The 114,386-nt window shown below is 72.0% G+C and carries 99 protein-coding genes (1 of these 99 only partly in view); 46 read left to right on the plus strand and 53 right to left on the minus strand.

The genetic code is table 11. The features are described from left to right. Positions 1 to 149: 149 nt before the first annotated feature. The gene (gene glnA / locus ACGFIQ_RS22570; protein ID WP_393246562.1) at positions 150 to 1,574 is read right to left on the minus strand and encodes a type I glutamate--ammonia ligase; all 1,425 of its coding nucleotides are present in this window, start codon (positions 1,572 to 1,574) and stop codon (positions 150 to 152) included. A 262-nt stretch (positions 1,575 to 1,836) separates the two neighbouring features. Here glnA and ACGFIQ_RS22575 point away from each other — a divergent pair, with 262 nt between their 5' ends. Further along, a complete protein-coding gene (locus ACGFIQ_RS22575) occupies positions 1,837 to 2,235 on the plus strand; it encodes an RDD family protein (protein ID WP_393246564.1) in 399 nt (132 codons plus the stop codon). A gap of 366 nt (positions 2,236 to 2,601) precedes the next feature. Here the strand turns inward: ACGFIQ_RS22575 and ACGFIQ_RS22580 are convergent, their stop codons facing one another. Beyond that, on the minus strand, positions 2,602 to 3,288 hold the full coding sequence (locus ACGFIQ_RS22580; protein WP_393246566.1) for a DUF4191 domain-containing protein: 687 nt from the start codon (positions 3,286 to 3,288) through the stop codon (positions 2,602 to 2,604). 101 nt (positions 3,289 to 3,389) lie between these two features. Next, the gene (locus ACGFIQ_RS22585) at positions 3,390 to 3,698 is read right to left on the minus strand and encodes a hypothetical protein (protein WP_393246568.1); all 309 of its coding nucleotides are present in this window, start codon (positions 3,696 to 3,698) and stop codon (positions 3,390 to 3,392) included. A 321-nt stretch (positions 3,699 to 4,019) separates the two neighbouring features. On the opposite strand from ACGFIQ_RS22585, the gene ACGFIQ_RS22590 reads away from it, so the two are divergent. Together ACGFIQ_RS22590 and ACGFIQ_RS22595 are read left to right on the plus strand one after the other, a co-directional pair. Next, positions 4,020 to 10,187, plus strand: a complete 6,168-nt coding sequence (locus ACGFIQ_RS22590) for an RHS repeat-associated core domain-containing protein (protein ID WP_393246570.1) — start codon at positions 4,020 to 4,022, stop codon at positions 10,185 to 10,187. 12 nt (positions 10,188 to 10,199) lie between these two features. Further along, positions 10,200 to 10,637 carry a hypothetical protein gene (locus ACGFIQ_RS22595; RefSeq protein ID WP_393246572.1) on the plus strand — a complete coding sequence of 146 codons (438 nt, stop codon included), beginning with the start codon at positions 10,200 to 10,202 and terminating at the stop codon, positions 10,635 to 10,637. Between the two features lie 84 nt (positions 10,638 to 10,721). Here the strand turns inward: ACGFIQ_RS22595 and lipA are convergent, their stop codons facing one another. Next, on the minus strand, positions 10,722 to 11,693 hold the full coding sequence (gene lipA / locus ACGFIQ_RS22600) for a lipoyl synthase (protein WP_393246971.1): 972 nt from the start codon (positions 11,691 to 11,693) through the stop codon (positions 10,722 to 10,724). Positions 11,694 to 12,167: 474 nt separating this feature from the next. Here lipA and aspS point away from each other — a divergent pair, with 474 nt between their 5' ends. Continuing rightward, entirely contained in the window at positions 12,168 to 13,454 is a 1,287-nt protein-coding gene (aspS, locus tag ACGFIQ_RS22605) for an aspartate--tRNA(Asn) ligase (RefSeq protein WP_393246574.1), read from the plus strand. A 44-nt stretch (positions 13,455 to 13,498) separates the two neighbouring features. On the opposite strand, the gene ACGFIQ_RS22610 is transcribed toward aspS, so the two are convergent. The 3 genes from ACGFIQ_RS22610 to ACGFIQ_RS22620 all read right to left on the minus strand — a co-directional run bounded on the left by ACGFIQ_RS22610 (position 13,499) and on the right by ACGFIQ_RS22620 (position 17,342). Continuing rightward, positions 13,499 to 14,605, minus strand: a complete 1,107-nt coding sequence (locus tag ACGFIQ_RS22610; RefSeq protein WP_393246576.1) for a pyridoxal-phosphate dependent enzyme — start codon at positions 14,603 to 14,605, stop codon at positions 13,499 to 13,501. 119 nt (positions 14,606 to 14,724) lie between these two features. Beyond that, positions 14,725 to 15,366: a lipoyl(octanoyl) transferase LipB gene (gene lipB / locus ACGFIQ_RS22615; RefSeq protein WP_393246578.1), complete on the minus strand. Its 642-nt coding sequence runs from the start codon at positions 15,364 to 15,366 to the stop codon at positions 14,725 to 14,727. A gap of 143 nt (positions 15,367 to 15,509) precedes the next feature. Further along, positions 15,510 to 17,342, minus strand: a complete 1,833-nt coding sequence (locus ACGFIQ_RS22620) for a DUF2079 domain-containing protein (RefSeq protein ID WP_393246580.1) — start codon at positions 17,340 to 17,342, stop codon at positions 15,510 to 15,512. Between the two features lie 225 nt (positions 17,343 to 17,567). Here ACGFIQ_RS22620 and ACGFIQ_RS22625 point away from each other — a divergent pair, with 225 nt between their 5' ends. Next, on the plus strand, positions 17,568 to 18,779 hold the full coding sequence (locus ACGFIQ_RS22625; RefSeq protein ID WP_393246582.1) for a PHB depolymerase family esterase: 1,212 nt from the start codon (positions 17,568 to 17,570) through the stop codon (positions 18,777 to 18,779). A gap of 205 nt (positions 18,780 to 18,984) precedes the next feature. Here the strand turns inward: ACGFIQ_RS22625 and ACGFIQ_RS22630 are convergent, their stop codons facing one another. Then, the gene (locus ACGFIQ_RS22630; RefSeq protein ID WP_393246584.1) at positions 18,985 to 19,884 is read right to left on the minus strand and encodes a TIGR01777 family oxidoreductase; all 900 of its coding nucleotides are present in this window, start codon (positions 19,882 to 19,884) and stop codon (positions 18,985 to 18,987) included. 310 nt (positions 19,885 to 20,194) lie between these two features. On the opposite strand from ACGFIQ_RS22630, the gene ACGFIQ_RS22635 reads away from it, so the two are divergent. Beyond that, the gene (locus ACGFIQ_RS22635) at positions 20,195 to 21,046 is read left to right on the plus strand and encodes an NmrA family NAD(P)-binding protein (protein ID WP_393246586.1); all 852 of its coding nucleotides are present in this window, start codon (positions 20,195 to 20,197) and stop codon (positions 21,044 to 21,046) included. Between the two features lie 31 nt (positions 21,047 to 21,077). On the opposite strand, the gene ACGFIQ_RS22640 is transcribed toward ACGFIQ_RS22635, so the two are convergent. Then, positions 21,078 to 22,076: an aldo/keto reductase gene (locus ACGFIQ_RS22640; RefSeq protein WP_393246587.1), complete on the minus strand. Its 999-nt coding sequence runs from the start codon at positions 22,074 to 22,076 to the stop codon at positions 21,078 to 21,080. A 56-nt stretch (positions 22,077 to 22,132) separates the two neighbouring features. Between ACGFIQ_RS22640 and ACGFIQ_RS22645 the strand changes: the two genes are divergently transcribed. Continuing rightward, positions 22,133 to 22,510, plus strand: coding sequence for a MerR family transcriptional regulator (locus tag ACGFIQ_RS22645; RefSeq protein WP_357553573.1), 378 nt, complete (start codon positions 22,133 to 22,135; stop codon positions 22,508 to 22,510). 23 nt (positions 22,511 to 22,533) lie between these two features. Here the strand turns inward: ACGFIQ_RS22645 and ACGFIQ_RS22650 are convergent, their stop codons facing one another. Together ACGFIQ_RS22650 and ACGFIQ_RS22655 are read right to left on the minus strand one after the other, a co-directional pair. Continuing rightward, entirely contained in the window at positions 22,534 to 23,028 is a 495-nt protein-coding gene (locus ACGFIQ_RS22650; RefSeq protein ID WP_393246589.1) for a hemerythrin domain-containing protein, read from the minus strand. 129 nt (positions 23,029 to 23,157) lie between these two features. After that, positions 23,158 to 24,495: a low temperature requirement protein A gene (locus tag ACGFIQ_RS22655; protein ID WP_393246591.1), complete on the minus strand. Its 1,338-nt coding sequence runs from the start codon at positions 24,493 to 24,495 to the stop codon at positions 23,158 to 23,160. 213 nt (positions 24,496 to 24,708) lie between these two features. Between ACGFIQ_RS22655 and ACGFIQ_RS22660 the strand changes: the two genes are divergently transcribed. Continuing rightward, a complete protein-coding gene (locus ACGFIQ_RS22660) occupies positions 24,709 to 25,644 on the plus strand; it encodes an SDR family NAD(P)-dependent oxidoreductase (protein ID WP_393246593.1) in 936 nt (311 codons plus the stop codon). A gap of 63 nt (positions 25,645 to 25,707) precedes the next feature. Here ACGFIQ_RS22660 and sucB read toward each other — a convergent pair whose 3' ends face one another. After that, positions 25,708 to 27,522, minus strand: a complete 1,815-nt coding sequence (gene sucB, locus ACGFIQ_RS22665; protein ID WP_393246595.1) for a 2-oxoglutarate dehydrogenase, E2 component, dihydrolipoamide succinyltransferase — start codon at positions 27,520 to 27,522, stop codon at positions 25,708 to 25,710. Between the two features lie 68 nt (positions 27,523 to 27,590). Next, positions 27,591 to 28,982 carry a dihydrolipoyl dehydrogenase gene (gene lpdA, locus ACGFIQ_RS22670; RefSeq protein ID WP_393246596.1) on the minus strand — a complete coding sequence of 464 codons (1,392 nt, stop codon included), beginning with the start codon at positions 28,980 to 28,982 and terminating at the stop codon, positions 27,591 to 27,593. A gap of 178 nt (positions 28,983 to 29,160) precedes the next feature. Here lpdA and ACGFIQ_RS22675 point away from each other — a divergent pair, with 178 nt between their 5' ends. Then, the gene (locus ACGFIQ_RS22675) at positions 29,161 to 29,490 is read left to right on the plus strand and encodes a hypothetical protein (RefSeq protein ID WP_393246598.1); all 330 of its coding nucleotides are present in this window, start codon (positions 29,161 to 29,163) and stop codon (positions 29,488 to 29,490) included. 137 nt (positions 29,491 to 29,627) lie between these two features. Here ACGFIQ_RS22675 and ACGFIQ_RS22680 read toward each other — a convergent pair whose 3' ends face one another. After that, complete coding sequence (locus ACGFIQ_RS22680) at positions 29,628 to 31,202, minus strand: leucyl aminopeptidase (protein ID WP_393246600.1); 1,575 nt, start codon at positions 31,200 to 31,202, stop codon at positions 29,628 to 29,630. Between the two features lie 162 nt (positions 31,203 to 31,364). Here ACGFIQ_RS22680 and gcvT point away from each other — a divergent pair, with 162 nt between their 5' ends. Next, complete coding sequence (gcvT, locus tag ACGFIQ_RS22685; protein ID WP_393246602.1) at positions 31,365 to 32,495, plus strand: glycine cleavage system aminomethyltransferase GcvT; 1,131 nt, start codon at positions 31,365 to 31,367, stop codon at positions 32,493 to 32,495. Between the two features lie 47 nt (positions 32,496 to 32,542). On the opposite strand, the gene ACGFIQ_RS22690 is transcribed toward gcvT, so the two are convergent. From ACGFIQ_RS22690 to ACGFIQ_RS22700, 3 genes are all read right to left on the minus strand, one after another. Beyond that, positions 32,543 to 33,838, minus strand: coding sequence for a DUF2314 domain-containing protein (locus ACGFIQ_RS22690; protein WP_393246604.1), 1,296 nt, complete (start codon positions 33,836 to 33,838; stop codon positions 32,543 to 32,545). A 67-nt stretch (positions 33,839 to 33,905) separates the two neighbouring features. Next, a complete protein-coding gene (gene cobS, locus ACGFIQ_RS22695; protein ID WP_393246606.1) occupies positions 33,906 to 34,679 on the minus strand; it encodes an adenosylcobinamide-GDP ribazoletransferase in 774 nt (257 codons plus the stop codon). Continuing rightward, positions 34,669 to 36,612, minus strand: coding sequence for a bifunctional adenosylcobinamide kinase/adenosylcobinamide-phosphate guanylyltransferase (locus tag ACGFIQ_RS22700; RefSeq protein WP_393246608.1), 1,944 nt, complete (start codon positions 36,610 to 36,612; stop codon positions 34,669 to 34,671). Before ACGFIQ_RS22700 ends, cobS begins: the two co-directional genes overlap by 11 nt. 293 nt (positions 36,613 to 36,905) lie before the next feature. On the opposite strand from ACGFIQ_RS22700, the gene ACGFIQ_RS22705 reads away from it, so the two are divergent. Both ACGFIQ_RS22705 and ACGFIQ_RS22710 read left to right on the plus strand, forming a co-directional pair. Beyond that, positions 36,906 to 37,106 carry a hypothetical protein gene (locus tag ACGFIQ_RS22705; protein WP_357010793.1) on the plus strand — a complete coding sequence of 67 codons (201 nt, stop codon included), beginning with the start codon at positions 36,906 to 36,908 and terminating at the stop codon, positions 37,104 to 37,106. Further along, positions 37,106 to 37,903 carry a site-2 protease family protein gene (locus ACGFIQ_RS22710; RefSeq protein WP_393246611.1) on the plus strand — a complete coding sequence of 266 codons (798 nt, stop codon included), beginning with the start codon at positions 37,106 to 37,108 and terminating at the stop codon, positions 37,901 to 37,903. Before ACGFIQ_RS22705 ends, ACGFIQ_RS22710 begins: the two co-directional genes overlap by 1 nt. A 110-nt stretch (positions 37,904 to 38,013) precedes the next feature. On the opposite strand, the gene ACGFIQ_RS22715 is transcribed toward ACGFIQ_RS22710, so the two are convergent. The 6 genes from ACGFIQ_RS22715 to nadA all read right to left on the minus strand — a co-directional run bounded on the left by ACGFIQ_RS22715 (position 38,014) and on the right by nadA (position 48,694). After that, a complete protein-coding gene (locus ACGFIQ_RS22715) occupies positions 38,014 to 39,012 on the minus strand; it encodes an aldo/keto reductase family protein (RefSeq protein ID WP_393246613.1) in 999 nt (332 codons plus the stop codon). Positions 39,013 to 39,056: 44 nt separating this feature from the next. After that, positions 39,057 to 44,123, minus strand: coding sequence for a WG repeat-containing protein (locus ACGFIQ_RS22720; protein WP_393246615.1), 5,067 nt, complete (start codon positions 44,121 to 44,123; stop codon positions 39,057 to 39,059). Between the two features lie 376 nt (positions 44,124 to 44,499). After that, positions 44,500 to 45,060: a helix-turn-helix domain-containing protein gene (locus ACGFIQ_RS22725; RefSeq protein WP_393246617.1), complete on the minus strand. Its 561-nt coding sequence runs from the start codon at positions 45,058 to 45,060 to the stop codon at positions 44,500 to 44,502. A 165-nt stretch (positions 45,061 to 45,225) separates the two neighbouring features. Beyond that, positions 45,226 to 45,819, minus strand: coding sequence for a DUF3043 domain-containing protein (locus tag ACGFIQ_RS22730; RefSeq protein ID WP_357074847.1), 594 nt, complete (start codon positions 45,817 to 45,819; stop codon positions 45,226 to 45,228). Between the two features lie 107 nt (positions 45,820 to 45,926). Continuing rightward, the gene (murA, locus tag ACGFIQ_RS22735) at positions 45,927 to 47,282 is read right to left on the minus strand and encodes a UDP-N-acetylglucosamine 1-carboxyvinyltransferase (protein WP_393246619.1); all 1,356 of its coding nucleotides are present in this window, start codon (positions 47,280 to 47,282) and stop codon (positions 45,927 to 45,929) included. A 212-nt stretch (positions 47,283 to 47,494) separates the two neighbouring features. After that, on the minus strand, positions 47,495 to 48,694 hold the full coding sequence (nadA, locus tag ACGFIQ_RS22740; protein ID WP_357074844.1) for a quinolinate synthase NadA: 1,200 nt from the start codon (positions 48,692 to 48,694) through the stop codon (positions 47,495 to 47,497). Positions 48,695 to 48,761: 67 nt separating this feature from the next. Between nadA and ACGFIQ_RS22745 the strand changes: the two genes are divergently transcribed. The 5 genes from ACGFIQ_RS22745 (at position 48,762) to ACGFIQ_RS22765 (ending at position 52,509) form a co-directional block, all read left to right on the plus strand. Beyond that, on the plus strand, positions 48,762 to 49,901 hold the full coding sequence (locus tag ACGFIQ_RS22745) for a glycerate kinase (RefSeq protein WP_393246973.1): 1,140 nt from the start codon (positions 48,762 to 48,764) through the stop codon (positions 49,899 to 49,901). Between the two features lie 233 nt (positions 49,902 to 50,134). Next, positions 50,135 to 50,503 carry an iron-sulfur cluster insertion protein ErpA gene (erpA, locus tag ACGFIQ_RS22750; protein WP_238661535.1) on the plus strand — a complete coding sequence of 123 codons (369 nt, stop codon included), beginning with the start codon at positions 50,135 to 50,137 and terminating at the stop codon, positions 50,501 to 50,503. 182 nt (positions 50,504 to 50,685) lie between these two features. After that, positions 50,686 to 51,663 carry a carbohydrate kinase family protein gene (locus tag ACGFIQ_RS22755; protein WP_393246622.1) on the plus strand — a complete coding sequence of 326 codons (978 nt, stop codon included), beginning with the start codon at positions 50,686 to 50,688 and terminating at the stop codon, positions 51,661 to 51,663. A 256-nt stretch (positions 51,664 to 51,919) separates the two neighbouring features. Continuing rightward, on the plus strand, positions 51,920 to 52,159 hold the full coding sequence (locus tag ACGFIQ_RS22760; RefSeq protein ID WP_393246624.1) for a type II toxin-antitoxin system HicA family toxin: 240 nt from the start codon (positions 51,920 to 51,922) through the stop codon (positions 52,157 to 52,159). Then, positions 52,156 to 52,509, plus strand: coding sequence for a hypothetical protein (locus tag ACGFIQ_RS22765; RefSeq protein ID WP_393246626.1), 354 nt, complete (start codon positions 52,156 to 52,158; stop codon positions 52,507 to 52,509). The genes ACGFIQ_RS22760 and ACGFIQ_RS22765 overlap by 4 nt, the downstream gene beginning before the upstream one ends. A gap of 22 nt (positions 52,510 to 52,531) precedes the next feature. Here the strand turns inward: ACGFIQ_RS22765 and ACGFIQ_RS22770 are convergent, their stop codons facing one another. Together ACGFIQ_RS22770 and ACGFIQ_RS22775 are read right to left on the minus strand one after the other, a co-directional pair. Beyond that, positions 52,532 to 52,765: a sulfurtransferase TusA family protein gene (locus tag ACGFIQ_RS22770; RefSeq protein ID WP_393246628.1), complete on the minus strand. Its 234-nt coding sequence runs from the start codon at positions 52,763 to 52,765 to the stop codon at positions 52,532 to 52,534. Continuing rightward, entirely contained in the window at positions 52,762 to 53,913 is a 1,152-nt protein-coding gene (locus ACGFIQ_RS22775; protein ID WP_393246630.1) for a cysteine desulfurase family protein, read from the minus strand. The genes ACGFIQ_RS22770 and ACGFIQ_RS22775 overlap by 4 nt, the downstream gene beginning before the upstream one ends. Positions 53,914 to 54,142: 229 nt before the next feature. Between ACGFIQ_RS22775 and coxB the strand changes: the two genes are divergently transcribed. Together coxB and ACGFIQ_RS22785 are read left to right on the plus strand one after the other, a co-directional pair. Beyond that, on the plus strand, positions 54,143 to 55,114 hold the full coding sequence (gene coxB, locus ACGFIQ_RS22780; protein ID WP_393246632.1) for a cytochrome c oxidase subunit II: 972 nt from the start codon (positions 54,143 to 54,145) through the stop codon (positions 55,112 to 55,114). Positions 55,115 to 55,123: 9 nt separating this feature from the next. After that, complete coding sequence (locus ACGFIQ_RS22785) at positions 55,124 to 55,549, plus strand: cytochrome c oxidase subunit 4 (protein ID WP_393246634.1); 426 nt, start codon at positions 55,124 to 55,126, stop codon at positions 55,547 to 55,549. 145 nt (positions 55,550 to 55,694) lie between these two features. On the opposite strand, the gene ACGFIQ_RS22790 is transcribed toward ACGFIQ_RS22785, so the two are convergent. The 4 genes from ACGFIQ_RS22790 to ACGFIQ_RS22805 form a co-directional block, all read right to left on the minus strand. Beyond that, positions 55,695 to 55,901: a hypothetical protein gene (locus tag ACGFIQ_RS22790; protein ID WP_393246636.1), complete on the minus strand. Its 207-nt coding sequence runs from the start codon at positions 55,899 to 55,901 to the stop codon at positions 55,695 to 55,697. Positions 55,902 to 56,241: 340 nt separating this feature from the next. Then, positions 56,242 to 57,303, minus strand: coding sequence for an anthranilate phosphoribosyltransferase (trpD, locus tag ACGFIQ_RS22795; RefSeq protein ID WP_393246638.1), 1,062 nt, complete (start codon positions 57,301 to 57,303; stop codon positions 56,242 to 56,244). Positions 57,304 to 57,392: 89 nt separating this feature from the next. Next, complete coding sequence (locus tag ACGFIQ_RS22800; protein ID WP_393246640.1) at positions 57,393 to 57,788, minus strand: hypothetical protein; 396 nt, start codon at positions 57,786 to 57,788, stop codon at positions 57,393 to 57,395. A 108-nt stretch (positions 57,789 to 57,896) separates the two neighbouring features. Further along, positions 57,897 to 58,817, minus strand: a complete 921-nt coding sequence (locus ACGFIQ_RS22805; protein WP_393246642.1) for a cytochrome c oxidase assembly protein — start codon at positions 58,815 to 58,817, stop codon at positions 57,897 to 57,899. 108 nt (positions 58,818 to 58,925) lie between these two features. Between ACGFIQ_RS22805 and ACGFIQ_RS22810 the strand changes: the two genes are divergently transcribed. From ACGFIQ_RS22810 to ACGFIQ_RS22830, 5 genes are all read left to right on the plus strand, one after another. After that, a complete protein-coding gene (locus ACGFIQ_RS22810; RefSeq protein WP_124820713.1) occupies positions 58,926 to 59,525 on the plus strand; it encodes a heme-copper oxidase subunit III in 600 nt (199 codons plus the stop codon). Positions 59,526 to 59,595: 70 nt separating this feature from the next. Beyond that, positions 59,596 to 60,432 carry a cytochrome c gene (locus tag ACGFIQ_RS22815; RefSeq protein WP_393246645.1) on the plus strand — a complete coding sequence of 279 codons (837 nt, stop codon included), beginning with the start codon at positions 59,596 to 59,598 and terminating at the stop codon, positions 60,430 to 60,432. 64 nt (positions 60,433 to 60,496) lie between these two features. Continuing rightward, positions 60,497 to 61,591 (plus strand): ubiquinol-cytochrome c reductase iron-sulfur subunit, encoded by a 1,095-nt coding sequence (locus ACGFIQ_RS22820; RefSeq protein WP_393246646.1) that lies wholly within the window; start codon positions 60,497 to 60,499, stop codon positions 61,589 to 61,591. Then, positions 61,588 to 63,219 (plus strand): cytochrome b N-terminal domain-containing protein, encoded by a 1,632-nt coding sequence (locus ACGFIQ_RS22825; RefSeq protein WP_393246648.1) that lies wholly within the window; start codon positions 61,588 to 61,590, stop codon positions 63,217 to 63,219. The genes ACGFIQ_RS22820 and ACGFIQ_RS22825 overlap by 4 nt, the downstream gene beginning before the upstream one ends. Before the next feature lie 193 nt (positions 63,220 to 63,412). After that, a complete protein-coding gene (locus tag ACGFIQ_RS22830; RefSeq protein ID WP_393246650.1) occupies positions 63,413 to 64,102 on the plus strand; it encodes a DUF4142 domain-containing protein in 690 nt (229 codons plus the stop codon). A gap of 62 nt (positions 64,103 to 64,164) precedes the next feature. Here the strand turns inward: ACGFIQ_RS22830 and ACGFIQ_RS22835 are convergent, their stop codons facing one another. From ACGFIQ_RS22835 to ACGFIQ_RS22855, 5 genes are all read right to left on the minus strand, one after another. Beyond that, positions 64,165 to 64,452 (minus strand): Lrp/AsnC ligand binding domain-containing protein, encoded by a 288-nt coding sequence (locus ACGFIQ_RS22835; protein WP_357074810.1) that lies wholly within the window; start codon positions 64,450 to 64,452, stop codon positions 64,165 to 64,167. Between the two features lie 119 nt (positions 64,453 to 64,571). Further along, positions 64,572 to 65,441 (minus strand): NDP-sugar synthase, encoded by an 870-nt coding sequence (locus tag ACGFIQ_RS22840; protein ID WP_393246652.1) that lies wholly within the window; start codon positions 65,439 to 65,441, stop codon positions 64,572 to 64,574. Next, complete coding sequence (locus ACGFIQ_RS22845) at positions 65,438 to 65,980, minus strand: NUDIX hydrolase (protein ID WP_393246654.1); 543 nt, start codon at positions 65,978 to 65,980, stop codon at positions 65,438 to 65,440. The genes ACGFIQ_RS22840 and ACGFIQ_RS22845 overlap by 4 nt, the downstream gene beginning before the upstream one ends. Positions 65,981 to 66,032: 52 nt before the next feature. Continuing rightward, complete coding sequence (locus ACGFIQ_RS22850; RefSeq protein WP_393246975.1) at positions 66,033 to 67,826, minus strand: RelA/SpoT family protein; 1,794 nt, start codon at positions 67,824 to 67,826, stop codon at positions 66,033 to 66,035. A gap of 128 nt (positions 67,827 to 67,954) precedes the next feature. Beyond that, positions 67,955 to 69,709, minus strand: coding sequence for a DEDD exonuclease domain-containing protein (locus ACGFIQ_RS22855; protein WP_393246656.1), 1,755 nt, complete (start codon positions 69,707 to 69,709; stop codon positions 67,955 to 67,957). 127 nt (positions 69,710 to 69,836) lie between these two features. Between ACGFIQ_RS22855 and ACGFIQ_RS22860 the strand changes: the two genes are divergently transcribed. The 4 genes from ACGFIQ_RS22860 to ACGFIQ_RS22875 all read left to right on the plus strand — a co-directional run bounded on the left by ACGFIQ_RS22860 (position 69,837) and on the right by ACGFIQ_RS22875 (position 74,216). Next, complete coding sequence (locus ACGFIQ_RS22860; RefSeq protein ID WP_393246658.1) at positions 69,837 to 71,291, plus strand: NYN domain-containing protein; 1,455 nt, start codon at positions 69,837 to 69,839, stop codon at positions 71,289 to 71,291. Positions 71,292 to 71,514: 223 nt separating this feature from the next. Continuing rightward, positions 71,515 to 71,733, plus strand: coding sequence for a hypothetical protein (locus tag ACGFIQ_RS22865; RefSeq protein ID WP_393246660.1), 219 nt, complete (start codon positions 71,515 to 71,517; stop codon positions 71,731 to 71,733). A gap of 102 nt (positions 71,734 to 71,835) precedes the next feature. Further along, positions 71,836 to 73,095: a M48 family metallopeptidase gene (locus tag ACGFIQ_RS22870; RefSeq protein ID WP_393246662.1), complete on the plus strand. Its 1,260-nt coding sequence runs from the start codon at positions 71,836 to 71,838 to the stop codon at positions 73,093 to 73,095. Beyond that, a complete protein-coding gene (locus ACGFIQ_RS22875) occupies positions 73,092 to 74,216 on the plus strand; it encodes a glycosyltransferase family 4 protein (RefSeq protein ID WP_393246664.1) in 1,125 nt (374 codons plus the stop codon). Before ACGFIQ_RS22870 ends, ACGFIQ_RS22875 begins: the two co-directional genes overlap by 4 nt. Before the next feature lie 7 nt (positions 74,217 to 74,223). Here ACGFIQ_RS22875 and ACGFIQ_RS22880 read toward each other — a convergent pair whose 3' ends face one another. The 7 genes from ACGFIQ_RS22880 to ACGFIQ_RS22910 form a co-directional block, all read right to left on the minus strand. Then, positions 74,224 to 74,886 carry a lysophospholipid acyltransferase family protein gene (locus tag ACGFIQ_RS22880; protein ID WP_393246666.1) on the minus strand — a complete coding sequence of 221 codons (663 nt, stop codon included), beginning with the start codon at positions 74,884 to 74,886 and terminating at the stop codon, positions 74,224 to 74,226. Beyond that, a complete protein-coding gene (locus tag ACGFIQ_RS22885) occupies positions 74,856 to 75,491 on the minus strand; it encodes a TetR/AcrR family transcriptional regulator (RefSeq protein ID WP_393246668.1) in 636 nt (211 codons plus the stop codon). Before ACGFIQ_RS22885 ends, ACGFIQ_RS22880 begins: the two co-directional genes overlap by 31 nt. 240 nt (positions 75,492 to 75,731) lie before the next feature. Continuing rightward, complete coding sequence (locus tag ACGFIQ_RS22890) at positions 75,732 to 77,390, minus strand: putative bifunctional diguanylate cyclase/phosphodiesterase (protein WP_393246977.1); 1,659 nt, start codon at positions 77,388 to 77,390, stop codon at positions 75,732 to 75,734. Between the two features lie 79 nt (positions 77,391 to 77,469). Continuing rightward, a complete protein-coding gene (locus tag ACGFIQ_RS22895; RefSeq protein ID WP_393246670.1) occupies positions 77,470 to 78,279 on the minus strand; it encodes an SAM-dependent methyltransferase in 810 nt (269 codons plus the stop codon). Between the two features lie 188 nt (positions 78,280 to 78,467). Next, positions 78,468 to 79,136: a response regulator transcription factor gene (locus ACGFIQ_RS22900; RefSeq protein ID WP_030337723.1), complete on the minus strand. Its 669-nt coding sequence runs from the start codon at positions 79,134 to 79,136 to the stop codon at positions 78,468 to 78,470. A gap of 7 nt (positions 79,137 to 79,143) precedes the next feature. Beyond that, positions 79,144 to 80,832, minus strand: coding sequence for a GAF domain-containing sensor histidine kinase (locus ACGFIQ_RS22905; RefSeq protein ID WP_393246672.1), 1,689 nt, complete (start codon positions 80,830 to 80,832; stop codon positions 79,144 to 79,146). A gap of 14 nt (positions 80,833 to 80,846) precedes the next feature. Then, positions 80,847 to 82,661: an AMP-dependent synthetase/ligase gene (locus ACGFIQ_RS22910; RefSeq protein ID WP_393246674.1), complete on the minus strand. Its 1,815-nt coding sequence runs from the start codon at positions 82,659 to 82,661 to the stop codon at positions 80,847 to 80,849. A gap of 119 nt (positions 82,662 to 82,780) precedes the next feature. Here ACGFIQ_RS22910 and ACGFIQ_RS22915 point away from each other — a divergent pair, with 119 nt between their 5' ends. From ACGFIQ_RS22915 to ACGFIQ_RS22940, 6 genes are all read left to right on the plus strand, one after another. After that, entirely contained in the window at positions 82,781 to 83,236 is a 456-nt protein-coding gene (locus tag ACGFIQ_RS22915; protein WP_393246676.1) for an SRPBCC family protein, read from the plus strand. Between the two features lie 31 nt (positions 83,237 to 83,267). After that, positions 83,268 to 83,972: a hypothetical protein gene (locus ACGFIQ_RS22920; protein WP_393246678.1), complete on the plus strand. Its 705-nt coding sequence runs from the start codon at positions 83,268 to 83,270 to the stop codon at positions 83,970 to 83,972. A 71-nt stretch (positions 83,973 to 84,043) separates the two neighbouring features. Then, on the plus strand, positions 84,044 to 84,991 hold the full coding sequence (locus ACGFIQ_RS22925) for an ROK family glucokinase (RefSeq protein ID WP_393246680.1): 948 nt from the start codon (positions 84,044 to 84,046) through the stop codon (positions 84,989 to 84,991). Positions 84,992 to 85,002: 11 nt separating this feature from the next. After that, positions 85,003 to 85,695, plus strand: a complete 693-nt coding sequence (locus tag ACGFIQ_RS22930; RefSeq protein WP_393246682.1) for an endonuclease/exonuclease/phosphatase family protein — start codon at positions 85,003 to 85,005, stop codon at positions 85,693 to 85,695. Positions 85,696 to 85,810: 115 nt separating this feature from the next. Continuing rightward, entirely contained in the window at positions 85,811 to 87,220 is a 1,410-nt protein-coding gene (locus tag ACGFIQ_RS22935; RefSeq protein ID WP_393246684.1) for a flavin-containing monooxygenase, read from the plus strand. A 79-nt stretch (positions 87,221 to 87,299) separates the two neighbouring features. Further along, positions 87,300 to 88,094 carry an alpha/beta hydrolase gene (locus tag ACGFIQ_RS22940; RefSeq protein WP_393246979.1) on the plus strand — a complete coding sequence of 265 codons (795 nt, stop codon included), beginning with the start codon at positions 87,300 to 87,302 and terminating at the stop codon, positions 88,092 to 88,094. A 76-nt stretch (positions 88,095 to 88,170) separates the two neighbouring features. Here ACGFIQ_RS22940 and ACGFIQ_RS22945 read toward each other — a convergent pair whose 3' ends face one another. The 3 genes from ACGFIQ_RS22945 to ACGFIQ_RS22955 form a co-directional block, all read right to left on the minus strand. Beyond that, positions 88,171 to 89,694, minus strand: coding sequence for a trehalose-6-phosphate synthase (locus ACGFIQ_RS22945; protein ID WP_393246981.1), 1,524 nt, complete (start codon positions 89,692 to 89,694; stop codon positions 88,171 to 88,173). A 154-nt stretch (positions 89,695 to 89,848) separates the two neighbouring features. After that, positions 89,849 to 90,700 carry a DUF308 domain-containing protein gene (locus tag ACGFIQ_RS22950; RefSeq protein ID WP_393246686.1) on the minus strand — a complete coding sequence of 284 codons (852 nt, stop codon included), beginning with the start codon at positions 90,698 to 90,700 and terminating at the stop codon, positions 89,849 to 89,851. Positions 90,701 to 90,987: 287 nt separating this feature from the next. Next, complete coding sequence (locus tag ACGFIQ_RS22955) at positions 90,988 to 94,518, minus strand: ATP-binding protein (protein WP_393246983.1); 3,531 nt, start codon at positions 94,516 to 94,518, stop codon at positions 90,988 to 90,990. Between ACGFIQ_RS22955 and ACGFIQ_RS22960 the strand changes: the two genes are divergently transcribed. After that, complete coding sequence (locus tag ACGFIQ_RS22960) at positions 94,496 to 94,891, plus strand: hypothetical protein (RefSeq protein ID WP_393246688.1); 396 nt, start codon at positions 94,496 to 94,498, stop codon at positions 94,889 to 94,891. The two genes, ACGFIQ_RS22955 and ACGFIQ_RS22960, sit on opposite strands and share 23 nt — an antisense overlap. 107 nt (positions 94,892 to 94,998) lie before the next feature. Here ACGFIQ_RS22960 and ACGFIQ_RS22965 read toward each other — a convergent pair whose 3' ends face one another. Continuing rightward, positions 94,999 to 95,691 (minus strand): Crp/Fnr family transcriptional regulator, encoded by a 693-nt coding sequence (locus ACGFIQ_RS22965; protein ID WP_088988366.1) that lies wholly within the window; start codon positions 95,689 to 95,691, stop codon positions 94,999 to 95,001. A 269-nt stretch (positions 95,692 to 95,960) separates the two neighbouring features. Between ACGFIQ_RS22965 and ACGFIQ_RS22970 the strand changes: the two genes are divergently transcribed. From ACGFIQ_RS22970 to ACGFIQ_RS22990, 5 genes are all read left to right on the plus strand, one after another. Beyond that, entirely contained in the window at positions 95,961 to 96,458 is a 498-nt protein-coding gene (locus ACGFIQ_RS22970) for a polyadenylate-specific 3'-exoribonuclease AS (RefSeq protein WP_357074959.1), read from the plus strand. A 78-nt stretch (positions 96,459 to 96,536) separates the two neighbouring features. Then, positions 96,537 to 97,040 (plus strand): pyridoxamine 5'-phosphate oxidase family protein, encoded by a 504-nt coding sequence (locus tag ACGFIQ_RS22975; protein ID WP_393246691.1) that lies wholly within the window; start codon positions 96,537 to 96,539, stop codon positions 97,038 to 97,040. 172 nt (positions 97,041 to 97,212) lie between these two features. Then, positions 97,213 to 98,241 carry a 6-phosphofructokinase gene (locus ACGFIQ_RS22980; RefSeq protein ID WP_357074956.1) on the plus strand — a complete coding sequence of 343 codons (1,029 nt, stop codon included), beginning with the start codon at positions 97,213 to 97,215 and terminating at the stop codon, positions 98,239 to 98,241. A 74-nt stretch (positions 98,242 to 98,315) separates the two neighbouring features. Continuing rightward, a complete protein-coding gene (gene proC, locus ACGFIQ_RS22985) occupies positions 98,316 to 99,134 on the plus strand; it encodes a pyrroline-5-carboxylate reductase (RefSeq protein WP_393246693.1) in 819 nt (272 codons plus the stop codon). A 232-nt stretch (positions 99,135 to 99,366) separates the two neighbouring features. Further along, positions 99,367 to 99,717 carry a DUF2203 domain-containing protein gene (locus ACGFIQ_RS22990; RefSeq protein WP_393246695.1) on the plus strand — a complete coding sequence of 117 codons (351 nt, stop codon included), beginning with the start codon at positions 99,367 to 99,369 and terminating at the stop codon, positions 99,715 to 99,717. 166 nt (positions 99,718 to 99,883) lie between these two features. On the opposite strand, the gene ACGFIQ_RS22995 is transcribed toward ACGFIQ_RS22990, so the two are convergent. From ACGFIQ_RS22995 to ACGFIQ_RS23005, 3 genes are all read right to left on the minus strand, one after another. Further along, positions 99,884 to 100,561, minus strand: coding sequence for a class F sortase (locus ACGFIQ_RS22995; RefSeq protein WP_393246697.1), 678 nt, complete (start codon positions 100,559 to 100,561; stop codon positions 99,884 to 99,886). After that, complete coding sequence (locus tag ACGFIQ_RS23000; RefSeq protein WP_393246699.1) at positions 100,558 to 101,427, minus strand: DUF4397 domain-containing protein; 870 nt, start codon at positions 101,425 to 101,427, stop codon at positions 100,558 to 100,560. The genes ACGFIQ_RS22995 and ACGFIQ_RS23000 overlap by 4 nt, the downstream gene beginning before the upstream one ends. Before the next feature lie 158 nt (positions 101,428 to 101,585). Beyond that, positions 101,586 to 102,257, minus strand: coding sequence for a class I SAM-dependent methyltransferase (locus ACGFIQ_RS23005; protein WP_393246701.1), 672 nt, complete (start codon positions 102,255 to 102,257; stop codon positions 101,586 to 101,588). Positions 102,258 to 102,374: 117 nt separating this feature from the next. On the opposite strand from ACGFIQ_RS23005, the gene ACGFIQ_RS23010 reads away from it, so the two are divergent. Beyond that, entirely contained in the window at positions 102,375 to 103,976 is a 1,602-nt protein-coding gene (locus ACGFIQ_RS23010) for a glycosyltransferase 87 family protein (RefSeq protein WP_393246703.1), read from the plus strand. A 28-nt stretch (positions 103,977 to 104,004) separates the two neighbouring features. Here ACGFIQ_RS23010 and ACGFIQ_RS23015 read toward each other — a convergent pair whose 3' ends face one another. Beyond that, on the minus strand, positions 104,005 to 104,679 hold the full coding sequence (locus tag ACGFIQ_RS23015; RefSeq protein ID WP_393246705.1) for an NADPH-dependent F420 reductase: 675 nt from the start codon (positions 104,677 to 104,679) through the stop codon (positions 104,005 to 104,007). Between the two features lie 254 nt (positions 104,680 to 104,933). Continuing rightward, a complete protein-coding gene (locus ACGFIQ_RS23020) occupies positions 104,934 to 105,422 on the minus strand; it encodes a glutathione peroxidase (protein WP_393246707.1) in 489 nt (162 codons plus the stop codon). Positions 105,423 to 105,591: 169 nt separating this feature from the next. On the opposite strand from ACGFIQ_RS23020, the gene ACGFIQ_RS23025 reads away from it, so the two are divergent. From ACGFIQ_RS23025 to ACGFIQ_RS23040, 4 genes are all read left to right on the plus strand, one after another. Further along, positions 105,592 to 107,223, plus strand: coding sequence for a glycosyl hydrolase family 18 protein (locus tag ACGFIQ_RS23025; RefSeq protein WP_393246709.1), 1,632 nt, complete (start codon positions 105,592 to 105,594; stop codon positions 107,221 to 107,223). A 182-nt stretch (positions 107,224 to 107,405) separates the two neighbouring features. Then, entirely contained in the window at positions 107,406 to 107,957 is a 552-nt protein-coding gene (locus ACGFIQ_RS23030) for a nuclear transport factor 2 family protein (RefSeq protein ID WP_393246711.1), read from the plus strand. Positions 107,958 to 108,026: 69 nt separating this feature from the next. Further along, positions 108,027 to 109,433 (plus strand): class II 3-deoxy-7-phosphoheptulonate synthase, encoded by a 1,407-nt coding sequence (locus ACGFIQ_RS23035; RefSeq protein WP_393246713.1) that lies wholly within the window; start codon positions 108,027 to 108,029, stop codon positions 109,431 to 109,433. Positions 109,434 to 109,483: 50 nt separating this feature from the next. After that, positions 109,484 to 110,515: a threonine aldolase family protein gene (locus ACGFIQ_RS23040; protein ID WP_393246715.1), complete on the plus strand. Its 1,032-nt coding sequence runs from the start codon at positions 109,484 to 109,486 to the stop codon at positions 110,513 to 110,515. Positions 110,516 to 110,662: 147 nt separating this feature from the next. Here ACGFIQ_RS23040 and ACGFIQ_RS23045 read toward each other — a convergent pair whose 3' ends face one another. Both ACGFIQ_RS23045 and pknB read right to left on the minus strand, forming a co-directional pair. Next, the gene (locus ACGFIQ_RS23045; RefSeq protein ID WP_393246717.1) at positions 110,663 to 111,529 is read right to left on the minus strand and encodes a deoxyribonuclease IV; all 867 of its coding nucleotides are present in this window, start codon (positions 111,527 to 111,529) and stop codon (positions 110,663 to 110,665) included. After that, positions 111,529 to 113,514 carry a Stk1 family PASTA domain-containing Ser/Thr kinase gene (gene pknB, locus ACGFIQ_RS23050; protein WP_393246719.1) on the minus strand — a complete coding sequence of 662 codons (1,986 nt, stop codon included), beginning with the start codon at positions 113,512 to 113,514 and terminating at the stop codon, positions 111,529 to 111,531. Before pknB ends, ACGFIQ_RS23045 begins: the two co-directional genes overlap by 1 nt. Before the next feature lie 177 nt (positions 113,515 to 113,691). Between pknB and ACGFIQ_RS23055 the strand changes: the two genes are divergently transcribed. Further along, positions 113,692 to 114,081: an Rv2175c family DNA-binding protein gene (locus ACGFIQ_RS23055; protein ID WP_357069473.1), complete on the plus strand. Its 390-nt coding sequence runs from the start codon at positions 113,692 to 113,694 to the stop codon at positions 114,079 to 114,081. A 161-nt stretch (positions 114,082 to 114,242) separates the two neighbouring features. Here ACGFIQ_RS23055 and ACGFIQ_RS23060 read toward each other — a convergent pair whose 3' ends face one another. Further along, positions 114,243 to 114,386, minus strand: the 3' end of a protein-coding gene (locus tag ACGFIQ_RS23060) for a polyprenyl synthetase family protein (RefSeq protein ID WP_393246722.1). 939 nt of this gene lie beyond the right edge of the window; only the last 144 of its 1,083 coding nucleotides appear in the window; the start codon falls outside the window, past its right edge; it ends in the stop codon at positions 114,243 to 114,245.

Raw genomic sequence — 114,386 nt, forward strand, 5'->3', positions numbered from 1 at the left:
CCCGCGCCGCGCGCCTGGGGCGGGGGGGGCGCCCCCCGGCCCCCCCCCGCCCCCCCCGCGCCGCCCCCCCCCCCCCCCCCCCCCCCCCCCCCCCCCCCCCCCGGCCGGTGGTGCAGTGACTGCTCAGCAGTCGGTCGTGCAGTGACTGCTCAGCAGTCGTAGTACATGGCGAACTCGTGCGGGGTCGGGCGCAGGCGCACCGGGTCGACCTCGTTGGCGCGCTTCCAGTCCACCCAGGTGGAGATCAGGTCCGGGGTGAAGACGCCGCCGTCGAGCAGGTAGTCGTGGTCGGCCTCCAGCGAGTCGAGCACGGCCGGCAGCGAGCCCGGCACCTGCTTGACGTCGCCCCACTCCTCCGGCGGGAGGTCGTAGAGGTCCTTGTCGATCGGCGTCGGCGGCTCCATCTTGCTCTTGATGCCGTCCAGGCCGGCCATCATCATGGCCGAGAAGGCCAGGTAGACGTTTGCCGACGGGTCCGGAACGCGGAACTCGACGCGCTTGGCCTTGGCGTTGCTGCCGGTCACCGGGATGCGGGTGCAGGCGGAGCGGTTGCGCTGCGAGTAGACCAGGTTGACCGGCGCCTCGTAGCCCGGCACCAGGCGGCGGTACGAGTTGACCGTCGGGTTGGTGAAGGCCAGCAGCGACGGCGCGTGGTGCAGCAGACCACCGATGTACCAGCGGGCCATGTCGGACAGGCCGGCGTAGCCGGTCTCGTCGTAGAACAGCGGCTCACCGTTGAGCCAGAGGCTCTGGTGGGTGTGCATGCCGGAGCCGTTGTCACCGAAGAGCGGCTTGGGCATGAAGGTCGCGGTCTTGCCGTTGGCCCAGGCCTCGTTCTTCACGATGTACTTGAAGAGCTGGAGCTGGTCACCGGCGTGCAGCAGGGTGGAGAACCGGTAGTTGATCTCGGACTGGCCGGCGGTGCCCACCTCGTGGTGCGAGCGCTCCACGTTGAAACCGGTGTCGACCAGACGACGCACGATCGAGTCACGCAGGTCGGCGTAGTGGTCGACCGGCGGCACCGGGAAGTAGCCGCCCTTGTACGCGGTCTTGTAACCGAGGTTGCCGCCCGACTCTTCGCGGCCGGTGTTCCAGGCGCCCTCGATCGAGTCGATGTAGTAGAACGACTGGTGCGCCGAGGTCTCGTGGCGGATCGAGTCGAAGATGTAGAACTCCGCCTCGGCGCCGAAGTAGGCGGTGTCGGCGATGCCGCTCGCCGCCAGGTACGCCTCGGCCTTCTTCGCGACGTTGCGCGGGTCGCGGCTGTAGGCCTCGCGGGTGAACGGGTCGTGGATGAAGAAGTTGAGCGCGAGAGTCTTTTGTGCGCGGAACGGGTCGATGAACGCGGTGGCGACGTCCGGGAGCAGGAGCATGTCCGACTCGTGGATCGCCTGGAAACCGCGGATCGACGAACCGTCGAACGCGAGGCCGTCGGTGAAGAGATCGTCGTTGACGGACTCGACCGGCAGGTTGAAGTGTTGCATCACGCCGGGCAGGTCACAGAAACGAACGTCGACGAACTTCACGTCCTCGTTCTTGAGGTATCGCAGCAGTTCCTCGGGATTGGCGAACACACATCCTCCTGGCACGTCCACGGGGTGGCTAGGCTTCTGGCGACGCTAGGGCCGGGGGGTTGCCCGGCCGTGTCTCCGTTGTTTCTGCCGTGTTACGTCCCTCGCGGAACGTGGGTGACGCTCCCGTCCACGCCTCCGGCCCGCCACGAGCGCCGTACCGACTGTGCCAGTGTAGTGACATCTGATGCCTTTGGCCCGAATCAGCACACCGTGGTGGCGGCCCCGGCAAGCCGTCGTGCCGACGCGGATACCCTTGACCGCTGTGACCAATCCGCACGCCCCGGCAGCGCCGGCCACCGACCCCAGCTTCACCCCGCCGAGCCTCGGCAAGCGGTTCGGTGCGCTGATCATCGACTGGGTGCTCTGCCTGCTGGTGTCCAACTTCTTCGCCGACCCGGTACGCGACGGCTGGGCGCCGGTGCTGGTGCTGGTGCTGGTGTACGGCGTCTTCCTCGGCCTGTTCGCCCAGACACCGGGCATGTACGTCACGAAGATCCGCTGCGTGAGCTGGCGCAACGGCGGCCGGATCGGCGTGCTCCGGGGGCTGATCCGCGGCCTGCTGCTGGCGCTCGTCGTCCCTGCGCTGATCATGGATGAGCGCCGCCGTGGCCTGCACGACCGACTCGCCGACTCGGTCATCGTCGACGCCCCCCGAGGCTGAGCCCGGCCCGCCGCCCCGCCCCGGCCCCGCCCGCCCTCGGCCCCTCCGCCCCCGCCCTCGGCCCCTCCGCCCCCGCCCAGCCCGCCCGCCCAAGATCGCGCTCGAACCATGATGTAGTGGTGTCCCAGCATCTTGAGGCCACTGGATCCAGGATCGAGCACGATCTTGACAGGCGACGGGGTCCAGGGCCGCCGTCCGGCGGCCCGCGCGTCCGCATTCGGGCAAGATCCTCACAACTTCGGGGATGTTGCTGCCTCCGGCGCGTCTGAGGCAGCAACATCCCCGAAGTTGTGCGGGGTGCGGGGTGCGGACGGGAAAGAGCCGGACCCGTGTGGGTCCGGCTCTTTCACGCGTACACCTGGGGGATCAGCGGCCCCGCGACTGGCGGAAGGCGCCTGGCGGCCGCATGTTCTTCGGGATTGCGCCCTTGGGCATCTGCGGACGGGCGGTGAGCGCCTTGAGTCGCTTGTCCAGCGAGTTGACGTCCTTGCCGGAGAGCGCGCGGGGCAGGCGCAGCAGAGTCGTGCGGAGTTTGCGGATCGGCAGCTCGCCCTCGTCCTGCCCGATCACGTAGTCGTGCAGGGGTGCGGAGCCGATCACCTTCGACAGCCGCCGCTTCTCCTGCCCGAGCAGGCCACGCACCCGCTGCGGGTTGCCCTCGGCCAGCAGGATCACGCCCGGGCGGCCGATCACCAGGTGGACCATGTCCATCTGGGTGGTCGAGCTGACCGCCGGGGTCACCCGCCAGTCGCCGCGCATGTTCTCCATGATCTGCGCCGCCGCGCCGGGCTGCCCCTCGGCGGCGTTCATCATCGCCTTGTTGGATCGGAGGTTGAGCACGATCAGCACCGCGAGCAGGACGAACAGGATGCCGATCGGCAGCCAGATCCAGCTCCAGAGGATGACCGCGACCACGGTGAGGGCGAGCGGGATGAGCACCGCGGCGGCGACCAACGGCGCGAACCACCGGTCCTGCTTGGCGGTGAACTTGAACACCATCCCGATCTGCTTCAGCCGCTGGCCGAACGAGACCTTCTCCTGGGGCTTTGCCATGCCGCAGAGTCTAGTGGTCGCCGCCCGCCCCGTTGATCCGCGTCCGGGTGCCGGCCGACCGGGTACCTGACGTCGCTCGCCGGTGCGGGCCGGGTGCGTCGTCAGGCCGACGGCAGGTAGATCCGCCAGCCGTCGATCGTGACGAGGTCCAGGCCGCCCGGGGTGGCGCGCAGCCACTCGTCGAGCGTGTGCGCCAACGGCGAGCCGGTCGGTGCGACCCAGACGGGCGCCGCCGCGCCGTCGACCTCCCGGCGGTACGCGGGGTAGCGGCCGAAGCCGAGACGCAGGGCGTCGTCGACGACCACGCAGACCACCTGCTCCGCCGTGGCGAAGGTGAGCCGGTTGCAGGTCCAGTGACCACCATGCGGGGAGCCCGCGCCACGCGGCTGCTGGCGTACGCCGAGGGTCATTGCACGATCATGACATCCGGACGCCGAACGGCCGCGCGGCGGCGCGAGCGGTCGTAGCGAACCCGAGGCTGATGCGCCTGGAAAGAGCGCTGCATCCGTCGGGCCGTCAAGCCTCAACGTGCCGGCGCAATGTCAGATCGCGCCCCCCACCGCAACCCCTGGTCGGCCAGATGATCAATCGAGTCAGTTGATGACCATGAATCTGACTCGCGGTTACCTGATCGCTACTAATCTTTCGGGGAGGAAGCAGTGGAGTCAGGTAGACGCGTGTGGGGTGCTCCGTCGCGTTTCTTCCGCGTGTCCCGTGGTCGGTGGGGGCGCGTGGTTGCGGTGGGGATGTCGGTGGTGCTGGCCGCGACGATGGCGGAATGGGTGGGGCCGGAGCCGGCTGCTGCGGCGCCGCAGGCGCCCGTTCAGCGGTCAGCGCCGAGCCCTCAGGTGCTGGAGCGGCCTGATGAGGCAGCCGCGTTGGTGACAGCGCGGGTCACGGGCAAGAAGGTGAAGATCACCAACCGGACGTCGGAGACGGCGGAGCATTGGGCGCTGCCCAGCGGTGAGATCGAGGCGTCGATGGATTCCGCCCCGGTGCGGTTCCGGGATTCGGACGGCTCCTGGCGACCGATCGACACGAAGCTCGTCGCGCGGGGCGATGGCCGTTTGCAGATGGCGGCGAGCCGGTTGCAGGTGTCCCTTGCCGGGCCGGCGGTGTCGAGCCGGGGTCGGTCGCAGCCGTTGGCGTCCGTGACCGTGCGTCCTGGTCGCACGTTCGGTTACAGCCTCGAGGGCGCGGCGAGCGTCGCCCCGGTGCTGGACGGCTCGACAGCCCTGTACCGGGACCTGTTGCCGCACACGGACGTGGAACTTGTCGCGTCCGGCGCGGAGCTGAAGGAGACGGTGATCCTCCGGTCACCACAGGCGGGCAACTCGTGGCTGTTCCCGCTCCAGCTCGACGGGCTCACGCCACGGATGGAGAAGGACGGTTCCGTCGCGCTGCTGGACACCGCCGGAAAGGCGGTGGCGTGGATCCCGCACGGCTCGATGCAGGACTCCCGGGTGAAGTTGCCGACCGGTGAGCCGGTGTCGTCGGCCGCGGTCGACTACAAGCTGGTGAAAACCGGGAAGGGTACGGCGTTGCGGGTGACAGCGGACGCCGCATGGTTGCGAGATCCGGCGCGGGTGTGGCCGGTGCGGGTGGACCCGACGATCACGACGCTGACGACCGGCGACGTGACCGCGGACAGCGACGCGGGAACGGACGCGGCCTCGCAGAACGGTCACTCGCTGGCTGCCGGGACGGACAACGACGGCGACGCGCGTTCGTTCATCCACTTCGACAATTTCAACAGCGACGGCCTCCTGGGCAAGCAGATCACGGCGTCGAAGTTGAAGTTGTTCCACACCTGGTCGTGGGACTGCACCACCCACTTGCCGTTCAACGTGCACAAGGTGACTCAGGCGTGGACGGTGGCGAACCTGTCCAGCGGGGTGTGGCCTGGTCCGACGCTCAGTTCGGCGATTGCGTCCTACACGATCGCCGACAACTACCCGGCGTGTACGAACACGTCGGCGAACCGGAGCACCGGCAAGTGGCACACGGTGACCCTCCCCACGACGACGTTCAACGAGTGGGCCGCCGGAGGTCTGAACGAGGGTCTGGCGTTGACCGCGTCCGAAACCGACGCGAAGGCGTGGAAGCGGTTCACCTCGGCCAACTACAACGCCGGCTCGCACATGCCGAAGCTGGAGTTGACCTATCAGTCGTACGCGACGGTCACGGCACGAACAACCGTCCCGTCGACGCCCTGCGCCACCGGCTCCGGCGCCCCGTACATCAACTCGAAGACGCCCCAATTGCGGGCGCAGGTCAACGACGCGGAGGGCTCGCAGGTGCGGGCCGAGTTCGAGTGGCTGACCGCCAGCGGCACGCGGATCGGTGGCACGACAGTCGGCCCCGGTTCCTCGGGTTCCTGGCTCGCCACCACAGTGCCGACCGGCACCTTCACCGAGGGCAGCACCTACTCGTGGCGGGTCCGCGGCAACGACGGTATCGCGAACGGGCCATGGACGGGCCTGTGCTCGATGATCATCGACACTACCGCGCCGTCGGCGGTGCCGGCGGTCTCCTCCACGGCATACCCCGCGGGCCAGTGGGCCGGAGCGGCCGGCACCGCCGGCACCTTCACCTTCGGCCCATCGGGCGTAAGCGACGTGTCTGCCTACGAGTACGGCCTCAACGTCAACCCGCCCAACCAGACCGTCAACGCGGCCAGTCTCGGCGCCACCGCCACCGCCTCGATCACCCCGACCGCTGACGGGCCGCAGACGCTGTACGTGCGCTCGCGTGACCGTGCCGGCAACCAGTCGGCGATCCAGGCGTACACCTTCAACGTCGGCTCTGGCGCGGTGACCTCGCCCAAGGAGGGTGACATCACCGCGGCGAAGGTGGCCATCACTGGCGTGGGCCAAGCGGCCGCCGCCGGTGTCACGTACCAGTGGCGGCGCGGCGACGCCGATGCGTGGGTGGACATCCCGGCTGGGCACGCCAGCGTCGCTGCGGGCGGCGGCGCGGTGACCTGGCCGCTGCCAACCAGCGGCGGAGGCAACTTCCCCAAGCTCAACTGGAACGTCGAGGCCACCCTCGCGGCAGCCGACGCGGAGTCCATCCCCCGCAGTGGTCCGCTCCAACTGCGAGGCACCTTCACCGGTGGCACCGAGGGCACCTCCAGTGCGGTGAAGATCAGTTTCGACCGGGACCAGGCGTCGGCGGCGGCCGAGGAGATCGGGCCCGGCTCGGTCAACCTCGTCACCGGCAACTACACGGTGTCCGACACCGACGTCTCCGTCGACTCGTTCGGCAGCGACCTGACAGTCACCCGCTCGTACAACACCCGGCGAGCGGGCGCGACGGATGCGGCGAACATGTTCGGGCCTGGCTGGGTGTCGGGCACCGTGGTTGAGGAGGCAGAGTCGCCCTACACGTCACTGACCGTGTATGGCTCACTGGTGCAGGTCGGTCTACCGGAGGGTGACACGATCGGCTTCACCAAACGCACTGCCACCGTCTTCGATCCCGAAGTCGGGGTGGAGTTCCTCAAGCTGACCTACAACGCCACCGGCGACTCGTACGCGATGACGGACGAGGACGGCAACACGGTGCTATTCACCCGGGTCACCGGGACTGCTGCGGGCAAGTACTTCCCGACCTCGGTGACCGTGCCGGGCAGCAACCAGACCACGACGTTGGGCTGGGAGAAGGCCACCGTCGACGGCAAGGAGATCGTCCGGCCGACCCGGATGCTGGCTCCGGTCCAAGATGGGGTCAACTGCACGACGCTGACCCGCGGATGCCGGGCGCTGACGTTCACCTACGCCACGACGACGACGGCGACCGGCACCGCCGAGTCGGCCTGGGGCGACCACACCGGCCGGGTGAAGGAGATCTCCTTCACCGCCTGGGATCCCGACCTGGCCACGCCGGCGATGCGGACTGTTCCGATGGCTCGGTACGCGTACGACAATGCAGGCCGGCTACGGGCGGTGTGGGATCCGCGGCTCGACTGGAACGACGCCGGCACCATGCGGCAGCTGCGGGAGACCTACGACTACACCGCCGGCGGCATTCTCAGCGTCATCAAGCCGGTCGCCGAGGAGCCGTGGCAGCTCAGCTATACCACCCTGCCCGGGGACCCGGGGGCGGGCCGGCTGCACAAGATGACCCGGTCGGCGTTGACCGCCGGCACCGCCACGCAGACTGTCGTCTACAAGGTTCCGGTGGCGGGCACCGGCGCGCCGTACGACCTGTCACCGGCGCAGACCAGCCGGTGGTCACAGGCCGAGGCGCCAACTGATGCCACAGCGGTCTTCCCGGCCAACCAGGTGCCGACCGGTGACCCGGCCGCCGGCACACTGCCGTCGTCCTACGAGCGGGCCACGGTCACCTACCTCGACGCGAACGCGCGCGAGGTGAACACCGCGACGCCGGGCGGGCACCTCGGCGCCACCTGGTACGACCAGTGGGGCAACACGGTGCGAACCCTGACCGCCGGCAACCGGGCACGGGCACTGGCGGTGAGTGTGACCGACGACGCGGCGGCGGAGAGCTTGCTCGCCCGCACCCGCTCCACGCTGAACACATACTCCTCCGACGGTCAGCGGCTGATCAGCACTCAGGAGCCGGAGCACGACGTCACGCTGCCCGACGGCGTCACGGTGCGTGGACGCCAGCACATCAGGAAAACCTACGACGAGGGTGCGCCGACCACCGGCGGACCCTACAACCTGGTCACCAAGCAGGAGACCGGCGTCCGCATCTACAACGCCGGCGGCGTGGAGAGCGACCACGACGTCCGGACCACCACCACGGCCTACGACTGGGGTCTGCGCCAGCCGACGGTGGTCACAGTGGATCCGAGCGGTCTCGCCCAGACCACCCGCACGGCGTACGACCCGGTCACCGGACTGGTTACTTCCACCACCGCCCCCGCCGGCGGCACCAGCACCACCACTCCGGCCACCCGGCAAACGATCTATTACCGGGCCACCTCCGGTTCCGGTTACGCCGAGTGCGATCTGCGGCCGGAATGGGCAAACCTGCCGTGCCGGGTGCAGCCGGGCGGGCAGGCCGCCAGCGGGCCGGAGCTGCCCGTCACGGTGACCACCTACGATATGCGCAACCAGCCCCGGGTGGTCACGGAGAAGACCAGCGCAGGGACGCTACGCACAACCACCACGACGTACGACAGCGCGGGACGGGCGTACGAGACCAGCATGGCGGCGCCAGGGCTGGGCACCGCGTTGCCGATCAGTCGCAACGTCTACGAGGCGGCGACCGGCCGGGTGCTGCACGTTCAGTCGATTATCGGCGGCTTGGCGACGGTGCAGGTGAGCAAGGGCTACGACGGCCTGGGCCGGCAGACGTCCTACACCGACGCCGACGGCATCACCTCCACCACCACCTTTGATCTCCTCGGCCGGGTGGCGACCAGCAATGACGGCAAGGCCACCCGGACCCACACCTACGACGGTGGTGCCGAGCGCCGGGGCCTGTTGACCTCGGTCAACGACACCCAGGCTGGCACCTTCACCGGCAGCTACGACGTCGACGGAAGTCTGACATCGGAGACCTGGCCGAACGGCGTAAAGGTCACCACGGAGACCGACGAGACCGGCACCCCGGTTGCGCTGACCTACACCAAGCCGGGCTGCGCGGCCACCGACTGCACCCTCTACACCGAGTCGTTGGTGGAGTCGGCGCACGGCCAGTGGCGGAAGCGATCGTCCAGCCTGTCGGAGCAAAACTACAGCTACGACCAGGTTGGCCGCCTCACCTCGGTCCAGGACACCATCGGGGGGCAGTGCATCACCCGGTCGTACGGGTTCAGCGCCTCGTCGAACCGCATCTCGGCCAACACCTACGGCCCGGGTACGGACGGTGTGTGCCAAACATCGACTGCGGCGTCGTCGCGGACCTGGACGTACGACACGGCCGACCGGGTGAACAGCGCCGGTTACGTTTACGACGCCCTCGGCCGCACGACGACGGTACCCGCTATCGACACTGCCATGGCGTCGGGCGGGAACGTGACCATCGCATACCACTCGACGGACCTGGTGGACACGATCACCCAGGGCGGGCGGACGACGGATTACGTCCTGGACGTGACCGGTGAGCGAGTTCGTTCGTGGACCGACAACGCCAGCGGTGTCGCCGTGCAGACGCTGCACCACTACGACGGAGATGAGGACAGCCCGTCGTGGACGCAGGAGACGGCGGGCCGGTTCACCCGACCGGTGTCGGGTTTGTCGGCGATGGCCGGCATCTTCGACAGTGGCAGCGCTGAGGTCGACTGGCAGATCACCAACCTGCATGGGGACCTGGTCGCGGCGATCCAGGGTGGCGACGAGGGCCTGTCGAGCACCAGCGAGGCCGACGAGTACGGCACACCGCGCGATCCACAGAACGTCGGGTCGCAACGGTACGGGTGGCTCGGCTCCAAGCAGCGAGCGGCGGATACCCCGTCAGGCATCATCCTGATGGGCGTTCGTCTCTACAATCCGAGCACCGGCCGGTTCCTCCAGGTCGATCCCGTCTATGGCGGTAGCTGCAACAGCTATGACTACGCATGCGCCGACCCAGCAAACCGCGAGGACCTAGACGGCAAACGCATCCGAAAGCTCTGCAAGTGGAGGGATTGGTGCGCGAGAAGTATCGGAGCGGCCGCTCGTGGGTTGGGCAGGTCCTTCAACAAATTTTCCAACTGGCAGATGAAGCAGGCTGCTCGGTTCGCCCTCAAAGCGAACGCCTTCCTGTTCGGCAGGAAGAGCGTCCACGGCCGGCAGGGGATTCTCAACCGGTGGAAGGTCGTTCGCATCGGTTGGAGCTGGAACAACAACAGGCAGAAGAATGTGTTTTCAATTCACGGTGGTTACGCCAAACCTAAGACCAGGTGGCAGCGGATGGTGCCGAGGTTCCACTACGATCTATCCTAGGAGCTGGTGATAATGGGGCGGGAATTCTTGGAGGATCTTGCTGAGCATGCCGGTACCGCTGTCGCGGGATCGGCCGATGTTCGCCTGCTCGGTGAAGGGGCGAAGACAGTGGTGGACGTCGTCCCCACGGACGATGCATCCTGTCGCTTCTCGGTCTTCTTGCAGGACGACGACGAGATGACGATCGAGTTCGGTGAGATGTCGGTTCTCGATTTTCACGGCGAGTCGCCGGATGAGCTGCGGGAAGCGTGCCGAGAGGTGGTGGATGCGATTATCGACGGCAGGGTGACGGAAACCGTCTATGTGCGAGACGGGGTTCCGGTTCGGGCTCTGGCTCGCATCGAGGTCCCCGAGCAGACCATTACGGTTCGCACCCGGCGAGGGCTGAAGCCGTTCGCCCGCAAAGCCCGAGTTCGTCAATACCAACCGTATGTCGGGACCGAGAAGTAAACGCTGATGGGGGCGGGGCGGCCGGAAGGGCTGCCCCGCCCCCATGTCTGGCACCAGCCGGGATGGTCCGGGGATCGGACCGGCTCAGCCCGCGGTGACGACCGGAGTCGCGGCGCGGGCGTCGAGCGCCTGCTTGTAGAGCCGACCCGCCCGGTACGACGAGCGCACCAGCGGCCCGCTCATCACCCCGGCGAAGCCGATCTCCTCGGCCTCCTCGCGCAGTTCCACGAACTCCTCCGGCTTGACCCAGCGGGTCACCGGGTGGTGTCGGGGGGTGGGGCGCAGGTACTGCGTGATGGTGATCAGCTCGCAGCCGGCCTCGTGCAGGTCGCGCAGGGCCTGGGAGATCTCGGCGCGTTCCTCGCCCATGCCCAGGATGAGGTTGCTCTTGGTGACCAGGCCGTCGGCGCGGGCCTGCCGGATCACGTCCAGGGAACGGTCGTAGCGGAACGCCGGCCGGATGCGCTTGAAGATGCGCGGCACCGTCTCCACGTTGTGGGCCAGCACCTCGGGGCGGGAGCCGAAGACCTCGGCCAACTGCGCGGGCACGGCGTTGAAGTCCGGGATGAGCAGCTCGACGCCGCAGCCGGGCTGCAGGGCGTGGATCTGCCGGACGGTCTCGGCGTACAGCCAGGCGCCGCCGTCGGGCAGGTCGTCACGGGCGACGCCGGTGATGGTGGCGTAGCGCAGCCCCATCGCGACCACCGACTCGGCCACGCGGCGTGGCTCGTCGGCGTCGAACTCGGCCGGCTTGCCGGTGTCGATCTGGCAGAAGTCGCAGCGCCGGGTGCACTGGTCGCCACCGATGAGGAAGGTGGCCTCCCGGTCCTCCCAACACTCGTAGATGTTGGGGCAGCCGGCCTCCTGGCAGACGGTGTGCAGCCCCTCGCGCGAGACGAGCCCGCGCAACTGGGTGTACTCCGGACCCATCTTGGCCTTGACCTTGATCCACGGAGGTTTGCGCTCGATCGGCGTCTCGGCGTTGCGCGCCTCGATGCGCAGCAGGCGCCGCCCCTCGGGGGCCGCCGTTGCGGTGCGCGCTGCCTGGCCGGTCATCGGCGCGGAGTGCTCGATCGTCACGAAAACGAGCCTACGCCGGACGGCAGGTGTCTATGTACGCCAGGCGACCGGCGTCACGCTCCAAACGTTGTGACGCCGGACACCGGCTGGTCGAAAAAGGGCGTCACACGCGTCGGGATCCGGTGCTACGGTCACCGCCAACAGCGACGACGGAGCCGAGTAGCGCCCCGACCCGCCAGTGCAGAGAGCCGCCGGTGCTGAGAGGCGGTCTGGCGCCGGTGCGTGAAGACCCTCCTGAGCTGCGGGAAGAACGGCACTCCTCACCCGTGCCCAGTAGAGCCCGCCCGGCTGGCCCCGGTCATCAGGCGACGAACGAGGCCCCCGCTGCGGCGGGGGTGAAGGTGTGGTGGCACCGCGAGGATCCCGCTCGCCCACACCTCCCTGGGGCTGATGCGACGCTTTCGCCGCCCCGGGGCGGCGAAAGCATGGCGATCGACCGAGGAGCCCGCCTTGCGACGAACCCTGTCCCACCACCTGCCCGCCCAGATCGGCACGACCGTGCGGATCGCCGGCTGGGTGCACCGCCGCCGACTGCTCAAGTCGGTGGCCTTCCTGATCGTGCGGGACGCCGCCGGCCTGGCCCAGGTGGTCGTGACCGACCCGGCCGTCCGCGCCGAGCTGGAGAAACTTCCCGAGGAGACGGTCGTCGAGGTCACCGCGACGGCCACCGCGAACGGCACGGCGCCCGCCGGGGTCGAGCTGACCGACCCGACGGTACGTCTGCTCGGGCCGCCCGCCGTGCCGCCCCCGTTCGACCTGTACCGGCCGACACTCACCGCGAGCCTGCCCACCCAACTCGACAACGCGCCGACCGCCCTGCGCCACCCGACCCGGTCGGCCGCGCTGCGGATCTCGGCGGCAGCCGTCGCCGGGTTCCGGGCCGCCCTCGACGCCCACGACTTCGTGGAGATCCACACCCCGAAGGTGGTCAGCTCCAGCACCGAGAGCGGGGCGAACGTGTTCGCCCTGGACTGGTTCGGCGGCCCCGCGTACCTGGCCCAGTCGCCGCAGTTCTACAAGCAGTTGATGGTCGGCGTCTTCGAACGCGTCTACGAGGTGGGCCCGGTCTTCCGGGCCGAGCCGCACGACACCGTCCGGCACCTCGCGCAGTACACGTCGCTCGACGCCGAGTTGGGCTTCGTCACCGACCACCGGGACGTGATGCGGGTGCTGCGGGACACGGTGGCCGGGATGCTGGGCACCGTCGGCGAGCGGGCCGGCGGCGCCCTGGCCACGCTCGGCGTCACACCGCCGCGGGTGCCGGCGGAGATCCCGGCGGTGCACTTCACCGAGGCGCTGACGATCGCCGGGGCACCCGCCGACGAGCCGGACCTCGCACCCGCCCACGAACGGGCGCTGAGCGAGTGGGCCCGCCGCGAACACGGCTCCGACTTCCTCTTCGTCACCGGCTACCCGATGGCGAAGCGGCCGTTCTACACCCACCCGGACCCGGCGCGGCCCGCGTACTCGAACGGTTTTGACCTGCTCTTTCGTGGTCTGGAGCTGGTCACCGGCGGGCAGCGGCTGCATCGGCACGCCGACTACCTGGCCGCACTGGCGGCCCGGGGCGAGCCGGTCGAGCCGTACGCCGGTTATCTCGACGCGTTCCGGCACGGCATGCCGCCACACGGCGGCTTCGCCATCGGGCTGGAACGGTTCGTGGCCCGCCTGGTCGGCGCGGCGAACATCCGGGAGGTCACCGCGTTCCCGCGGGACCTGCACCGGCTGACCCCGTAACTGGACGCACGGGCCGATGTCGTACGACGTCGGCCCGTGCGGCGTCACAGCCCCTTGAACAGGTGGGAGGTGGTGATCAGGACTGCCCGCTCACCGGCCGGAATGACGTTGCGTCGCCGTAGGACGTCGTAGGCAGCCAACACTGTGCAACTGCTGATCTCCCAGGTGTGCCCGTGTCGGCTCGCCCGCTCGTACCAACTGGTTGCCACGTCCTCCCGCACGACCACGACGCTGCCCGCACTACGGGTCACCGCGGCCTGAGCTTGGACGGTCGTGCTGTCCCCGGCGATCGAGTGGAGGCTTCCGGCGCTGTCGGAGAAGCGTGCGGCGATGTCCCGGCCGGCAAGCACGGCGGACAACCTGGGAAAAGGTTCGACCAGATGAAGGCGTGGCAGGTGGCCGCCTGTCAGGGCGGACCACTGGGCGAACCCGAGGTGGATGCCCCAGGCCAGATCGCCACGGCTCGACGGGATCACGACGTGGTCCACCCCGGCAGGAACGGCGGCTGCGATCTCCCAGGCGATGGCCTTGTAGCCCTCGATCCCGAAGCAGCTACTTCCGATGACGATGTCGGCGACGTTGGAGACGGCCAACGTGTCGTGACGGTCGGCTGCCTCCTTGACGTACCGGATGCGTTCCTCGTCGGTGTCGAAGGTGTGCAGCTCCGCGCCGAGCCTGCGCAGCGGCTCCGCGAACGATTCGGGCAGCCAGGTGAAGCCGGCCACCACGGCCCGGAGGCCGGCGGCGGCGGCGAAAGCGGCCGTGGCCAGCCCCGCGTTACCTGACGATCCGACGACGACGCGCTCGTAGCCCGAGGCCTTCGCGTGGGTCACCGCCATCGCCGCGAACCGGTCCTTGTGGGATCCGGTCGGATTCGCCGCCTCGTTCTTGACGAGCACCCCGCCGAGCCAGGGCAGCCCGAACAGCGGCGTGCGCCCCTGGCCCAGATCCGGAACGACCGGGTACGGCACCAGTTGGTCCTGGCGTACCGCCTCGGCCGGGTAACGGCAGAACAGGTTCGAGCCGTGGCCGGCGGCCGCGCAGGAGGGGCAACCGAGCGAGTAGTCGCCGACCGGATGGTGGGTACCGCATCGAATGCATTCGAGGGCCGTGACCGCGGTACCGGCCGGCGGTCGTACCGCGTCCGTCATTTTCCGTCCCAGATCTCGGCCGGCCTGCGGCTGGCCGGGACTCGGCCTCGGCTCGACCGCCCGATGAAACAGACGCTAGCCGTGGGCGGAGATGGGGTGCGCGTCGGCCGGTGCCGCAGTCAGACCGCGACGAGGGTGGACAGCCGGCGCTCGACCACCGGGAGCACGTCGGCGACGGTGATCGGGCGGCCCAGCTCGGCGGTGAGCGAGGTGACGCCGGCATCCCGGATGCCGCACGGCACGATCCGGTCGAAGGAGGTCAGGTCGCAGTCGCAGTTGATCGAGAAGCCGTGCAGGGTGACGCCCCGGGCGACCCGGATGCCGATGGCGGCCACCTTGCGGGCCGGCCCCCGGTCGTCCTCGGGCACCCAGACGCCGCTGCGCCCCTCGACCCGGCCGGCGGTGAGCCCGAACTCGGCGCACACGTCGATGAGCAGCTCCTCGGTCCGGCGGACGTACGCGACCACGTCCACCGGGTCGGGCAGCCGCAGGATCGGGTAACCGACGAGCTGCCCCGGCCCGTGCCAGGTGATCTTGCCGCCGCGGTCCACGTCGACGACCGGAGTGCCGTCCGTGGGCCGGTCCCAGGGCTCGGTGCGCTTGCCCGCGGTGTAGACGCTCGGGTGCTCCAGCAGCAGCACGGTGTCGCTGCGCTCGCCAGCGACAACCGCCTCGTGCAGGCGCCGCTGCTCGTCCCAGGCAGCCTGGTAGTCGAGCAGGCCGGCGCGGACGGCCGTCAGGCCGGGAATCGTCGTCGTCACGGCGTCCAGCCTAGTCCCGATGTCGGCAATCGTCCCTGGTGAGCCGCCTCACCGGTGGCTCCGCCGCATCGACTCGGGCCCCCGACGCCGGGTCGGTCGGGCGGCGACGGACGCGCACTACGCCCCGGTCGTTTTCGGCGCGGCTACCGGTCCGCCGCCGGGATGCGCCAGAGCCAGACGTCGTCGACCCGCTGTGGCTCGCCGAACAGGGCGGTGCCGGTACGAAGCAGCGCCTCCTCGTCCACCTCGAACTTCGCGCCGTGCACCTGGTCGGCGAGCACCACCGTCTCGATCCGCCAGTGCCGCAGGTCCGACTGGACCTCCCGGATCGTTCCGTCGGTGACGATCGGCACCAGCCCGGTCCGGCCGGCCTGGTCCATCAACGCGCTCAGGGTGCGGGGTACCGGGCCGATCCGGCCGCGCCCGTCCGGCCCGCCGGGGCCGAGGAAGAAGCCGCCGGGGATCTCGAACTCGCCCTGCCGGTGCGCCAACGCGTACGCCTGCCAGCGTTGACCGTCCGGGTAGATGTCCACGGTCAACGGCACCGGGGTGAGCACCCCGTCCGGTGAGACGTAGTCCCGCCAGGTGCCCGAGGTGATGAACCGTGGAATGGGCTCCCGCTCGTCGGTCAGCAGCGGGGTGGGCAGCAGCGGCACCAGGGCCACCGCGAACCCGATCAGCCAGGCCAACTCCGTGGAGCGGTGCCGGGGTGGTGCGGCGCGCAGGTGGTCGACCGCGTACGCGAGCAGTAGCCCGACCACCGGCGCCACCACCAGCGCCAGCCGGGCCGGCAGCGCGGCGTTCACCACCGGCAGGTGCCCGAGCAGGTCGAACGGCATGGGCAGGTCGGTGCGTCGCCCGTCGACCTTGGCGACCGGTCCGAAGGAGAGCACCGCGAAGATCAGCGCGAGGAGGCCCAGCGCCCAGAGGGTGGCCCGGCGGCCCGCGTCGGCCCACCGCCAGAGCGCGACGAAGCAGACCACGGTGAGCACCAGCAGCGGAACGCCGAAGAACGAGTTCTCCTCGGTCGGGTTCGGGGCCAACGAGGTGCCCAGCCCCGCCTCGCCGGCCAGCGAACGCCGCGGGAACGCGGCGAACGCGGCGATGTCCTCGGAGTGGATCACCGGGTCGAAGCCGGTGCCGTGGAACCGTTGCGGCCCGGCGAAGTGCAGCCACAGCGGGTACGACAGCAGCGCGCCGGCCACCACCGCGGTCACCCCGAGCCCGCGCAGGAAGGTGGGCAGCGCGGTGCGGGCCTCGGCCCGGTTGACCGGGTGCAGCGCCCAGACGGCGACGAACACCCCGAGCGCCAGCGCGGTGAAGAAGAGGCCCTCGGCGGCGATCGAGAAGGCCACCGCGACCAGCACGCCGAGGATCACTCCGTCGCGCAGCCAGTGCCCCGCTCGGCGCAGCGCGAACAGCCGCCAGATCAGCAACGGCACCAGCCAGCCGGCGGTCCAGTTCAGGTGGGCGTTGGCGTGCGAGACCATGCCGGGGGAGTAGGCGACGAACAGGCCGCCGACCCCGGCGGCCAGCCGACTGCCGACCAGGTGCCGGGAGAGCAGCCAGTACCAGGCCAGTGCCGTGGCCAGCAGGTTCAGGGTGAGGATCACCAGGAACGTGGCCGGCGGCCCGATCAGGTACGTCAGCGGGGCGAAGACCACCGCGTACACCGTGATCGAGGTGTTGACCGCGAGGTTCACGCCGTCCGGGACGTTGATCAGGTACGTGAAGAGCGGGTTGTCCCCGTGGGTGACCGCGTGCCCGCCGAAGGCCAACAGCCACTCGAAGAGCGCCTGGTCGCTGGAGTTGACGGTGATGGTGCGAACGTTCGGGTCCCGCCACAGCCCGCTGGTCACCCAGACGGCGAGCGCGAGCGACACCAGCACGACGATCAGGTCGGCCCGGCGGTCCCGGACGACGCGCGGCGGTGACGCGGATGCGGGCCCGGTGGCCAGCGACGGGGAGGACGGCACGCAGCGGACGTTACCAACCGGACCTGGACAGGCCGGTCAGACCTGCGAGGAGGGGACCGTTGTTGTCGCGTGAGGCTGGGGAGGCCACGCGTCGACGGTTCGGCGTACACCTCGGCGGCCGTGAATGTGTGAGCGCGCCCCATGTCAGGGCGGCGACACATCGTCGTAACGTCACGGCAATTCGACCGTGACCCAGTTCACAGTCCGCTGCCTCAGGAGGCCGCCGTGCGCCGCTCCTCGTCCATCCTCACCCGGCTGATCGGCGCGGGCGTCGGGCTCGTCCTCGCCGCAGCCGGCGCGGTCGCCATCGCCGCACCCGCCCAGGCCGCCACCCTCACCCAGGTGACCGGGTTCGGCTCCAACCCGGGCAACCTCGCCATGTACGCCTACCGGCCGGACAACCTGCCGGCCAACTCCCCGGCCGTGGTGCTGCTGCACGGCTGCACCCAGACCGCCGCCGGCTACTTCTCCGGTTCCGGCTGGCAGAAGTACGCCGACCAGTGGAAGTTCTCCCTGATCGTCGCCCAGCAGCCCGCCGGCAACAACGCCAACTCCTGCTTCAACTTCTTCGAGGCCGGCGACACCGCCCGGGGCCAGGGTGAGGCGCTGTCCGTCAAGCAGATGGTCGACCACGCCAAGGCGAACTTCGGGGTGGACGGCTCCCGGGTCTTCGTCAGCGGGCTGTCCGCGGGCGGTGCCATGAGCGCGGTCATGCTCGCCACCTACCCGGACGTCTTCGCCGCCGGATCGATCATCGCGGGCATTCCCTACCGCTGCGCCACCAGCATGGTCAACGCCTTCAGCTGCATGAACCCGGGCTCGGACCGGACCCCGGCCGCCTGGGGCGACCTGGTGCGGGGCGCGTACTCCGGCTACACCGGCCCGCGGCCCCGCGTGGCCATCTGGCACGGCACCTCGGACCCGACGGTCGCCCCGCTCAACGGCACCGAGTCCCGCGACCAGTGGACGAACGTGCGCGGCATCTCGCAGACCCCGACCAGCACCTCGTCCCTGCCCGCCAACACCAGCCTGGAGGTGTACGGCAACGACGAGGTACGGCTCTACCGGGTCTCCGGCATGGGCCACGGCACTCCGGTCGACCCGGGTTCCGGGGCCGACCAGTGCGGCACCGCCGGGGCGTACCTCCTCGACACCATCTGCTCGACGTACCGTGACGCGCTCTTCTTCGGTCTGAACGGCGGCGGCACCACCCCGACCCCGACCCCTACCCAGACGGCCGCCCCGACCCCGACCCCGACCACGCCCCCGACCTGCGTGACGGCCAGCAACTACGCGCACGTGGCGGCGGGCCGGGCCTACCAGTCCGGCGGCTACGCCTACGCCAACGGCTCCAACCAACGCATGGGCCTCTACAACACCTTCTACACCAGCACCCTCAAGCAAACCGCCCCCAACCACTGGGTAATCGGCTGCTAACACCCCTGCCCCCTGGCCCCCGGGGCGGGGCCGGTGGGGTTAGGGCCTGTGTCAAAGCCTTCGGTCGAGCCGAGGCGGAGTCCAGGCGGCGATCCGGCAAGGCGGAGATTGGTCCGGATACCGGTGTTGTATCCGGACCAATCTCCAACGCGGCCGGTCGTCGTCTGGGCCCGCCGCAGGCCGGCCAGGGGCTTTGACACAGGCCCTAGTCGGTCAGGGCCGTTTGCAGGGCTGTCGGGAGGGTGGGGTGTTGGTACGGGAAGGCCGCGCGGGTCAGGACGGCGGGTAGGACCCTGGTGCTGGTGAGGGCCTCGTGGGCGAAGCCGCCGAGGGCCACCTTGAGGGCCAGCGCGGGGATCGGGATGATCGCCGGGCGGTGCAGCTGCCGGGCCAGCTCGCGGGTGAACTCGGCGTTCGTCACCGGGTTCGGGCCGACCACGTTGACCGGGCCGGCGATGTCGTCGCGGTCCAGCAGGAAGAGGGTCGCGTCCAGCCAGTCGACGAGCGAGATCCACGGCAGCCACTGCCGACCGCTGCCCAACCGCCCGGCGATGCCCAGCTTGAACGGCAGCAACTGCGGCTTGAGCAGCCCGCCGTCGCGGTGCAGCGGCAGGCCGGTGCGCAACCGCACCACGCGTACCCCGGCGTCCTCGGCCGGTCGGGTCGCGGCCTCCCACACCCGGCAGACGTCGGCCAGGAAGCCCTCGCCGGCCGGCGCGTCCTCCTCCACGGCCCGGTCGCCGGTGTTGCCGTACCAACCCACGGCCGAGGAGTTGAGCAGCACCCGGGGCCGGTCCGTGGTCGGGAGCCCGGCGATGGTGGTCGCGAGCGTGGTGGTGCTGTCCACCCGGCTGGTCCTGATCAACCGCCGGTAGTTGTCGTCCCAGCGCTTGTCGCCGACGCCCGCTCCGGCCAGGTTGACCACCGCGTCCGCCTCGGCGACCACGGCCGGGTCGAGCTGCCCGGCGGCGGGGTCCCAGCGTCGCTCCCGGGGGTCGCGGGTGGGCCGGCGGACGAGCCGGGTGATCTGGTGCCCGTCCGTCGTGAGCCGTTCGGCCAGCCGAGTGCCGAGGAAGCCGGACGCGCCGGCCAGAAGGATGCGCATACCCCCATCTTCGTCCAGAACGCGCTTGACGGATGCATTGGGCCGGCCACGGTGGGGTGTTCCGGCAAGAAACCTGTGCCAGCACGCCGATCCGCAGGGAAAACGCAGGTCAAGGGGCGTCCCAGCCGCCGAAAAAGTGTGCCGCGCGCATTCGGGGTCACCGCGTTTCCGCAGGTCAGAGCAAACATGAATACGTTATTCGCAATTGCTTCCGGCACCGATCTGACCGACCATGAGCCAATCCGAGAGCGCTCCCGTGTGGCGGGGTTGGCTCGCCGTGCCCGCCGACGGGCGACCCTGAGGAGGAACCATGCCGATTCTGGTGACCGGAGCGACCGGCACGGTCGGAGGCAGCCTGGTCCGGCAACTGGTGGCCGCCGGCCACGACGTACGCGCGCTGACCCGCGATCCCGCGTCGCCGGCGGCCACCGGGCTGCCCGCCGGGGTGGAGGTGGTGGCGGGCGACTTCGCCAGACCCCACACGCTTGTTGCGGCTCTGCGCGGCGTGACGTGCATGCACCTGGTCGCGATGGACGGGTACGGGCCGCTGACCACCGGCGCCGAGATCCTGGAGCTGGCCCGACAGGCCGGCGTCCGCCGGGTCACCCATCTCGGCCACAACGATCCGAGTCGGGCGGACGACGACCCGATCGAGGCACCCCACCGGCCCCTGCACCGGGCCGTCGAGAACTCGGGCCTGGAGTGGACGCACGTCTTCCCGGGCGAGTTCATGGCCAACACCCGCGACTGGGCGGCCGGGATCCGCACCGAGGGGGTGGTGCGGGCACCGTTCGGGGACTGGAACAGCGCGTTGGTCCACGAGGCGGACATCGCCGCGGTCATCGTGGCCGCGCTGACCGAGGACGGCCACGCCGGCCGCGTCTACCAGCCCACCGGGCCGGAGCCGGTCCGCCGCCGCGACGCCGTCCGGATGATCGGCGAGGCGATCGGCCGCCCGGTGCGCTTCGACGAGCTGAGCCCGGAGCAGGCCCGCGAGCACTGGAAGGACCACTACCCGGCCGAGGTGATCGAGTGGTTCCTGGAGATGGGGCGCTACCCCGACGGCAGCAGCTGGGTCGCCCCGGACGTCGAGCAGGTGACCGGACGCCCCGGGCGCACGTTCCGGCAGTGGGCCGCGGAGCACGCGGACGACTTCCGGTGACGACGCCCGGGGCGTCCGGCCACCGCGGCGGTCAGGCCGCGTGGGCCGGGCGCAGGTCGGCGAGCAGTCCCTCCACCTCGGCGTACGCCTCGGCGCTCAGCGGGCCGAGCGCCAGGGTGGCCAGGTTCTCCTCGGCCTGCGCCACCGTGCGCAGACCGGGGATCGGGATGGTACGAGGGCTGCGCGCCAGCAGCCAGCCGAGCGCGCCCTGCGCGAGGGTGCGCCCGTCCGCCGTGAGCGCCGCGCGGACCTGCTCGACCCGGGCCGCCCAGCGTGGCGTCGGCCGACCGTCGGTGAACCACTCCAACCACTCCGGGGCGCGCCCGCGCACGTCGTCCGGCCCGACCGCCCGGGTCGACCCGGTGAGCAGTCCCATCGCCAGCGGACCGCGGTTGAGGCTGGCCAGGTCGTGGCTGTCGCAGACCGCCAGCACCGCCGGGTTGTCGCGCAGCACCGACTCGTCGTGCTGGATCGCGGCGCAGTGCCGGCCGGCGGCCGCGAACGCCTCCGCCGAGGCGGGGTTGTCGGTGCTCCAGCCGTACGCCCGGATCTTGCCCTGGTCGACGAGGCCCTCCAGGGTGTCGATCAGGTCGAGCGCGGCGGGCACCGGCAGCTCGGCGATGTGCAGCTGGTACAGGTCGACGTGATCGGTGCCGAGCCGGCGCAGTGAGTCTTCCAGGCTGCGGACCGCGTACGCCGGGCTGGCGTCGGTGCCGAGCGCCCGCCGGGTGGCCTCCTCGCTGACGTTGCCGAACTTGGTGGCGATCACCGCGCGGTCCCGCCGGCCGGCCAGGGCGCGACCGAGGATCCGCTCGCTGTGCCCGGCACCGTAGTTGCTGGCCGTGTCGAACAGGGTCACCCCGAGATCGAGCGCCCGGTGGATGGTGCGGACCGACTCGTCGTCGTCCACCTCGCCCCAGCCGAACGGCTGCGCGTCGTCGCCCCAGAGCGGCCCACCGATCGCCCAGCACCCCATCCCGATGGCGCTCACCGTGATGCCGCTGCGTCCCAGCGTTCGTGTCGTCGTCATGGTCACCAGCCTCCAACCTGGAGCGCACTCCAGGTCAAGCACTACCATCGCGGAGCATGAACGGTTACGCCCCCTCGGAGGCCGCCCGCCGCAGTGGCTTCAGCCTGGACACCCTGCGGTACTACGAGAAGATCGGGCTGCTCGCCGACGTGGATCGGACGGCGGGCGGGCAGCGGGTCTTCACCGACGACGACCTGGGCTGGCTGGTGCTGTTCCGCTGCCTGCGCGACACCGGGATGCCGATCGCGCAGATGCGCCGCTACGCGCAGTTGGCCCGCGAGGGCGAGCACACCGCCGACGAGCGGCGCGACCTGCTGCGCCACCACGCGGCGCGGGTGGAGGAGCAGATGCGCCTGCTCCAGCGCCAGTACGACCACCTGCGGGAGAAGATCCGCTTCTACGAGCGGCAGCTCGGCCCGGCGCCGCAGGAGTGATCGGCACTGGGCCGGGCCATCCGTCAGGTCGGCGGTGCGGTCAGGCCGAGGAGTTGCTCGGTCGTCCCGGGCCGGCCGGTGAGCGCATTCAGCGCGCTGACCAGCCGTTTTTCCTCGTAGCGGAAGTGCGACTCCAGTAACGCGGCCAACCCGTCCAGCTCGGCGCGCACCTGGGCGAGCGGCAGCGCCGGGTCGCCGGCGAGCAGCGCCTCGACCCGTGTCAGGATGCCGGCCACCACCTCGTGGTCGGTGATCAGGTTCGCGATGACCGGGCGCAGCTCGGGGACCTGGTCGGCGAGCAGCCGGAACGCGCCCGCGTCCTCACCGGTGTGGTGTCGGCCGAGTGCGGCGCAGAAGGTCAGGCAATGGGCCCGCAGGTCCCGGGATGCCCGCGCGTCGCCCGAGGTGTCGAGGTTTGCCCGAAGTCGGGCCAGTTCCGCGCTGAGCCAGAGGTGGATCTCGATCATCTGATTGCCGACGGCGGCGAGCCGGCCGGCCGGTGAGGTGCTCGGGTGCACGTTCGTCCCATGCTGTCCCCGCGCCTCCATGCCCACGGCGGCCTTCGAGCCGGGTGCACCGCGACGCTGCGCCGGAGTCTAACCCGACCGGGCCGCCCGGTCGCGCCCCGAACCCGGGAACGCCGGCGGTCACGGGGTGGTCGGCTCGTCGGTCTCCCGGACGTCGTGCCAGCGGGCGCGCCAGGCGGCCTCGTGGGCCTCGTGGCTGGTGCGCTCCTGGAAGACGGCGGCCCGCAACGCGTGTCGGGAGCCCGACAACAGCAGCACCTCCACGGCGACCAGCCCCACGCAGATCACTGTCGCGAGGGTGAGCGCGCCCAACCCCGGCAGGTGTTGGCCGACCGGCAGGGCGGCCGTCAACACCACGATGACGCCGACGCGGGTCCAGGTGACGGTGTGCAGGGTGCGTAGCTGGAAGAGCATGTTGACGGCGAAGTAGCAGATCAGGCCGCCGAACAGCATCGGCACGGCCGGGCCCTCGACCCGCTCGGCGATCCCGCCGGACGGGTCGGTGATCTTGTGCAGGATCTGCTCGTTGCCGATCGAGAAGAGGATCACCCCCGCGATCATCGGCAGGTAGAGGTACGCGTACGCGTCCCGGGCCATCGCCACCCGCGGGCCGCCCTCGGAGGAGTGCAGGGCGATCCGGGCGGCTGGCCCGATGAAGTCGAAGTGCGCCCACCAGAGGGCAGCCGTGACCACGATGCCGAGCGCGGCGGCCGCCACCGCCGGCCAGGTGACCGGCTTGCCGAGCAGGTTGCCGCCCACACCCGTGGAGATGATCGACTCGCCCAGCGCGATGATCAGGATGAGGTCGTAGCGCTCCGTCCAGTGTTCGGCGCTTGTCACCCCCCAGCCCCAGGTGCCGACGATGAAGCCGGTGGCGTACTGCACCACCACCACCGCGATCCACAGCGCGTCGCGGACCATGGCGGCCCGGTCCGGGTCGGTGATCTGCGGCGGGATCAGCGCGGCGGCCAGCAGCAGCACGATGCTCACCGCCAACTCCGGGGCGAACCGCCGCAGTTGCCGCCGCTCCTGCGGGCTGTCCCGCACCACGTGCTGATACAGGTACATGTGCACGGCCCGGACCACGACGTAGCTGATGGCCACCAGCATCGGGCCGCCGGCGCCGCCCTTCGGGTCGCTGAACGCCTGCGGCAGCGCCAACGCGAACGCGAACAGAGCCACCATGGCGATCACCATGAGCACCGGCACGTAGCCCTCACCGAGCCGGACCCGGGTGGCGACCAGGCTGTGCACCACCCAGATCCACCAGAGCACGGCGAGCACCAGACTGGCGTGCAGCAACTGTCGGCCGGAGATGTTCGCGGCGGTCGCCCGGGTGATGATGAAGAACGAGAAGACGAAGACCAGGTCGAAGAAGACCTCGAACTTGTCCACCCGGGCACCGGGGGCGATCGGGACGGCAGGGCCCAGTTGCCCGCCCCGCCGGTAACTGCCCACGGTCCCACTCTGGCAGCGTCTGCCCTGCTCGAAGGCTCGAACGGCGATGGCGGCCCGGTCGAGCGTTACCTCGGGCCCGGGGCGGGAAACCGCCCGGACCGGCCCTCGTCCGGTCCGGAGCGCCGTTCGGTCGGCGCGGAGGCCGGATCATGGCCGCCAACGGCCTCCGGCAGCGGGCCGGTCGGTCCGACCCACCGCGGACAAGGATGGATCATGACGACGAACAACCCGATCAGCACCTCGTTCGCCAGTCACTCCACGGCCATGGACGTGATCCGGGGCGTGGACCTCGTCCGGCGGCGGGCGATCGTCACCGGCGGGTCGTCCGGCATCGGCGTGGAGACCGCCCGGGCCCTGGCCAGCGCCGGCGCCGAGGTCACCCTGGCCGTCCGCGACACCGAGGCCGGGCAGCGTGCCGCCGACGACATCACCGCCACCACCGACAACGACCGGGTCATGGTCGCGCCGCTCGACCTCGCCGACCACGCGTCGATCGCCGACTTCGTGGCGAACTGGGACGGCCCGCTGCACATCCTGGTCAACAACGCCGGCATCATGGCCTCCCCGGAGATGCGCACCCCGCAGGGCTGGGAGATGCAGTTCGCCACCAACCACCTGGGGCACTTCGCGCTCGCCACCGGGTTGCGACAGGCGCTCGCCGCCGGCGACGGGGCCCGGATCGTCTCGGTCAGCTCCGCCGCCCACCTGCGCTCACCGGTGGTCTTCGAGGACATCCAGTACGAGCGCCGAGAGTACGAGCCGTGGCAGGCGTACGGGCAGTCGAAGACGGCAAACGTGCTCTTCGCCGTGGAGGCGAGCCGCCGCTGGGCCGACGACGGGATCACGGCCAACTCGTTGATGCCCGGCGCGATCCAGACCAACCTGCAGCGCTACGTCAGCGAGGAGGAACTCAACCGGATCCGCGCGGGCAACGCGGCGGCGTGGAAGACAGTCGAACAGGGTGCCGCCACCTCGGTGCTGGTCGCCGCCTCACCACTGCTCGACGGTGTGGCTGGGCGCTACTTCGAGGACTGTCAGGAGGCCGCCCCCGCCCAGCCCGGGGGGCGCACGGGCGTCGCGGCGTACGCGCTGGACCCGGAGGCCGCCGAGCGGCTCTGGAAGGTCTCGACCGACCTGCTCAAGGGCTGAGCGACGCAGACGAAAGGGCGCCCCGGTCGACGACCGGGGCGCCCTTTCGCGTGTTGGGCGGGATCAGGACAGGCCCAGCTCCGGCTCGAAGTTGCCGGCCTCCAGCCGCTCCTTGATCGCGCTCAGGAAGCGGGCGGCGTCGGCGCCGTCGATCAGCCGGTGGTCGTAGGACATGGCCAGGTAGACCATCGACCGGACCGCGACGACCTCGCCCAGATCCGGGTCGTTGACCACGACCGGACGCTTGACCACGGCACCCGTGCCGAGCATCGCCGACTGCGGCTTCGGCACGATCGGGGTGTCGAAGAGCGCGCCCCGGCTGCCCGTGTTGGTGAGCGTGAAGGTCGCCCCGGCGATCTCGTCCGGGCTGATCTTGTTGGTCCGGGTGCGCTCGGCCAGGTCGGCGACCCGCTTCGCGATGCCACCGAGGTTGAGGTCACCGGCGTTGTGGATGACCGGCACCACGAGGCCCCGCTCGGTGTCCACCGCGATGCCGAGGTGCTCCGCCGCCGGGTAGGTGATCGTGCCGCCGTCCAGGTCCAGTTGGGCGTTGACGATCGGGTACGTCTGCAGCGCCTCGACGGCGGCGAGAGCGAAGAACGGCAGGAAGGACAGCTTCACCCCGTGCCGCTGCACGAACGAGTCCTTCGCCTGCGCCCGCAACTTGGCGACCCGGGTGACGTCCACCTCGACCACCGTGGTCAGCTGCGCCATCTCGTGCAGCGACTCCTGCATCCGCTTGGCGATCGCCTTACGGATCCGGGGGAGCTTCTCGGTGGTGCCCCGCTTGCCACTCGGCTGCGGCTTCGCGGCCGGCTTGGCCGCAGCCGCCGACGGTGCGGCGGCCGGCTGCGCGGCGGGAGCGGGGGCGGCCTTGGCGGCCTTCGCCTTCTCGGCCGCGTCGAGCACGTCCTGCTTGCGGATCCGGCCACCCACACCGGTGCCGTTGAGCGTGGACAGGTCGACGCCGTGCTCACTGGCCAGCTTGCGCACCAGCGGGGTCACGTACCCGGCGGCCTCCTCGCCGGAAGCCGGCGCCGGGGCGGACGGGCGCGACGGTGCCGAGGTCGGTGCGGCCGGCTGCGCGGCCTGCTCGGTCTTCGCCGGCTGCGCCGAGCTCTCGGTCTCCGCGGCCGGCTCGTTGTACGACATGCCCGGCGTGGGCTCGTCGACCTTCGGCTCCTGCTTCGGCGCGGCCTCTGCCTTCGGCTCGGGCTTCGGCTCGGGCTTCGCCTGGGTGGGGGCCGCACCGGCAACGCCGATGATCGCCAGGTCGGCGCCGACCGCCGCGGTCTCGTCCTCGGCGACCTTGATCTCCAGCACGGTGCCGGCGACCGGCGAGGGGATCTCGGTGTCCACCTTGTCGGTGGAGACCTCCAGCAGCGGCTCGTCGACCTCGATGGTCTCGCCGACCTGCTTGAGCCAGCGGGTGACAGTACCCTCGGTGACGCTCTCACCCAGGGCCGGCATCTTCACCGCGGTGCCCTCGCCCGACGAAGCGGCGGCCGGAGCCGGTGCCTCGTCCTGGGCCACCTCGTCGGCGGTGCCCTCGGCGGCGGCCGTCGGCTCGGCGGCCGGCTCGACCGACTCGGCCGGCGCCTGCTCCTGCGGGGCGGCCTCGCCACCGCCGGTCGACTCGCCCTCACCGGCGATGACCGCCAGCTCGCTGCCGACCTCGGCGGTCTCGTCCTCGCCGACCACGATCCGGCTCAGCACGCCCGCAGCGGGCGACGGGATCTCGGTGTCGACCTTGTCGGTCGAGACCTCGAGCAGGGGCTCGTCGATCTCGACCGTGTCGCCCTCCTGCTTGAGCCAGCGCGTGACGGTGCCCTCGGTGACGCTCTCGCCGAGCCGGGGCATGGTGACCGATACCGGCATGTTCTCCAGACTCCTTCATTCCCCTGGGGGGATCTTCGCCCGTCGTCGGACGCCGCGGTTGTGGGTGATCAGGCGTGCGCGTGCAGCGGCTTGCCGGCGAGGGCCAGGTGCGCCTCGCCCAGGGCCTCGTTCTGGGTCGGGTGGGCGTGCACGAGCTGGGCGACCTCCGCCGGGTACGCCTCCCAGTTGTAGATGAGCTGCGCCTCACCGATCAGCTCACCCACCCGCGCGCCGATCATGTGCACGCCGACCACCGGGCCGTCCTCGACCCGGACCAGCTTCACGAAGCCGGTCGTCTTGAGGATCTGGCTCTTGCCGTTGCCACCCAGGTTGTAGTTGTACGTCTTGACCTTGTCGGCGCCGTACTGCTCCTTGGCCTTGGCCTCGGTCAGGCCGACCGACGCCAGCTCCGGGTCGCAGTAGGTGACCCGCGGGATGCCGACCTCGTCGATCACGGCGGGGGTCTGCCCGGCGATCTCCTCGGCGACGAAGATGCCCTGCTGGAAGCCGCGGTGCGCGAGCTGGAGGCCGGGCACGATGTCGCCGACGGCGTAGACGTTCGGCACGCTGGTGCGCAGCCGCTCGTCGGTCAGCACGTAGCCGCGGTCCATCTTGACGCCCTGCTCCTCGTACCCGAGGTTGGCGGTGTTCGGGCCGCGACCGACGGCAACCAGCAGCAGCTCGGCCTCGACGGTCTCGCCGCCGGAGATGGTCAGCTTGACGCCGTTCTCGGTCTTCTCGACCTTCTCGAACGGCTTGCCGACCTTAAAGTTGATCTTCCGCTTGCGGAAGGCCCGCTCCAGCGCCTTCGACGACTCCTCGTCCTCGGCGGCGACCAGCCGGGGCAGCGCCTCGACGATCGTCACGTCCACGCCGAAGGACTTCCACACGCTGGCGAACTCGACGCCGATCACGCCGCCACCGAGCACGATCACCGACGACGGCACCCGGTCCATCGTGAGGGCGTGGTCGCTGGTGATGATCCGCTCGCCGTCGACCTCCAGGCCGGGCAGGCTCTTCGCGTACGAGCCGGAGGCCAGGACGATGTTGCGGCCGGTGTAGCGCTTGCCGTCCACCTCGACGACGTTCTTGCCGACCAGCTTGCCGGCGCCCTCGACGATCGTGATGCCCTTGTTGCCCTTCAACATGCCTTGCAGGCCCTTGTACAGGCGGGCGATCACGCCGTCCTTGTACGAGTTGACCCCGGCCATGTCGATGCCGATCAGCTCGGCCTTCACGCCGAACTGCTCCGACTCGCGGGCCTGGTCGGCGATCTCCGCCGCGTGCAGCAGCGCCTTCGTCGGGATGCAGCCGTTGTGCAGGCAGGTGCCACCGAGTTTGCCCTTCTCGACCAGCGCGACCTTCAGGCCCAGCTGGACGGCGCGCAGCGCGGTCGCGTAGCCGCCGCTGCCACCTCCGAGAATGACGATGTCGAAGGTCGCTTCGTTCGGCTCGCTCACGTCCAACTCCCAGGTCGCGTCGCTGCATCGGGGGTCACAGAGGTGTAACAGGGACACACCCCACCTCGGTCATCTTGTCACCACTGAGCACAGGGTGCGTACCGAGGTGCCCAACGACACGTCATCGACACGTACCCTTGGCACCGTTGTCGATGACGCACGGTGGGGGAGAGATCCGGTGGGCTTGTTCCGGCGCCGCAAACAGGCGGCTGTGCCGAGCCGTGATCGTGCCGCCGATCGTGGCGACCTGGACCATCTGGAGAACTTCGTCCGGAGCCGGCGTGGCGTCGAGGCGTTCATCGAGCCGCGGACGACGGTGACCGAGACCACTGTCATCCTGATCGCCGACGACGGGGAGTGGACCCGGCGGCGCATCGACGGCCCGGACGGCGCCCGGCGCTTCGCGTACCGGATGGGCATCCCGGTGTACGACGTCCGGCTGATGGGCTACCCGCAGCGGATGCGCGACTTCAACGAACGGCGCAAACGCCGCCCCGAGCGGCACTGAGCCGCAAACGCCGTCCCGAGCGGCACTGAGGCGCGGACGCCGCCCCGAGCGGCACTGAGGCGCGGACGCCGCCCGAGCGGCACTGAGACGTGCGGAAGGGCCGCCCGCGGCGGCAGGCGGCCCTTCCGGGAGTTCCGTCAGCCGTTGGCGGCGACGTCCTCGACGAGCTGCACCAGCATGCGGACCGGGACGCCGGTGCCGCCCTTGGTCCAGTAGCCGGTCGGCTCGCCCGAGTGGTAACTCGGGCCGGCGATGTCGATGTGCGCCCAGGCCACGTCGTCGGTCACGAACTCGCGCAGGAACACCCCGCCCTGCAGCATGTGACCGGCCCGGTCCATCCCGGCGTTGACCTGGGAGATGTCCGCCACGTCGGACTCCATGCCCTTACGCACGTCGTCGGGCAGCGGCATCGGCCAGGCGGGCTCGCCGACCGCGTCGCCGGCCACCTGGACCCGCTCGCACAGCTCCGGGGTGCCCATCACGCCGGCCACCCGCTTGCCCAGCGCCACCACCTGGCCACCGGTCAGGGTGGAGGTCTCGAACAGGTAGTCGGTGCCGTCCGCGCAGGCGCGGGCCATGGCGTCGCCCAGGATCATCCGGCCCTCGGCGTCGGTGTTGAGCACCTCGACCCGCTTGCCGTTGAACATGGTGATCACGTCACCCGGCCGGTAGCTGGTGCCCGACGGCATGTTCTCCGCCATCGGCAGGTAGGCGCTGACCGCCACCGCCGGCTTCAGCGCGGCGATCGCCAGCATGGCCGCGCCCACCGCGGCCGCGCCGCCCATGTCGGACTTCATCTCCCACATGCCCTGCGCCGGCTTGATCGAGATGCCGCCGGTGTCGAAGGTGATCCCCTTGCCGACAAGCGCGACCCGCTTGCCGTTGCCACCGTTCTGCGGCGTGTAGGTGAGCTTCACCAGCCGGGGCGGGGCCTCCGAGCCCTGACCGACCGCGACGATGCCGCCGTAACCGCCGGCGGCCAGCGCCGCCTCGTCCAGCACCTCGACGCCGAGGCCCGCGTCCCGGGCGGCACCGGCGACCGCGTCGGCGAACGACGGCGGACGCAACTCGTTCGGAGCGCTGTTCACCCAGTCCCGGGTGAGCCGGACCGCGTTCGCCACCACCTGCGCCCGGGTGATCTCCGCCTGGGCGCCCGCGTCAGCGGCGTCCGGCACGGCGATCAGCACCTCGGTCACCGGCTCCCGCCGGGTCGGCTGCGGGCGGGTCTTGTAGCCGGCGAACCGGTACCCGCCGAGCAGCGCGCCCTCCGCGACCGCGCGCAGCTCGGCCGACGCGTCCGCGTCGTCCGGCAGCGGCATCGCCAGCGCGACCCTGGGCGCGCCCGCCAGAGCCCGGATCGCCGAACCGGCGGCCCGGCGCAGCGTCTCCGGGGCCGGGGCGGCACCCGACGGCTCCGGGCCGAGCCCGACCGCGGCGACCAGCGGGGCGGTCACGGTGCCCAGCGTGGCCAGCTTGATGACCTCACCCGGCCCACCGGTCGCGCCGAGCAGCGCCAGCGTCTCGGTCAGCCTTCCGTCGAACGCGGCGGCGATGCTCTCCGCGCCGCTGGCGAGCAGCAGGGTGCCGGCGAGGCCGCTCGTGGCACCCTGCTCTCCGGTCTGGCTGTGCACGCCGATCACGATCGCGTCGACGGCGAGCTCAGCCGGATCGGTGTCGACCAGGCTCAGGTTGGTGGTGCGGGGCGATGTCACTGAAGCTACTCCGGGCGGGCCGGGCCGGTCGCGGCGTCGCGTACCAGCGGTGAAGGTCTTCGGCGGAACGTACCCGCCGAACGTCATGGTTGTCCCGCCGACAGCGCCAGCGGGCTCCCGCCGATGCTAACCAGCGACCTGGCCCCCGGTAAGTTGCCACCCATGACCGACGTGACCTCCGACGCCGCCGCGACCCGGCTGCGTCGTTCCCCGCTGCACGAGCGGCACACCGCCGCCGGCGCCAAGTTCGCCCCCTTCGGGGGCTGGGAGATGCCGCTGGAGTACGCCGGCGGCGGGGTGCTCAAGGAGCACACCGCGGTGCGGACCGCGGTCGGGGTCTTCGACGTGTCGCACCTCGGCAAGGCCCGGGTCAGCGGCCCCGGCGCGGCCGACTTCGTCAACTCCTGCCTCAGCAACGACCTGGGCCGGATCGGGCCGGGCCGGGCGCAGTACACGCTCTGCTGCGACGACGCCACCGGTGGCGTGGTGGACGACATCATCGCCTACCTGTACGCCGACGACCACGTGTTCCTCATCCCGAACGCCGCGAACACCGCCGAGGTGGTGCGCCGGTTGCGCGCCGCCGCGCCCGCGCAGGTCACCGTCACCGACGAGCACGACGGGTACGCCGTACTGGCCGTGCAGGGCCCCCGCTCGGCCGAGTTGCTGACCGCCCTCGACCTGCCCACCGAACACGGTTACATGAGCTTCTCCGCGGCGAGCCTGGCCGGGGTGGAGCTGACCGTCTGCCGTACCGGGTACACGGGCGAACTGGGATACGAGCTGGTGGTGCCGGCGGAGCACGCGGTGACCGTCTGGGACGCGCTCTTCGCCGCCGGGGAGGCGTTCGAGCTGCGGGCCTGCGGCCTGGCCGCCCGGGACACCCTGCGTACCGAGATGGGCTACCCACTGCACGGGCAGGACCTCTCGGTGGACATCACCCCGGTGCAGGCCCGCTCGGGCTGGGCCGTCGGTTGGGACAAGCCGGCCTTCTGGGGCCGCGACGCGCTGCTCGCCGAGAAGGCCGCCGGCCCCCGGCGTACGCTGCGCGGCCTGGTGGCCGTCGACCGGGCCATCCCCCGCCCCGGCATGACCCTGCACGTGGGCGGCACCCAGGTCGGCGAGGTGACAAGTGGCACCTTCTCGCCAACCCGCAAACAGGGCATCGCCCTGGCCCTGCTGGACACCGACGCCAACCTCGCCGAAGGCGACGAGGTCGAGATCGACATCCGAGGCCGTCGAGCCCCCCTGGCCCTAACAAAACCCCCCTTCGTAACCCCCTCGGTGAAGTAACCCCCACCCAGCCGTCCCTGCCCGTCCCAACCGGGGCGGGGCGGGGGTTAGCGCTTGGGGGCGGGGGGTTCGCCGGAATCTAGGACTGCTTGGGTCCAGCCGCCTTCGATGACGCCTGTCGCGTTCAGGATGGCCCAGTCGACCACGTCTGTCGCCTCCACCACCACCGGGGCGCCGATGCGCACACTCGGGTCGGTGTTGGCGTCGCTGGCGCTCACGCCGACGATCCGCTCCGCGGCCTCCCAGGAGGTGACGCCCGCCCAGACGTACTCCGGGCCGTCGTCGCCGGGCAGGCCGTACTTGACCACCAGCTGTGACTCCGCGGGCAGCTGGCCGGCGACGAACCGGGCCCGCGCGTCACCCAGCGCCGCGCGGGCGGTGGCGACCGCCCGGCTCATCGCGTCACCGGAGCGGGCGTAGCGCACGTCCGGCTGGATCCCGGAGAACAGGGTCGCGCAGGCGGCGGCGTAGTAGCGCCCGTCCGGGCCCGGGTGGCCGGCGGGTGGGCGCAGGCTCAGGAACGAGTCGGCCTCCGGGTCGGTCGCCGGGTCCAGCTCCAGGCGCAGCAGCACCGGGGCCGTCGCGCCGTGTTGCTCCGGATTGCCGTACGCCACCGCGATGTCGTGCCCGGTGACCGTGGCGAGCACCGGCAGTTGCACGAACGCCGGCACCTCCTCGCCGGTGAGCCCGTCGGTCCAGTCCCGCAGCAGTCGACGGGCCGCCCCGGTCATCACCGCACCCCAGGCGCGGGTGAGGTGGTCGGGCACCCCCTGGGTCTGCAGTTCGAGCAGCCCGAAACGGCGCAGCCCCTTGGTGGTGAACCACAGCCCTTCCGTGTCGGACGAGTAGGGCACCAGCACCCAGTCGACGAGTCGGACGCGGCCCTGCTCGTCGGGGAGCGAGCGCAGCGCGGTCGCCGGGTCGAGGAACTGCAGGCCGAAGACGTCCACCACGTCGCTGTCGACGGACTCCGCCACGGCGGCCGCGACCGCGCGGGCCGCCCACTCGTGCGCGGGCGGCCAACCGGGCCGGTATTCGGCCTGTACGACCACCAGGTGGCTCGCCGCGGCCAGCCGGGCCAACTGCTCCTCGGTGGCGCCGAACGCGGTGAGCAGGTCCGGCGGCAGCTCGGGAAAGTCGGCGATGGGCCGGGTGTCGACGCTCATCAGCGGGCTGTCCAGCATCTGGCGGGCCAGCCCGTGCACCGGCTCGGCCAGCCGGCCGGTCAGGGCCGCCACCGCGGTCTTCGCGCTGACCTTCGGCAGCCCCGCCATCGGCACCAGGTAGGTCGCGCTGAGCGACTCCGGCACCGGTACGGGCAGGAAGTCGTCAGTGATGAGCATGCTTGTTTCCCTCGGTGGCCGTGCCGGTGCTGTCGAGCCGAACGCTACCCGGCCCGCCGTGCCCGGTTCAGGCGGACAGCACGACACCCAGGTAGACCAGCGTGGTGACCACCTCGACGGTCGCGCCGAGCACGTCGCCGGTGATCCCGCCGAGACGGCGTACCACGTGGGTCAGCAGCGCGAGTGCGACGGCGAGCGCGGTGGCGACGGCCAGCGGCCCCTGCCACGGGCGGCCGGGCACCGCGGGCACCGCCAGCAGTGCGACGGCGACCGCGCCGACGGTCACCGCCACCGGGCCGACCGTGCCGGCCACCAGCGCGCCGAGCCCGTCCGGTCGGGCCGCCGGCACTCCCCGCCGGCAGGCCACCGTGACGCCGAACCGCCCGGCGGCGGTCGCCGCGACCACCGCCGCGAGACACGCCAGCCCGGACCGCCCCGCCAGGTCGGCGAGCGCCGCCGACTGCACCAGGAGTACGACCACCAGGGCGACCACCCCGAACGGGCCGACGTCCGGCTTCTTCATGATCTCCAGTGCTGCCGCCCCCCGCCGGTACGAGCCGAGCGCGTCCACGGTGTCGGCCAGCCCGTCCAGGTGCAGCCCGCGGGTGAGCAGTGCGGCCGCGCCGACCGTCACACCCGCGGCCACCAGTGGGGGAGCGAACGCGCCGGTCAGCAGCAGCACCCCGGCCAGCGGGACGCCCAGCAGCGCGCCGACCACCGGGGCGAGTGCCATCGCGGTGCCGGCGACCGGGCGGTCGATCCGCCCGGCCCGCACCGGCAGCGTGGTGAACGTGGTGACCGCCAGCCGGGTGCCCGCGAGGAACCGCGACTCAGCCGGCACGCCAGCCCGACGCCGGCTGCTCGTCCGCCCCGGTGCTGGCCGGACCCGGGCCGGCCGGCTCCGGCTCGGCGTAGTCGGGCTCGGCGTAGACCGACTCCGGTTCGTCGAGGGTCGGGTCGGGCTCCTCGTCGCCCCCGAGCGACGGGTGGACCGGCAGCGCGGCGGCCAGGGCGAGTACCGAGCGCAGCAGCGGGAGCGCGACAAGGGCGTTCGCGCCCTCGCCGAGATCCATCCGCAGGTCGAGCAGCGGGGTGAGACCGAGCACGTCGGCGGCGAGCCGCACCGACGGGTGACCGCCGTGGTCGGCGAGCAGGCACCAGTGCCGGGCCTGCCCGGCCAGGTCGCGGCTGACCATGCCGGCGGCCACCCCGACCGGCCCGTCGAGCAGCACCGGCACCCGCCGGGCGGTGGCGCCGAGCAGCACGCCGGTGGCCACCGCCACGTCACCGCCGCCCAGCTCGGCCAGGATGTCCTTGGCGCCGCGTGGCGAACGGTGGGTGCGGTGCAGCGCGTCGCGGACCGCCGCGCAGCGGATCATCCACGCCGCGTCGTCGATCTCGCCGGCGTCGGTGATCACCCGGCCCAGCACGGCGGGCGGCTCCGCGCCCGCGGTCGCGGCGAGCACCGCCGCGGCCGCCGCCTCGGTGCCGGCGCCGCACGCCCCCAGCACCAGCAGCTGTACGCCGGCGTCGGCGGCCTGCTCGGCGAGCCGCCAGCCGTAGCGCAGTGCCGACTCCACCTGATCGAGCGAGAGCGCCGGTTGGTCCTCCATCGGCGCGGCGGTGGGAGTGTCCACCACCTGCAGGCTGGCGCCACTCTCGGCGGCGAGTCGCGCCAACGCGCCCCGGCCGGCGCGGGCCTGCGCGGCCCGGCGCGCCGACTCACCGGCGACGGTGCCGGCCGACGCCCCGCCGGCGTGGTCGCCGTGCAGCAGCAACACCCGTACCGAGCCCCAGGCCTGGGGGGTGGGGGTGCCCTGGGTGGTGGCGGCGAAGCCGACCACCCGGTCCAACACACCCAGCCCGGCGCCCGGTACGTCCAGCGTGGCCAGTCGGTCCACCGCCTGCGGGCCCGCGAACTCGTCGGGCATCGGCAGCTCCATGCCCGGCTGGATGACCAGCCCGGTGGCCACCATCGGCAGCGCCATGGTCGGGGCGGCCCAGGGGTTGCCGGGCTCCTGGGCCGCAACGGCCGGTGGCGTGTGGGTCAGCACGTCGGGCAGCTGCACCTCGGGGGTGGGCGCGGCGTCGGCCAGGCTGCCGGGGGCGGCTGGCTCGCTCGCGCTGCCGGGGGCGGTCGCGCTGGCGGGAGCGGTCGGGGTGGTGGCGCTGCCGGCGGCGGTCGGGGTGGTGGCGCTGCCGGGGGTGGCCGGGGCGGTCGTGTCGGCGGTCGGCTTGAGCCACACCGGCTGGCCGGCGACCACCAGGGCCACCGCGTCGCAGGCGTCGGCGACCGCGCGGTTGGCCGCGCCCAGCGCGTCGGTGAACGCCCGGCCCAGCGGGGTGGTCGGCACCAGCGACAGCCCCACCTCGGGGCTCACCAGCACCACCCGGGCCGAGCAGGTGCGGATCGCGTCGGCCAGCTCGTCGATCGTCGCCACGTCGTCGGCCGGCTGGTGCGCCGGGTCGAGCAGCACTGTCACCCAGCCGCCGAGGTCGTCGACGAGCAGCGTCTCGTTGGGCTCGGCGGACGCGAGCACATCGGCCAGCCGGCGCGGGTCCTCGGTGGTCTCCTCGGTGGTCCAGCTGCCCGGCCGCCGGGCGCGGTGCGCCGCCAACCGGGTCGCCCACTCGGTGTCCTCCGGGTCGCCCTCGGGCGCGGTGGCGAGGTAGCGGACCACCGGCGCGTCGGTGACCAGGGACTCGGCGAACTCGGACTTGCCGGACCGGATCCCGCCGAGCACCAGGACCGTGTTCCACCCGTCTACGGACATGCCCGTACCTTAGTTCGCCTCGTCCGAGTCCGGGCACGTCGCCCCAGCCCTGCCGAAGATCGAAAGCCCGCCCCGCCTCCCGCCCCGCCGATCTTGCACTTTCGGTCGCCGAGATGCGTGGAATGCCTTCTATGTCCAGGCAGAAAGTGCAAGATCACGGAAGGGGTGGGTGGTTCGGCTGGCTTGATCTTGCTGGGTTCCGCCGGGGCGAGCGAGCGGCCGTTGTGCTCTGGGCCGACTACGCTGGCGAGGGTTCGTCCCACGGGGACTTCAGCGGCGAGGGGAGACGCGGCATGGCGTGGAGCTGGCGGTACGAGGGCACGGACGGCCAGACGGTCGAAGGACCGGCGGAGTCGTTCAGCAGCCAGGCCGATGCCGAATCCTGGATCGGTCAGACCTGGCGGGAGCTCGCGGCGTCCGGCGTCACCTCGGTCGCGCTCGTCGAGGACGACCGGGTGGATTACCGGATGAGCCTGCTGCCCACGGCCGAGTGATGGCCTACGACCGGCCGGGCGCCGACGGGCTGGTCCTCGGCGTACCCAAGGCGGCGTTTCGGCCCAGCCCGATCTTCCTCGGCCTGGTCGCCCTCTTCGCGGTCAGCGGGGTGCTGGCGTGGAACGGTTACGGCAGCGTCAGGTTCAACGTGTTCCTGTTCGTGGTGTCCGGCTGGCTGGTCTCGCTGTGCCTGCACGAGTACGCCCACGCGGTGGTGGCCTACCGGGCCGGCGACCGGGACATCGCCCACCGCGGCTACCTGACGCTCAACCCGTTGAAGTACACCCACCCGCTGCTGTCGATCGTGCTGCCGGTGGCGGTGGTGCTGCTCGGTGGCATCGGCCTGCCCGGCGGGGCGGTCTGGGTGGACCGGCACGCCATCCCGGGCCGACTGCGGCACACACTTGTCAGCCTCGCCGGGCCGGCGACAAACGTGCTGTTCACGCTGGTGCTCGTGTTGGCGGTGCGGCTCGGCACCCAGTCGGGCGGGCCGGTGGAGTTCTGGGCGGGGGTGGCGCTACTCGCCTTCCTGCAACTCACCGCGAGCGTGCTGAACCTGCTGCCGGTGCCCGGCCTGGACGGCGGCAACATGATCCAGCCGTGGCTCAACCCGCAGTGGCGCAAGATGTACGACCTGTTCGCCCCGTACGGTTTCCTGCTGCTCTTCGCGCTGTTGTGGAACCCGCGCATCGGCGGCTGGTTCTTCGACGCGGTCTTCGCGATCGGTGACCTGCTCGGTCTGCCCTCGTGGCTCTACGCCACCGGCCTGGAGCTGATCCGCTTCTGGCAGAGCTGACCGCCCCGGCGACGGGCGGAGCTGATCGGCCCCGGCGACGGGGCAGGGCTGAGTTGACCGGACCCGGCCCGGTCGGCGCGAAACCCTCGCGCCGGCCGGGCCGGAACGCGTCAGGGACGCTGCGCGGGGGACTCGGTCTTCGCCGGGTCCCGTTCGACGATCGGCTCGACGATGTCGTCGATCGCCTTGAGCAGGCCGGCGTCGAGCTTCACCCCGGCCGCCTTGACGTTGTCGTGCACCTGCTCGGGGCGGGACGCGCCGATGATCGCCGACGAGACGTTCGGGTTCTGCAGGACCCACGCCACGGCGAGCTGGGCCATGCTGAGCCCGGCCTGCTCGGCGAGGGGTTTGAGCTGCTGGACCCGGGTGAGCACGTCGTCGTTCATGAAGCGGGAGATGAAGTTCGCACCCGACTTCTCGTCGGTGGCCCGGGAACCGGCCGGCGGCGGCTGCCCCGGCAGGTACTTGCCGGAGAGCACACCCTGTGCCATCGGCGACCAGACGATCTGCCCGATGCCCAGTTCCTCGCTGGCCGGGACGACCTCGGTCTCGATGACCCGCCAGAGCATCGAATACTGTGGTTGGTTGGAGACCAGCGGGATGTGCAGCTCCCGGGCGAGCGGGTGGGCGGCGCGCAGCTGGGCGGCGGTCCACTCGGAGACGCCGATGTAGTGCGCCTTGCCGGAGTGCACGACATCGGCGAACGCCTCCATCGTCTCTTCCAGCGGGGTGCTGTTGTCGTAGCGGTGGGCCTGGTAGAGGTCCACGTAGTCGGTGCGCAGTCGGCGCAGCGAGCCGTTGATCGACTCCATGATGTGCTTGCGGGAGAGGCCACGGTCGTTGCGGCCGGGCCCGGTCGGCCAGTAGACCTTGGTGAAGATCTCGAGGCCCTCGCGGCGCTCGTTCTGCAACGCCCGGCCGAGCACGTCCTCGGCCTGCGTGCCGGCGTACGCGTCGGCGGTGTCGAAGGTCGTGATCCCCGCGTCGAGCGCGGCCCGGACGCACGCGAACGCCGCGTCCTCCTCGACCTGCGAACCGTGGGTGATCCAGTTGCCGTACGAGATCTCGCTGACCATCAGGCCGGAACGGCCCAGGTATCGGAATTCCATGTACCGACCCTAGCTCTAGTGGATCACCAGCGGCAGGCGACGACTCAGAGCACCGGGTTGGCATCGGTGAGTAGCCGGTCGATCTCCTCCAGCACCTCGGCGCGATCACGGTGCACCGGGTCGATGAGCGGCACGCCGCGCCGGTCCAGCGCGCCCCACCGCCCGTTGCCGCTCTCGACCAGGAACGCCACCGGGTGGATGACGAGCATCGGGTGCGCCGGCGCGACCAGCACCGTACCGGTGCGGTCCACCACACCGCGCCGGCCGGCCACGTCGACCACGGCGAGCCCCTCGTCGGTGAAACCGTCGACCTGCCGGCCGTCGGCCAACTCGGTGACGAACCCGTGGTAACGCGTGGGCACGACGATCCGGCCGGTCCGGTCGACCGCCCCCCACCCCTCGCGCCGCACCGCGGCCAGCCCGCGGCGGAACGGTCGTACCTCGGCGAAGTTGGGCGCCACCTGCACCGCGCCGGTCGCGTCGATGGCCGTCCAACCGCCCTCGCCGACCACCCAGGCCAGGCCGTCGCTGAACGGGTGCGCGGCCCGGTAGGAGGGCGGGATCACCGTCGTACCGAGCAGGTTGATCAGCGACCACCGGTCCGTGTCCGGCCGGCGCACCCAGGCCAGCCCGTCGTGGAATGGCTGCGCTTCGGCGTACCGGGCGGGGATGACCACGTCGCCGTCCGGGCCGGTGTAACCCCACAGCGGCCCGTCCCGGTCCGGCACCGGGGGCCGGTCACGGTCGAGCACCTCGTCCCGACCCCGGCGGTACGGCCCGAAGCCGTCCGCCGTGGCCCGGACGGCGACCGCGTCGAGGGCCACCCGGATTCGGTCCAGCAGTTCGGCGTCGCCGGCGCCGCGCAGGTCCAGCGCCTGCTCGAAGTGCTGGCAGGCTTCCATGAGCCGCCCCTGGTCGTAACACGACCGTCCGGCGTGCTCGTGGAGTGCGGCCCGCAACCGGTCGGGTAGCTCGACCGAGTTGGCCTGGGCGAAGAGCTGGTCGGCCTCGGCGAAGTTGCCGCGCCAGCGCAGGACGTGGGCCAGCCGGGCCTGGGCCAACGCGGTCCGGCGCAGCTCGCCGGTGGCCTCGGCGTAGGTGAGGGCGAGCCGACCATCGGCCAGCGCGTCGTCCAGGTCGCCGAGGATTCGCGAGGTCACCGCGCGCAGGCTGAGCAGTCGGGCCCGGGCGCGGTTGTCGATCGCCGAGCCCAGCTTCTCGGTCAGCCGCCGCCGGATGGCCCGCAGGTCGTCCGGCTCCGTCAGCTCCTCACGCAGGGTGACCGGGTCCAACCGCCAGCGGTACGCCGCGAGGACCTGCTCCGGGTCGCCCGGGTCGGCCAGCGACGGGCGGATCGCCGCGGGCGCGGCGTCGCCGGGTGGTGCGGAGACAGGCGCGTTCTCCCCGCGCGAGCCGGTCCTCGGGCCGGGAACCGTTGAGGCGGGCGGCCCGGAGACGGGCGGTGCCGGGTCGGCGGGCGGCCCGGAGACGGGCGGTGCCGGGTCGGCGGGCGACCCGGAGACGGGTGGTGCCGGGTCGGTGGGCGGCCCGGAGACGGGTGGTGCCGGGTCGGCGGGCGGCCCGGAGACGGGCGGTGCGTAGGCCGCGTGTGTCGACGCGGGTGAGGTGGAGTCGGACGCCGGCTCTGTCGACGCGGGCGGTGCGGACACGGGCATGGGGGCGATCGGTGGCGCGGAGACGGGTGGCGGCACCGAAGGTGGCGGCGCGTACGCGGGCGGTGCATACGCGGGCGGTGCAGACACCGGCGGCGCGGAGACGGGTGCCCCGAAGGTCTGCTCTCCGGCGGCGGAAGGTGCGGAGGCGGAAGGTGCAGACACCGGCGGCGCGGAGATGGGCGCCCCGAAGGTCTGCTCCGCGGAGGCGGGCGGCGCGGCGGCGGAAGGTGTGGAGGCGGGTGGCGCGGAGACAGGTCGCGTGGCGGCCGGCGGCGCGTGCGCTGGCGGTGCGGAGACGGGTGCGGCGGGCGGCGTCAGAGTCGGCGGTGTGTGGTCGGCCCGGCCCGGTGCTCCCGGGATCCGTGCGCCCGATACTGGTGCATCGTTGTCATCAGACATTGCGGGCGGGGCTGGCAGTGCGATGTCGTCCGACCAGTCGTCGGCTCGCGAACCGTCCGTCGACCCGGTGGTGCTCGGGTCGTCTTCGACATCGGACGGCCGGGCGTACGGCGGGGCGTCGTCCGTTCGATCGCGCGTAACGGGATCGGTGTCCCCGACCAGGCGAGCGGCGGCCGGTTGGTCGTCGGCCTCGACTACGGCTTCGGGCTGGTGAGCCGGCGTGGCGGGGGCGCCGGAGCCGGGCCGGTCGTCGTCCTGCGCCGATTCGGGCCCGACAGTTGCCTGCGCGTCGTCGAGCGGGTCGGCGGCCCAGGTGCCGGTGGTCGGGCGACCGGGCGGCGCGGACACCGACCCAGGAGAGTCAGCCGCTGCCGACCTGCCTGCCTGCTCGTCGGTCAGATCACGACGGACGTCGGTGGCCGATGTCGGCAGATCTCGATCCACCGTGCCCGGTGCGGTGGACCGATCGGGTGCCGGTGCGGTGGATAGCCCGGGGTCGCCGGCCGTCGACTCCCTCTCGGTCGACTCGGACCGTTGCGGGTCATTGTCGGTCGGCCTGGACCGTTGCGGGTCATCGTCGGTCGGCCTGGACCGCTGCGGGTCATTGTCGGTCGGCTCGGACGGGCGCGGTTCGTTGTCGGCTGACTCGGACGGTTGCCGGTTCGGCGCGGGCTCGCTCGGATCGGGGTCGGCGGGCTGAGCGGGGCTGAACCACGCGTCCGGCCCGCGGGTGCCCACAACCTCGTCCGGGTCCGGAACGGGGGCGACCGACTCTTCCGAGGGAGGCGGCGGTACGTAGCGGCGCGGTGTGCCAGGGGCGAGCGGGAGTGCCGCCTCGGCGGCCGGCGCCGAGGGTTCCGGGGCCGCCGGCGTCGGGGCGGGCGGTGTCGTCGCCGGGGCTGGGACCTGCCAGGTTGGCGGTGGCGCGACCGCCGGTCGTGCGGCCGCCGGCGGAGACATTCGATCCGTGGAGTGCGGCCGGTCTGGGGAGTGCGGTCGGTCGGTGTGCGGCCGGTCGGTGGGGTGCGGCCGGTCGGTGTGCGGCCGGTCTGTGGGGTGCGGTCGGTCGGTGTGCGGCCGGTCTGTGGGGTGCGGGCGGTCGGTGTGCGGCCGGTCGGTGGGGTGCGGCCGGTCTGTGGGGTGCGGCCGGTCGGTGGGGTGCGGCCGGTCCGTGGGGTGCGGGCGGTCGGTGGGGTGCGGCGGCATGCGGTGGTCGGTGGGAGAGACGCTGCCCGACACGTCACCGAACTGGCGGCGGTCTGCGGTCGGCTCACCGTCGCGCCGCTGGTCCAGGGGGCGGTCCGCGGTGTTCGGGCCGGGGTAACGCGGCGGTGGGGTGGGGCGCACTCCGGCAGTCGGCGCCGGTTCGGCCGGTGCCTGGCGCGCAGGTGGCAGTGGGACGTCCGAGCGCTCGTCGGAGGTGGGTGGGTCCACCGGCGCGGGCAGGTACTCCAGCCGAAGGCTCGCGGCGGGTGGACCCGAGACGGGCACCTCGGAGGCTGGGGAGACCGGGGCAGCCGACACCGGTCGGTCCCGGCCGGGTGCGCCGGGGGAGACGGGCGATGGCGGCATCGTTCGCTCCGGCGGAACCGGCACGACCCGGCTGGACGGCGACGGAGCCGGCGCCGCTGGGCGTACCGGTCGCTCGTCGTAGCGCGACGGGGTGACCGCCGGTCGCTCGGGCCGGGCGTCCGGTCGCGTCGGGGTACCCGAATCGGGGGTGCGGTGCGGGTCGCCGCGGTGGCCCGGCTCCCGGGTGCGGTCCGGGCGCAACGGACCCGGCGGCGGCCAGGGCAGGCTGCCGTCCGGCCGTTGACCGGACTGCGGCCGAGGCTCGCGGTAGGCGTTGTCGTGCGCCCGTTCGTCGCGGTAGACGTGCTCGCGCGGCGGTTCCTCGCGGTACGCGTGGCCGTCCTCGCGGTTCGCGTGCTCGCGGTGGCCGTCCGGGCGGGCTTCCTCGCGGGGACGCCGGTCCGGGTACGCCTCGGCGCGGGCCGCGGTCTCGCGGGGCTGCTGCCGGTGCGGGTCGCTGTCGGCTCGACGACGATCGTCGTCGCGGCGGGGATGATCGGGCAGCTCCGGCTCGGGGCGGTGCCGTCGACCGCCGTTGGGTGGCGGTGGTGCGCCGGCTCCCTCGTCGGCGTGGTAGCGCCGATCCGGGCGGCGGGCGTCGTCGGCGGCGCGGTCCGGGTGCCCGTCGGCGCGGTATCGCGGGCGGCCGTCCACGGCTGCCCACTTGTCGGCTCCGTCGGCGATCCGGTCCTCGGCCGGCCGGCCGTCGCGGTCCCGGGTGGGTCGTCCGCCGTACCCGTCGCCGGGGTGGCGTTCGTAACCGGCGGCGGGTCGCTCGTGCGTGCCGCGCCGACGCGGTGAGTCGTCCGGCTCCGGCACCCAACCGGAGTCCGACCGGGGGGCGGGGGAGACCGGGGGCGTGCCCGGGTGGCCCCGGTCCCGCTCGGCGGGCTCGGGCCGCTGCCGGCGGCTGTCGTACCGCTCGGAGGAGGGCTGGTCCCGGTGCCAGGCGGCCTCCCGCGCCGGGCCTCGCTCGTCGCTGGGCCGTCGGTCGGACCAGGCGGTACGCCGGTCCGACTCGGGGTGGCGACGATCGTCGCGTCGGGGCGGTTCGGGGAGTGGCCGGCGGTACGGCTCATGGTCGTAGGTGCGGGGGGCGGTGCTGTCGTTCCGGCCGTAGGCGGACGTGTCGGCCGGGCGGGCGTCGCTCCGGGGTCGGCCGTAGGCCGGTGTCTCTCCCGGCTCGTCGTCCACCCAGGACCGGCCGTGGACCGCCGACTCCTCCGGTGGTTCGTCGGCCCAGGACCGGCCGAGGTAGGTGCCGTCCGGACGGGTGGGCGCGAGCGACGGCACCTCGGCTCGGCCGCTCACCGTCGCGCGACCGCGCGGTGGCGGCTGGTGCACCGCGCCGATGTCGCCGGGATAGCGCTGGCCGGGGAACTGGGGGTGCCACTCGGTGGTCGGCTCGACCACCCAGGACGGCTCGTTCGGGTCTGACCACCGGTCGGGGTAGCGGCCGCTCATCGGCCGAGCCCGTCGCCGTGCCCGGCCGCTCGGCCGGCTCCCGCCGGAGGCGAGCTTTCCGCAGCCGGGTGATCGCCGGGCGTCCGGTCGCCGCCTGCCACGCCCCGGTGGCCGGCTCGCGTCCGCTCGCTCACGGCGTTGTCACCTCGTTGCAAATTGTCGTGCGGGGGCCTTGCGTGCCGGTCAGGTCGCCCGCGCCGACGGGTCGTGGCTGCGGATGGAGGGTAACGGCGTGGGCTCGCTCACCGCCACTGTGGTGCCGCCCACGGGCGCAAACGTTATCCCAATGGTTTCGGACATTTGGTCCTATAACCCAATCTGGTCTTCGACCCTACCGCATTCGACTGCCGCCTGGCTCGGGCGAATCGTCGTCCGGTCAGGGATGCTCCAGGATGAGGACGGCGAACGTGCCGGGTGCGAGCGCCTCGTAGCGGTGTGGGGCATCGCCGGGGAAAGCCGCGTAGTCGCCGGGGTCGAGTTCGATCGGGGCCGTCTCGGGGCCGACCCGCAGCCGGCCGGCGGCGACCACCACGTGCTCGACACTGCGCGGGGTGTGCCCGTCCGCGGCGCGGGCCGCGCCCGGTTCCAGCTCGATCAGGTAGACGTCCCGGCGCAGGTGTGCCGCCCCGGCGCTGAGCAGTGTGCCGGTGAAGTCGGCCTGCTCGGAGCGGACCCGGGATCCGTCCCCGGCCCGGATCACCCGTACGGCGTCGTCGAGGGGCTCCACCAGCCGGCTGAATGGCACGCCGAGTGCCACACCCAACGCCCAGAGCGTCTCCACGCTCGGGTTGCCGGTGCCGGACTCCAGCTGGGAGAGGGTGGACTTGGCCACCCCCGCCCGGCGGGCAAGCTCGGTCAGCGAGACGCCCACCCGTTCCCGCTCCCGACGCAGGGCGGCGGCGATGGTGGCCAGCGGGGCGGCGGGTTCCGGAGGCATGCGTTCGCTCCATTGGATCAGCGTTCGTTGCGACGAACAGCAGCAGGTGCTTGCCAGCGTCCCCCTGGCCGAGCAAGATCCGCGCAACTAACGGGAAACTGCTGCCTCCGAGACGTCGGAGACAGCAGTTTCGCCGATGTTGTGGTGCGTGGATGGGGGCCGGGGTCAGACCTTGTCGCCGAGGTTGACCTGCGGGGCCGGGGCGCGCATCCGCCGGAAGGTGATCGACCGCATCACCGCGTAGAGGAAGAGCGAGCCCATCCGCTGGTCGGTCTTCGGGAAGCGCTCCCGGACCAACTTGCTGATCTTGCGGCAGATCAACACCGAGTCGATGACCACGCCCAGGGCCAGCGCGCCCCAGAGCACGTTGGAGATCAACCGGACCGGGTCCGGCATGGCCGCGTTCGACCCGATCAGCACGATCAGCGCTCCACCGAAGAACCAGGTGCCGACGGTACGCCGGGAGTCGACCACGTTGCGGGCCAGCAGCCGCTCCGGGCCGCGGTCGCGGGGGCCGCCCTCACGGCGGAACTCCGACGCGGCCTCGGCGCGCAGTTGGCGGCGACGCTCCCGCTCCTCCTCCTTGGTGAGGGGGCGAGTGGGGCCGGCCGGGCGACGGCCGACGGTTGGCCGCTTCGGCGTCTCCCGACCCTTGGCCGGGGTGTAACCCCGGGAACGCTCGGCGGTCTCCTCGGTGGTCACCGATGAGACGGCCTCGTCGACGAGGTCAGTGGACTTGCGGCGAAAGAGCGACGGCACGCGGCAAGGGTAGCCAACGATCCGCGCCCGGTGCACATCGCGGTGCACCGGGCGCGGATCGAGGTCGCCGCAAGTGCGGCCGTGTGACGAACGGGAGGTGTGCGAGGTTACGGACGCTCGGCGTGCGCGCCCAGGTCGGCGAGCTTCGCCTCGAAGTCCTCGTAGCCGCGGTTGATCAGGTCGACGCCGTACACCCGGGAGGTGCCCTCGGCCGCGAGCGCCGCGATCAGGTGGCTGAACCCGGCCCGCAGGTCCGGGATGACCAGGTCCGCGGCGTGCAGCTTGCTCGGCCCGGCGATCACCGCGGAGTGCTTGAAGTTGCGCCGGCCGAAGCGGCACGGGGTGCCGCCGAGGCAGTCCCGGTAGACCTGGATGTTGGCGCCCATCGAGTTCAGTGCCTCGGTGTAGCCCAGGCGCTGCTCGTAGACCGTCTCGTGGACGATCGACAGGCCGCGGGCCTGGGTGAGCGCCACGACCAGCGGCTGCTGCCAGTCGGTCATGAACCCGGGGTGCACGTCGGTCTCCAGCGCCACCGCGTTCAGCTCGCCGCCCGGGTGCCAGAAGCGGATGCCGCCCTCCTGCCCCGGGTCGCCCAGCTTCGGCGCGCGCGCGTCGGTGACCTCGTACTCGCCACCGACCGAGCGGAAGACGTTGAGGAAGGTCATCATGTCGGCCTGCTGCGCGCCGAGCACCTCGACGTGACCGCGGGTGGCCAGGGCGGCAGCCGCCCAGCTGGCGGCCTCGATCCGGTCCGGGATCGGCCGGTGGGTGTAACCGTGCAGCTTCGGCACGCCCTGGATCTCGATCACCCGGTCGGTGTGGACCTTGATGATCGCGCCCATCTTCTGCAGGATGCAGATCAGGTCGATGATCTCCGGCTCCACCGCGGCGTTGCGCAGCTCGGTGACGCCCTCGGCCATGACCGCGGTCAGCAGCACCTGCTCGGTGGCGCCGACGCTCGGGTACGGCAGGGCGAACTTGGTGCCGTGCAGGCCGTTCGGTGCGGACAGGTGCAGACCCTCCGGCCGCTTCTCGACCGTGGCGCCGAACTCGCGCAGCGCCTGGAGGTGGAAGTCGATCGGGCGCGGGCCGATGTGGCAGCCGCCCAGGTCCGGGATGAACGCGTGCCCGAGCCGGTGCAGCAGCGGGCCGCAGAACAGGATCGGGATCCGGCTGGAACCGGCGTGCACGTTGATCTGGTCGGTGCTGGCGCTCTCGACGTTCGCCGGGTCGAAGACGAGCTCGCCGTCCTCGGCGCCGTCGGTGACCTTGACGCCGTGCAGGCCGAGCAGACCCCGGACCACCTCGACGTCACGGATCTTCGGCACGTCGAACAGCCGGCTCGGGCTGTCGCCGAGCAGCGCGGCGACCATCGCCTTCGATACCAGGTTCTTCGCGCCGCGCACGCGGATCCGCCCTTCGAGCGGAGTGCCTCCGTGCACAACCAGGACGTCGTCGGTCAACGCAACCTCCAGCGCGTCGGTGCTGCCGTGTTGTTGGTGGGGCGCCTGAACGCTGTCGCTACCCCGGATGCGGCCAAGTCGAAACGGCCCGCGTATGTCGTCGCTCCGGCAGCATAGCCCTCGGTGACGAAAAAGGACTCGGTCACATCGGCGTGTGTGGCATTAATCGGTGATCCGGCGCTTTTGCGTACCAAGAGCACTACGGATCGTGATCAGGACGCCGCTGGCGGCGGGGTGTCCGCGCCGGGCAGGGCGAGCATCTGGTCCAGGGCGACCCGGGCGTGGTGGGCGGTGTCCGCGTCCACCGTGATTTGGTTGACGACCCGGCCCGCGACCAGCTCCTCAAGGGCCCAGACCAGGTGTGGCAGATCGATCCGGTTCATCGTCGAGCAGTAGCAGACGGCCTTGTCCAGGAACATGACCTGCTTGTCCGGGTGCGCCAGCGCGAGACGGCGGACCAGGTTCAGCTCGGTGCCGAGCGCCCACGCCGAACCGGCCGGAGCCGCCTCGACGGCCTTGATGATGTATTCGGTGGAGCCCACGTAGTCGGCCGCGGTGACCACCTCGTGCCGGCACTCCGGGTGGACCAGCACGTTGACGCCGGGCACCCGCGCCCGGACGTCGTTGACGCTCTCGAGCGTGAACCGGCCGTGCACCGAGCAGTGCCCCCGCCAGAGGATCATCTTGGCGTCGCGCAGCTGCTCCGGGGTGAGCCCGCCACCGGGCTTGTGCGGGTCGTAGAGCACACAGTCGTCAAGCGACAGGCCCATCTCCAGCACCGCCGTGTTGCGGCCCAGGTGCTGGTCGGGCAGGAAGAGCACCTTCGAACCCTGCTCGAACGCCCAGTCCAGGGCGCGCTTGGCGTTGGACGAGGTGCAGACCACGCCGCCGTTGCGGCCGACGAAGCCCTTGATGTCGGCCGAGGAGTTCATGTACGTCACCGGGACGGTCTCGCCGGCGATGCCCAGCTCGGTAAGCGTGTCCCACGCGGCCTCGACCTGGCCCAGGACCGCCATGTCCGCCATCGAGCAGCCCGCGGCGAGGTCCGGCAGGATCACCCGCTGGGCGTCGGTGGTGAGGATGTCGGCGCTCTCGGCCATGAAGTGCACGCCGCAGAAGACGATGTACTCCGCGTCCGGACGGGCCGCGGCCTCCCGGGCCAGCTTGAACGAGTCGCCTGTCACATCGGCGAACTGGATCACCTCGTCGCGCTGGTAGTGGTGCCCCAGCACGAAGACCTTGCTGCCCAGCTTCGCCTTCGCGGCCGTGGCGCGGGCCACCAGATCCGGGTCGCTGGGCGCCGGCAGGTCGCCCGGACACTCGACGCCGCGCTCGGTGTCGGGGTCGCTGCCCCGACCGAGCAGCAGCAGAGCCGTCGCGGTGTTGGAGGGTTCCACCCAGGTCGAAGTCACGTAGCCATGGTCCCACAGCAGGAGCGCGACGCAGCTTCGCTCGGTGTGGGCTGCCACACTGCTCGGCATGCGCGTGCTGCTCTGCCCGGACAAGTTCGCCGGCACCCTGTCCGCACCGGAGGTGGCCGCCGCGGTTGCTGCTGGTTGGCGTACCGTCACCGACCGCGACGAACTGCTGATCCGGCCGCTCTCCGACGGCGGGCCGGGCTTCGTGCAGGTGCTCGCCGAAGCCCTCGGCGGCCGGCGGGTGCCGGTGTCGACAGTTGATCCGCTGGGCCGGCCGGCGGCCGGTGAGATCCTGCTCACCGCGGACGGTGCGACCGCCTACCTGGAGAGCGCGCAGGCCTGCGGGCTGCACCTGCTCAGCACCGCCGAACGCGACCCGAAGACCACCACGTCGTACGGGCTGGGCCTGCTCGTGGCCGCCGCGGTGGAGAGCGGCGCACGGACTGTGGTGATCGGGCTGGGCGGCTCCGGCACCAACGACGCGGGAGCCGGAATGCTCGCCGCGCTGGGCGTGACCCCCCTGGACGCCACGGGCGCCGCGCTGCCGTACGGCGGGGCGGCTCTGGCCCTGGTCGACGCCCTCGACGGCGCGCCCCGGCTGCGCGGCGTCCGGCTCAGCGCCGCCACCGACGTGGACAACCCGCTGCTCGGCCTGCACGGCGCGAGCAACGTGTTCGGTCCGCAGAAGGGCGCCGACCGGGCGGACGTGCTGCTGCTCGACGCGGCTCTGGAGCGCTTCGCGGCCGTGGTGGAGCGGGATCTGCCCGGCTGCCCGGCCGGTCTCGGCGCGCTGCCCGGCGGCGGCGCCGCGGGTGGCCTCGGCGCGGCCGTCCTCGCCCTGGGTGGCGGCTGCGAGGCGGGCATCGACCTGGTCACCCGGGCCACCGGACTGGACGCCGCACTGGACAGCGTCGACCTGGTGATCACCGGCGAGGGATCGTTCGACCACCAGTCGCTGCGCGGCAAGGTGGTCGCCGGAGTGGCCGGTGCCGCCCGCGACCGGGGAGTGCCGTGCGTGGTGGTGGCCGGGCAGGTGAGCACCGGCCGACGCGAGGCCGCCTCGGCCGGGGTCACCGATGCGTACAGCCTGGTCGAGCACTTCGGTGGCGACCAGGGCGGCGGACTCGACGCCGCCCTGAGCCGGCCCGCGGAGGGGTTGCACGACCTGGGCGCCCGGCTGGCCCGGCAGTGGAGCCGCTGAGGCTCCCGAGCGTGCGCCAGTGGGGCCGCTGAGGCTCCCGAGCGTCGGGCAGTGGGGCCGCTGAGGCTCCCGGGCGCCCCCCAGCGGGGCCGACCTGCGGCGGCGATCACGCCACGCGGGTGAGCCCGGCCGGGGCGGCGTACCATCAGCGGAGGACCACAACCGGGAATCACTGGACGGCGCGCGGCGTTGGCCAGTGCGTCCGGACCCAAACCGCGCAGGGAGACTTCCACGTGACCACGCCAGCGCAGACCGAGTCGACCGAGGCCCAGGCCCCTACTTCCGTCGTCCTCACCGACGTCGCGGCGCAGAAGGTCAAGGCCCTGATCGAGCAGGAGGGCCGCGACGACCTGCGGCTCCGCGTCGCGGTGCAGCCGGGTGGCTGCTCCGGCCTGCGGTACCAGCTCTTCTTCGACGAGCGTTCGCTCGACGGTGATGTCGTCACCGACTTCGGCGGTGTCGGGGTCGTCGTCGACCGGATGAGCGCCCCGTACCTGTCCGGCGCGACGATCGACTTCGCCGACCGGATCGACGCCCAGGGCTTCACCATCGACAACCCCAACGCGGGCAACTCGTGCGCCTGCGGTGACTCGTTCAACTGAGTCACACCGATCCAGCACCAGACGGGGGCGTCCTTCGGGACGGCCCCGTCTGCGCTGGTGGGCTGGGAACGGCCCCGAAGCGGCGGTGACGCGGCCGGTCACCGAGGTCGCACCGAGAGGTCACCGTCAGGTCGCCGGGCCGGTAGGCTGACCGCGCCCTGCTCCCTACCCCGAGGGTTGATATGAAGATCGCCGTGACCGGCTCGATCGCCACCGATCACCTGATGAGCTTCCCCGGTCGCTTCGCCGACCAACTCATCGCCGATCAGCTGCACAAGGTGTCCCTCTCCTTCCTGGTAGACGATCTGGTGCTCCGTCGCGGCGGTGTGGCGGCGAACATCGCCTTCGGCATGGGGCAGCTGGGCCTGCGCCCGGTGCTGCTCGGCGCGGTGGGGGCGGACTTCGCCGACTACCGCTCCTGGCTGGAGCGCCACGGCGTCGACTGCGACTCGGTGCACGTCAGCGAGGTGGCGCACACCTCTCGGTTCGTCTGCACCACCGACACCGACATGTGCCAGATCGCGTCGTTCTACGCCGGCGCGATGAGCGAGGCCCGCAACATCGAGCTCGCCCCGGTCGCCGACCGGATCGGCGGCCTGGACCTGGTGCTGGTCAGCGCCAACGACCCCGAGGCGATGCTGCGGCACTCGGCCGAGTGCCGCACCCGTGGCTACGCGTTCGCCGCCGACCCCTCCCAGCAACTCGCCCGGATGCCCGGCGAGGACGTGGTGGCGCTGATCGAGGGCGCCGACTACCTGATGACCAACGACTACGAGAAGTCGCTGCTGCAGAGCAAGGCGCAACTGACCGACGCCCAACTGCTGGACCTGGTCAAGGTGCGGGTCACCACGCTGGGCAAGCACGGTGTGGAGATCGTCGGGCGGGAAATGGACCCCATCCACGTCCCGATCGCGCGCGAGACCCGGGCGGTCGACCCGACCGGCGTGGGCGACGGCTTCCGGGCCGGGTTCTTCACCGCGCTCTCCTGGGGCGTCGGCCTGGAGCGCGCCGCCCAGGTCGGCTCGCTGCTGGCCACGCTGGTGCTGGAGACCGTCGGCACCCAGGAGTACGACATCCGCGCCGACCTGTTCGTCAAGCGCCTGGCCGAGTCCTACGGCGACGAGGCAGCAGACGAGATCCGCCCACACCTCCTTCCGTGAGTGACCTCCTGGTTGCTCGCCGCGCTGCGCTCGCCGGCGCACCGCCCTGTGGAGCATCCACACCGCGTTGCTCGTCGCCCGTGGGCAACTGGATCTCACTGTTCAGGTGCGGGGACAGCGCCGCCCTGCACACCCGCGCACTGCAGATCCTGACCGCTGCCAGGCCGGCATAGGTCTCGAACCACTCCGGCAATCAGGTCGGCGTCGGTCAACGTTCGCCCACGGCGCGGGAACGTTGACCGGCGCGCGTGTGCGGATGACGATTAGCCTCGTGAGGGCGCGGGAGGTCGTACAACGAATCGAGCGCCTCGGTGGCTGGCAGGTTCGGCAGCGGGGATCGCACCGCATGTTCCAGGCATCCGCCGAACTGGAGGATGGCTCCAAGGTGACGGTGCGCACGGTGGTGCCACAGCACGGTGGGGATCTCCCGATCGGCACGTTGAGGGCGATCGAGCGGGACATGGCACCGTTGTTCGGAAAGGGGTGGTTGGGGTGAGCAGTCAGATTTATAGGGTTCGTGTTATTGGCGAGGGCGACAAGTGGTTGGCCGATGTTGATGGTCTACCTGAGGCACACACCTTCGCTGACAACCTGTCCGCTCTCGACGGCGCGGTACGAGAAGTGATCGCGCTCGTGGAGGATCTGCCGGAGGGCGCCGAGGACGAGCTGGAACTGGTCTACGACCTGGAGCTTTCCGGCGCGGATCTCGACGACGCCATGGAGCGGCTGAGGCTTGAGCAGCGTCGGGTGTGGCACCAGGCCGAGGCGCTGGAGCAGCACCTGACTGTCCTCCGGCGGGCCGTGCACACCACCGAGGCGCACCGGCAGGGGCGCGACGCCGCCTGAGCTGGATGCGGCAGGACGCGCCTCAGTGGGTGCGGCGGACGTCGTAGGCCGGGCCGTCTGGGCCGTTGACCGCGCCCATGAACTCCTGGCCGCGCATCCGGCACCAGGCGGGGATGTCGACCGCCGCCGCCGGGTCGTCGGCCAACACCCGGACCACCGTGCCGACCGGCACCTGCGGCAGCCGCCGGGCCGCCGCGATCACGGGCAGCGGGCACCGCTGCCCGCGACAGTCGATCACCTCGTCCGGCATCGTCACAGCCCCACCACCCCAGCCTCGGCCCGCAACCCGGCGACGATCCCCGGCAACTCGGCGAGGAACCGCTCGACGTCCGCCTCGGTCGTCTCCCGATGCAGGCTGACCCGCACGTTGCCGTGCGAGAGCACCCCCATCGCCTCCAGCACGTGCGACGGGCGCAGCGTCGACGACGTACAGGACGAACCGGACGACACGGCGAAGCCCCGCCGGTCCAGAGCATGCAACAGCGCCTCCCCGTCGACGTACAGGCACGAGAAGGTGACCAGGTGGGGGAGCCGGAGCACCGGATCACCCACCACCTCCACGTCGGGCACCTCCACCGCGACCCGCGCCCGGATCCGATCCACGAACGCGGCCAGCCGGGTCGCCTCCGCCGCCGCGTCGGCCGCCGCCGCGCGCAGGCTCGCCGCCGCCGCCACCACCGCGGGCAGGTTCACCACCCCGGGGGTACGCCCACCCTCCCGCTCGTCGGCCGGCCAGGGCGACTCCCAACGGGTGCCCTTACGCACCACCAGCACCCCCACGCCGGGTGGGCCGCCCCACTTGTGGGCACTCGCGGTGAGCACCGACCAGCCCGCCGGCAGGGGCACCCGGCCAACCGACTGGGCGGCGTCCACGTAGAGCGGCACCCCCACGTCGGCACAGTCGGCGGCCGCCTCGGCGACCGGTTGCACGGTCCCCACCTCGTGACTGGCGGTGATCAGCGCGGCCAACGCGACACCGGGGGCCCGGACCGCCGCCGACCACGCGGTCAGGTCCAGTCGGCCCAACCTGTCGACCGGCACCCCGGTGGCGGTCCCGCCCCTCGCGACGTGCCGCTCCGCCGCGTGCAACACCGCCGAGTGCTCGATCGCCGAGTGCACAAGCACCGACCCGACCCGGTGCCGCGCCGCCAGGCCGCCGAGCACAGCCCCGTGGGCTGCGGTCGTACCGCTGGGGGTGAACGACACCTCGTCGGCACGGGCGCCGAGGGTCACCGCGGTGGCCTCACGGGCGGCGTCGAGCAGTTGCCGCGCCCGACGGGCCTGGGCGTAGAGCTTGCCCGGGTCGGCCCAGCCGTCGTCGAGCGCGGCCAGCAACGCCTGCCGCGCGACCGGATGCATCGGCGCGGCGGTCGCCGCGTCCAGGTAGACCGGGGATGCGCTCACAGATCCGCCTTCGTTCGCGACTGCGGGGCTCGCAACCCCGGCTCACTCCTCGCGCTCACAGGTTGCAACGCTATCGCGGCGGTATGCCCAGGATCCCCCCGATGGGGGCGGACAGTGACCCCACCACGGTCGAGTCCGTCATGGTCGAGTAATCTGCGACCGTCGGTGACGCCTTTGCCGCCGGTGCTGAGGAAAGACGCACCGCGGCGCGCTAGGGAGGCAGGACCAGGTGGTCGCAAGGAGTTCGGAGGTACGGCCGTCGGCCGTACGGCACAGCGCTTCGCCAGGGGTCGGTGGACGCCGGGGGCGTGGTGCTGGTCGGTTGGCCGGGCTCGGTCTCAGTGGCGTGGCGCTGCTGATCCTGCTCACGGGCTGTGACGTGGGTCAGACCTTCCACGGCTTCGGCTGGCCGCAGGGCGGCATCTCGCCGGAGTCCAAGCGGATGTACGACCTGTGGATCGCCTCCTGCATCGCCGCCCTCGCGGTCGGCGTCTTCGTGTGGGGCCTGATCTTCTGGTGTGTCGTGCGCTACCGCAAGCGTGGCAACGCGCTGCCGGTGCAGACCCGCTACAACCTGCCGATGGAGTTCCTCTACACCATCGCGCCGATCCTGATCGTCTCCGTGCTCTTCTACTACACGGCGATCGTGCAGACCGACGTCGACAAGCTGTCGAAGAACCCGGACGTCACGGTCGAGGTCGTCGCCTTCAAGTGGAACTGGCAGTTCAACTACCGCGACGGCCAGGGCACCGAGGCCCGCACCACCGCGTCGACGCTCGGCACCAGCGAGGTCATTCCGGTGCTGGTGCTGCCGACCGGCCGGTCCATCCGCTTCGAGGAGACCAGCCGCGACGTCATCCACTCGTTCTGGGTGCCGGAGCTGCTCTTCAAGCGGGACGTCATGCCGGGCAAGATCCGCAACGTGTTCGAGGTCTCCAGTCTGGACGCCGAGGGCGCCTACGTCGGGCGCTGCGCTGAACTGTGCGGCAGCTACCACGCGTTCATGAACTTCGAGCTGCGGGTGGTCTCGCCGGAGAAGTACGACCAGTTCCTGGCCGCCAAGCAGAGCGGCAAGTCGACCCAGGACGCGCTGACCCAGATCGGCGAGCAGCCGTACGCGACGACCACGCAGCCGTTCGAAACCCGGCGGACGCAGGACAACTTCAACCCGGACAAAGCTCCGGCCGGCACGGGAAGCTGAGGCAGCCGCATGAAGACCGAGTGGCGTATCTTCCTGATCATTGCCGGGTTCCTCGCCGGTGCCACCATCCTCTACGGCGCCTGGACGCACGGAGAGTCTGGCGACGTCGAGTGGGTTGGCACCGTCGCCCTGCTGCTGTCGTTCCTGCTCTGCTCGATGTGCGGTGGCTTCTTCTGGTTCGTCTCCCGCCGCATCGATCTGCGCCCGGAGGACCGTCCCGACGCCGAGATCGCCGACGGCGCCGGTGAGGTCGGCTTCTTCAGCCCGGGCAGCTACTGGCCGTTCGGTCTGGCACTGGCCGCCGCGATCGCCGCGCTCGGCATGGTGTTCTGGCAGTACTGGCTGATCGGCGCCGGTCTGCTGGCGGTCGTCTTCTCCGCCTGCGGGCTGCTGTTCGAGTACTACAGCGGCACCCGGCGCACCGCCGAGCACTGATCCACCCGGTCGCCGTCACGGCCGACCCGTACGTCACGAAGGCCCGCATCCCCCTGGGAGCGGGCCTTCGTCGTAGCCCGACCCGGACGGTGTGGGGTGGTGGTGTGCCGCATCGGGTGGTGCGGTGCCGGTCGGGGCGGTGCGTTCAGGCGGCGTGGCGATGGGTGGGCCGCTGGCGTCGGCGCTCGGCCAGCCGGGTGACCGGGAAGGCGACAGTGGCGATCACCACGGCGGCGCCGCAGCCAGTGCAGATCAGCTCGGGACAGTCGGTGTCGTGGCCGTCGACGCAGGGCGGCGCCTCGAACGGCGCCACGTCCTCGCAGACATCGCAGTAGAGCTCGCGGTGCGACACGGGTGTCTCCTTCTCACTCCAGCTGAACCGCCCCCGGATGCGACAACGACGCACAACGGAAGCGGAGAACCACTCGCCTGTAGTTTTCCACGCGGGTCCGACAAATCTCCGGCCAGCGCTGGCCGGAGACGGGTTCATCGCCGTCCCTGCGGCTTGGCCCCGCCGCGTGATCCACTCGATATCACTGAAGTCGCGGTGTCCAAGGCCCCGTCGGACACCGCCGATTCAAGGAACCCGAGTCGATCAAGGGCTGGGCGGCCGTCGGACACCACGGATTCGAGGATTCCCAGTCGATCAAGGGCTGGGGAGCGGCGAACGGGGGCCGGGCCGCGGGTGGCGGTCAGACGGGGGTTGCGGCGAGGGCGGCGGCGGTCTTGATCCAGCGGTCCAGGGTCGCGGCGGCCGCGCCGGAGTCGATCGACTCCGCCGCGCGGTGCATCCCCGCGCGCAGCGCCTCGGTCAGGTCGCCGTCGAGCGGACCCTGGGTGGCCAGCGCCGCCGCGGCGTTGACAAGCACCGCGTCCCGGATCGGACCCGCCGCACCGGCCAGCAGGCGATGGGCCACGCCGGCGTTGTACGCGGCGTCACCGCCCCGCAGGTCTTCGAGGGTGGACCGGGGCACCCCCAGGTCCGTCGCGTCCAGCACGGCCTCGCGTACGGTGCCGCCCTGGGCCGCCCAGACGCGGGTCGGCGCGGCCGTGGTGAACTCGTCCAGACCGTCCTCGCCGCGCATCACGAGCACCGAGTCGCCGCGGGCGGCGAACACGCTGGCCATCACCGGGGCCATCCGGGCGTCGAAGCAGCCGACCGCGCCGGAGCGGGGGCGGGCCGGGTTGGTGAGCGGGCCGAGGAAGTTGAAGAAGGTGGGCACTCCCACCTCGCGGCGGACCGGGCCGGCGTGCCGCATCCCGGGGTGGTGTCGGGCCGCGAAGCAGAACCCGATGCCTGCCTCCTCGACGCAGCGGGCCACCTGTTCGGGGTCGAGGTCCAGCGGGATGCCGAGGAACTCCAGCAGGTCGGCGGTGCCGCACAGGGAGGAGGCGGCCCGGTTGCCGTGCTTCACCACGCGTACGCCCGTGCCCGCGACCACGAGCGCGGTCATGGTGGAGATGTTGACCGTGTGGGCGAGGTCACCGCCGGTGCCGACCACGTCGAGCGCGGTGCGGCGGGTCTCCTCGGGGAGCACCACCGGGACCGCGCGACCCAGCATCGCCTCGACGAGACCGGCCAGCTCGGCGGGCGTCTCGCCCTTGGCCCGCAGCGCGATGGCGAAGCTCGCTGTCCGCACCGCGCTCGCCGAGCCGGTCATGATCTCGTCCATCGCCCAGGCGGTGTCGGCGGTGGACAACTCCTCGCCGTGCAGCAGCGAGGTGAGCAGGTGCGGCCAGGTCCGATCGCCCATGGCGGGCCTCCCGAGCGTGCGAAGTGCGGGTGGGCTGGAACGGGCGTCGGCGGATCCGACGCCGTGACGGTGCCGGATTGCTGGGGACGTCAGGCGGGTGCGTGCGTCCGCAGCAGCTCGGCCACCGTGCCTCCGGTGGTCACCGGGTCGAGCGGGTGCACCAGCGTGGCGTCGACCTCGGCGAACGCGGCGAGCCATCGGTCGGCGGCGCGGGCGATCACGAGGCAGGTCGGGGGAGCGTCGTCCCGGTCGTCCTTGATCTGCCGGGCGATGCCGATGCCGCCACCCGGGCTCGCCTCGCCGTCGAGCAGCAGCAGGTCGATCTCGTAGTCGTCGACCAGCCGGATGGTCTCCGCGTAGGTCGACGCGTCGACGAACTCGATCCGCAGGCCGGGCGCCGGTCGGGTGCCGACGGCCAACCGCATCCGATCACGGACCTGCGGGTCGTCGCTGTAGAGCAGGACGGTGCAAAGACGATCGCTCATGCCGGCACTCCGCTTTCACCTGGTGGCTGCCCGCCGATCGTACCGGTCGGGGTGACGTAGCCGACATCCCGCCCGCCGCCACCCCTCGGGGCGTACCGTCCGGGCAGCTCAGGCGGCCGTGGCGTCGGCGGCGCGTTCGCGGGCCTCCTGGCGGTCCAGCTCGCGGTCGACCCGGCGGGCCTCGCGTTCGGACTGTTTGACCCACTGGACGACCAGCACCGCGAGCATGGTCACACTGACGAACTCGCCGCCGGCCCAGAGGATGCCGCCGGCGACCACCTGGTCCGCCTTGGGGTCGGCCCAGCTCAGGTTGAGCGACGGGTACCAGTCGCCGCCGAAGAGCGTGGTGCTCTGCATGATGGTGAGGCCGAGCACGGTGTGGAACGGCACCGAGAGCAGCATCAGCAGCGCCCGCGCCGGGTACGGCCAGCGGCCGGGCAGCGGGTCGAGGCCGAGCAGCGGCCAGAAGAACACGCAGCCGGTCATGATGAAGTGCGCGTGCACCAGCTCGTGCGCCCAGGCGTGCTCGAGGGTGAAGCGGTACAGGTCGCTGAAGTACAGCACGAACGGGTTGACCACGAAGATGGCGAACGCCACGAGCGGGAACGTGTAGACCCGGGCGACGCGGCTGTGCACGATCGCCAGCAGGCGCTTGCGCGGCCCGACCGGCAGGGTCCGCAGGGCCAGGGTCATCGGCGCGCCCAGCGCCAGGAAGATCGGCGCCACCATGGACAGCACCATGTGCTGGATCATGTGTACGGACAGCAGGGCGGTGTCGTACGCGTGCAGCCCGCTGACCGTGACCAGCGCGATGCCGCCCAGCCCGGGGCCGAGGAAGAACACGGTGCGGGCGACCGGCCAGCTGTCGCCCCGCAGGCGCAGCCGGTACACCCCGTAGAGGTACAGGCCGGCGGCGAGCACCAGGCCGAGGGCCAGCCAGCTGTCCAGCCGGGTCTCGGTCAGCACCGCGCCGACGGTGAACGGCGGCGGGGCCGAGGTGGCGGCGAAGATCGAATCGACGTGCAGCACGCTTTTCAGGCTAGGCCAGGCGAACCGGACCCTGACGGTCGGGCCACGGAAGGCGCAGGTTTGCCACCCCGCTGATCGCCGGCCCCGGTCAGGGGCAATAATGACGGCGTGACTGCGGCCCCAGCCATTGACAAGAGCCGGATCCACTCTCTGACCCGACCGAACATGGTCAGCGTCGGGACGATCGTGTGGCTCTCCAGCGAACTCATGTTCTTCGCGGCGCTGTTCGCGATGTACTTCTCGATCCGCGCGGCTGCGCCGGAGCAGTGGGAGAAGCACACCGAGGCGCTGAACATCCCGTACGCGACCACCTTCACGGTGATCCTGGTGCTGTCCTCGGTGACCTGCCAGCTCGGCGTCTTCGCGGCAGAGAAGGGCGACGTGCACGCGCTGCGGCGCTGGTTCACCGTCACCTTCGTGATGGGTCTGATCTTCGTGCTCGGCCAGCTGAACGAGTACCGGCACCTGGTCGAGGACGGCATCAAGATCAACGGAGACGGGTACGGGTCGGTGTTCTACCTGACCACCGGCTTCCACGGCCTGCACGTGACCGGCGGTCTGATCGCCTTCATCATCTTCATGGTCCGCACGACCATGGGCCGGTTCACCCCGGCGCAGGCGACCTCGGCGATCGTCGTGTCGTACTACTGGCACTTCGTCGACGTCGTGTGGATCGGGCTGTACGCCATGATCTACTGGCTTCAGTGATCTTGCGCGTCACATTCCGCGCTGCTGCTCCGTCCCCTGAGACAGGTCCAACCGGTTAAGGACACCGCTCATGACTTCTGACAACGACCGCCGACGCGGTCTGCTCGCGCGGTTGCGCGAGCGGCCCGCCGCGCGCAGCAGGGGCCGCCGCCGGCTGGGCGCCGCGGTCCGGCTGATCGCCGCGCTGATGCTGGCCGGCGGCGCCTACACCGTCTTCGCCCCCGGTGCCCAGGCGCAGGACAACCCGCAGCTGACCGGCGCCGCTGCCGAGGGCAAGGCGCTGTTCGACGTGAGCTGTGTGACCTGTCACGGCCGCAACGCCCAGGGCGTCGAGGGTCGCGGGCCGAGCCTGGTCGGCGTCGGCGCGGCCTCGGTCGAGTTCCAGGTCAGCTCCGGGCGGATGCCGCTGGCCCGCCAGGAGGCCCAGGCGCAACGCAAGCCCCCGGTCTTCACCGACGAGCAGACCCGTCAGCTCGCCCAGTACATCCAGGAGCTCGGTGGCGGCCCGGTCGTGCCCGCTGGCGACGACCTGCACGAGGACGGCAACGTCGCGTCCGGCGGCGAGCTGTTCCGGATCAACTGCTCGCAGTGCCACGCGTTCGGTGGTGGCGGCGGCGCGCTCTCCTCGGGCAAGTTCGCCCCGAGCCTGCACCCCGCGACCGACCGCCAGATCTACGCGGCCATGCTGAGCGGCCCACAGAACATGCCGGTGTTCGGCGACAACCAGCTTCGGCCGGAGCAGAAGGCCGACATCATCGCCTACATCCAGGAGACGCTGAAGCACGACCAGGACCCGGGCGGGTTCAACCTCGGGCGGTACGGCCCGTCCACCGAGGGCCTGGCGATCTTCCTGGTTGGCATCGTGGCGCTCGTCTTCGCCAGCCTGTGGATTGCGGGCAAGTCGTGACCGAGCGGATCATCCGATTCAGTGCTGTGGCGCCGCTCGGCGCCACCCGTAGCGAGGTGACGGCATGAGCACCCACACCGAGCACCAGGCCCCGCAGGGCCAGGAGCCGCTCGACCTGAACGACCCCAGGCTGACCCGGTTCGACATCGTCCGCGAGGGCGCGCGTCGGGACGACATCGAGATCGTCCACTACGAGCCGCAGGTGCTGCCCGGCACCAAGGCGGAGCGCCGGCTGACCCGCGTGGTCGCCGCGTTCTTCCTGATCACCGGTCTGGCCGCGACCGCCTTCCTGGCCATCTACATTTGGTGGCCGTGGCAGTACGAGCCGGGCCGAGGCGGCGACAAGTGGTATACGCCGCTGCTGGGTGCCACCCTCGGCATCGCGCTGCTGGCCGTCGGCTTCGGCATCCTGACCTGGGGCAAGAAGTTGCTGCCCAAGGAGGTCTCGATCCAGGACCGGCACGAGGGCCAGGTGGACTCCGAGGGCCGCACCATCACCGGCCAGACCATGCTCTACATGGCCGACGAGCTGGGCGTGAAGCGTCGTCCGCTGCTCGGTATCTCGCTGCTGGCCGGTCTCGCGCCGGTCGCCGCGGTCGCGGCGGCGCCGCTGGTCGGCGGTCTGATCTCCCAGCCGCACAAGAACAACCAGATGTTCACCACCGGGTTCGCCCCGGCCGAGGGTGGGCAGAAGATTCGGCTGGTCCGCGAGGACGGCCGCCCGGTTCGCCCGGCGGACATCAGCGCCGGTGGCCAGTTGACGGTGTTCCCCGGCATCGAGCACGGTGTGAGCAACATCCACGCCGACTCCCCGACGCTGCTGATCCACCTGCGGGACGCGGACGCCCAGAAGTCGCGGGAGGCCAACTCGCGGCCGAGCGTCGGCCACGGCGACTACATGTGGGGCAACTACGCCGCGTTCTCCAAGGTCTGCACGCACGCGGGATGCCCGGCCAGCCTGTACGAGCAGCAGACCAACCGGCTGCTCTGCCCGTGCCACCAGTCCCAGTTCCTGATCACCGACAACGCCCGGCCCATCTTCGGCCCCGCCAGCCGGCGGCTGCCGCAGCTGCCGATCGAGGTGGATTCCGAGGGCTTCTTCGTGGCGAAGTCCGACTACACTGAGACCGTTGGGCCTGATTTCTGGGAGCGGCCATGAAGCGTCGAAAGTTCGACCTTGCGGCGACGCCGGGCAAGGCCGCGGTGGGAGTGGACGACCGCTTCCAGGTGGCCACCCCGCTGCGCAAACTGCTGAACAAGGTCTTCCCGGACCACTGGTCCTTCCTGCTCGGCGAGATCGCGCTGTTCTCGTTCATCGTCCTGCTGCTGACCGGTGTGTTCCTCACCTTCTTCTACGAGCCGGCGATGACCGAGGTGGTCTACAACGGCAGCTACGCGCCGTTGCAGGGCACCCCGATGTCCGCCGCGTACGCCTCCAGCCTGGACCTGTCGTTCGACGTCCGTGGCGGTCTGGTGATGCGACAGATGCACCACTGGGCGGCGCTGCTGTTCATGGCCTCGATCGTCGTGCACATGCTGCGGGTCTTCTTCACCGGTGCCTTCCGCAAGCCGCGCGAGACCAACTGGATCATCGGTTCGCTGCTGTTCTGGGTCGGCTTCCTGGCCGGCTTCACCGGCTACGGCCTGCCGGACGACGGCCTGTCCGGCACCGGCCTGCGGATCGCCTCGGCGATCATGCTGTCCATCCCGGTGATCGGGTCCTGGGTCACCTCGTCGATCTTCGGTGGCGAGTTCCCGGGCACGATGATCATCAGCCGGATGTTCATCGCCCACGTGCTGCTCATCCCGGGTCTGCTCGTCGCCCTGATCAGTGTCCACCTGGGCCTGGTCTTCAAGCAGAAGCACACCCAGTGGCCCGGCCCCGGCCGGACCAACAACAACGTGGTCGGCGAGCGGATGTTCCCGCGGTACGCGTTGAAGCAGGGCGGCTTCTTCATGGTCGTCTTCGGTGTCATCGCGCTGCTGGGCGGTCTGCTCCAGATCAACCCGATCTGGCTGTTCGGCCCGTACGAGGCGTGGGTGGTCTCGGCCGCCAGCCAGCCCGACTGGTACGTCATGTTCCTGGACGGGTCGACCCGACTCATGCCCGCATGGGAGATCAACATCCCGATCGGTGACGGGTACGTCATCCCGCCGCTGTTCTGGCCGACTGTCGTGCTGCCCGGCATCATGGTGGGCCTGTCGACGATGTATCCGTTCCTGGAGGCCCGGCACCTCAAGGACCACAAGAGCCACAACCTGCTCCAGCGTCCCCGCGACGTTCCGGCGCGGACCGCGGTCGGCGCCATGGCCGTCGCGTTCTACATCGTGCTGACGCTCTCCGGCGGCAACGACGTGATCGCCGACAAGTTCCAGATCAGCTTGAACGCGATGACCTGGGCCGGCCGGGTCGGTCTGCTGGTGGTCCCGCCGATCGCGTACTACGTGACGTACCGGCTCTGCCTGGGTCTGCAGCAGCACGACCGGGAGGTGCTCGCGCACGGCGTGGAGACCGGCATCATCCGGCGCCTGCCGGACGGTCGGTTCGTCGAGGTGCACCAGCCGCTCAGCGCGTCCAACGGGCACGCGGACGGCCACGGCGAGTTGGAGTACGTCGGCTGGGTCGTGCCGAAGAAGATGAACCGGCTCGGGGCACTCGGCCCGGCCATCCGGGGCTTCTTCTACCCGATCGAGAAGCCGGTCGAGGCGCCGGTCTCACCGGGGCACCCGCCGGTCGAGCCCCGACCCGAGCGCGAGGAGATCACCAGCGGCGACAGCCGCCGCTGACCAGCCCGAACGCACCGTTACGTGGCGCCCGCCGGATCCCGGCGGGCGCCACGTCGTATCGGCACCCGCCACCCATCCGGCCAGGAGTCGGACGGCCACGGCGGGACCGGTCGACCCCGCGCGACGGGCGATCGCAGGAATAACCCCGGTGAGCCGGGTATCCGTGCGGTCCAACGTCTCAAGGGGGGGAAGCATGTTGGGTATCAAACGCCTCGGCCTGTTGGCCGCACTGGTACTGGTCGGGGTCGCGCCGGCTGCGGCCGCGCAGGCCGCGGCACAGCCGTCGACGCAGGACACCCAGTACCTGCAGGCGGTACACCAGGTCAACCTGTTCGAGATCACCGCCGGTGACCTGGCTCAGCAGAAGGGTCAGGACCAGGGGGTCAAGGACCTGGGCGCGATGCTGAAGACCGACCACACCCAGCTGGACCAGACGGTGCAGCAGACCGCGTCCCAGCTCGGCGTGGAGTTGCCGAACGAGCCCAGTGCCGATCAGCAGGCGGTCATCGACAAGCTGAACAACGCCAGCGGTGCGGAGTTCGACAGGCTCTGGGTGACAAGTGAGCTGGCTGGCCACGTCCAGGCCATCCAGGCCACCCAGACGGAGATCTCGCAGGGCTCCGAGCAGTCGGTGGTCCAGTTGGCCCAGAACGCCCTGCCGACGCTGCAGGCGCACTACGACGAGCTGGTGCAGCTCGCCAACAAGCTGGGCATCCCGGTTCCGCAGACCAGCGCCAGCGGTACGCCCAGCCCGGGTGGCACCGGCACCGAGTCGCCCGCTCCGGGTGGCACCGGCACCGAGTCGCCGGCTCCGGGTGGCACCACTGACTCCCCGGCACCGGGTGGCGGCACCACCGAAACGCCGGCTCCCGGCATGAGCTGACGTAGCGACAGCAGACGGCCGGTCCGCCCCGTGGGGTGGACCGGCCGCCGTGCGTGCGCCTGTCAGTCGGCGCTGGCGAGGCCGATGGCGAAGGCCTCCTCCAGGTCGTGCTGGGAGTACGCCCGGAACGCGATGTGCGACTCGGTGTTGAGCACGCCCGGCACCTTGGAGATGCTGCCGGCGATGACCTGGGCGATCTGGTCGAACTCGCGGACCCGGACGATGGCGATGAGGTCGACGTGCCCGGCCACCGAGTAGACCTCGCTGACGCCGGAGAGGCTGGCCAGGGTCTCCGCCACCTCGGGGATCGCGTCGGTGGCACAGTCGATCAGCACGATTGCGGTGATCACGGGACATTGCTCCGTTCGTCGGCGTCGTCGCCCATGCTAGATGTTCCGACGTGGCCTGGCGTCCTGGCCGTCGCCGTTGCCGCCCCACGGGCCAGCCTGGCGCTGTCGGCCAGGGCCGGTCAGCCGTGTGCGGTGGCCGCGACGGTGCTGCCGTCCGCGGTCCGGATCACGTCGCACAACCGCTCGCCGGCCGGCACGACCGCACCCGGCCACACCACGGTGCGGCACACGTCGCCGGCCACCCGCGCGCCCGCGCCGACGACCGACTCCACGCAACGACCGGTCACCGTGGCGGACCTGTCGACGAGGACGCCCCCGGCGGCGGCGTGCAGGTTGGCCGCCAGGTAGTCGGCGGGGGTGCCGGTGTCGTAGAAGGTGCCCCGGTAGGGCACCACCTCCAGGGCGCCCGCCGCCTCCGCCGGGCGCCAGAGGGCGCGGACCAGGTCGGAGAAGACGATCGGCAGATCGCGGACGAGCCGCCAGGGCAGCAGCGAGAACCCGCTGAAACAGTGCCCGGAGAAGGTGCCAGGTGCCGCCGGGTCCGCGGCGGGCTGGCCGAGCAGGCGTACGGTGTGGCCGTCCCACCCGTCGAGCAGGGCGGCCACGTCCGGGCCCGGTGCGGCCGCCGGGTCGGCGAGGTACGCGTCGGCGTTGCCGACCAGCACCGGCCGCCCGTCGATCCAGTCCCGCAGGTTGGCCACCCCGCCCGCGGTGCCCAGCGGATCGCCCGGCTCGACGGACACGTGGGCGCGGTCGCCGACGTGCGCGACCACCTGGTCACCGAGGTAACAGGCGTTTACCGCGACCCGGCCGGGGCCGGCCAGGCCGAGCCTCGCCACCCGGGCCAACGCCCGGTCCAGCAGCGGCACGTTGCCCACCGGGCAGAGCGCCTTGGGCACCCGCTCGGTGAGCGGGCGCAACCGGGTGCCCTCGCCGGCGGCGAGCACCACCGCGCACACCTCGGCCGGCACGGAAGCCCCGCCGGTCATGGCAGGTCGTCGGGGATCGGGGGCGGGTACTGCCCGGCCAGTGGCCCGATGTCGTAGTAGGCGAGCAGCCGGGCGGTCGGCCAGGTCAGCTTGGGCAGGTCGTCCAGGGGGTGCCACGCGGCCTCGAAGACCTCCGCGCCGTCGACTACCAGCTCGGTGTCGGACGCCGGCACCTCCGTCTCGAAGACCATGTCCACCCAGCCCTTGGCGTGCACGATGGCGTTCGGCACCGCCGGGCGTAACCGGGACGGGGGGAGTCGGACGCCGGATTCCTCGAACAGCTCGCGGGCCGCACCCACCACCGGGGGCTCGCCCCGATCCAGGAGGCCGGCGGGCAGCGACCAGCCCTTGCCGGGCGGCTGGCGCAGCATCAGCAGCCGACCCGCGCCCGTCGCCTCGGAATCGCGGACCAGGGTGACCGCGCCGACGATGTACTTGGGCATCGCCAGCTTGACCAGGCGCCGACGCACCGGCAGCGGCAGCCGGTAGAAAGCCTGGTAGAAGACGGCCCGACCGGTGGCGCGGGAACGGGGGATCATGACCCCAGGCTAGTGGTCACGAATGTCCCTCGGACGCGCTGGGCCGGCAGGGTCACTGTCGATGGTCGACCAGGTCGATGAGCTGGCGTACGACGGTGTCCGGTTCGATCACCCGGTCGAAGACCGCGACCAGCAGGGTCTCCAGGTCGGGGTAGCCCAACTCCTCGGAGAGGCGCAACAGCGGCAGGTCACTGGCGAGGCCCCGGTTGTGCTGACGCAGGGCGAGCCCGATGGTGGCCCGGCCGAGGCGGACCTTGTCGCTGATCGTGATGCCCGGCTCGGTGTGCTCGGCGAACCACCTGTTGATCTGCATCTGCGCGTGCGGCGACTTGACGAAGCTCAGCCACTCCCGGCGGGGGCCCCGCGATGCCACACCGGCCTCGAAACCGTTGTCGCCGTCGTTCTCGGTGAAGATCTCCACCACGTCGCCCTCGTCCAGCTCCGAGCTCAGCGGGGCCAGCCGACCGTTGATCCGCGCGGCGAGACAGTGGTCGCCCCGCTCGTTGCCCAGCTCGTACGCGAGGTCGACAGGGGTGGCGCCGCCCGGCAGCACGACCTGCCGCCCGTCGGCGAAGACCTGGATCTGGCCCTCGGCCAGGTCGCAGCGCAGCGACTCGTAGAACTGCGCCGGGTCGGCGGCGTCCGGCTCCCAGTCGAGCACGCGGCGCAGCCAGTCCAACTGCTCGGCGCGGGCCGCCGCGCTGCCCCGGCCCGACTGGGGGAAGCGGAAGTCGGCGGCGATGCCGTACTCGGCCGAGCGGTGCATCTCCTCGGTGCGGATCAGCACCTCCACGGTGCGGTCCTGGGGGCCGCAGACGCTGGTGTGCAGCGAACGGTAGAGGTTGTTCTTCGGTGAGGCGATGAAGTCCTTGAAACGGCCGGGCACGGGGCGCCAGGTGCCGTGGATGGCGCCGAGTGCGGCGTAACAGTCGGTGGCCGGGCCGTCGACCACCACCACGATGCGGGGCAGGTCGAACGGAGCGGTGTGGCCGCCGGCGATGGTGTCCTTCCAGATCGAGTAGAGATGTCGGGGGCGGGGGCTCACCACGGCGTCGACCCGGCTGCGCTTGAGCGCGACCCGGGCGCGGGTGACGACCGCGTCGAGGTACGTGTCCCAGCCGGGCCGGTCGTGCACGTGCCGGGCCAGCCGGGCGTGCTCGTCGGGCTCCAGGTGCAGCAGCACGACGTCGTCCAGCTCGCGCTTGAGGGTCTGGATGCCCAGCCGGTCACAGAGCGGGACCAGCACCTCCTGGGTCTTGCGGGCGATGCGTTCCCGCGACGACGCGGAGCGCACCCCGAGGGTGCGCATGTTGTGCAGCCGATCGGCCAGTTTGATGATCAACACCCGGACGTCCTTGGCGGCCGCCACGATCATCTTGCGGACCGTCTCCGCCTCGGCGGCCTTGCCGTAGAACGCCTTGTCGAACTTGGTCACCCCGTCGACCAGGTGGGCCACCTCGCCGCCGAAGTCCTCGGAGAGTGCCTGGAGGGTGTAGCGGGTGTCCTCCACGGTGTCGTGCAGCAGCGCAGCGACCAGGGTGGTGGTGTCCATGCCCAGCTCGGCGCAGATCTGCGCCACCGCGAGGGGGTGGGTGATGTACGGCTCGCCGCTCTTGCGGAACTGCCCGCGGTGCATGTTTTCCGCGATCGTGTACGCACGGCGCAGCACGGCGGGGTCGGTGCCGGCATGGATGCCCCGGTGGGTGCGCACCAGTTGGGTGACCGGGTCGGAGTCGGTGGTCGGCCAGCTGAGCAGCGATCGCAGTCGGCGGGTGAGCGGCAGCTCGCCCGGCTGTGTCGGCAGGGCGCCCCCCAGGGCGGCGCCGTGTCCGGCGTCGACGTCCACGAGGGACACCTCCTCACCCCGGCTCCGCGTCGCCGGCGGCCGGCGACAGGGAGCAGGCCCACGAATCGGGCAGGACTGCACTTCCTTAACAGCCTAAGCGAGTCGACGTAGTCCGATCGGTCAGTTGGTCATGAGCGTTCGGTCGAGAGTTGGTGGGACGCGCCGTTGTCGGCCTTCGCCAGCAGGTCACGGAACCGCGCCGCGCCTCTGACCGGCGAGGCCCAACCGGAGGACATCTCCACCAGTCGGGTCTCCGGTCGTTCCAACCAGGACAGGATCCGTTCGGACTCCTCCGCGGTGGCCGCCGGCACCGGGCCGTGCCCGCCCGACACCGTCTCGGCGGTGGCCCGGATGGCGGTCAGCGTGGGCCGCGGGTGTGCGCCGGGCGGGGACACCCCCGCGCCGGCCAGCCGGCCGTGCCGCACCAGCGCCAACTCCCAGCCACCCCGGGCGGCCGGCCGGGCAGCAGCCAGCTCGACGATCCCGGTGAGCGCGGCCAGCCGCTGCATCCGCACGGTGGCCCGCAGCACCGCGGCCAGCCGGGACCGCACCACGGCGGCCTCCTCGTAGCGCTGGTCGGCCGAGAGCACGTCGATCCGGGCGAGCAGCGCGTCCACCACCGGCTGCGGGTCACTCGTCGTGGCGGTGCGGAAGGGACGGGCCGCGCTGTCGTCGTACTCCTCGGGGGTGATCCTGTGCTCGCAGGGTGCCGGGCAGCGACCCAGCTCGGCCAGCGCGCAGGCCGGCGTGATCGTGCGCAGCGAGAGCCGGTGCGTGCACTGGCGCAGCGGCACGGCGTCGTGGAAACCGGCGGCGGCCAGCTCCGCGGCCCGCCGGGAGGTGAACGGCCCGAGGTACGCGGTGTCGGTGGGGGAGAGGGCGCGGACGATCGAGAGCCGGGGATAGGGGCCGTCGGTCAGCTTGAGCCAGACCATCCGTTCCGGGTATTTCGACCGCCTGTTGTACGGCGGGGCGTGCGCGGCGATCAACCGCAGCTCGCGGACCTCCGCCTCCAACGAGTGCGCGCACTCCACCGCCTCGACCCGCTCGGCCGCCGCGAGCATCTCGGAGATCCGCGCGCGCTTCTCGCCCGCGGTGAAGTAGCTGCGCACCCGGGTGGCGATGTCGACGGAGGTGCCCACGTAGAGCGGACGGTCGTCGGCGGCCCGGAAGACGTAGACCCCGGGGACCTTGGGCAACCCGTCGGCCAGGTGTCGTTTGCGACGTTGTGTGGGGGTGACCGCCCGGGCGAACTCGATGGCGTCGCCGACCGTGTCCACCTGGTGCCCGCCGAGCCGACCGATCAGCCCGTGCAGCACGTCGACTGTCGCCTTCGCGTCGTCGAGGGCGCGGTGGGTCGGCTGGGTGGCGGTGCGGAAGTAGGCGGCCAGGGTGCCGAGCTTGCGGTTGGGCACCTCGTCGCGGGTGAGCACCCGGCGGGCCAGCGCCGCCGTGTCCAGTACGCGCGGGTTGGGCCAGCGGTAGCCGTGCTTCGCGCAGGCGGCCTTGAGGAATCCCACGTCGTACGGGGCGTTGTGGGCCACCAGCACCGCGTCGGCGATGAACTCCAGGAAGCTCGGCAGCACCTGCTCGATCGGCGGCGCCGGCACCAGCATCGCCTGGGTGATCCCGGTCAGCACGGTGATGAACGGCGGGATGGGCTGCCCCGGGTTGACCAGGGTGGCCAACACGCCCAGCTGCTCGCCACCGCGCACCCGGACCGCGCCGATCTCGGTGATGCCGCCGCCGTCCGGCGCGCCGCCGGTGGTCTCCAGGTCGACCACCACGAAGGTGGTCGCGTAGAGCGGCAGCGCCGGGTCGACCCCGCCCGCCGCCGGGTCGAAACCGGCCAGTGACCCCTGGACGTACTCCGCCTGTGCCATCGCCGGCACGCTAGCGCCACGGTCCGACACTCCCGTCGCAGCCGCCCCACCGGTCACCATGGGGCTAGGATGAGAGATCGGCTCACTCACCGGGCGGTGGGCCCGGTCGCGGTGGGAGACTTGCCACATGCCCCTCACCGAGCCGCACGACGACCACCTCCCGCAGGAGGATCCGGTCGCGCTCGACGGTGCCGAGGGCAAGCCGGACGACAACGTAGTCAGCGGGACGTCAGGCGCATCCGACCCGACCACACAGGGCGACGGCCCCACCGTCGAGCCGGAGCCGACGCTGCCCGAGCCGGTCCGGCAGCGGATCGTGACGCTGACCGCCGCGGTGTTGCCCACCCTGCCCGGCGACGAGGTGCCGGTGCCGTTACGCCGGGTGGCCAAGTTCGCCCCCAACCGGCGCGCCCGCCTCGGCGCGCCGGCCATCGCCGCCCAGCTCACCGCCGACCCGCTGTTCCGGCAGCGGGTCACCGCCCGGGTCCTGGCCGACGCCGGCGACCTCGGCGCCGCCGTCGTCGAGGGCACCGCCCCGGCCGCCGCCGACCCGGTCGAGGTCGCTGCGCTCGCCTACCTGGCCCGGCCGCGCGGCTGGCGGGAGCTGATCGACGCCAGCGGTGCCGCCGTGCGCGCCGAGGCGGACAGCGCGGTCGTCGCCGAACTGGTCCGCGAGGCCGAGCAGCGGGCCACCCGTGCCGAGCACGACCGGGCGGTGGCGCGGGTCGAGGCGGACAAGCTCCGCGACGAGCTGGCCCGCGTCCGCGAGGAGTTGGGTCAGCTCCGCGAGGAGTCCCGGCAGGTCGCCCGTACCCTCCGGGAGACCCAGGCCCGCGAGCGCAAGGCCACCGAGTTGCTGGCCACCGAGCGCGGCCGGGCCGCGCGTGCCAGCGCGGACGTGGACGCCGAGCTGCGCCGCGCCCGCGCCCGGCTGGCCGAGGCGGAAGCCGCCGCCGGGGTGGCCCGGGCCACCGCCAAGGAGGCCCGCTCGGTCGACGACGCACGGCTCTGGCTGCTGCTGGAGACCATCGGCCAGGCCGCCGTCGGATTGCGCCGCGAGCTGGCGCTCGATCCGGTCGACAAACTCCCCGCCGACTTCGTCGCCGACGCGTTCGCCGAGCAGCCGGGCACCGCCCCGGCCAGCCCCGCGGCACGTGCCCGCGACACCGACGACCCGGCTCGACTCGACCAGCTGCTCGCACTGCCCCGGGCGCACCTGGTGGTGGACGGCTACAACGTCACCAAGCGCGGCTTCGGCGAGATGTCCCTGGAGCAGCAGCGCAAACGCCTGATCACCGGGCTGGGCGGGATCGCCGCGCAGACCGGCGACGAGGTCACTGTGGTCTTCGACGGCGCCGAGCGGATGCACGGGCTGCCGCCCGCGCCGCGCGGCGTACGGGTGCTGTTCTCGCGCAAGGGCGAGACCGCCGACGAGCTGATCCGCCGGCTGGTCCGCGCCGAGCCGTCGGGGCGGCCGGTGGTGGTGGTCTCGTCGGATCGTGAGGTCGCCGACGGGGTACGCCGGCACGGCGCCTACCCGCTGGGCGCCGACTCGCTGCTGCGGCGGCTCGCCCGCTCCTGACACCCCGCCCGGACGCCGTGATCGACACGGGTTTCCCGATGTCGGGGTGTCCGACGGCTTGGGATGGCCCGATTTCATGGAAATCGAGTTGATCTCGCCCCCAAACGGCCGGTCGGACGCGGTTTCTGTCGTACCCGGTGGTTAGCGTCGATGTGACCGACGGTGCTCGGGTGGCGACGACGAGGCGCGCCGGCCAGGCACCGCGAGCGATCAGGAGGGCTTGATGCTCATCGACTGCGACGGGTGCGCGAAGCGGGCCGACGGCTGTTCCGGCTGCCCGCTGACCGCCCTGTTCGACGAGACGTCCCCGGCGGCCGGGCTGGTCGCCGCCGAGGTCGAGGCCATCGAGGTGCTCGCCCGGGCCGGCTTCGACGTGGAGGTGCTGGCCGCGCCCGCGCGCCCCGACGCGGTGCGCCGCCGGGCCGCCCGCCGCGTCGCCTGAGCGCGACACCGCGCCCGGAAGCGCGCTTCTCGCGGGCCATAGGATGAGCGGTCACGGCGGGAGGAGCGGCGCGATGAACGGGGAACGACGGGCGGTGACGCGGTGACCCCGCGTGGCTGGGCGCTGCTGACGCTGGCCGGGTTGACCGTCGCGCTCGTCGTGATCGCCGCGCTGTTCATTCCGTGGCACCGGCCGCCGGCCCCGCGCGCCGACCAGCTCGCCGCGCTGCGTGACCTGCCGGCCGAGCAGGTGGTCAAGGGGCGGGAGTTCCGGGCCGCGCTGCGCCCGGGCGGTTACGCCGCGCTCGCCGTGGGGCTGCTGGTCGCCCTCGCGCTCGGGTTGACCCCGCTGGGCAGCCGCCTGGTCGAGTTGGTGGGCCGGCCGTTCGGGGGGCACTGGGCCGCGCAGGCGGTGCTCGGCGGGCTGGCCGTGGTGCTCGTCGCCGACCTGGTGACGCTCCCGTTCGCCGCCTGGCGCCAGAGCGTGCTCACCCGCTACGGCCTGAGCACCAACGGCTGGAGTGGCTGGGCTGTCGACCTGCTCAAGTCGTACGCCGTCAGTGCGGTGATCGGCGCGGTGGCGCTCGTCGGCTTCTACGCGGTGATCCGGTTCGCACCGCGCTGGTGGTGGGCGTTCGGGGCGGCGGGCGCGGCGTTGCTGGTGGTGCTGCTGTCGTTCGTGCTGCCGGTGCTGGTGGAGCCGGTCTTCAACAAGTTCACCCCGATGGAGCAGGGCCCGCTGCGCACCGAGCTGATGAGCATGGCCGCCCGCGACGGGGTGCCGGTGCGCGACGTGCTCGTCGCCGACGCCTCCCGCCGCACCAGGGCGGTCAACGCGTACGTCTCCGGTCTCGGGCCGACCCGGCGGGTGGTCGTCTACGACACGCTGCTGCGCGAGGCGACCCCGGGCGAGGTGACAGCCGTGGTGGCGCACGAGTTGGGCCACGCGAAGGACTCCGACGTGGCGGTGGGCACGGTGACCGGGGCGCTGGGTGCGGCTGCCGCCGTGGTGGCGCTCTACCTGCTCGGCTCGTGGGGGCCGCTGCTGCGACTGGCCGGCGTCGACTCGGTCGCCCAACCACGCGCCTTTCCGTTGCTGGTCGCCCTCGTGGCGGTGGCCGGGCTGGTCGCCACGCCGGTGCAGGCGCTGATGTCACGACGGGTGGAGGCCCGGGCCGACGCGCACGCGCTCGCGCTGACCCGTGACCCGGAGACCTTCGAGTCGATGCAGCGTCGGCTCGGTTCGGTCAACCTGGGCGACCCCGATCCGCCGCGCTGGGAATACCTCTACTCGGCCTCGCATCCGTCCACAGTCGAGCGGATGGCCGCCGCCCGCGCGTACGCCCGGAAGGCCGGCCGATGAACCGCACGCTGCTGATCACCAACGACTTTCCTCCCCGACCGGGCGGCATCCAGTCCTTCGTGCACAACCTCGCGGTGCGGCAACCGGCCGGCTCGGTGGTCGTCTACGCGTCGAGCTGGCGCGGGGCCGCGAAGTTCGACGCCGACCAACCGTTCGAGGTGATCCGGGAGCGCACCCGGGTGCTGTTGCCCACCCCGTTGATCGCCCGCCGGGCGGCGCGGTTGGCGCGCGCGTACGACTGCGACACGGTGTGGTTCGGTGCGGCGGCCCCGCTGGGGCTGCTCGCCGCCGGTCTGCGTCGGCGCGCCGGCGTCCGCCGGGTGGTGGCGCAGACCCACGGCCACGAGGTTGGTTGGGCGGCGCTGCCGGCTGCCCGGCCGGCACTGCGGCGCATCGGTCGGGGCGTGGACGTCACCACCTATCTCGGCGAATACACGCGCACCCGGTTGGCGCGCGTGCTGGACGGGGTGACCGAGCTGCACCGCCTCGCGCCGGGGGTCGACGTGGACACCTACCACCCGACCGTCGACGGTGAGCAGGTCCGGGCCCGGCTCGGGTTGACCGACCGTCCGGTGGTGGTCTGTGTGTCCCGGCTGGTGCCGCGCAAGGGTCAGGACATGCTGATCCGGGCACTCCCGGAGATCCGCCGCCGGGTGCCCGACGCGGCGCTGCTGATCGTGGGCGGCGGACCGTACCGGGCGACGCTGGAGAAGCTGGCCCGACAGACCGGTGTGGAGCGGGACGTGGTGTTCACCGGTTCGGTGCCGTCGGCCGAGCTGCCGGCGCACTACGCGGCCGGCGACGTCTACGCGATGCCGTGTCGCACCCGCAATCGCGGCCTCGACGTGGAGGGGCTCGGCATCGTCTACCTGGAGGCGTCCGCGACCGGCCTGCCGGTGGTGGCCGGCGACTCCGGGGGCGCACCGGACGCGGTCCGTGAGGGGGAGACCGGCTACGTCGTACGCGGGCGGGACGTGGCCCAGCTCGCCGACCGGGTCGCCCGGCTGCTCGCCGACCGGGACCTGGCCCGTCAGCTGGGCGCCGCCGGTCGGGCGTGGGTGGAGCGGGAGTGGCGCTGGGAGGCGCAGGCGGACCGGATGGCGGCGCTGCTCGCCGGCTGATCGCCGTTCAGCTCTCCCGGGCTGGCGCGTAGTGCGGCACGTACTCCTGGCCGGTGAGCTTCTGGATCTCCGCCATCACCTCGTCGGTGATCGTCCGGATGTCGCGCGGCCCGTGGATCCGGTCGGCGACCGGGATCGGCGGGCCGAATCGCAGGGTGACCGGGTGTCGACGGGGGATGCGCGCGTCGACCGGCAGCACCTCGGCGGTGCCGAGCACGCCGACCGGAACGATCGGCACCCCGGCGTCGCGGGCCAGCCGGGTCATCCCGACGCGGCCCCGGTAGAGCCGCCCGTCGGGGGAGCGGGTGCCCTCCGGATAGATGGCGACGAGGCCACCGGCGCGCAGCACCGGCACGGCGGCGTCGAGGGCGCGCAGGGCGGCCCGGCCGTCGGCGCGGTTGACCGGGATGGCGCCCATGCCGGCGACGATCCGCCGGTTGAGCCAGCCGCTCGGCCCGCCGCCGTTGAAATACTCGACCTTCGCCCAGAAGGTGACGTGGCGGGGCGTCGAGGTGACGAGAAACCATTCGTCGGCGACGGACAGGTGGTTGCCGGCGAGGATCGCGCCGCCGTGCCGGGGCAGGTGCTCCAGCCCTTCCACGTGGGGCCGCCAGCCCACCCGCATCGCGGTGCCGACTGTCAGTTTGGCGACGTCGTACAGCAGGGGCACAGGTCCTCCGGGGTCGAGTCTCCGGCCGGCGTCGGGCCGAGGTGGGCCTCCAGCGCGGCGCGCAGCAGGGTGTCGTCGTCGGTGGTGCCGGTGGCCAGTGGCAGGCTGCCCCAGGCCCAGAGTTGGGCGATGCCGTGCAGGTTTGCCCAGAGCGCGCCGGCGAGCACCGCCGCGGGCGCGTCGGTGGGCCGACGCACCTGCGCCACCAGGTCGGCCAGGACGGTGAACAGCGGCAGGCTCGTCTCACGCAGCCGCAACCGGCCGCTGTCCAGCAGGTCGTGGCGGAACATCAGCTCGAACATGCCGCGGTGGGCCGCCGCGAAGTCCAGGTACGTCCGGGCCAGTGCGGTCAATCGGGTACGCGGGTCCGCGTCGACGTCGTGCAACGTTCGCTCGACCCGGGCGGTGAGGTCGGCGAAGCCCTCCCGGGCGATGGCGGAGAGCAGGTCGACGTGGGTGGGGAAGTAGCGGCGCGGTGCGCCGTGGGAGACCCCGGCACGGCGGGCGATCTCCCGCAGGGACAGCGCCGGCTGGCCCTCCCGCAGCACCAGGTCCACCCCGACGGCGACCAGCCGCGCCCGCAGCCCCGTCTCGTCCGCCTCCACGGAAACTGTCTACCAGGATGGCGTAGACGCTGTCTACGCCGATCGACGTGTCGCGGCATGCCGGAGACGCCGGAATCAGCGTGATGCTCGTGAGTCATCAAGATGCCCGTGTGGCATCACGCGCGACGGACAGACCCGAGCCAGGCCCGCCGCCGGCGGCGACCTGGCCGCACGATGCCGAGCCCGGTCAGACGAGGTGGCAGCGGCGATGGCCGGGGTGGGTGGTCGGGCGTGGGAGATTCAGCGGATGCGGGCCAGGATCCGGTCGGCGGGGGCCGGGCGCCCGAAGTGCCAGCCCTGGCCGGCGTCGCAGCCGATCGCCCGTAGCCGTTCGGCCTGCCCGGCGGTCTCCACGCCCTCGGCGGTGACCGTCAGGTCCAACGCGTGTGCCAGCGAGACCAGCGAGGCGAGGATCCGTTCGTCGGTGCGGCCGACCGACGGCGACCGGAGGCCGGCCACGAACTCCCCGGCGACCTTCAGCTCGGTCACCGGCAGGTCCCGCAGGTACGCCAGGTTGCTGTAGCCGGTGCCGAAGTCGTCGATGGCGATTCGGACCCCGAGGTCGGCCAGCACCCGCAGGGCGCGTACCGGCTCCTCGGCGGTGCTCATCATCGTGCTCTCGGTGATCTCCAGTTGGAGCCGCTCCGGCGGCAGGCCGGTCTGCCGCAGCAGCGAGCGAACCTCCTGCACCAGACCGGGCCGGTGCACCTGCCGTACCGCCAGGTTGACGCTGACGAAGGGTGCGGCGGCGTTGCCGGCCGACCAGGCCTCCGCCTCGCGACACGCCTCGGCCAACACCCACCCGCCGAGTTGGACGATCAGGCCGGTCTCCTCGGCCAACCCGATGAAGCTGTCCGGACGCAGCACCCCCAACTCCGGGTGGCGCCAGCGGACCAGCGCCTCGACGCCGACCAGGCTGCCGTCGCGAAGTGAGGTCAGCGGCTGGTAGTCGAGGTAGAACTCGCCCCGCTCCAACGCGGCCGGAATGGCCGCGGAGAGCGCGTACCGGGCCAGCTCGCGTTGGTTGCGCTCGGCGTCGTAGAGCGCCCAGCGCGCGCCGCCGGCGGACTTCGCCCAGTGCAGGGTGCTGTCCGCGGCCCGCATCAGGTCACTGGGGTTGGCTCCGGCCACCGGGCGCTCGACGATGCCGATGCTCGCCGAGATCTGCAGGTCGTGCCCGTCGACGAGCGCCGGTGTCCGGACCGCGGCCAGCGCGGTCTCGGCCAACGCCGCCATGTCGTCGGTGCCGGCGCTGCTCTCCACCAGGATCACGAACTCGTCCCCGCCGAGGCGGGCCACCAGGTGCTCACCCATGGCCTTGCACAGTCGTTCGGCGACCGTGACCAGCAGTTGGTCGCCGACCTGGTGCCCCAGGGTGTCGTTGACGACCTTGAAGCGGTCCAGGTCGAGGAAGAACACGCCGACCCGCCGGGCACCCCGGCCGGGCTCGTTGAGCGCAGAGGTGAGCCGCTCGGTGAACAGCGTCCGGTTGGGCAGGCCGGTGAGCGGATCGTGGGTGGCCTGGTGCCGGAACCGGGCCTCGCTGGCGCGCAGCGCCCGCTCGGCCTGCGTCCGGGCCCTCATCGCGGCCCGGCGGATCGACTCCTGCTCGTCGAGAGTGCGGTCGCGCAGCGCGCGGGCGTAGCCGGTCGTCACGGCCGCCAGCAGCCGGGCCAGCCGATCCTCGACGTCCTCGGCCACCAACCCGAGGTCACGCACGAACCGAAGCTGGATGACCTCCACGGTACGACCCAGCCCCTCCGCGGAGGCGATGTGCGCGGCGACCAACTCGGCACCGACCCGGTGCCCGGCTCGCAGGTCGAACGGCTCCGTGAGCAACGCGCCGGCCAGTTGGCCGGTGAGCCGGTCGAGCAGGGTCTCCAACTGGGCCTGGGTCATCGGAAGGTAGCTGGTGCCGGAGACCGCCTTCGCCCACGCCCGGGCGAACGTGCCCGGGCGGGAGGCGGCCTCGGGCGACTCAGCCACCGAGTCGCCCGACGCCGCCCATGAAGACCGCACGTTCGGCGTCCTCCGCGCTCTCCGGGGTGTCCGGTCGCCACTGGGGCACCCACACCACGCCCGGGTCGAGCAGCTCGAACCCGTCGAAGAGCGCGGTCAACTCGGCCCGACTGCGTATCCACAGGGGGTTGTCGGTGCGCCGGTAGACCCGCTCCGCCTCGGCGCGTTCGTCGTCGCTGCGCCCGTCGTCGCTGGCCTGCGACAGCACCAGGTAGCTGCCGGGGGCCAGGGCGTCGCGCAGCGTCCGCAGCAGCTCGGCCGGCCGGTCGTCGTCCGAGACGAAGTGCAGGACGGCCACGACCATCACGGCCACCGGTTGGCTCAGGTCGAGCAGCTTGCGGACCTCCGGGTGGGCCAGGATCGCCTCCGGACGCCGCAGGTCCTCCTGCACCACCACCGCCCGGTCGTTGCCGGCGAGGATCTCCCGGCTGTGCGCCACCGCCACCGGGTCGACGTCCACATAGACCACCCGCGACTGCGGATCGAGCTGCTGGGCGATCTCGTGCACGTTGCCGACGGTCGGGATGCCCGAGCCGATGTCCAGGAACTGCCGGATCCCGGCCTCGGAGAGATGGTGCACGGCCCGGCGCAGGAACGCCCGGTTGGCCTGGGCCATCAGCGGCGCCTCCGGCACCGCCGCGACCATCGCCTGCGCCGTGGCGCGGTCCGCGGCGAAGTTGTGCGAGCCACCGAGGTAGTAGTCGTACATCCGCGCGACACTCGGGCGCTCGATGTCGATGGTGTCGGGTGCCCAGTCTGGCCGCTGCATGCGTTCACCCCTTGAGTCCGCGTCGCGGGCGTCGTCGCCCGCGCGGGTATTGTGCACCCGCCACGCACGCCAGACCATAGCGCGCGGGAGGTTGTCCGCCGACGTCGGTCGATGCGCGACGGTCCGCGCTGGCCGAAGCTGGCGCGGACCGTCGGTCGTGCTTTCCCGCCACCGGAGCGGGAGGCAGATCAGAACTTCGGCGCGTCCGGTGCCTCGAGCAGGCCGAGCCGCAGGGCGGTCATCAGCGCCTGGGCCCGGTTGGCCGCACCGAGCTTCTCGTAGAGCTTGGAGATGTGCGTCTTCGCCGTGGACTCGCTGACGAACAGCTGCTTGGCGATGCCCGCCACGCTCATCCCGTCGGCGAGCAGCCGCAGCACCTGCCCCTCCCGGGGAGACAGCTGCGGGCCGGACGGCGCGAGCCGGCGCTTCATCGCCTCGGCCAGGTCGGCGGCGGTGAACGCGCTGGGGGAGGAGGCGGCGTGCCGCGCGGCGGCCACCACCTCGTCGGCCGGGGCGGTCTTCGGCACGAAGGCACTCGCACCGGCCTCCAGGGCGCCGAAGAGTTGGTCGTCGCCGGCATACATGGTCAGCACCACGATGCCCATCGACGCACTGGACTTGCGCAGCGCGCGGGTCGCCTCCAGGCCACTGCCGTCGGGCAGCCGCAGATCCATGATCACCACGTCCGGCTGCAGGGCGCCGGCCTGGCGCACCCCCTCCGCCGCGGTGGCGGCCTCACCGACGACCTCGAACTGACGGTCGCGCTCGAAGGCGTGGCGCAGGCCCTTACGAATCAGGTCATGATCGTCAACAAGGAGGACCTTGGTGCGGGTGGCCGGTATCGGACTTGTGGTCATCCTCGGGTTACTCCCCTTCTGGTGCTGCGCTGTCGCGCACGTTATCTCGGCGGGACGAGGTGCCAACAACCACGGCCACGGTCGTGCCGCTGGGTTGCCGCGGCCTGATCTCCAACCGGCCCCGGATACGTTCCGCCCTCTCGGCCATGATCGCAAGACCGTACCGTCCGTCGGGGCGCTGGTCAGCCATCCCCTGACCGTCATCCGACACTTCTATTTGCGCGTACGGGGGGTCGACCTCGCACGTGACCCACAGATTCGAGGCTCCGGCGTGCTTGCGCGCGTTGGTCACCGCCTCCTGCGCGATGCGCAGCAACTCGGCCTCGGTGGCGGCCGGCAGCCGGGCGGTGGACTCGTCGAGCGAGAGGTGCACCCGCAGCCCACCGGAGGCGCCCACGGTGCGCGCGTACTCGGCGATCGCCGCGGCCAGCCCGCCCTGCCGGTCCACCTCGCTGCGCAGCTCGAAGAGGCTCAGCCGCAGCTCCTGGATCACCCGGGTCACCTCGCCGCGCAGCGTACGCAGGGCCTCGGCGGTCTCGTCGGCGTCGTCGAAGACGGTGGCCATGGCGTTGTCGATGCCGTAGCCGACCATCACCAGCTCCTGTGCCACCCCGTCGTGGATCTCCCGGGCCAGCCGCTGCCGCTCCTCGTTGGTGGCCAGCGAGCGCACCTCGTCGAAGAGCAGCGCCGCCTCCAGTCGCAACGCGGCCGGGCGGGTCAGCGCGGTCACCCGGGACACCACCGGCGGTGGGTACGCGTGCGCGGCATCCGCCTCCAGCACCACCAGCCCCACCGTGCGCACCCCGGCGACCAGCGGAACGATGAGCGCGGACACGTCCGGGCCCCGGTGCGAGCGCGACTGCGACCGGGCGGCCGTGGTGGCCTGCTGGCTGGCCCAGGCGTCGGCGATCGCCGAGTCCGCGTCCAGCGTCGTCTCCCAGTCCACCCGGTCGACGCCGGCCTGGGCGAGCACCACGAGCCGACCGCCGCCGCTGGCCGACAGCACCGCCCCCCGGTCCGCCTGGGCCACCGTGCGCAACTCCTCCAGCAGGTGCTCGGAGATGCCGCCCGGGTCCAGGGTGGCGCCGGGCAACTGGCGCGCCACGGTCCGTAGTTGGGTCAGCAGTCGGGTCGCCTCGGCGTACGGCTGGGGTTTGCCCTCACCGCGGACCACCAGCACCCGGTGCAGGGTGCCGGCGGCGTAGAGGCCCAGCACCGCCAGGATCAGCCACTGCGCGCAGACCGCGAGGTAACCCGGCTGGCCGAGCTGGACCCCTCCGTCGACCTCGGTCAGCGCACCGCTGACCAGCAGGGTGGCGGCGCTGACCGAGAGCAGGGCGGCACCTTCGCGGAAGCGGCGGCGCAGCGCGGTGACGGTCACCGGGACCGCCAGGTAGGGCAGCACCGCCGACGCGCCGAGCCCGTCGACCGTGCCGATCGACGCCACCGCGGCCACCTGGCTCGCGGCCAGGCCCAGCACCACCACCTCGGCCACCCGGCTCAGCGGCGCGATCAGCGGGTGCTGCGGTGCCAGCAGGGACGGGAGCCCGGCCACCGCCAGCAGCGCGATCCACCACAGTTGGGTGACGTCGCGGGTGGCGAAGAGGGTCAGGATGGCGATCAGCGCCAGCATCACCAGGCGGGCGGCCGCGGCGAGGGGATGCGGGTGCGGTGCGGTGGTCGTGGATGCGGGCACGTGACGGATGGTAGTCAGCCTCGGTAGATCTCGGCGATTTCCGCCGCGTACGTCTTGTGGACGACCTGGCGCTTCACCTTGAGCGACGGGGTCAGCTCGCCGGTCGCCTCGGTGAAGTCGTGCGGCAGGACCCGGAACATCTTGATCGCCTCGGCCTTGGAGACGGCCTGGTTCGCGGTGTCGATCGCGGCCTGGATCTCCCTGCGCAGGGCCTCGTGCTCCCGCAGTTGCTCGACCGGGGTGTCGGCGGGCATCCCGGCACCCTCCAACCAGGCCGGCAGTGCCTCCTCGTCGACGGTGACCAGCGCCGCGATGAACGGCTTCGCGTCCCCGACGACGACACACTGGCTGATCAACGGGTGTGCCCGGACCAGGTCCTCCAGCACGGCCGGGGCGACGTTCTTGCCGCTGGCGGTGACGATCAGCTCCTTCTTGCGCCCGGTGATGCTCAGGTAGCCGTCGGAGTCGAGCTGCCCCAGGTCGCCGGTGCGGAACCACCCGTCGGTGCTGAGCGACTCGGCGGTCGCCGTCTCGTTGCGCCAGTAACCCTGGAAGACCAGCTCGCCGGAGATCAGGATCTCGCCGTCGTCCTCGATCCGCACGGTCACGCCGGGCAGCGGGCGGCCGACGGTGCCGATCCGGGCGCCGGTCGGCAGGTTCGCGGCGGCGGCGGGCGAGGTCTCGGTCAGGCCGTAGCCCTCCAGGACCGTCACGCCGACGCCCCGGAAGAAGTGACCGAGCCGCGCGCCGAGCGGTGCGCCGCCGGAGATGGCGTCGCGGCATCGCCCGCCGAGCGCGGCCCGCAGCTTGCCGTAGACCAGCCGGTCGAAGACCATGTGCTGGGCGCGCAGCGCCAGGCCCGGCCCGCCGGGGGTTTCCAGAGCCTCGCTGTACGCGATGGCGACCTGCTCGGCGCGGGCGAAGATGCCGCCCTTGCCGTCGGCCTCGGCCTTCTGCTTCGCCGCGTTGTAGACCTTCTCGAACACCCGGGGTACGGAGAGCACGAAGGTCGGCCGGAACGCCTGCAGCTCGGCGACCAGGTTCTTGGTGTCGGCGCAGTGCGCCATGGTGGCCCGCGCCTGCACGACGCCGATCTGGATCAGCCGGGCGAAGGCGTGCGCCAGCGGGAGGAAGAGCAGGGTGGACGCGCCGGCGTTGAACAGGTTGGGCAGCACCGGCACCGCGTTGGCGATGTCGGCGTACATGTTGCGGTGGGTGAGCACGCAACCCTTGGGCCGGCCGGTGGTCCCGCTGGTGTAGATGATCGTGGCCAGGTCGTCGGCGCGGACCGCCTTGCGCCGCCGGTCGACCTCGGCCAGCTCGACAGTGGCACCGGCCTGGACCAGCTCGTCGACCCCGCCGAGGTCGATCTGCCAGACCTGGGCCAGCTCGGGCAGCCGGTGTCGGACGTCGGCGATCAGGGCGGCGTGCGCGCCGGTCTCCACCACGACGGCGACCGTGTCGGAGTCCTCGATGATCCACGCGGCCTGTTCGGCGCTGGACGTCTCGTAGATCGGCACGGTGACCGCGCCGATGGTCCAGATGGCGTAGTCCAGCAGCGTCCACTCGTACCGGGTGCGGCTCATCAGCCCGACCCGGGCACCCGGTTGGATGCCGGCCGCGATCAGCCCCCGGGCCACCGCGGCCACCTCGTCGCGGAACTGTAGGCAGGTCACGTCGGTCCAGGCGGTGACGGTGCCCTCGGGGCCGGGGACGGGGCGGGCGAACTGGACGGCGTCGGGCGCGACCTCGGCGTTGTCCCAGACCGGATCGGTGAGGTTGGCCGCGTCGCCAACGGTGACGATCGGCGGGACGGAGAACTCGCGCACCTGCACTCCTTCGTGCTCGCACTGGCCGGGCCGGCCACCGCCCTGCGGCGACGGCTGTGTCGAAACCTACCCGGCGGGCAGTTCGGGTGGGACAGGCAGGAGGCGGGTAGCCTCCCCCCATGGCGGACTCCTCCACCCAGTCGATCATCATCGGCGCCGCACCGGATCGGGTGACGGCGGTCATCTGCGACTTCGCGCGCTACCCGGAGTGGACCGAGGCGGTGCGCCGCGCCGAGGTCGTCGAGGAGTACGAGGACGGCTACGCCAGCCAGGTGCGGTTCACCATCGACGCCGGGGTGATGGCCGACGAGTACGTGCTCGCCTACTCCTACGCCGAGGACCTGTCCCGGATCGAGTGGCACCTGGTCGCTCCCTCGAAGATGCAGAAGTCCCAGCGTGGCTCGTACGACTTGGTGGGTAACCCGGACGGCAGTACGACGGTGACCTACACGCTGGAGGTCGACCTGTCGGTGGGGATGCTCGGAATGTTTCGGCGCAAAGCCGAGAAGATGATCATGGATACCGCGTTGAAGCAGCTCAAGCGCCGGGTAGAAGCAGCCGGTGCGGCGCAGTGACGGGTCTGGTGGCACGGTAGAGGAGCCGAGGGTGGGCGGAACGGATCCGGGTTCGGCCCGGGAAGAGGCGGAGCGGCTGGTCGCCACCCTGCTCGCGGGGGCGCGACTGGCCTCCGCCGGCTCGGCGAGCGGGGCGTTCGGCTCGCTGGGTGCGGTATTGTCCGGTGTCCTCGGTCACACTACTGACCCGAAGGGTCGGCCCGGCACCGGCGGTGCTTTCGCCACCGGATCGGCCGAATGCTGCGTCTGCCCGGTCTGTCGGGGCATCGCCGCGTTGCGTGATCCGAGTCCGGAATTCGCCGAACGCCTCGCGACCGGCGCCGGTGACCTCGCGGCGGGCGTGGCCAGCCTGCTCCGCGCGTTCTCCCCGGCGGAGCCGCCCACGACGAGCACGTCGTGGCCGACCTCCGCGCCGACCTCCGCGCCACCGTCGGCACCCGCGGCGAGCACCGACGACGTGCTCCCGGAGCCGGCCCCCGACGACCCGTCCACCGCCGCCGGCGACAACCACGTGTGGCGCGATGCCACCCGTACCGGGCATGATTCTCAGCCGGCGCCGGAGCGGGATGTCTGGTCGGTCGCCACCCGGACGGCGGACCCACTCGCCCCGGCCGCCGCACCGCCCGTCGACGACGCCGGGCCGGCGACCGTACCGGCACCGACCACTCGTCCCGCGGTGCCCGCCTCGCGGGTGCCGGACGACACCGGTGCGCAGGCACCGGGCGACGGCGCCTGAGCGCGGGACATCCCGACCCGGACCGGCAGGCCGCCGGCACCCGGGTCGGACAGCAGAGGGGAGCGGCAGCGGTGACGCTGACCATCGGAGTCGACGTCGGTGGCACGAAGGTGGCTGGCGGTGTCGTGGACGACACCGGCACGGTCCTCGTGCAGAGCCGACGGGACACTCCCGCCGATGACGTCGGCAAGACCCGCGACGTCATCATCGAGCTGGTCGGCGAGTTGACGGCCGGGCGGACGATCGAGGCCGTCGGCATCGGCGCGGCCGGCTGGATCGACGCCAGCCGCTCGACAGTGCTCTTCGCTCCCAACCTGGCCTGGCGGGACGAACCGCTGCGCGAGTACGTCAGCACGGCCGTCGGCCTCCCCGTGATCGTGGAGAACGACGGCAACGTGGCCGCCTGGGCCGAGTTCCGCTACGGCGCGGCCCGCGACGCCGACGACTCCATGATCATGTTCACCATCGGCACCGGCGTGGGCGGCGGCATCGTCCTCGGCGGGGAGCTGATGCGGGGTGCGCACGGCATCGCCGCGGAGCTTGGCCACATGCTGGCCGTGCCGGACGGGCACCAGTGCGGCTGCGGCCGGCTCGGCTGCATCGAGCAGTACGCCAGCGGCAGTGCCCTGGTGCGCTTCGCCCGAGCCGGCGCCCGACAGGAGCCCGACCGGGCCGCCGCACTGCTGGAATTGGCCGGCGGCGAGGCCGAGGCGATCACCGGCCACATGGTGACCGCCGCCGCGCAGGGCGGTGACCCCGTCTCCGCCGAGGCGTTCGCGCAGATCGGTCGCTGGCTGGGCACGAGCCTCGCCGACATGGCGCAGATCCTCGACCCGCAGACCCTGGTGGTCGGCGGCGGTGTGATCGACGCCGGGGACCTGCTGCTCGGTCCGACCCGCCGCTCGTACCTCGACGCGCTCGCCCAACGTGGTCGCCTGCCGGTGGCCGAGGTGCTCCCGGCCCAGCTGGGCAACAGCGCCGGGGTGATCGGCGCCGCCGACCTGGCCCGCCGGATCTGAGGCGGTCCGCGATGGGCGTGCCGCTGCGCGTGGTGTCGTACAACATCCACGGCCAGCGCGACGACACCGCCGCGCTGGCGGCGGTGGTCCGGGCCGCGCGGCCGGACGTGGTGATCGTGCAGGAGGGGCCGCGCCGGTTCCGGTGGCGGCAGAAGTCCGCCACGTTGGCCGAGTCGTTCGGCCTGGTGGTGGCCGCCGGCGGGCTGCCCGCGCTGGGCAACCTGCTGGTGACCAGCCTGCGGGTCCAGGTGCGGGGCACCCGCTGCCACCGTTTCCCGCTGACCCCCGGCCGACACCTGCGCGGCGCCGCGTACGCCGACTGCCGGGTCGGCGACGCCCAGGTCACCCTCGCCGGCTCGCACCTGTCCACCGACCCGACCGAGCGCCCCGCGCAGGCCGCCGAGTTCAAGCGCGGGCTGGACGCGGCGACCAGCCCGGTGGTGGCCGGGGCGGACCTCAACGAGGGCCCGGACGGGCCGGCGTGGGCGACCGTGTCGCGCGGGTTGACCGACACCGCGGTGGCGGCCGACCGGGCGGACCGGCTCACCTACTCCTGCGTCGACCCGCGCCGGCGCATCGACGCGCTCTTCGTCGACCCGCGGATCACAGTTGTCGACTACGACGTGGTGGACACCCCGCAGACCCGACGGGCCAGCGACCACTTCCCGGTCCTGGTCGACCTGCTGCTGCCCGCCGCCGACTGACCCCGACCCCGGCCCGAGCGTCGACGCGTCCGTCTCAGGACTGGACATCCGGCTCCGTTGTGGAGAGGATTTCGCGGCGACCGGCACGCCTGCCGTACCAAAAGGAGATGTCCCGGTGTCCACCTCCACCGACCACGGCCGGCCCGACCCGGAGGCGACCCCGTCCGCGCGCGGCGGCGACGATCGTCCGGTCTCCGACCGGGGTGACACGGTCTGCGTCATCGGGGCCGGGGCCAGCGGTCTGACGGCCATCAAGAACCTGCGCGAGCACGGGTTCGGTGTCGACTGCTACGAACGGGAGACCGGCGTCGGCGGCGCCTGGAACTGGCGGCACGACCGCAGCCCGGTGTACGCCAGCACCCACCTGATCTCGTCGAAGCCGTTCACCCAGTTCCCCGACTTTCCGATGCCGGACTCCTGGCCGGACTACCCGCACCACAGTCAACTGCTGTCGTACTTCGAGCGGTACGCCGACCACTTCGACCTGCGCTCGCACATCTGGTTCGGCACCGAGGTGGTCCGGGTCGAGCCCGCCGAGGACGACCGGTGGGACGTGACCACCCGCTCCACCGGCGGGTACGGCCCGGAGCGCACCTCCCGGTACGCCGCCGTGGTGATCGCCAACGGGCACAACTGGTCGCCGAAGCTGCCCCGCTACGAGGGCCTGGAGGAGTTCCGCGGCGAGATCATGCACGCCTCGTCCTACAAGGACCCGGCGCAGTTGCGCGGCAAGCGGGTGTTGGTGGTCGGTGCCGGCAACACCGGTTGCGACATCGCCGTCGAGGCCGCCCAGCAGGCGTCGCGGTGCTGGCACTCCACCCGGCGCGGTTACTGGTACGTGCCGAAGTTCGTGCTCGGCCGCCCCGCCGACCAGGTGAACGACGCCCTGTTGGCGCTGCGCGTGCCGCTGCGCGTGCGGCAGTGGCTCTACCACTGGACGATGCGGTTGACAGTCGGTGACCTGACTCGCTTCGGCCTGCCCAGGCCCGACCACCGGGTGTACGAGACGCACCCGATCGCGAACAGCCAGCTCGTCTACTACGTGGGTCACGGTGGGATCGGCCCGGTGCCCGACGTCGCCCGGTTCCGCCCGTACGCGGTGGAGTTGGCCGACGGCCGGGAGATCGACCCCGAGGTGGTCATCTTCGCCACCGGCTACCTGCCGCGCTTCGAGTTCCTCGACGCGTCGGTGTTCGCCGACAGCGCCGGGGCGGGTCGGCCCACGCTGTGGCTCAACGCGTTCACGCCGGGTCATCCGACCCTCGCCGTCGCCGGCCTGTTGCAGCCGGACTCCGGGTTGTTCGCCCTGTCGCACTGGCAGACGGTGCTCTTCGCGCGGCTGCTGCAGGCACGCCGGGACCGGCCGGAACGGGCCATGGCGTTCGCACGGCGGGTCCGGGAGCGGGCCGGGGAGCGATACTCCGGGCCGGTCAAGGAGAGCAGCCGGCACTGGTTCGAGGTCGGTCACGCCGACTACCTGCGCGCCGTCCAGCGCGCCCTGCACGACCTGGAGGGCAGCAAGTGAGCGCGAGGAGTGAGCTTGCGAGCCCCGCAGTCGCGAACGAAGGGTTGGCACGGTGAGCGCGAGCGGTGAGTTGCGGATCATGCGGAGCCGGGAGTGGTCACGTCCGGTCCGGCCGGCCCGGCGGGAGGTGCTCAGCGTCCTTCCCGAGGTGGAGGAGGGGCGACCGCCGTTGCTGTTCGTCCCCGGGTTCGGGCACGGCGCGTGGGCGTTCGCCGAGCACTGGTTGGGTCATGCGGCGTCGCGGGGGTTCCCGGCGTACGCGATGAGCCTGCGCGGGCACGGCGCCAGCGAGCCGGCGCCGGAGGCGACGCTGCGGGCGTACGCGCACGATGTGGTCCAGGTGGCGGCGGGCCTGCCGCGCCAGGCGGTGCTGGTGGGGCACGGTGCGGGGGCTCTGGTGGTGGCGCACGCGTTGGCCCGCTACCCGGCGCGCAGCGCGGTGCTGGTGGCGCCGGTGTTCGGTGGCTGGGGAGTGCTGGGCGCGGCGTTGCGCCGCAATCCGGCGGGCACGGTGCCGGCGGTGTTCGGTGGGCCGTTGCGGCTCAACAGTGGGCAGTTGTTCAGCCGTGAGTTGCCCGACGAGGAGGCCCGGCGGTATGTCGGGCGGCTCGGCCGGGCGGGTCGGCGGGCACAGTGGGCGCTGCTGGGTGAGCCGGCGGCCGAGCCGGCGGTCGGCGCCCCGCCGGTGCTGGTGTTGGGCAGCCCGGACGACCGGGTGGTGCCGGCGTCGACGTTGACCCGGGTGGCCCGCCGCTTCGGTTCGGCTCCGCTGCTCTTTCCCGGGATGGGCCACGACCTGATGCTGGACGCGCGCTGGGCGGAGCCGATCGACGCGATCCTGGACTGGCTGGAGAAGGAGCCCGCGGCGCACTGAGCACCGGGCGCGCCCAGGTCGGGGTCGCCGGCTGTGGCCGGCGCGGGCGGTCAGTGCTCAGCCGCCGGGTGGGCGGTCAGCCGGCCGTCTGGCGGGTGGCCGCGGTGGTCGGGGTGGTGGGTTGCGGCACCCGGGCGCCGCCGTCGGGGCGAGCGTCGCCGGGTTGGGTGTCGTCGGGACTGCCATCGGCGCTGGTCAGGCGGCTGGCCAGGGCGCCGCGCTCGTCCAGTGCGCGCAGGTAGGAGCGGGCCCAGGCCCGGATGTCGTGCTCCTCCAGGTGGGCGCGCATGGCCCGCATCCGCTGGGTGGTGTCGGCCGGGCTGGCCCGCAGCGCGGCGCAGAGGCCCTGCTTGAGCCCTTCCAGGTCGTGCGGGTTGACCAGGTACGCCTGGGACAGCTCGGCGGCGGTGCCGGCGAACTCGCTGAGCAGCAGGGCACCCGTGTCGTCCACCCGGGCGGCCACGTACTCCTTGGCGACGAGGTTCATCCCGTCGCGCAGTGGGGTCACCGCCATCACGTCGGCGACCCGGTAGAGCGCGGCCAACTCGGCCCGGTCGAAGGGCTGGGTGAGGTAGTGGATCGCCGGTTCGCCGACCCGGCCGAACTCGCCGTTGATCCGGCCCACCTCGCGCTCGATGCGCTCACGCAGGATCTGGTATTGGCCGACGCGCTCGCGGCTCGGCATCGCGACCTGCACCAACACCGTGTCGCGGACCTTGACGTCGCCGCTGGCGAGCAGTTCGCTGTACGCCTTGAGGCGATGTTCGATGCCCTTGGTGTAGTCCATCCGGTCCACGCTGAGGATGACCTGCCGGGGATCGCCGAGGTCCTGGCGGAGTCGGCGGGCCCGGGTGGCCACGTCCGGGCGGGCGGCGAGCGCGCCCATCTCGGCGGTGTCGATGGAGACCGGGAACGCGCCGATGCGCACGACCCGGTCGTCGATGCCGATCCGCCGGTCGGTGGCCGGCAGGTCCAGCACCCTCGTCACCAGTTGGGCGAAGTTGTGTGCCGCCTGCACCCGTTGGAAGCCGACCAGGTCGGCGCCGAGCATCCCGCGCAGCAACTCGGCCCGGCGCGGCAGTTGCATGAAGAGCTCCGGCGGCGGGAACGGCACGTGCAGGAAGAACCCGATGCGCAGGTCCGGACGGAGTGCGCGCAGCAGAGCGGGGACCAGTTGCAGGTGGTAGTCCTGCACCCAGACCACGCCGCCCTGCTCGGTCACCGCGGCGGTCGCCTCGGCGAAGCGTTGGTTGACCCGCTGGTACGCCTCCCACCACCGACGGTGATGCTGCGGCTGTTCGACGGCGTCGTGGTAGAGCGGCCAGAGGGTGGCGTTGGCGAACCCCTCGTAGTGGTCGCGCAGGTCTTCGGGGCTGAGCGGGACGGTGTGCATGCGGACGCCGTCCACGTCCGGTAGGGCGGGGGCGGGCCCGGTGCCGCCGGCCCAGCCGACCCAGGTCGCCGGGGTGTGCCGCAGGAGCGGGTGCAGCGCGCTGACCAGCCCACCGGGGCTGCGCCGCCACTCGCAGGCCCCGTCGGGGGCCTGGCTGTCGTCGATGGGGAGGCGGTTGGCGACCACCACGAGGGAACTCTGTCGCATCTCGCGCATTCCGATCAGCAGAGGACTGACCGCCACGAGCAAGGGAAAACCGGTCAGTCAGCGGGGGAAGTGACGTACAGCGGTATTCCTACTGACAGTAAGTTACACCACTGTTACGCGCACGGCGGGTCGGCGGCGTCCCGGGATGCGGGCCCTAGACGACGGCGCCGTTGTCCGGGTCGTCCTCGTCCTCGTCGCCGGGGCGCAGTCGCCAGATCAGCGTGACGAAGCCGGCCAGGATGCCGGTGAACCCGAACAGGGTGACCGCCGAGCGGTCCACCGGGATCAACCACGGGAAGAGGAAGAGCACGAACCCGACGACCACGCCGAGCACACCGACCACCGCGTACTTGCTGACCCGGGGAAACGGCGGCGGTGGGGGCGGGTGGTAGCCCTCGTCGTCCTCGTCGTCGGGCAGATCGGCCCCGAAGGTGTCCAGCCCGTCGAGCAGGGACGGCTCGTCCGCGCGGGTGTCGCGCCCGACCGAGATCCCGGAGAAGTCGGTGGCGGACGGGAGCCGGCGGGTGTCGGTGGCGGTGGGACCGGGCTCGTCGGTCCCCGAGCGGGCCAGCGGGCCGGTGCTCGGCTCGTCCCGGGCGTCGCGGTCGTCCACGTCCTCCGAGGCCGGCCACGGGTGCTCGCCAACCGTGGAGGAGGTGTGGAAGCCGGCCACGATCCGTGCCCACTCGGCGTCGATGTCCGGTTCGTCGCGGGCGGGCGGCTGCTCGGGGGTGGTCTCGTCGGCGAGCTGGGTCAGATAGTCCCGTGCGGTGCTCAGGTGCGAGCGGTCGACGTAGAGCCGGTCGACCGGCCGGGCCGGAACGGTGGTGGTGCGGGTGACCGGGTTGAGGTCGGCGGAGGGCTGCAGGTAGGCGGCGATCCCGCCGGCGGCCAGCACGTCGAGCAGGTGCTCGCCGACGCGCGGATCGACGTCGCCGACGACGGCGTACTCGTTCGCGTCGAGCCCGTTGTCCCGCCGTCCCCGGCGGGCACCACCCGCTGACACCCGGACATCCCCCTTAACGCGCCTCGCGGCGCGACCCTCGACGCCCGTCCGCACGCCGTGCTCTGAATCGTGACACGTCAGGGCATGGTTCCGGGAGTGCGTTGTGTCGCGTCTTCCAAAGTCACGGCTGCCGCCGCAGGTCGCGACCGGGGTTCTTTGTCCGTTCTTGCGCGACCAGCGCCATCTCGGTGAGCTTGGCCGCTTGGCCGTACCGCCGCTTGGCCGCTTGGTCACTTGGTCGCTTGCCGTACTGCCGGTGGAGCACGGCCGGGGCGCGGGCGCTGGTGTCAGGGCAGGCGCAGCAGGGTGGGTGCGTGGTGGCGGGTGGCGAAGTCGTGCAGGCGGGCGCGGGTCGTCGCGGCGGCGGACGGGTCGGTCTCGGTCAGCGGGCCGATCGCCAGCGCCGTCGTGATGATCTCGTCGGTCACGTCGGCCATCCGGGCGTAGCTGGCCGCCGCCGACCTCAGCAGGCGCGCGGCGCCGGCCGCGTCGCCGGCGTGCCGGGCCAGCGTGGCGTCGGCGACCTGACCGGCGGCGCGAGCCCACGGGGTCGTCCGGGGCGCCCGGTCGAGCATCTCCCGGACCAGCCGGGCGGCGTCCGCGCCGAGCACCCCGGCGACGTGCCCCACGGCCGGCACCCACTCGGCGAACGGGATCATCCGGGTCCGCCGCCAGTCCTCGTCCAGCTCGGTCAGCAGCGCCATCGCCTCGTCCCGGCGACCCTGCACGGCCCGGCAGAGCGCGGCGTGCGCCAGGGTGGAGCGCAGCACCCGGTGGAATCCGGTGCGCCGCGCCGCGACCAGCGCCTGCTCGACCAGATCCCCACCCGTGCCGCCCGGCTGCGCGGTGCCGGCCGGCCCCGTCAGCGCGTCAGGTCCCGTCAGCGCGTCCGGCCCCGCGCCGGCCAGCCCGCGCATCCAGCCGGAGACCGCCACGATGTGCAGGTCCCACTCCGCGGTCGGCCGGCGGGTCGACTCGGCCGCCATCGCCAGCGCGGCCGTCCAGTCACCCGCGTAGTACGCCCGCGCCCACTGGTCGGCGAAGCTGGTCGCCAGGCTGTGCTCACCGCCCAGGTCGAGGGTGAGCTGCTCGTCCACCAGGCGGGCCGAGCCGGCCAGGTCGCCCTCCTCCTGCAACGCCCAGGCCAGGTTCTGCACCGCCCGACGTCGACTGGTCAGCCGCTCCACCCGGCAGTGCTCGGTCACCTCGACCAGTTCCGGGTACGCCGAGGCGGAACCGGCCAGGTACCGCGCGACAGCCAGGGTGATGCGCGCGTTGGCCTGCACCTCGCGCAGCTGGAGCCGCTCGGCGAGGGTCGCCGCGGCGCGGGCGGCCGCGCACGCCGGGTCGGTCTCGGCGTTCAGCATGTGCACGCGGGCCAACTCCAGCAGGGCGCTGGCCTTCTCCTGGCTGTCCGGTAGTTCGCTGTAGATGCCGATCGCCTGGTCCAGGCAGTGCAGGGTCGCGGCGCGGTCGGCCCGGCTCCACGCGGCGGTGGCGAGCAGCGTCCACGCCCGCGCCGCACCCGTCCGGTCGCCCGCGGCGGCGAGCCGCTCGGTCAGCCGGGTGAGTGTGTCGGTGCCGCCGGCCACCAGGAACGCGTCGCCGTCGCGGTAGAACGCCAGCTCCGCGTCGAACAACTCCAGCGCCGGGTCCGGACCGACGTCCAGGGTCAGCGCCCGCCCGACCAGCGCCGCCGCGGTGTCCAACGCGTGCAGCTCGTACGCCCGGCGGGCCGCCCGGTGCAGCGCGGCCCGCGCGGGCGGGGCGTAGGGGGCGGTGTCCAGCCCGACGGTCCGGGCGATCTCGTGCGCCGCCCAGCGGTGGTTGGCCAGCACCTCGGCCAGGTCGTGCTGTCGGCCGTCGGCGAGCTGCGCCATCCAGTCGGCGGTGCGCTGGTGCCGCAGCACCCGCTCGGCCCGCGGTAACCGCTGGTAGCAGACGTCCCGCACCAGGATGTGCCGGAACCGGTACTCGGACTGGCCGGGCATCGTCGACGTGCCCTGCTCGTACACCAGGTCGCGCCGTTGTAGCCGGTCCAGCGCGCGCTCCACCCACTCCACCGGCCGCCCCAGCGCCGTGGCCACCGGCGCGGCCCAGAACTGCACGCCGACCACCGCGGCGGCCTGGAGTACCGCCCGGTCCGCCGGGTCCAGCAGGTCGAGCCGGTTGGCGATGACCGCCTGCACCGTACGCGGCATCTCCGCGCCACCGTCGGGGTCGAGGCGGGAGGCCGGGCGCGCCGCGTCGAGCAGCCCGCCGTCGAGCAGCATCCGGGCGTATTCCTGGGCGTAGAGCGGATTGCCGTCGGCGAACTCGATGAGCGGGGTGCGCGCGGCAGTGGGCAGCGTGGACTGCCCGAGCAGCAGCGAGTACAGCGTGTCGATGTCGGTGTCGTGCATCGGCGGCACCGAGATGGACATCGCGCCGCTGATCGTGGCGGTCCAGGCCGGGTGCCGTTCCCGCAGCTCCGGGCGGGCGGTCGCGACGACCAGCAGCGGTACGCCGCGCGCCGTCGCGCCCAACTGCTCGACGAAGGCCAGCATCGCCTGGTCCGCCCAGTGCATGTCCTCGAAGGCCAACACGGTCGGCCCGGTGGCGGCCAGCGCGATCAGGAAACGCCGCCAGGAGGCCTCGGTCTCGCCCGGGGTGAGTCGTTCGCCGGGCACGCCGATCAGCGGGCCGAGTGCCTCGGCCAGCCGGGTCGCGTGGGGATCGGTGAGCTGCCCCAGCCGGGCCCGCAGCCGCTCCCGCAGGGCGGCCGGGTCGTCGACCTCCGGTACGCCCACCCAGCTCTTCACGATGTCCGCCAGCGCGGCCCAGGTGACGTTCTCGCCGAACGGCGGGCACTGCCCGACCAGCCAGGTGACCGGCGGGCCGGGCAACCGGCCGGCGTGCCGTTCGAGCTCGCGGAGCAGCCGGCTCTTGCCCACACCGGCCGAGCCGAACACCGTCACCAACTGGGAGGTCCGCTCGGTCACCGTCCGGTGTAGCGCGTTGATCAGCAGGCCGCGCTCGTGCTCCCGGTCCACCATCGGCGTCAGCTCGGCCGTGCGCAGGTCCCGGTCCGGCCGGACCTGCACGGCCAACCAGATCCGGCTCACCGCGGACCGGCCGCGCAGGGTGACCGGCGGCTGGTCGGCGTACTCCATCTCGTGCCGGGTGGCCGACCAGGTGCTCTCGTCGACGACGACGCCGCCCGCCGGGGCGAACGCCTGCAACCGGGACGCCGTGTTGACCACGTCCCCGGTGACGAAGGCCTGCCCGCCGTCGCGGGTGGCGGAGAGGTCGACCAGGGCCTCGCCGGTCGCGATGCCGACCCGGAAGCCGAGCGGCGGCTGTGGACCGTTGGGCTGGTGGGCCAGGCTGCGTTGCAGCTCCAACCCGGCGCGCACGCACCGCAGCGCGTCGTTGTCGGTGGCCACCGGTGCGCCGAAGAGCGCCATCGCCGCGTCGCCGATGTACTTCTCGACGACCCCGCCGTACTGGTGCACGATCCGTCGCACGGTCGCGAAGTAGGTCTGTTGCAGACCGTGGGCCTGCTCCGGGTCGGTCCGTTCCGCGTAGCTGGTGAAGTCGACGATGTCGACGAAGAGCACGCTGACCTGACGGCGGTCCTCCTGTACCACTACGACGTGGTCCCGCAGGGGCTGACCACAGCCGGTGCAGAAGTTGACCTCGGTGTTGTTGGCGTGCCCGCAGTGCGCGCAGGTGACCGCGAGCGGCTGGCCACACCCGCCGCAGAAACGGTCGTCCGGCCCGGCCGCGCGGGCGCAGTGTCCACACCTGAGGTCGATGTTCAGCTCCGTGGGCGAGATGGGTCAGTATCGCGTCCACCCGGCCAGTCGGGAACCCGACGTGTGGGCGGGCGACGCCATCGATCGGTCGGAGTTAGTGTTCCTTACCAGGAAGTTTCATGTCAGGGAGAGTGCCGTGCAGGTGCGACTGTCCGCCTCGTGGACCGATCCGGGTGGTATGCGATGGGCACCGGGCGACACGATAGACGTCGATGCGGTCACTCTCGCCGAGCTGGAGGAGCAGGGCATGGTGGAAGAGCCGGAAGGCCAGGGGGGCGGGTCGGGAAAGACCACGACCACGTCGTCGAGCACGTCCACGGCTGACAAGCCGACCGACCCGAAGAAGATCGGGCCGGGGCCGGGCGCGCCGCCGGCCGACGACACGGACAACTGATCGACCGGGTGTGGCCGGCGGACCCACGGGTCTGCCGGCCACAGCCATGTGTGGGCACCGGGCTGGCTCGCGGTACGCGAAACACGCACTGGCCCGGGCCCGATCGGTCAGCGGTCGCTCATGCCGGCGCGGCGGCGTAGCGCGGCCACGTCGGTCACCACGATCCGGCGCCCCTCGGTCCGCAGCCAGCCGCGGCTGGCGAACGAACCGATCGCCTGGTTGACGCTCTGCCGGGACCCGCCGGCCATCTCGGCCAGCTGACTCTGGTTGAGCTCGATCGTGATCATCGGTGCCTGGCTCTCGCCGGCCAACCGGACAAGCGTCTTGGCCACCCGACCGGGCAGGTCGAGGAAGACGTGGTCGGCGTTCTGCTCGGTGAGCCGGCGGATCAGCCCGCCCAGCGAGCGCATCACCGCGTCCAGGATGCGGGGGTTGGAGTGCACCAACTCCATGAACGCGCCCCGCGAGAGGGCCAGCGCCGCGCAGTCCTCAATGGCCTCGGCCGAGGCGGACCGGGTGGACGCGTCGAGCAGGGAGACCTCGCCCAGCACATCCGGTGGACGGATCACCGACAGCACGGCCCGCTCGCCGGTGGGCGCGGTGCGAAAGACGGCCACCGCGCCGCGGCGCAACACGATCAGCGACTCACCCGGGTCGTTCTCCACGAAGAGCAACTGGCCCTTGCGGTAGGTGCGCGGGACGGCGGCGGCGATGACGCGCTGCCGCACCTCGGGCTCCAAACCAGCGAACATCTCGACACCCGTGAGCGCGTCACCCGGCTCCGGCAGGCGCATCTCCACGGCCCAACCCCTCCCCGGTCATGGACCACAAACTCGCTCACCGGGTGAACCTGATGGCCCTGACAAGGTGAACTGACACCGATTCGGCATCCGGTAGCGGTACACATCAGATCATGACGGTCCGGTCGCTTGCTGTACACCCCTCGAAGCACTTCCGTGACCGTCGTGAGCTGCCGCGTACCGTCATTGAAGTGCCGAACGGCCGTTAACCAGCGGTGCGGCGCCCCCCGGCGGGCACGGCCGGACGGCGGTGGGCGAGGATGGCCGGAATGGTCTATCGCTATTTTTACGACTGCGAGTTCATCGAGGACGGCACAACCGTCGACCTCGTCTCGATCGGTGTCGTCGACGAGTACGGCCGGGAGTTCTACGCGGTCTCCACGGAGTTCGACGACTCCCGTGCCGTGCCCTGGGTGCGGCGCAACGTGCTGGACAAGCTGCCGTCCCCGGCGGACCGGGCCTGGCGGTCGCGGGAGCGCATCCGTGACGACCTGTACGACTTCCTGGTCGAGCCGGTCCGGGACCGGCCGGGGGAGCAGTTGGAGCTGTGGGCCTGGTACGCCGCGTACGACCACGTGGTGCTCGCCCAGCTCTGGGGTGCGATGCCGGCGCTGCCCCGGGAGATTCCCCGCTACACCAAGGAGCTGCGCCAGCTCTGGGACGACAGTGGTCGGCCGACCCTGCCGGACGCGGACGCGGCCCGGCACGACGCTCTGGTCGACGCCCGGCACAACCTGGCCCGCTGGCGGGCGATGACCGCCCGCTGAGTGCCTGCCGCACCGCCGTAGGTTTGACCGGTTCTGTCCCGGGCATCGGTTCGACGAACCGAAGCGGAGGAGAGTGCCATGAGCAATCAGCCGACCAGCGCCGCCGACGCTCGAGCCCGGGTCACCGAGCTGGCCCGGGCCGCGCGGATCTGCATGCTCACCACGACCGCTCTGGACGGGCGGCAGGTGAGCCGGCCGATGGGGCTGCAGGAGGCCGAGTTCGACGGCGAGCTGTGGTTCTTCGCCTCCGCCGACTCGGCCAAGGTCCGCCAGCTCCGGGTCAACCCGGAGGTCAACGTCGCCTTCTCCGACCAGAAGCACCACGCCTGGGTGTCGATCTCCGGCACCGCCACCGAGGGCTTCGACCGGGCACGGGCCGAGCGTTTGTGGAACCCGCTGCTCAAGGCGTGGTTTCCTGATGGGCTGGACACCCCGGGCCTCACGTTGATCAAGGTGCACGCCAGCTCCGCCGAGTACTGGGACTCGGCGAACAGCGCCGTGGTCAACCTGCTCGGCTACGCGAGGGCCGCGGTCACCGGGCGGCCGCCGAACGCTGGCGAGAACCACGAGGTGACGTTCTGAGCAGCGGGGCGTGGGCCCCTCGCGCCGGGGCGCGCTGTCGTCGTACCGGCGGGCCGACTACAGTTCGCAGTGACGGCCCGCCCCGGGCCGGCAACGGCGCCGATGGTCTGATCTGACACATACCCTGGGGCAATTCGGGCTTTACCTGATGCTCCAGGAGGATGAGCGGATCATGCGTATCGGCGTGCTCACCGGCGGCGGCGACTGCCCAGGTCTCAACGCGGTCATCCGGGCGGTGGTCCGCAAGGGCGTCGCCACCTACGGTCACGAGTTCGTGGGCTTCCGCGACGGTTGGAAGGGCCCACTGGAGGGTCTGTCCCGGCCCCTCGGCATCGCGGACGTCCGTGGCATCCTGCCCCGCGGCGGCACCATCCTCGGCTCGTCCCGGACCAACCCGTTCAAGATCGAGAACGGCGTCGAGCGGATCAAGGACAACCTCGCCACCCAGGGCGTCGACGCGCTGATCGCGATCGGCGGCGAGGACACCCTCGGCGTGGCCACCAAGCTCTACGAGCTGGGCGTGCACGTGGTCGGCGTGCCGAAGACGATCGACAACGACCTCGGCGCCACCGACTACACCTTCGGCTTCGACACCGCGGTCAACATCGCGATGGAGGCCATCGACCGGCTGCACACCACCGCGGAGAGCCACCACCGCACCCTGGTCGTCGAGGTCATGGGCCGGCACGCCGGCTGGATCGCCCTGCACGCCGGCCTGGCCGGTGGCGCCAACGTGATCCTGCTGCCCGAGCGGCAGTTCGACGTCGACCAGGTGGCCGGCTACGTCGAGAAGCGCTTCCAGCACCAGTACGCCCCGATCGTCGTGGTCGCCGAGGGCGCCCAGCCGCTGGACGGCCAGATGGTCCTCGCCAACCAGGAGCTGGACTCGTTCGGCCACGTCCGCCTCGGCGGCATCGGCCAGTGGCTCGCCGAGCAGCTGGAGGCCAAGACCGGCAAGGAGGCCCGCACCGTGGTGCTGGGTCACATCCAGCGCGGTGGCACCCCGACCGCCTTCGACCGGGTGCTCGCCACCCGCCTGGGCCTGCAGGCCATCGACGCGGTCAACGACGGCGACTGGGGCAAGATGGTCGCGATGCAGAGCACCGACATCGTCCGGGTGCCCCTCGCGGAGGCCACCCGCGAGCTGAAGACCGTGCCGCTGGAGCGGTACGTCGAGGCCGAGGTCTTCTTCGGCAGCTGATCAACCGGTTGGGCGGCGCGGCGGGCCGACGGGTCCGCCGCGCCGCGACCAGAGGCGAGGGGGTACGAGCCGAGATGTCAGCCGGGGTGCACACGGTCGCGGTGATAGGCGCGGGCAAGATCGGTGAGCTGATGCTCTCCGGGCTGCTGCGCTCGGGATGGCCGGTGGACCGGCTGCTGGCCACCGCCCGCCGGCCGGCCCGAGCCGAGGAGCTGACCGCCCGCTACGGCGTACGGGTTGTCGACAACCTGACCGCGGTGGACGAGGCGGAGGTGCTGGCGGTCTCGGTGAAACCGCAGGACGCCGCCGCGCTGCTCGACGAGATCGGCCCCAAGGTGCCGGCCGACAAGCTCGTCATCTCGCTCTGCGCCGGCCTGCCCACCAGCTTCTTCAACCGCCGGCTGCCCGAGGGCACCCCGGTGGTCCGGGTGATGACCAACACTCCGGCGCTTGTCGACGAGGCGATGACGGCGATCTCGGCGGGCGCGCACGCCACCGGGGCGCACCTGGCGTTGGCCGAGGAGATGTTCAAGCCCCTCGGCCACACGATGCGGGTGCCCGAGTCGCAGCAGGACGCGGTCACCGCGCTCTCCGGCTCCGGGCCGGCCTACTTCTACCTGCTGGTCGAGGCCATGATCGACGCGGGGATCCTGCTGGGGCTGCCCCGGCAGGTGGCGCACGAGCTCATCGTCCAGAGCGCCATCGGTGCCGCGGTGATGCTGCGCGACTCCGGCGAACACCCGGTCAAGCTGCGCGAGGCGGTCACCTCGCCGGCCGGCACCACCATCTCCGCGATCCGCGAGTTGGAGAAGCACGGCGTGCGGGCGGCACTGCTCGCCGCGCTGGAGGCTGCCCGCGACCGCGCCCGCGAGCTGGCCGCCCAGGCCGACTGAGCCTGTCGCACGGCCGGACGTGCCTGCCCGCGACCGCGCCGCCCCGGCCGATTGAGCCTGCCGGACGTTGGACGTGCCTGCCGGGGGACCTCGCCCGCGAGCTGCCAGCCCAGGCCGAATGGGCCTGTCGCACGGCCGGACGTGCCTGCCCGCGACCGCGCCGCCCCGGCCGATTGAGCCTGTCGCACGTCGCGGGCCGGACGTGCCCCGGTGCGTGCCGCATACTGGCCCGGTGTTCACACTCGCCCAGGCCCGGCACCTGGTGGCCACCCTGCAACCGCGCGTCGACGAGCTGGTCCGGGTCCGCGCCGACCTGGCCGAGCTGCGCGTCGACCTGACCGACCACGGCGTCAGCGCCCTCGGCGGCCTGGCCGAGGTGAAGGGGCTGGAGGCTCGGCTGCACGCCGTCGTCGACGAGCTGCACCAGCACGACATCCAGGTCAAGGGCATCGCGCCGGTGCTGCTCGACTTTCCCGGCGAGCGGGCCGGTCGGCCCGTGCTCTGGTGCTGGCTGGAGGGGGACTCCGACGTGCGCTGGTACCACCGGGCCGAGTGCGGCTTCGCCGGCCGCCGCCCGATCTGACGCCGCCGCCGTCCGGCACCCCTTGACGCCGCCGCCGTCCGGCACCCCTTGACGCCGGCGCCGTCCGGCACCCTTGATCCACTCGGGTTCACGGAATCCGCGGTGTCCGTGAGTGGCGGACACCCCGATCTTCAGGAACGCGAGTGGATCAAGCCGGATGCGTCGCTCAGCCCGCCCTGGACGTCGGCAGGACCGGGCCGGCGGCCTCGCTCACCGCGAACACCACCACGTTGTCGACATAGTGGCCCCGCCGCCTGTCGAAGTCACCCCCGCAGGTGACCAGGCGCAGCTCCGCGCCGGGCGTCGGCCCGTAGACAGCCGCCGTGGGGAAGCGGTCCTTGCGGGTACGCATAGACCCGGTCACCCGGAACGACAGCCGCTGCCCGCCGCGCCACACCTCCACCCGGTCACCGGAGCGCAGCTCACCGAGCCGGGCGAACACCGCCGGGCCGCGCCGCGAGTCCAGATGGCCGGCGAGCACCGCCGGGCCGGTGTCGCCCGGGGCCGGACCACCGCCGTACCAGCCGACGACACCGAAGTCGGCCGGCGGGATCAACGCGCCCGCGCGGTCCAGGCCCAGCACGGTGAGCGCGGAGTCGACGCCGATGCGCGGCACGCGTACCCGGGTGGGTGGACCCTGCGGCACGGGCGCCGCGGCCACCGGCGGGCAGTCGTCGGTGCAGCCGGGGTGCCAGCTCGCCACCGGCGGCGGGGCGTCGGTGCCGGCCAACCCGACCCCGGTGCCGGCGGCCAGGCAGGCCGCCGCACCGGCCGCGACGAACGCGGCCAGCGGCATCCGACGGTCGCGGTGCCGCCGGATCGACAGACCCGGCCCGGTGCTCACCAGGTGGTGCGCCGCCGCCGACGCCAGAACAGCAGGGCCACCGCGCCGGCCGCCGCGGCCAACCCGCCGGCCACCAGGGGGTACGCGGTCAGCCCGGTGCCCGCGGTGCCACCGGCACCGGTGTCCACCCCACCGGCCGGGACGACGGTGCCGCCCTCGGCGTCGCGGCGCAGCTCGGCGGTGAGCCCGCCCTGCTTGGCGTCGAGCACCAGCAGCGAGTAGACCGCGCCGCCGGTGAGCCGCACCTCGGCGTTGGCGCTCGGCCCGTCGGCACCCGTCAGCCGCAGCCGCCAGCTGCCCGGCTCGACCTGCTCATACTCGGTCGTGGTCGCGAACTGCACGTCGTCGGCGATCAGCGGACCGTCCGCGGCGGCCACGTCCAACACCGGGGTACGCACGGAAGCCTGCACGACACGCACCTTGGCGCGGCCCTGCGTGGGCGCGCTGAGGTCATCGTTGAGCACCCGCAGCCCCAGGTCCGCGTGCCGGCCGACACCGGCCACCGTGTACGCGTCGCCGCTGGTCACCGCGACCTCCGTGGTGAGTACCGGGGGGTCGCTGGCGGGAGCGCCGGCCTCCCGCATCGCCACCGCGTACCGGCCGGGCGCCAACTCGAGATAGTCGGAGACCACCCCGTAGCCGACCCCGGGGAAGACCCTCGGTTTCGTGGCGTCCGGCGCGGCCAGGTAGACGTCGACGGCCGGGGTGTCCGGGGAGAGGTGGGCGAGCCGGACGTAGCCGACGGTGTCCACGCCGGCCGCGGCGCTGGCCGGCGCGGGCGTGCCGGCGGCGGCGAGGGCAGTGGTGATCAGGAGCGCGCCGGAGCCGGCGAGCAGCCGGCGGGGAAGGGTGCGGAGCGTGTACATGTCGCCTCCGGAAGCACTTTCGGTGAGCGGGCGGCAACCCAGAGAACAGGGTCCCGTGCGCGGGACTGCAACGCAAGTTGCCAACGAGAAGTTTCTCGACGTGTCCCCGCCCCGGAGCTTGGCGCCTCGGCGTGGGCGCGGGTGTGGGCGGCTTGTCCCTACCGCTCGCGGATCGCGAGGAGGCCGAACAGGTCGGGGACGCCGCCCGGGCCCGCCTCGGCGACCCGGAACAGCCGGAGACCGGCCGCCACTGTCGTGTTGACCAGGTCGGCGAGAGGGATGTGCCAGGCGCCGACGCGTACCCGAACGCCGTTGGTGTTCCAACTGTCGAAGCTGCGCGAGCGGTCCGCGTACCGCGCGTCGACGACGACGCTCGGATGCCGGCCCCAGTCGGCGAACGCGCCCACGAAGCACGGGTGCACGCCCACGTGCACGAAGCGCCCGCCGGGGCGCAGCACCCGGGCGACCTCGCGCAGCACGGCCGGGTAGTCGGGCAGGTCGGTGCTGGACAGCACACACATCGCGGCCGGCAGCGACGCGTCGACGAACGGCAGGGCTGTCGCGTCGCCCCGGGTCACCGGCAACCGCCTGCTGGCGTGCCGCAACTGCCCGCCGGACAGGTCCACGCCCACCGGCGTCCAACCCAGACCCGCCGGCACCGACGCGTGCGCGCCGGTGCCACAGCAGATGTCCAGGCAGACACCCTCGCCCGTGCCCAGCAGATCCGCCACGGTGGCGTGCACCCGCCGCAGATAGTCGCCGCCGCCGGAGATGAAGTCCTCGTACCAGTCCGCGTGGGCGTCGTACGCCGGTGTGCTCGTCGATCCCATCGGTCGATGCTAGGAAGCGGAGCCGGTCGCGTCGTGCCCGTTCTGCCGAGGGCAGAGGCAGCCGGCGTCCGTCACCACGGGCCGCCGAGGATCGTCGCGTTCGCCTATTCTCGGTCGATGCGGGATCGCCGGGTGGCACTGGCGTGGGCGGCCTTCGTCGTCGTCGCGCTGGTGTCCTGTGTGCTCGTGCTGCGTCGCGAAGACCGCCTCTCCGACCTGCATATCTACTACGGCGCACTGTCCGATCTGCACGCCGGCCGGCCGCTGTACGAGTTCCGGGCGGCCAACGGCGGCCCGTTCACCTATCCACCGTTCGCCGCGCTCGTGCTGGGTCCGATCACCGCCGTGCCCGAGGGCGTACTCCAGGGGATCTGGCTGGTGGCGACGTGCGCGGCGGTCGTCGCCATCGCCGGGGCGGTCGGTGTCGCGCTGACCACCCGGCCGTCCCGACGACCGCTCGTGGTGGCGGTGGCGGCCACGGTGCTGATGCTCTCCGCGCCGGTGCAGAGCAATCTGCGCTTCGGTCAGGTCAGCGTCTTCATCGTGCTGATGGCCCTGCTCGACGGGATGGGCGTCGGTCCGCCTCGTCTGCGCGGGATGTTGGTCGGCGTCGCCGCGGCGATCAAGCTGACTCCGCTGCTGTTCGTGGTCTACTTCCTCGCCACCGGCCGCTACCGGGACGCCGGCCGCGCGGTGGCGACGTTCCTGGCCTGCGCGGCTCTCGCCGCGGTGGTGTTGCCCGCCGAGAGTTGGACGTACTGGACCGAGGCGGTGCGGCAGACCTCGCGGATCGGCAACCTCGCCTCGCTGGGCAATCAGTCCCTGCACGGGATGCTGCTGCGCGTCGGCGTCGACGAGGCGACGTTGCCGCTGCTCTGGGCCGCCCTGGTGGCGCTGGTGTGCGCGGCGGCGTTGCTGCGGGCGCGACAGTTGGCGGTGCGGGGCCGCCCCGGGCACGCGGCCGTGTTGGTCGGCTGCGCCACCGTCGCCGCGTCCCCGGTGTCCTGGACCCACCACCAGGTGTGGCCGGTGCTCGCCGCGATGCTGCTGATCGGCGCGTCCGGCGTCACCCGACGCGCCGCCGGCGTGGCGTTGCTCGCCGCCATGGTCGTCTCGCTGGGTGCGGTGCTCAGCCCGGTGTCGACACGGCCGGGTGTGCAGTTCCTCTTCGAGAACGCCCGCGCGATCGGTGTGTGCCTGCTGTGTCTGGTCGGTTTCGGCGGCGTCGCGGTCGCCGTCACCCGGACGTCGCGCCGGCCGGCCGGCGGGCGGGGCTGGTTGCGGGTGGGCGTCACGGCCACGGTGGCTGTCGCGTTCTTCGCCGTGCAGCCGCTGCCGGCCGGAGCGGACCCCACATTCAAGGCGTACGCCCTCGGCGACGTGGTCAACCCGCGATACTTCTTCGTCTGCCGGGGCCCGGTCGAGTGCGCCGCCTACGGCACCGACGCGCCGGTCACCTTCGGCACCCGCGCCGAGAAGACGAAGGTCCGGGTCAACGGCGTGGTCTCCCCGCTGGTGACCCGTCTGGAATATTATTCCGCGCCCGGCGGGGCGCCCCGGGTCATCCCGCTGCTCGACGCGTACCCGGGAAGCCGGACGTTCTCGTTCCGCTCGGCGAGCATGGCGCGGGGGCGGCTCGTCGCGTACGCCTCGGACGGCCAGCCGATCGCCAGCTACGACGACGAACTCGCCGCCGCCCTCCGGACGGCCGACCGGTAGGCGGGCGGCAGGAGGTCGGCGGCGCAGCTCAGCGGGTCGCGGCGGCCAGGGCGGCGCGCAGTTTGTCGGCGTCGCCCGGTGCCGGGTGCTCCCAGTCGGTCGGCGTGGCGGAGTAGAGCGTGCCGTACGCCGGGGTGTCCGGCTGGTAGCGCCAACCCTCGGCGAGGGGGCCGACGTCCACCGCGTCGTAGCCGATCCGGTCCAGGAAGGCCGTCACCTCGGCCTTCGCGGCGGCGTCGTCACCGGCGATCGCGAGGGCGCTGCGGTCGGCGGCGCCGGACGGCCGGGGGAGTGCGGCCAGGCCCTTGAAGTAGATGTTGTTGAAGACCTTGACCACCCGGGCACCCGGCAGGTGCTGCTGGAGCAGTTCGCTGCTGGTGGTCTCGCCCGAGTCGAGTTCCGGGAAGGTCCCGTCGCGCTGCGGGTAGTAGTTGTTGGTGTCGACGACGACCTTGCCGGCCAGTGGCTCCACGGGCACCCCGCGGTACGCCTTCAGCGGCACGCTGACCACCACCAGGTCGCCGACCTGCGCCGCGTCCTGTGCCGTGCCGGCGCTCGCGTGCTCGCCCAACTCGTCAACCAGGTCCTTCAGCGTCTCCGGGCCGCGCGAGTTGCTCAGCACCACGTCGTAGCCGGCGTCCACGGCCAGCCGGGCCAGGGTGCCGCCGATGTTGCCGCTGCCGATCAGTCCCACAGTTGTCATGCTCGGTCCCCACTCCGTCCACCCACGACACATTCCGACCAGTGCGGTGGGTTATGTCGATTGCCCGCTGCCGGGTAGCCGCACGGGCTGCTCGCGGCCTTCGCCGTCGCGGCGGGTGCCTGGTTGCGCCGCGAGCCCGCCCTGCACAACGTACTGCTCACGCCTGTCGCCGACCGGCTCCTCGGAGACATCCCACTCAACGGTGACGGCGGTTCGTGCGGCCGGCCGGTCAGGTGCGCCCGGCCGCTCGGCCTTCAGGCGGGGAGGACCTTGTCGATGGCTGCCCGTAGGTCGTCGGACTCGGGGGTGACCGTGGGGGCGAAGCGGGCGGCGACCGTGCCGTCCGGGGCCACCAGGAACTTCTCGAAGTTCCACCGGACGTCCCCGGTGTGCCCGTCGGCGTCCGGAGTGTCCACCAGCGTGGTGTAGAGCGGGTGCCGGTTGGGGCCGTTGACGTCGACCTTCTCGGTCAGCGGGAAGGTGACCCCGTAGTTGACCTGGCAGAAGTCGCTGATCTCGGCGGCGCTGCCCGGCTCCTGCCCGGCGAACTGGTTGCACGGCACGCCGAGCACCACCAGGCCGCGGTCGGCGTAGGTGTCCGCGAGCGTCTGGAGGCCGGCGTACTGCGGGGTGAGGCCGCAGCGGGAGGCCACGTTGACCACCAGCAGCGCCTTGCCGCGGTAGCGGGCCAGCTCGGCGGGGCCGCCGTTGAGGGCGTCGATCGGGATGTCGAAGACGGTCATGGCCCGAGGCTACGCGCCGGCCGCGCCGGGGGATCGGCGGCGGGCGGAGGCATGTGCAATCCCCGCATCAGGTAAATCGAAACATGCGCATCTTGACGAAGTGATGACGGCGTGAGTACCGTCTCACCATCTCTTTTGGAAAGTTTCCTAACAGTTCGGGAGACGCCTCATGAAAAGATCGCTCCGCCGGGCCCTCTGGGCCGGTGCCGTGGTCGCCGTGACCGTCGCAGCGGTGCCGATGACCACCGCGTTCGGCGCCGGCAGTGTCACCACCACGTTCACCAGGGCACAGGACTGGGGGACCGGTCACGAGACGAGGGTGACCGTCACCAACGGGTCGAGTGCCACAGTCGCCACCTGGCGCATCGAGTTCGACCTACCGTCGGGCACCACCATCAGCAGCGCCTGGGACGCCGACGTGACGAGCAGCGGCAACCACTACGTGGCGGTCAAGAAGAGCTGGGCCGGCGGCCTCGCCCCGGGCGCCTCGTTCAGCTGGGGTTACAACGGCACGGGCACCTTCAAGGCCCCGCTGAACTGCACCGTCAACGGCGCACCCTGCGGCGGCGGCACCCCGACCAGCCCGCCGACCACGAGCGCGCCGACCACCGCGCCGCCCACCACGGCCCCACCCACCACCGCACCGCCCACCACGGCGCCGCCGACCACCAACCCGCCCAACCCGGGCGGCAAGAAGGTCGTCGGCTACTTCGCCGAGTGGGGTGTCTACGGACGCAACTACCACGTCAAGAACATCCAGACCAGCGGGTCCGCGGCCAAGCTGACCCACATCCTGTACGCCTTCGGCAACACCACCGGCGGCCGCTGCGCCATCGGTGACAGCTACGCCGACTACGAGAAGGCGTACACGGCTGCGGAGAGCGTGGACGGCGTCGCCGACACCTGGGACCAGCCACTGCGCGGCAGCTTCAACCAGCTGCGCAAGCTCAAGCAGCTGAACCCGCACCTCAAGGTGATCTGGTCGTTCGGCGGTTGGACCTGGTCCGGCGGCTTCACCCAGGCCGCGCAGAACCCGGCCGCGTTCGCCGAGAGCTGCCACAACCTGGTCGAGGACCCGCGCTGGGCGGACGTCTTCGACGGCATCGACGTCGACTGGGAGTACCCGAACGCCTGCGGCCTGACCTGTGACACCAGCGGCCCGAACGCGTTCAAGAACGTGATCAGCGCGCTGCGGTCGCGGTTCGGCTCCAACGCCCTGGTCACCGCCGCCATCACCGCGGACGGCAGCAACGGCGGCAAGATCGACGCCACCGACTACGCCGGGGCCATCGGCAACCTCAACTGGCTGATGCCGATGACCTACGACTACTTCGGAGCCTTCGCCGCCCAGGGGCCGACGGCACCGCACTCCCCGCTCACCTCCTACACCGGCATCCCGCAGCAGGGCTTCCACTCCGACGCGGCGATCCAGAAGCTCAAGAGCAAGGGCGTCCCGGCCAACAAGCTGCTGCTCGGCATCGGCTTCTACGGCCGCGGCTGGACCGGGGTCACCCAGGCCACTCCGGGCGGCAGCGCCACCGGTGCGGCACCGGGCACCTACGAGGCGGGCATCGAGGACTACAAGGTCCTCAAGAACACCTGCCCGGCCACCGGCACGATCGCCGGCACCGCGTACGCCAAGTGCGGCAGCAACTGGTGGAGCTACGACACCCCGTCGACAATCAACGGCAAGATGCAGTACGCGAACAACCAGGGCCTCGGTGGCGCGTTCTTCTGGGAACTCTCCGGTGACACCAGCAACGGCGAACTCATCGGCGCCATCAAGGGCGGTCTCGGCTGAGCCGAGGACCGACGCACGACCCACCCGGCGGGGAGGGGTGCGCACCGCCCCTCCCCGCCCGGTGACACCGCGGCCCGGTCGACGCCCAGCGTCGGCCGGGCCGCATTAGGTGGGTTGGGCCAGGTCAATGTGGCAGACTCGCGGCTCGGCAGGTCACGATCCCAACCTCGACGGAGGTGGTCATGCGCGCGACCCACCTGACCCACCTGAGGCTGGCGGCAACGGCCGCCGCACTGCTGCTCCCGGTGACCCTGGTCGGGTGCGGGATCGGCGACGACGACCGGGACGACGCCAAGGACGAGCCGCCGGTCACGCCGACGCGAACCCCCGCCGAGGAGGCCGCCAGCCGTTCCCGCGAGCGCGTGCAGGCGTACCTCGACGCGATGACCGCCAAGGACGTCGCCGCCGGCCGGAGTCAGCTCTGTGCTCCGCTGCACGAGAGCTTCGACGAGGCTGCCACCGGCCCCAACGGCGACTTCGCCGATCACTTCCAGGTGCCGGAGGCGGCCATCACCGACGTCCGGTCCGGTCCGCTCGGCCAGCAGGTCAGCGTGTCGGTCTCGGTCACCGCCGGCGGCCGCACGGTCGTCCGGCCGTTGGTGTTCACCGTTACCCGCGACGGCAGCGACTGGTGCATCGCCGGGGAGGTGCCGGCCGGGTCACCCGCCGCGCCCGCGCCCGCGCCGACCGGCGCCTTCGTGCCCGGGCAGCCGGGCCAGCCCTCGGCGAATTGATCTCCCATCTGCCGGAAACCGTCCCCCTCGCCGCCCAGCCGCCCCAACCGTCGCCGTACGCTTTCTGTCATGCGCCATGAGTGGCATCAGCTGAGCCATCCCGCGGTGAGTAGCCCGGGCCTGCAGACCAGCCGACCGACAGTCGACTCCGCGGAGGACGCCGCGCTCGGCCTGGACCGCTGGCGGGAGCTGCCCCGTGAGCAGGTCCCACCGTGGTCCGACCCGGCGGACGTCGCGGCGGTCTGCAAGGTCCTCGACACCGTGCCGTCGGTCGTCGCGCCCTACGAGGTGGACCAGCTCCGGCAGAAGCTCGCCCTGGTCTGCGAGGGCAAGGCGTTCCTGCTCCAGGGCGGTGACTGCGCCGAGACGTTCGTCGACAACACCGAGAGCCACCTGCTGGCCAACGCCCGCACCCTGCTCCAGATGGCGATCGTGCTCACCTACGGCGCGTCCCTGCCGGTGGTCAAGGTCGCCCGGGTGGCCGGGCAGTACACCAAGCCCCGCTCACTGCCCACCGACGCCCGCGGCCTGCCCGCCTACCGCGGCGACATGATCAACTCGTTGGAGGCCGACCCGGCCGCCCGGGTCGCCGACCCGCAGCGCATGATCCGGGCGTACGCCAACTCGGCGGCGGCGATGAACATGCTCCGGGCGTACCTCGCCGGTGGGCTCGCCGACCTGCACGCGGTGCACGACTGGAACAAGGGCTTCGTGAAGAACTCCCCGGCGGGGGAGCGCTACGAGGCGATCGCCCGGGAGATCGACCGGGCGCTGGCCTTCATCCGGGCCTGCGGGATGACCGACGACGAGGCGCTGCGAACGGTCACGCTCTACTGCTCCCACGAGGCCCTCGCCCTGGAGTACGACCGGGCGCTCACCCGGGTCTCCGACCGCCGGGCGTACGGGCTCTCCGGGCACTTCCTCTGGATCGGCGAGCGCACCCGGCAGATCAGCGGCGCGCACATCGACTTCATCTCCCGCATCGCCAACCCGATCGGCGTCAAGCTCGGCCCGACCACGTCCCCGGACGAGGCGATCGAGCTGTGCGAGAAGCTCAACCCGGACAACGTCCCCGGTCGGCTCACCCTGATTAGCCGGATGGGCAACCACCGGGTGCGCGACGCCCTGCCCCCGATCGTCGCCAAGGTCACCGCCGCCGGGGCCAAGGTGGTCTGGCAGTGCGACCCGATGCACGGCAACACGCACGAGTCGTCGAACGGCTACAAGACCCGCCACTTCGACCGCATCGTCGACGAGGTGCTCGGCTACTTCGAGGTGCACCGAGGTCTGGACACCCACCCCGGTGGCCTGCACGTCGAGTTGACAGGCGAGGACGTCACCGAGTGTCTCGGCGGCGCCCAGGGCATCGAGGACCTCGACCTGCCCGACCGGTACGAGACCGCCTGCGACCCGCGACTGAACACCCAGCAGTCGTTGGAGCTGGCCTTCCTGGTGGCGGAAATGCTCCGTGGCTGACGCGAGGGGTGAGCTGGCCAGCCCCGCGGTCGGCGGCCGGAAGGATGACAGTGGCTGATTTTGTGGACCTGCGGTCGGACACGGTCACCCGACCCACCGCCGGGATGCGGGAGGCGATGGCCACCGCCGAGGTCGGTGACGACGTCTACGGCGAGGACCCGAGCGTCAACGCGCTGGAGGCCGAGGTCGCCGCGCTGTTCGGGCACGAGGCAGCGCTGTTCGCCCCGAGCGGGTCGATGGCGAACCAGATCGCCCTGCAACTGCTGGTGTCGCCCGGCGACGAGTTGCTCTGCGACGCCGACGCACACGTGGTCACGTACGAGATCGGTGCCGCGGCCGCGTACGGCGGGATCTCCTCGCGGACCTGGCCCGCGGTGGGCGCGGACATCGACCCGGAGCAGGTGGCCCGGATGATCCGGCCGGACGGTTACTTCGCCGTCCCCACCCGCGCGATCGCCGTCGAACAGACCCACAACCGCGGCGGTGGCGGGGTGATTCCGCTGGCGACCCTGCGGGATCTGCGCGGGGTGGCCGACGAGGCGGGCGTCGCGATGCACTGTGACGGCGCGCGGATCTGGCACGCGCACGTCGCCGACGGGGTGCCCCTGATCGAGTACGGCCGGCTCTTCGACACGCTGTCGGTGTGTCTCTCCAAGGGCCTCGGCGCGCCGGTCGGCTCGCTGGTGGTGGGCAGCGCGGAGAAGATCGAACGGGCCCGGCTGATCCGTAAGCGGATGGGCGGTGGCATGCGTCAGGCCGGCATCCTCGCCGCCGCCGGCCGGTACGCGCTCGCGCACCACATCGACCGGCTGGCCGACGACCACGCCAGGGCGGCCCGGCTCGCCGAGGCCGTCGCGCCGTTCGGGGTGCTCGCCTCCCGGGTGCGTACCAACCTTGTCGCGTTGGACCTGACGAAGCACGCACTGGACGCGCGTGCCCTGGTCGCCGCCGCGCGGGCCGAGGGTGTGCTGCTCTCGGCGCTCGCCCCCCGTACCGCCCGCCTGGTCACCCACCTGGGCCTGGACGACGCGGACATCGACCGCGCGGTCGCAGCCCTACCCCGCGTCCTCGCCGCGTCCTGACCGCGCCCTGCCCCGCCCCTGCCCCGCCCCTGCCTCACCCCTGTTGATCATGAGGTTATTGCTGCTCGGTTCGGCGTGTCGTGGCTATAACTCCATGATCACCGAGGCGAGTTGGGTGGGGGACGCCGGGGGGAGGGGGTGTGGGGGTTAGGGGTGTAGGCGGGTGAGGGTTGTTATGTCGGCGGCGTGGCCGAGGTTTTTCTCGCTCGGGGTTTCCACCACGATCGGGACGCCCGCGGTGGCGGGGTGCGCCATCAGCTCGGCGAAGGCGGGCTCGCCGATGGTGCCCTTGCCGATGTTCTCGTGCCGATCCCGGGTGGAGCCGCACAGATCCTTCGAGTCGTTGGCGTGGACCAGCCGCAGCCGGTCCGCACCGACCGTGGCCACCAGGGTGTCCAGGGTCGCCGTCATGCCACCCTCGGCCGCCAGGTCATGCCCCGCCGCCCAGGCGTGGCAGGTGTCGAAGCAGACCCCGAGCATGGGGTGTCGGTCCACCGCGTCCAGGTAGGGGCCGAGCTGCTCCACGCGGGAGGCCAGGGACCGGCCACCGCCGGCGCTCGGCTCGACAAGCAACATCGGCCCGCCGGCGTCGGCGGCCCAGTCGAGCAGCGGCAGCAGCTCCCGGCGGACCTGTCGCATCGCCGCCTCGGTGTACGCCTCGTCGACCGAACTGCCCGCGTGGAACACCACCGCCTGAGCGCCGATCGCCACGCCCCGACGAAGGGCGTGGGCCAGTGTCTGTGCCGACTTCTCGACCGTGGCCGGGGTGGGTGAGCCGAGGTTGACCAGCAGCGAGGCGTGGATGAACGCCGGAATGCCCCGCTCGGCGCAGCCGTCGCGGAACAGGGCGTCCTGGGCCGGGTCGCCGCTGGGCAGCGCCCAACCCCGGGAGTTGGAGACGTAGACCTGCACCACCTGAGCGCCTGTCGCGTCGGCGTACGGCAGGGCCGCCTTGGCCAGCCCTCCGGAGGTCGGGGTGTGCGCGCCCACCGGACGCGAGATGACAGTCGACATCAGAAGCACGTGATGACGACCGGGGTGCCCGGCGGCACCTGCGAATTCTCACCGGGGGCCTGGATCCGGACCGTGGCGTTCGGGTTGAGTGCCACAGTCACCGGGAAGCCCTGGCCCTCCAGGGCCTGCTTGGCCTGCTGACAGGGCAGGTCGATCACCCGGGGCATGAGGATCGCCGCCGGGCCCTTGCTGACGTCCAACTTGACCTGGGTGCCCTTCTCCACGCCGGCACCGTCGGCCGGGCTCTGCCCGAGGATCTCGTCCTTGGGCCTGTCGGAATCCTTGTAGGTCTCCACCAGCACCAGGTTGAGCTGGGCCAGGGCGGCCCGAGCGTCGTTGAGGTTCTTACCGACCAGGTTCGGCACCGTCACCGGTGCCCTGCCCCGACTCAGAATGAGGGTGATCTTGGCGCCGGGTTTGACCTCGGTGCCCACCTTGGGGGAGGTGTCCAGTACGACCCCGGCCGGCAGGCTGTCGTCGTAGCGGGGAGAACCCTTGGCCACCACCAGCTTCACGTTGAGCAGGTCCGCCTCGGCGAGCTCGAACTCCTTGCCGATCACGTCCGGCACGGGGAAGCGCTCCGGGCCGAGGGAGAGGGTCAGGGTGATCGTGCCGCCCTTGACGATCCTGGTGGCGGACGCCGGGCTCTGCCCCAGCACGCTGTCCTTCGGGGCCTTCTCGTCGAAGCGCGGCTCACCGTACTTCAGGGTGAGCCCGGCGCGGGTGGCCTGCGCCTGCGCCTCGGCCTTGCTCAGACTCACCAGTTGCGGAGTATCCGTGTAACGGCCGACGCCGAACCACCAGCCGCCGAGCGCGGCCACCAGGCCCAGCGTCACCACCACGGCCGCGACGGCCAACCGGCCGCGTGGGCTCGCCAGCAATGTGCCACGCAGTGCCGCGAACCGGGACCCGAGACCCTCCGCGGGCTCCGGGGCGGCCCGTCGTCGCCCCGGCCCCTGGTTGGCACCCTCGGGCAGCCGCGCCCAGGCCGGTCGGTCGGTCGGTCGGACCGTCGCGACGACCATGGTCGGCTGAGAGAGTGGCGCATCGTCGGTCACCGCGCGGAGCACGGCGGTGCGGGTGTTGGCGTCACCGAGGCGATCCCGGGCGACCTGCACCTCGGTCAGCAGGGCGCCGGCGTCGGCGGGCCGCGCCGCCGGATCGCGCCGAGTGGCCCGCTGCACCAGGTCGTCGAGGACCGGCGGCAGGCCGGGCACCAGCATCGAGGGTGCCGGTACGTCCCGGTCGACGTGCTGCCAGGCGACGTCCACCGGGCGGTCCCCGTCGTACGGCACGCGACCGGCGAGCATCTCGAACAGCACGATGCCGGCCGAGTAGACGTCGGTGCGGGGATCGGCTCTGCCCTCGGTGACCAGCTCCGGGGCGACGTACGCCACGGTGGCCATCAGCTGGTTGCCCTGCTCCTCGTCGGCGCTCGCCTCGACCGCCCGAGCCAGACCGAAGTCGGCCACCTTGACGACGCTGTCGACCAGATTGGCGACACCGCCGGTGGGCGCCTCGGCGACCAGCACGTTTTCCGGCTTGACGTCGCGGTGCACAAGCCCGGACCGGTGCGCGGCGGCGATCGCGGCGAGCATCTGCTCGATGATGGCCAGCGCCTCGTCCGGGTGGAGCCGGCGTCGTTCGGCCAGCACGTCACGCAGCGTGCGACCGCGCACGTACTCCATCACCAGGTACGGCAGGCCGGCGTGCGTGCCCTGGTCGTAGACCGCCACCACGTTCGGGTGGGTCAGCCGCGCGATGGTCTTCGCCTCGTCGGTGAACCGGGCCACGAAGTTGGCGATCCGGGCCTGCGCCTCGGGCGCCTGGGTCGGATGAATGATCTTGACAGCGACGGTGCGCTCAAGGCGTTCGTCGGTGGCGGTGTACACGGTCGCCATGCCACCACGGGCCACGCGACCGCGGATGCGGTAGCGCCCGTCGATCAGCGAGCCCAGCAACGTGTCGGCGACCTGAGTGTCCATCGGCAGGCAGTCTATGTGTCCAGGGGGTGAAGGTTGAACAGGATGCTACAGCCGGGCGCCGAACGGGTCTGTCCCGCCGCGCTCCCCGTCTCCGCACCCGCAGATCAGCGGCACCACGAGAACTGTCGCTCGGGGTGCCGGTGGCCCGTCGCGACTGTGGCGTGGCAGGGTGGTCGGGTGACCGAACCCGTACCCGACCAGGCCGTGCCCAGCCTGGAGCTCGCCGGCCCCGCCGACCCGGCCGGCTGGCTGACCCTGCCCGACGTCGCCGAGCGCCTCGACGTGTCGATCAGCAAGGTGCACCAGATGATCCGTGACCGGGAGTTGCTGGCGGTGCGCCGTGACGGCGTCCGCCGGATCCCGGCGGACCTGGTTGCCAACCAGGTCGTGCTCAAGCACCTGCCCGGCGTGCTCAACCTGCTCACCGACAACGGCTACGACGACGAGGCCGCCCTGCGCTGGCTGTACGAGCCGGACGAGACCCTCCCCGGCAACACCCCAGCCGCCGCCCTCTCCGGCGACCAGGCCCGCGAGGTAAAACGCCGGGCCCAAGCCCTGGGCTTCTGACCCACCCCACCCCGGCCCCACCCCCACCCACCCGGTTGATCATGGAGTTATTGCCCTGACACGCCGAGCGGGGGTGGCAATAACTCCATGATCAACGCGCGGAAGGATCAACGCGCGGAAGGATCAACGCGGGGCGGGGGAGGGACGGGGGTGGGTGGGGGTTAGTCGGCGCGGCGGGTTGCGGCTATGGCCAGGTCGACGAGGGCTTGGCGGGCCTCGGTGTCCAGGTCGACGTTCGTCAGCGCGGCCAGCGCGGTGTCGGTGAGCGTGACGATCCGCTGCTCGGTGCGGGCCAACGCCCCGCT

Origin of the sequence: Micromonospora sp. NPDC048898 (assembly GCF_043198035.1) — a bacterium.
GTDB lineage: Bacteria > Actinomycetota > Actinomycetes > Mycobacteriales > Micromonosporaceae > Micromonospora.

Excerpts from the sequence above, each read along its gene's own strand:
- ACGFIQ_RS22580 (WP_393246566.1), bottom strand. The coding sequence starts at position 3,288 with ATGGCAAAGCCCCAGGAGAAGGTCTCGTTCGGCCAGCGGCTGAAGCAG.
- ACGFIQ_RS22585 (WP_393246568.1), bottom strand. The coding sequence starts at position 3,698 with ATGACCCTCGGCGTACGCCAGCAGCCGCGTGGCGCGGGCTCCCCGCAT.
- ACGFIQ_RS22595 (WP_393246572.1), top strand. The coding sequence starts at position 10,200 with ATGGGGCGGGAATTCTTGGAGGATCTTGCTGAGCATGCCGGTACCGCT.
- lipA (WP_393246971.1), bottom strand. The coding sequence starts at position 11,693 with ATGACCGGCCAGGCAGCGCGCACCGCAACGGCGGCCCCCGAGGGGCGG.
- ACGFIQ_RS22610 (WP_393246576.1), bottom strand. The coding sequence starts at position 14,605 with ATGACGGACGCGGTACGACCGCCGGCCGGTACCGCGGTCACGGCCCTC.
- ACGFIQ_RS22630 (WP_393246584.1), bottom strand. The coding sequence starts at position 19,884 with ATGCGCATCCTTCTGGCCGGCGCGTCCGGCTTCCTCGGCACTCGGCTG.
- ACGFIQ_RS22635 (WP_393246586.1), top strand. The coding sequence starts at position 20,195 with ATGCCGATTCTGGTGACCGGAGCGACCGGCACGGTCGGAGGCAGCCTG.
- ACGFIQ_RS22640 (WP_393246587.1), bottom strand. The coding sequence starts at position 22,076 with ATGACGACGACACGAACGCTGGGACGCAGCGGCATCACGGTGAGCGCC.
- ACGFIQ_RS22645 (WP_357553573.1), top strand. The coding sequence starts at position 22,133 with ATGAACGGTTACGCCCCCTCGGAGGCCGCCCGCCGCAGTGGCTTCAGC.
- ACGFIQ_RS22660 (WP_393246593.1), top strand. The coding sequence starts at position 24,709 with ATGACGACGAACAACCCGATCAGCACCTCGTTCGCCAGTCACTCCACG.
- sucB (WP_393246595.1), bottom strand. The coding sequence starts at position 27,522 with ATGCCGGTATCGGTCACCATGCCCCGGCTCGGCGAGAGCGTCACCGAG.
- gcvT (WP_393246602.1), top strand. The coding sequence starts at position 31,365 with ATGACCGACGTGACCTCCGACGCCGCCGCGACCCGGCTGCGTCGTTCC.
- ACGFIQ_RS22690 (WP_393246604.1), bottom strand. The coding sequence starts at position 33,838 with ATGCTCATCACTGACGACTTCCTGCCCGTACCGGTGCCGGAGTCGCTC.
- ACGFIQ_RS22700 (WP_393246608.1), bottom strand. The coding sequence starts at position 36,612 with ATGTCCGTAGACGGGTGGAACACGGTCCTGGTGCTCGGCGGGATCCGG.
- ACGFIQ_RS22705 (WP_357010793.1), top strand. The coding sequence starts at position 36,906 with ATGGCGTGGAGCTGGCGGTACGAGGGCACGGACGGCCAGACGGTCGAA.
- ACGFIQ_RS22710 (WP_393246611.1), top strand. The coding sequence starts at position 37,106 with ATGGCCTACGACCGGCCGGGCGCCGACGGGCTGGTCCTCGGCGTACCC.
- ACGFIQ_RS22715 (WP_393246613.1), bottom strand. The coding sequence starts at position 39,012 with ATGGAATTCCGATACCTGGGCCGTTCCGGCCTGATGGTCAGCGAGATC.
- ACGFIQ_RS22720 (WP_393246615.1), bottom strand. The coding sequence starts at position 44,123 with ATGAGCGGCCGCTACCCCGACCGGTGGTCAGACCCGAACGAGCCGTCC.
- ACGFIQ_RS22725 (WP_393246617.1), bottom strand. The coding sequence starts at position 45,060 with ATGCCTCCGGAACCCGCCGCCCCGCTGGCCACCATCGCCGCCGCCCTG.
- ACGFIQ_RS22745 (WP_393246973.1), top strand. The coding sequence starts at position 48,762 with ATGCGCGTGCTGCTCTGCCCGGACAAGTTCGCCGGCACCCTGTCCGCA.
- ACGFIQ_RS22755 (WP_393246622.1), top strand. The coding sequence starts at position 50,686 with ATGAAGATCGCCGTGACCGGCTCGATCGCCACCGATCACCTGATGAGC.
- ACGFIQ_RS22760 (WP_393246624.1), top strand. The coding sequence starts at position 51,920 with ATGACGATTAGCCTCGTGAGGGCGCGGGAGGTCGTACAACGAATCGAG.
- ACGFIQ_RS22785 (WP_393246634.1), top strand. The coding sequence starts at position 55,124 with ATGAAGACCGAGTGGCGTATCTTCCTGATCATTGCCGGGTTCCTCGCC.
- trpD (WP_393246638.1), bottom strand. The coding sequence starts at position 57,303 with ATGGGCGATCGGACCTGGCCGCACCTGCTCACCTCGCTGCTGCACGGC.
- ACGFIQ_RS22800 (WP_393246640.1), bottom strand. The coding sequence starts at position 57,788 with ATGAGCGATCGTCTTTGCACCGTCCTGCTCTACAGCGACGACCCGCAG.
- ACGFIQ_RS22815 (WP_393246645.1), top strand. The coding sequence starts at position 59,596 with ATGACTTCTGACAACGACCGCCGACGCGGTCTGCTCGCGCGGTTGCGC.
- ACGFIQ_RS22820 (WP_393246646.1), top strand. The coding sequence starts at position 60,497 with ATGAGCACCCACACCGAGCACCAGGCCCCGCAGGGCCAGGAGCCGCTC.
- ACGFIQ_RS22825 (WP_393246648.1), top strand. The coding sequence starts at position 61,588 with ATGAAGCGTCGAAAGTTCGACCTTGCGGCGACGCCGGGCAAGGCCGCG.
- ACGFIQ_RS22830 (WP_393246650.1), top strand. The coding sequence starts at position 63,413 with ATGTTGGGTATCAAACGCCTCGGCCTGTTGGCCGCACTGGTACTGGTC.
- ACGFIQ_RS22840 (WP_393246652.1), bottom strand. The coding sequence starts at position 65,441 with ATGACCGGCGGGGCTTCCGTGCCGGCCGAGGTGTGCGCGGTGGTGCTC.
- ACGFIQ_RS22845 (WP_393246654.1), bottom strand. The coding sequence starts at position 65,980 with ATGATCCCCCGTTCCCGCGCCACCGGTCGGGCCGTCTTCTACCAGGCT.
- ACGFIQ_RS22855 (WP_393246656.1), bottom strand. The coding sequence starts at position 69,709 with ATGGCACAGGCGGAGTACGTCCAGGGGTCACTGGCCGGTTTCGACCCG.
- ACGFIQ_RS22860 (WP_393246658.1), top strand. The coding sequence starts at position 69,837 with ATGCCCCTCACCGAGCCGCACGACGACCACCTCCCGCAGGAGGATCCG.
- ACGFIQ_RS22865 (WP_393246660.1), top strand. The coding sequence starts at position 71,515 with ATGCTCATCGACTGCGACGGGTGCGCGAAGCGGGCCGACGGCTGTTCC.
- ACGFIQ_RS22875 (WP_393246664.1), top strand. The coding sequence starts at position 73,092 with ATGAACCGCACGCTGCTGATCACCAACGACTTTCCTCCCCGACCGGGC.
- ACGFIQ_RS22890 (WP_393246977.1), bottom strand. The coding sequence starts at position 77,390 with ATGACCCAGGCCCAGTTGGAGACCCTGCTCGACCGGCTCACCGGCCAA.
- ACGFIQ_RS22895 (WP_393246670.1), bottom strand. The coding sequence starts at position 78,279 with ATGCAGCGGCCAGACTGGGCACCCGACACCATCGACATCGAGCGCCCG.
- ACGFIQ_RS22900 (WP_030337723.1), bottom strand. The coding sequence starts at position 79,136 with ATGACCACAAGTCCGATACCGGCCACCCGCACCAAGGTCCTCCTTGTT.
- ACGFIQ_RS22915 (WP_393246676.1), top strand. The coding sequence starts at position 82,781 with ATGGCGGACTCCTCCACCCAGTCGATCATCATCGGCGCCGCACCGGAT.
- ACGFIQ_RS22930 (WP_393246682.1), top strand. The coding sequence starts at position 85,003 with ATGGGCGTGCCGCTGCGCGTGGTGTCGTACAACATCCACGGCCAGCGC.
- ACGFIQ_RS22940 (WP_393246979.1), top strand. The coding sequence starts at position 87,300 with ATGCGGAGCCGGGAGTGGTCACGTCCGGTCCGGCCGGCCCGGCGGGAG.
- ACGFIQ_RS22945 (WP_393246981.1), bottom strand. The coding sequence starts at position 89,694 with ATGCGACAGAGTTCCCTCGTGGTGGTCGCCAACCGCCTCCCCATCGAC.
- ACGFIQ_RS22960 (WP_393246688.1), top strand. The coding sequence starts at position 94,496 with ATGTTCAGCTCCGTGGGCGAGATGGGTCAGTATCGCGTCCACCCGGCC.
- ACGFIQ_RS22970 (WP_357074959.1), top strand. The coding sequence starts at position 95,961 with ATGGTCTATCGCTATTTTTACGACTGCGAGTTCATCGAGGACGGCACA.
- ACGFIQ_RS22975 (WP_393246691.1), top strand. The coding sequence starts at position 96,537 with ATGAGCAATCAGCCGACCAGCGCCGCCGACGCTCGAGCCCGGGTCACC.
- ACGFIQ_RS22980 (WP_357074956.1), top strand. The coding sequence starts at position 97,213 with ATGCGTATCGGCGTGCTCACCGGCGGCGGCGACTGCCCAGGTCTCAAC.
- proC (WP_393246693.1), top strand. The coding sequence starts at position 98,316 with ATGTCAGCCGGGGTGCACACGGTCGCGGTGATAGGCGCGGGCAAGATC.
- ACGFIQ_RS23000 (WP_393246699.1), bottom strand. The coding sequence starts at position 101,427 with ATGTACACGCTCCGCACCCTTCCCCGCCGGCTGCTCGCCGGCTCCGGC.
- ACGFIQ_RS23005 (WP_393246701.1), bottom strand. The coding sequence starts at position 102,257 with ATGGGATCGACGAGCACACCGGCGTACGACGCCCACGCGGACTGGTAC.
- ACGFIQ_RS23010 (WP_393246703.1), top strand. The coding sequence starts at position 102,375 with ATGCGGGATCGCCGGGTGGCACTGGCGTGGGCGGCCTTCGTCGTCGTC.
- ACGFIQ_RS23015 (WP_393246705.1), bottom strand. The coding sequence starts at position 104,679 with ATGACAACTGTGGGACTGATCGGCAGCGGCAACATCGGCGGCACCCTG.
- ACGFIQ_RS23020 (WP_393246707.1), bottom strand. The coding sequence starts at position 105,422 with ATGACCGTCTTCGACATCCCGATCGACGCCCTCAACGGCGGCCCCGCC.
- ACGFIQ_RS23025 (WP_393246709.1), top strand. The coding sequence starts at position 105,592 with ATGAAAAGATCGCTCCGCCGGGCCCTCTGGGCCGGTGCCGTGGTCGCC.
- ACGFIQ_RS23030 (WP_393246711.1), top strand. The coding sequence starts at position 107,406 with ATGCGCGCGACCCACCTGACCCACCTGAGGCTGGCGGCAACGGCCGCC.
- ACGFIQ_RS23035 (WP_393246713.1), top strand. The coding sequence starts at position 108,027 with ATGCGCCATGAGTGGCATCAGCTGAGCCATCCCGCGGTGAGTAGCCCG.
- ACGFIQ_RS23045 (WP_393246717.1), bottom strand. The coding sequence starts at position 111,529 with ATGTCGACTGTCATCTCGCGTCCGGTGGGCGCGCACACCCCGACCTCC.
- pknB (WP_393246719.1), bottom strand. The coding sequence starts at position 113,514 with ATGGACACTCAGGTCGCCGACACGTTGCTGGGCTCGCTGATCGACGGG.